Source organism: Arthrobacter sp. NPDC097144 (assembly GCF_044762205.1).
Lineage (GTDB): Bacteria > Actinomycetota > Actinomycetes > Actinomycetales > Micrococcaceae > Arthrobacter_B.
The window spans coordinates 417,889-533,231 of record NZ_JBIWDW010000002.1; the positions used below are offsets into that span (position 1 = coordinate 417,889).

Consider the following 115,343-nt stretch of genomic DNA (forward strand, 5'->3'; position numbering starts at 1 on the left):
GCGGGGGCGCGCGGCCATTTTGGCCCGGGGGGCGGGGTTTTCGGGCACGCACGCACCAGCGGCCCCGGAACAAGGGTTCCGGAGCCGCTTCGGTGGCCACAGGGGGTTCTTAGCCCCGGGGCCGGGGATTCAGGGGATTATGCGCCCCAGATGTCGTCTCCGCGCAGCGTGGCGTCAGCGCCGCCGTCGGTGTAGATCGTCTGGCCGGTGGTGTGAGTGTTCTCTTCGCTGGTGAGCCAGGCGAGCAGCCGCGCAATGACAATAGCCTCGGAGTGGCCGTTCAGAGGCATGGGCACCGAGGAATCCACCATCTTGCGTCCCTCGGGGGTGGACAGCAGATCCTTGGTCATGGCCGAGATAACCGTGCCGGGGGCCACGGCGTTCAACGGAATGCCGTTGCCTGCCCAGGTGTCGGTGATGCTTGCCCGGCGGACCCAGCGGCTGAGGGCGCGCTTGGAGGAGGGGTAGTTGAGGTATCCCTCAGCCGGTCCCTTTGCGGCGAGCTTGCCGCCGATTTCCAGTGCAAGTGCTTCGTCGCCCGCCAGCATTGCGTCAACGAGCTCCGGGGAGTTCGGCTGCAGCGATGCCATGGAGCTGACCACAGCAGCACGCGGAGCATCACTCTTGGCCAGCGTCGGTGCCAGCAGTTCGAGGAACTCCGTGACGCCGAAGAAGTTGACTGACACGGTGATGGCTGCCGGTGCGGAGATTCCGGCGCAGGCGATAACTGCGTCCACCTTGCCGCCGGCCAGCTCCACCGCCTTGTCCGCAGCTGCTCGGCGGCCCTCGGGCGTGCTGAGGTCCGCTTCGGCCTCGGCCCCGCGAAGGTCCACTCCCACCACGGTGTTGCCGCGCTCGCGCAGCAGTTCGGCTGTAGCGGCGCCGATTCCCGATCCTGATCCAGTAACTATGTATGTGCGTGCCATGCCTTTAGGTTACGCCCGCCGGCGGTGGTCAGCGGGCGACGGCTGATTTGCATGGCGCACCGTTTTAAGCTCTTGGAGACTGTCTCCAAGACCGCGCCGACCCTGCGTTCCAGGCCAATGCGGCGAGCCCGGCTCCGAGTGCATGATCGGGCCTCCTAGTGCAGTTCGTCCGGCCAATTCGGGGGAACGCGTCCGGCGGGGCCGGGGACGCCCTGGTTTGCCGGATGGCTCTGCGGCGGGGCAAGGAGGGGACCCTCAAACACCGAGTTGGTGCGGTAGTCCCAAAACCATTCCTCGCCGGGCTCGTAGCTGCGGATCACGGGATGTCCGGTTGACTCCTCATGGCCGGTGGCATGCTGTCCCGGCGAATTGTCGCAACAGCCGATATGGCCGCATTCGGCGCAGCGCCGCAGATGGAACCACCAGCCGTCCTGCGCTGTGCACTCCACGCAGCCAGGACCGGAAGGCGGTACTGAAACATTGATGCCGGATGAGTCGTACATGGTCAATTGCTCCTCGGCAGAGCCACCCCCTGTGTCCTCCAACGGTAGCCACCGGTGAGAAGGTGTGAAAGAGGCAGCAGTGAAGGATGCCGGGGGAGAATGCCGGGGGAGGATGAGTCTCCGGCAGCTCAGCTCCGGTACGGAGCTGCACTGTTAGGGTGGGTGCTTGCCCGGGGAGGCCGGGTATTGAAGACGGGGGATTACTGTGCTGTTGGTTGCCGAGGGAGCGAATCCGGTTTTGTCGGCCTGGAATGTTCTGGTGCTGGGTATCGGCCTGTTGATGGTGGTGATCCTGGTGGGTGCATTGATAGGCATAGCCCGGTCCGGTCAGCTGACAGCCACTGCGAAAGCAGTATGGGTTCTGATCGTGCTCGCGTTTCCGGTGCTCGGCCCCGTTGCCTGGTTCTTTATCGGCCGGCGCCCCGGCACCCCTTAGACAAGACCGGTATCCCTTGGGCCGGCATCCCTTAGACGGGAATCTGCAGGCCGGCACCAAGACCTATCAGCGGGCAGCCGGAGCCAGCCCCACCATCCGTTCGCTCTCTTCCCAGAGCCGGGCGGACAGGGCAGCGTCATAGGCATCCTTGTTGGCAGTGGAGATCCGGCATTTGTAGTAGTACTTGCCGGACTGCCACTGTGTTCCGGGTTCGGCGGTGGCGAGCCAGACCAGCGTCCGCGCTCCCTCGTCCGGGGAGATCAGAAACCGGTTCAGCACCGAACGGTACATAAGCCGCATCATGCTGGTGGATTCGGAGGCAAAGGACGTGGCAACGCCGCCGGGATGGAAGGCTGCGGTGGAGAGGCCTGCGGTCCCAAACCGGGCGTCCAGCTCCCGGGTGAACAGGATGTTGGCCAGCTTCGCGTTTCCGTAGGCCCGGTTCGGCGTGTATTTACGGTGTGCTTCCAGGTCTTCGATGCTGAAGCGTGCAAAGACGCTGTTGGCCACGCTTGAGGTATTGATGACCGACGCCTGTGATTCCACGAGCCGGTCCAACAGCAGGTTGGTGAGCAGGAACGGCGCCAAATGATTCACCTGCAGCGTCTTTTCATGCCCGTCCACGGTGTCTGCACGCTGGGCCATGATGCCGCCGGCGTTGTTGGCCAGGACATCGATGCGCGGATAGCGCTCCAGCAGGGTCTGTGCCAGTGCGCGGACGTCGTCGAGGCGGGCAAAATCCGCCAGCAGATAATCGGCGCCCAGTTCCCGGGCCACCGCTGCGGTCTTTTCGGGGGAACGGCCGACGACGACGACGCGGTTGCCCAAGCTGTGCAGGCTGCGGGCCGCGGCGGCTCCGATGCCGTCGCTGGCTCCGGTGATGACGATGGTTCGCTCTGGTGCGGGCTCTGGCACGGGAGGCCTTTCGGGCAGGTGGGGTGGACCCTCCCAGTATTGCCCCGCCCCGAGGATCCGCCAATGGATCAAGACGCCGTGTTTCGCGAGCCATGTCAGCAGCCCTGGTGTTCCCGGCCTCCTGCGGGGTGCTTAAATCTGCGGTCTTGGCTCCAGCAGCCGGCAGGCAGCCTCAATGGCGGCCGCCCGGCGTCGGGCACGTGATTCCGCGCAGGTCTCAGACTTTCCCGTGAAGAGGGTTTCCGGGGACTGTGTCCAGGCGGTCGCCATGGAAAAGAGCAGCGTCATTAAGTCATCAGGGTTCCAGTGCCCGTCGATGATTCCCTTTTCCTGGGCGCGGATGATGTCTTCATTGCGGGGGCCCGGGCGGCCGCAGGGCCTCTGCGGCAGCAGATCGGGTTCCTCCTCGAGGCGGGCCCAGTCCAGCATGCGCAGGTGCTCGGGTTCTTCCACCGCATGGTCGAACATTGCGCCCACAAAACCCGGCAGGTCCTCGACATCCCGGGGAACCTGTTCCGTGGTTTCCTGCAGGTTTTCCGTCAGGACGGCAGCGAAGAGCGAACGTTTGTCACCAAAATAGGCGTACAACCGCTCCTTGCTGGCCCGTGCCTCGGACGCAATCCGGTCCACGCGCGCGCCGGCCAGGCCGTGGGTGGCAAATTCCCTGCGTGCTGCGGCCATGATTCGTGCCCGCGTTGCTTCGCCGTCGCTTCTCATGCCTGTAGTATAGCTAAGCCAACCAACCAGTTCGTTTTGATGAGGATTTCCCCTACATGGATCGCACCACCCCCGCCGGGTCCCCTCCGGCCGTCGATCATTCCGCGCATCCGCACCGCTGGCTGCTGCTGGCCGTGCTGGCCCTGGCCCAGCTGATGGTGGTCCTGGACGGAACCATCGTCAACATCGCCCTGCCCGACGCCCAGCGTGAGCTTGGCATGTCCGACGGCGACCGCACCTGGGTGGTCACCATCTATGCGCTGGCCTTTGGATCCCTGCTGCTCCTCGGCGGACGCATAGCCGATTACTGGGGCCGCAAGCGCACCTTCATGGTGGGTATGGCCGGCTTTGCCGTCGCCTCCGCCATTGGCGGCTTTGCCACGACCACTGAAATGCTGCTGGCCGCCCGCGGCCTGCAGGGCGCTTTTGCCGCTCTCCTTGCGCCCGCATCGCTGGCCATCCTGACCATTACCTTCCCCACCGGCAAGGACCGCATCAAGGCGTTTGCCGTCTACGGCGCCATCGGCGGCGGCGGGGCAGCCATCGGGCTGCTTCTCGGCGGAGTGCTGACCCAGTACGCCAGCTGGAACTGGTGCCTGCTGGTGAACGTACCCATCGCCGTCGTCGCCATGATTGCCGGACTGCCGCTGATCCGCGAGAGCAAGGCGCACGGCAACACCCGTTATGACCTGCCCGGTGCCGTCCTGGTCGTGGCCGGGCTGGCTTCTCTGGTCTACGGCTTCTCACAGGCCGAAAACGGCTGGGGCCGGGTGCAGACCATCGCCTTCCTTGCTGCCGGCGTCGTCATCCTCGCTGTGTTTGTCTGGGTCGAGAGCCGTGTTTCGAACCCGCTGCTGCCCCTGCGTGTGCTCGCCAACCGCGTCCGCGGCGGAGCCTTCCTGACCTCTGCGCTCACCGGCGCCGCCCTGCTGGGCGGCATCCTGTTCCTGATCTTCTACTTCCAGATTGTGCTGGGATACTCGCCGCTGAAGTCCGGTCTGGCTTCGCTGCCGATGACCCTGTCCATCATGGTTGGCGCCGGCGTGCTGTCCAACCTGCTGCCGCGCACCGGCGTCCGGCTGCCGATGACCCTGGGTCCCATTGTGGGTGCGGCCGGACTGGTGTGGTTGTCCTTCATCTCTGTGGAGGGCAACTACGCCGCAGAGGTCCTGCCCGGTTTGATTCTGCTGGGCTTCGGGCTGGCCATGATCTTTGTTCCGCTGCAGAACGTGGCGCTGGCCGGCATTGATGAGCACGACGCCGGAGTGGCCAGTGCCGCTGTCTCTGCCACGCAGCAGATCGGCGGATCCATCGGCACCGCACTGTTCACAGCCATCTACACCGCGGCCATCACCGCCTACCTGAGCGAAAACGCAACCCGGCCGGCTGCACAGCTGGAGGCGCTGGTCAGCGGCTACTCCACGGCGTTCATCTGGGCCGGCGTCGCCCTGTTCCTTGCCGCGCCGATCGGTTTCTTCATGATCCGTCCGGCCAAAGAGGACTTGATGAAGGTCCCGGCTGTGGCCCACGTCGGCTAGTCAGGCAACCTGTCAGTTCTCTGTGTGGATCTGCTTCGCTTTATGCGCTGCAGATCCACACAGTTGTTTAAAGGGGCAGCTGTTCAAGGGGCAGTGGTTGAGCGGTGTGCGTGTCTTGGCATCGTCTGGAAGCAGAATGGATGGAAGGAAGGCAGTACGGAGCTCTGGTTCGGAAGCCACCAGAGGGCCGTCAGAAAGACGGGTATCCGGCCCGTATGAAAAAGGCCGATTTTGGGTCTTTCGGAGCTGTTTTCGGGTCGGGAATGTCAGTGGCGGGTGAAAGCCTGAGGTCATGGATCAGCACGGATCTTCTTCAGGGAACGCTTCTGCCGGTGAGGGCGGAAGCCGCGGCGGCCGGACGGAGCCGGAGCGTAGCCTGTCCGTGTACGCCGCCGAGCCCGGCACTGTTGAGACTGTTCCTTCCGGTCTGTCCTGCCGGGACGGGTTCACCGGAAGCCTGGCTCTGCAGGGTGTTGAAGTCTTTGACCAGGATGAAGCCGGTGCTGTTCTGGCCCGGTTGGATCACCTTGTCCGGTGGGCTCAGGCCCAGCAGGCCAGAATCCTGAACCGAATGGAAGACATATTCCGGAACGGCTTCCTTCCGGAAACAGGACCGGATGGAGACCGGCAGCTGGATCCGGGGCTGGCTTTCAGTCTCGCGGCGGAGGAAGCAGCAGCGATCCTGCACCTGCCCACCGGCACCGCGAAGATGCTCATGATCGACGCCGGAACCCTCTGCCACACCCACACAGCCACCCTGCAGCATCTGGAAACAGGATCCCTCGGGTACGGGCAGGTGCAAACCGTGTTGGAGCAGTCCCAGAACATTCCTTCCGCTGACCTGCCCGGGTTCGAGCAGGACCTGCTCACTGCGGCCGGGCAGCATGACGGGGGTCTGACCCTGGCGCAGTTCCGGGTCAAAGCCCGCCGGCTGCGGGAAACCCGGTACCCGGAGACCATTCCGGTCCGGCATCAGAGTGCTTTTGAAACCCGCCGGGTCTGTTTGCAGCCGGACACGGACGGGATGTCGTGGTTGTCGGCGTTCCTTCCGGCGCAGCAGGCACAGGCGATCTATACGCAGCTCAGTGTTGCGGCCCGGGGTGAGCAGGCTGCCGGAGACCCCCGCCCCGTGGATCAGCTGCGTGCCGACATCCTCGCGGACCTGCTCGTTAGCGGCGCCAGGACCGGGGACCCGGGCAGCAACACCGGCGGTGATGGTGACGGTGTGTGGGTCCCGGGCGCGAACGAGACCACCGACAGCCCCCACAGTCCCGACAAACCGGACAATACTGACAGCGCTGACAGTCCGGGCAATGCTGACAAACCGGACAATGTTGACAGTCGTGAAAGTACCCGCAGGGGTGGCGGTGATGGGCTTGCCGGGTTTGGTCGGGACATCAACCGCACCGGCGTCAGCAACGCAGGCGGTGGCGGCGGCACGAGGGGCACCCGTTCCAGTGACCAGGACCGTCCCATCAGGCATGGTTCCGGTGCCCGGACCGAGATCCTGGTCCTGATCACCGCTGAAACCCTGCTCGGAGCCGACGAGGATCCTGCCGAACTGCACGGGTACGGGCCGATCAGCGCCGAAACAGCCCGCAGACTCGCCCGGCAGGCAGCCCGGTGGACCCCGGTGGAACGCAACCCGCACACCGAAGAGATCCTGAGGGTTGGCCGCCGCCGCAAAGTCCCGCCCGGACTCCAGCGCTGGCTGCGGGCACGGGACGGTACCTGCCGGTTCCCGGGCTGCCGCACCAACGCCCTGATCTCCGAGATCGACCACACCACCCCCTGGTCCCATGGCGGGGTCACGGATCATGACAACCTCGAACACCTGTGCCGACGCCACCACATGTTCAAAACCCGGGGCTTCTGGAAAGCCCGGCAGCATTCACCCGGGATTATTGAGTGGGTTTCACCGGGCGGCCGGACTTACCGCACCGAACCGCATCTTCATCTTGCCTCCGGTTCCGCTGCACCCACGGGCGTGCCAGACGCTGCCTCGGGTGCTGGCAGCGAGTCGCCGCCGTCGTCGTCGCTTTGGGGATCACCCGACGACCCCGATCCATACGACTACGGCGACAACCCGCCGCCCTTCTGAGGGCATGTGCGGATGGAAGCTTGGCTAGCGGAAACCGCCGTCGCTGCTCAGTACCTGGCCCACCATCCACTGTCCTTCATCGCTGACCAGCCAGGCGATTAGCCTGGCTGGGTCATCCGGCTCACCGAACCGGCCGCCGGGGAAGTGCGAAAGCACCTCTTCAAGAACTTCCGGCGGACGGTCAGCAGTTTCGAGGTCCAGATAGCCGGTGTTGACCGGGCCGGGGTTCACGGTGTTGAGGTTGATTCCGCGGCGAATCAGATCAGCTGCGACCGACGGCGTTATCCCGGCAAGCGCGGCCTTGGAGGTTGCGTAGGCAATTTCGTTTTCCATGACGCCTCTATTGATCTGCCCTGAGGTCATCCAAATGACCCGGCCACCAGCTCGTCCGTTGTGCTGCAGAGCAAAATCGCGGGTGGCAAGAAGGGTCGACCGGGTGTTGACCTGCCAATGAGCGTCGAGCTTTTCGGCAGTCATCTCCGCCAGAGGGCCGTCACTTCCGCTGCGGGCGTGGTTGCAGATCAGGATGTCCAGATGCCCCAGAGCGCCTACGGCGTCGCGGATCAGCTGCCCGGCACCGTCGGTTTCTGACAGGTCAATGCTCGCGTGGGCCAGCCGCGCACCGTCGGCAAGGAGGCTCTGCAACTTGCCGACGACGTCGTCGATCGGGTCTGCGCCCCACGGCTGGTCCTCATCGTGCGGGGAATAGTGAGCCAGGAACAGGCTTGCACCCATCCGGGCTAACCGCGAGGCGACGGCAAAACCAATGCCCTGAAAGCGGCTGACACCGGTGATGACTGCCGTGCGGCCTGCAAGTGGTAGCGGGGTAGTCATGAAGTCCTCTCAAGGATGCGTGAAAACTCGATTGTTCAGGCCGTTGAAACGGAACGCAGCGTCCGTGGAGAAAGCCTGTCCTGGAGGACCAGCGTAGCGGCACCCAATGCAGCGGCATCGTTACCGTTGACCGACATCCGTACCTCGACCCGATGGATAGCCCTCGCCATGGCGCGTTTGTCCAGGGCTGAGGCGATGGTATCTACGTAGAAGGATCCTGCAGTGGCGAATGCGCTGCCGGCCAGGACAACAAGTTGCAGGTCCAGAAGGTTGACCATGGAGATCACAGCACTCGCCACATATTCTGCGGACCTGTTGATGAGCCGCAGGGCCACAGGGTCGCCGTTATTCGCTGCCGTGCCGACCGCAGCGAAATCTTCGGTGACAATCCCTGTCAGGGGAACCTCGAGTTCACCGCGGGCAACGGCTTCGGCAGCCTGGGCCACCACCACCTGAGGACTCGCATAGAGCTCGAGGCACCCGATGTTTCCGCAGCTGCAGGGCAGACCGTTTGCATCAACGCTGACGTGTCCTATTTCCCCCACGTTGGAGCTGACACCCTGATAAATGGTTCCGTCCATGACGATGCCGGCGCCTATGCCCGAACCCATGTACACGGAGGCATAGCTGGTATATCCCTCCGTGGCGCCGAGCCAGTATTCACCGATAGCGGCGGCTGTCGCATCATTGTCGAACTCGCAGTGCAGCCCGGTGGTAGTTGACAGGGCACGGCGCAGCGGAAAACCGGTCCAATCCCGGAAGGAAGGGGCTCCAATCATGGCTCCTTCCGTCCGGTCCAACGGCCCGGGAGCAGCGAGTCCCATGCCGACTACGGTTTCCCGGTCCACCGCCAGTGCGTCGAAGAGACGCTCGATGTCCTCAGTAATGCGGCTGACCACCGTCATGGGTGATGCGTCACCGGGCCAGCTGACCCTGCGCCGTCCAACCACCTGCCCGCTCAGGTCGGCCACCACATACGTGATGTAGTCCTGACCGATGTGCACGCCCAGTCCTAGCCGGGAGGCGGGGTTGAGTTCGAGCAGCATCCGCGGTTTTCCGCCGGTGGATTCGCCACGTCCGGTTTCCAGGACGACGCCGTCATTCAGCAGCGAACGCACGGCAGTGGAGATGGTGGCCTGGGTCAGGCCGGTCATCTCCGCGAGCTCCACGCGGCTGATCGGCCCGGAGACACGGATCAGGTCCAGAATTTTCCCGCGGGACGATTCGCGGCGTTGATTTTGCTTCACGGGGATCCTAACGGACAACTGCTTGAGAGTGCCGCAGCCGTTGCGGACTGCGGAGCGAGCGGCGGGGCCGGGGAGGGGGCTAGGGTTCCAGCCGCACCGCTTCTGCCCAGGCTTCGGCAATGACGGCGTGGCCGCGCGGGGTGGGATGAACGCCGTCCTCCGCGAGTGATTCCGGGGGTGTGCCGTCCGTAACGAGTGCCGTCAGCACGGAATCTGTCCTCACCAGAACCGCATTAAACTCTTTGGCCAGCCGCTGGACTGCGGCAATCTTGGGATCCAGGTCCGTCCGCCACGCCTGCTGATCCTCAGACACCGGCAACAAAAACGGCTCCATCAACACCAAAGTTGTATCAGGGGACACCCGCTCCAGCAGGGCACGGTACCTGGCCATGAAGGTGTGCTGATCGGTCTCCTGGCCGGCGTCGTACCGCCGCCACGTGTCGTTAATGCCAATCAGCACGGAAATCAGGTGCGGGCGTTCGGCCAGGACGTCGGCGTCCCAACGCCGGGCCAGGTCTTCGATCCGGTCTCCGCCGGTGCCGCGGTTGACGACGTCGGCTTCGGCCAAGAGTTCTCCGCCCGCCAGGAGGCGGACGTACCCGTCGCCCAGACCGTCGACGCCGTCAGTGCGCCACCCGCAGTCGGTGACGCTGTCGCCGGTGAAGACAATTCGCTGCCGGGAAGTGCGGGGCAAAGCGTGGTCCATGGTTTCTCCCGGGTTTTCGATGCGGTAAAAAACGAGGCCGCCTGCGGCCTAAGTACAGTCACAGGCGCCGATTAGGACGACCACTTATCAAAGTCGTCAAAGTTACTCCGGATACTACTTCTACCTGCCGTCCGACAGGAAATTATTTAGTTGGAAAAACTTACTTGACCAACTTACTTTAGTCGGTAACAATTCCACTGTGAGCCCGACCACAGTGGCGGGGCGGAGTATCGGCCACCAAGGACGGTGGGCCGGAGGGGAATCAATGATGATCCGTTACACCAAGAAGCAGCGCTTCCTTACCTTGGCCGCAGTGGGGGCACTATCTCTTGCCGCCTGTTCGACAGGGGGCAGCGGAAACACGCAGACAGCCGATGAGAAAACAACCCTGGTCGCTTACACCGGTCAGGCCGGCGACTACCAAAGCAACTACAACCCATATTCACCGTCACAAATCGGCGGGATCGGAACCATTTTCGAGCCGCTGTTTTTCTACAACCAGCTCCGCGCCGGCGAGCCCGAGCCACTGCTTGGTACGGAGTATTCCTGGAACGACGAGGGCACGGTACTGTCCGTCACCACTCGCGAAGGGGTGACGTGGAGTGACGGCGAACCTTTCACGGCCAAGGACGTCGCCTTCACTTTGAACATGCTGAAGGAAAATCCGGCCGTAAATCAGATCGGATTCGACGCCGAGGTTGAGCTTGTAGATGACAACCATCTGGTGCTGACATTCCCGGTCGTGTCCTTTGTCGAGGGACCGGAGGTCTTGGGCGTACCGATTGTGCCGGAGCATCTCTGGGCCGATCTGGATCCGGCAACGGACACGCAGCCAAACCCGGTTGGCACCGGGCCCTTCATGTTGAAGGAATTCAAACCACAGGCTTTCACCTTCTCGGCCAATCCGGATTATTGGGGCGGTGAAGCAGCAGTCAAGAACATCCGCTTCCTTTCCCTCTCAGGTAACCAGGCCGGTGCGCAGGGCTTGAGTGCCGGCTCCATCGACTGGCAGACCGGCCCGGTGCCGAACATGGATGACATCGAGGGAAAATACCCGGGCTATAAGGGCATCACCTACCACATGAACCAGATGGCTTTGTTTACGTGTTCCAACGCCGCGCTCGGATGTGAAGGCCCGCAGACCGACCCCGCAGTACGCAAAGCCCTGTATTACGCGATGGACCGCGAGCAGCTCAACGCCCTCGCCTTTCAAAACACTGCATCGGAGGTTTCACCCGGTTTCGCACTGACAGACCGAGATGCAGAGATCCTCTCGAAAGATCTGGAAGAGCCTGTCGCCCCCATGAAGCCGGACGTTGAAACGGCAAGCTCGCTGCTGGAGGGCGCGGGATACGCGAAGGGGAGCGACGGCATTTATGCCAAGGACGGGGTTCGCCTTGCAATGAGCGTGCGGGTTCCCACCGGGTGGACCGACTACATCACGGCCCTGGATCTCATTGCCGAGCAGGCACGGGCCGCCGGCATTGAAATCACGTCGCAGCAGTCGTCCTGGAATGAATGGAGCGAGGTGAGGGGCAACGGCAAGTTCCAGCTGCTTATTGACGCCCTGAACCAGGGTGCCTCGCCTGACCCCTATTACATGTACGCAAACCACTTTGCGACAGCCAACACGGAACCAGTAGGAACACCGGCAACGCCCAATTATTCCCGGTTCAGCAATCCGGAGGTTGATGCCGCACTGGAATCACTTCGGTCCCTGAACCCGGAGGATTCAGCGGCGCGCCAGCCGCACTATGACGCCATCCAGGGCGCGGTCGCCGAGGATATGCCCTACATCCCAATCCTGACCGGCGGCACGACCAGCGAATACAACGCGGAAAAGTTTGAAGGCTGGCCAACCGATGAAGATATGTACGCCATTCCGGCGGTGTGGGCCTCTCCGGACAATGCCCGCATTTTCTACAAGCTCAAGCCCGCAGGCGAGTGACGCGGAGATGAACGGGACCGAGGAGGACTTCGTTCCAAGGGAGTCTAACCAATGAATTATTTCGTTCGAAAACTAGGCTTCTATGCGGTTGCATTGTGGGCTGCGCTGACCCTGAATTTTCTCATTCCGCGCTTCATGCCAGGCAATCCCGTGGATACCCTGCTGGCCAAGCTCCAGCAGCGCGGCGGCTCGGTCACACCGGAAGTGCGCCGTTCCTACGAGCTTCTCCTCGGTACCGATTCCGAAGAACCTATTTGGAACCAGTATTTTAGCTATCTGGCGAATATGCTCAAAGGGGACATGGGGATCTCCGTCAGCTCTTTTCCCGCGAGCGTTTCGGATGTCATCGGGCAATCACTTCCATGGACCATAATGCTGGTGGGCCTGGCTACCCTGATTTCGTTTGTAGTCGGTGTGGGCATGGGTATCTTCGCCGGCTGGAAACCAGGCACCTGGGTGGACGCCCTCGTTCCGGCCACCACGCTGCTGGCCGCCGTCCCGTATTTCTGGCTGGCCCTGATCCTCGTGTTCCTTATTGCATCAACGCTTCAGTGGCTGCCGTTGCAGGGAGGGTATGACGTCATCCTGACTCCGGGGTGGGATCCGGCCTTTATTTTTTCAGCCATTGAATACGGCATTCTTCCGGCCCTGACGATCGTCATTTCCTCCATTGGAGGTTGGCTTCTGGGCATGCGGAACATGATGGTGTCCACCCTCTCCGAGGATTACGTTCTTACCGCCGAAGCGAAGGGGCTGAAGAGCTCCCGGGTCATTATGCGCTACGCCGCCCGCAACGCAGTTCTTCCCTCCGTCGCCGGCTTCGCCATTTCACTGGGATTCGTCGTGTCCGGATCAATTCTGACTGAGCTGGTGTTCTCCTACCCGGGAATTGGCACCAGCCTGCTGAAGGCAGTCCAGAACAACGACTTTGCCTTGATGCAGGGCATCTTCCTCGTCATCACCCTCACTGTCCTGGGGGCAAACCTTCTTATCGACTTGCTGTACGGGGTCATCGATCCCCGGACGCGGGTACGCAGCTGAGATCCGGAGCCCACCAATGACAAACCTGAGCCAGGAAACCGTCCCATCCCTTGCAGCGCCGGAACCGGTCGCCAACAGGCCCAAGCGGGCAGGTTTACGCCCCATGCTGCCGACTCTCACCCCATCCCTTGCTATCGGCGGGGCTATGACCCTGGCGATTGTGCTCTTTGGAATAATCGCCCCGTTCTTCGGGCAGGACCCGCGGGCCGTGAGCAACATTGGTTTGACCGCACCGAGTTCCGATCACCTGCTCGGGACCACCCAGACCGGGCAGGACGTTCTTGCCCAGCTTGCCCATTCCACGTGGGGCTCCCTCCAGATCGGCCTCATCGTGGGCGTCCTGGCAACAGCACTTTCGGCTTTCTTCGGTATCCTCGGTGCCTACATCGGCGGCGCCACGGACGAAGCATTCTCTCTCTTCTCCAACGTCGTCCTGGTCATTCCCGGGCTGCCGCTCATTATCGTGATTGCCGCTTTTGTTCCGCCTGAGGCGCGGGGACTCTGGACGGTAGCCATTGTGCTGGCCGTGACGGGCTGGGCTGCTTCCTCCCGCGTCTTGCGGGCACAGACACTGTCCATTCGTAACCGCGATTATGTTGCCGCGGCCCGAGTCGCCGGCGAGCGGTCCTGGCGGGTCATCGGAGTGGAGATCCTGCCCAATCTGCTCCCGGTCATGGCCTCACAATTCGTTTTCGCGGTGATCTTTGCGATTCTCAGCGAAGCGGGGCTTTCCTTCATTGGTCTGGGAGCATCGGGCACGTCAACGCTGGGAACCATGCTGTTCTACGCCCAGAACGGCTTTGCCCTGCAGCTTGGTGCATGGTGGTGGTTTGCTCCGCCCGGACTGATCATCGCCCTTTTCGGCTGCGGCCTTTCCCTGATCAATTTCAGCATCGATGAGGTCATTAATCCGAAGCTCCGCAATGTGCGCGTTCACCGCAAGCAACAGCGAAAAGCAGCTAGAAACGCAAGGAAAGCAGGTAAGCACGCATGAGCAGCGGAATGGACGCCGCCAGGCCCGTCCTGACGATCAGCGACCTGAGTGTTGTGTACGAAGTGGAAAACCCGGTTGTGGAGGTCAAAGAAGTCACCCTGGTTCTCTCCGCCGGAGAGATTCTGGGGCTGGCCGGCGAGTCCGGGTGCGGCAAAACCACCCTTGCCTACGCGGTAAACCGTCTGCATCGTCCTCCGGCCCGGATCTCAGGCGGAAGCGTCACATTCCATGACGCGGACGGCACGGACATCGATGTGCTGGGCCTGAGCGACAAGGAGCTGCGCGTTTTCCGTTGGTCCAAGCTTTCGATGGTTTTCCAAGGTGCCATGAATGCGCTCAACCCGGTGGTGGCAATCCGTCATCAGCTTGAGGATGTTTTCACAACACACCGCAAAGGACTTTCACGGGAAGAGAAGCGCAGGCTCGCCAGTGAGGCCCTTGAACTCGTAGGGGTGGACCCCTCCCGGCTCAACAGCTATCCGCATGAGCTTTCCGGAGGCATGCGGCAGCGGGTGATGATCGCGATGGCACTGCTCCTGCAGCCGCAGCTGATGATCATGGATGAACCGACCACAGCCCTCGACGTCGTCGTGCAGCGGGACATCCTCCGCGAGATCGTGCGCCTGCGAGACAGCTTGAACTTCGCCGTCATCTTCATCACCCACGATTTGCCCCTGCTTTTCGAAATCAGCGACCGCATTGCGATCATGCGCGAGGGCGAAATTGTCGAACTCGGCACGGCACAGCAAATCAAGGACAATCCCGTCCACCCCTATACCCAGAAGCTCCGTGAATCCTTCCCCAGCCTCACGGGCGAACGGGGAGACTTTATCCGCACAGGCGAGAGCGCAAACGCCCGGGAGGCGATGTGACACTGGTTCAGCTCAGGAACGTAACCAAGGAGTTTACGATCCGAAAAGGCCTGCAACGCTCTACTCTTACCGCGGTAGATGATGTTTCCTTCGATCTGCTTCCCGGTCGAACCGTTGCGCTGGTGGGGGAATCCGGGTCCGGAAAGTCTACGATCGCAAGAATGCTGATGCGGCTGGAGACGCCCACATCCGGCTCCATCAACCTGGAGCTGGGCGACGGCACTCCTGTTCTGGGCTCCATGTACCGTCGCCACGTGCAGATGGTGTTTCAGGATCCGTTTGCCTCCCTGAACCCGTTTCACACCATCGAACACCACATAGCCCGCCCGCTGCGGATCCACGGCCGGACCAAAAGCTCCCGGGACACCTATGAGAGGGTGCTGGAGATGCTTGAGCGGGTCAACCTTGTTCCGGCGGACAATTTCGCCAAACGGCGCCCGCACGAGCTATCAGGAGGGCAGCGCCAACGCGTAGCCATAGCGCGGGCGCTTGCCCCTGGAGCTCAGGTCCTGGTGGCTGATGAGCCGGTTTCCATGCTTGACGTTTCCATTCGGCTGGGGGTCCTGAACCTCCTGGCCCGGCTACAGCGTGAGGAAAACCTGGCGGTTCTCTACATCACGCATGATCTGGCTACAGCGCGGCATTTCTCGGACGACATCATCGTGCTTCTCCACGGCCGGATTGTGGAGCGGGGGCCGGCGGATGAAGTAATCCTCAATCCCCGGCACCCCTATACGCAGCTGCTTAAGGCATCAGCTCCGGATCCGGACGGCGCCGGAGTGCTGGTTGGCGGCACAGTGGAGCGAAAAGACATCACCAACAAGCGGTCCTTTGACCACTACACCGGTGAATGGTCCGACGAGTCCATGCAGAAATCTATTCAATGAGCGTTTTGAGCCGTTCCAAGACTATTACCACTGAGGAAGGGGGTCCGCTCATGACTGCAGAAACAGATGATTACGATCCTGTGCATCTGCGGAACGGCGGTGTCAGTGTCCTGGTGGACTGCCCTGCCAACAGCCTCCCCTCGATCCTGCATTGGGGCAGAGATCTGGGAGTCTGTTCGGGTGAGGACCTGAGGACGCTGGCCAGAGCATCCCGATCGTTGCTGGAAAACACCACCGATCTGCCGGTGCGTCTTAGCCTGGTGCCCGAACACAGTGCCGGCTGGATGGGTGCACCCGGGCTCATTGGACACCGCAGGGGCCAAGCGTGGTCTGCGCGTTTTAGAAACGTCCGTTACACAAGCACAGCCACTACCCTCACAGCCCGGGCAGTGGATCCCAATGCTGGCCTGACACTGGAAATTGTGCTGGAGCTTGCGCCGTCCGGCCTGCTCCGGAGCCGCGCCACGGTGACCAACACCGTGGAGGCGGCGTACGAACTCCAACGCCTTGTCCTGGCGCTGCCCGTGCCTGCAGTTGCCACGGAGATCCTGGACTTGGCCGGGCGATGGGCCAAGGAACGCGTTCCACAGCGCCGGGAGATCACCGTGGGAACGCACTTGCGTGAATCCCGGAGGGGACGCACTGGAGCCGACGCGGCAACGGTACTGACTGCCGGTGCAGCAGGCTTCAATTTTGGAACGGGCGAAAACTGGGGACTGCACGTGGGGTTCAGCGGCAACCACGTCTCCTATGTGGAGCGCATGACCAGCGGGCGGACCATCCTGGCGGGAGGAGAGTTGCTCCTTCCCGGGGAAGTTTCACTCGAGAGAGGGGATTCCTATTCCACACCCTGGATATATGCCTCATACGGCGAAGGGCTGGACGAGCAGGCTTCCCGCTTCCATGAATGGCTGCGGGCGCGTCCCGGCCATCCCCGATCTCATCGCCCGGTGACTCTCAACGTTTGGGAAGCGGTCTACTTCGACCACAAGCTTGAACCGCTGCTGGAATTGGTCGGCAGGGCAGCGAAGGTAGGCGTAGAACGTTACGTGCTTGACGACGGATGGTTCCGCGGCCGTCGCCGTGACAACGCGGGACTGGGTGACTGGACGGTGGATGAGCAGATTTGGCCCCAGGGGCTGCACCCGCTCGTTAACCGCGTGCGGCAGGAAGGAATGCAGTTTGGGCTTTGGTTCGAGCCGGAAATGGTGAACCCTGATTCCGACCTCGCTCGCAGGCACCCAGACTGGATCCTGCAGACCGGTGGAGACCTTCCAATGGAGGCACGGCAGCAACAGGTCCTCAACCTTGCGATTCCAGCCGCCTACAACTACATCTTCAGCGCCATTTCCGACCTTGTGGACGAATACGCACTGGACTACATCAAATGGGACCATAACCGGGACCTGATCGATGCCGGGTCCACGGCCACCGGTGCGGCCGGGGTCCACGAACAAACCCTGGCGGTATACCGGATCCTGGCAGAACTGAGAAAAAAGCATCCGCTGCTGGAGATCGAGTCGTGCTCATCCGGCGGCGCGCGTGTGGATTTGGGAATCCTGGAGCATACGGACCGCATTTGGGCCAGCGACTGCATTGACCCGCTGGAACGCCAGCAGATTCTTCGCTGGAGCGCTCAGCTGGTTCCTCCGGAGCTCACCGGCAGCCACATCGGCAGTACGGTCTCCCACACGACAGGCCGCACCCACAGCCTGGACTTCCGGGCGGCAACGGCAATGTTCGGTCACTTCGGCATCGAGTGGAACATCAACAACCTGGATCCGGCAGAGCTTGCCTCGTTAACGGAATGGGTCCAAACGCACAAGCGTTTTAGGACGCTGATCCACACCGGGAGAACTGTAAGAGTCGACCATCCGGTCGCCGAACTGTCAGTTTCAGGTTCCGTGGCCGCCGACGGGTCCGAAGCCCTGTTCTCCCTGACGCTGCTGGCACGCCCCTCTACCTGGCCTCCCGGACTGGTGCGCATCCCCGGGCTGGATCCGGATACGCGTTTCGTGGTGGAGCTTGTCGGCCCCCTAACCACCGGATCCAAGGCAAATGAAGTGCCTCAATGGCAACTGTCACCGACCGTCCTCACCGGACGCATGCTGGCCACCGTCGGGCTTCAGGTCCCCGCGATGCGCCCGGAGCAGGCAACTCTGGTCCATTTTGCCCGGGTTCCCTAACGTGCCCTGCACCCACAACTTTCTATCTTTTGGAGCACACAAGACCATGACACCAGCACGCATTCAGCAGCAACTGGACCTCACCGGCCAGTGGAGCCTCACCTGGGAGGGTGGCCCGGACGAGTCGCCGGCTTACGCCCGTTCGGATGAGCCGCTGTCCGCCACCGTTCCGGGACAGGTGCACACAGACCTGATGGCAGCAGGACTGCTGCAGGATCCCGATGCCGGCTTCGGTGAACTCGAGCAGTACTGGATTGGGCATTCCACCTGGACCTATTCCCGGACCTTCACCTGGACCAGCCCGGACTGGAACAGCACAGACCCGACCAGCACAGACCCGCGCGCTTCCGGTGCCCGCACCGAGCTTGTTGCCGACGGACTGGACACCATCGCCGTCGTTCGCCTGAACGGACAGGAAGTTGCCCGGACCGCGGACCAGCACGTGGCCTGGCGCTGGGATGTCGGCCACCTGCTGGTGGAGGGGGAAAACGTCCTGGACATTACCTTCGGGTCAGCCTGGGACGCTGCACATGAGTGCGAAAGCGTTGTCGGCGAGCTCCCGCGGCCCTATGCCGAACCGTATCCCTACCTCCGCAAGAGCGCCTGCAACTTTGGCTGGGACTGGGGCCCGCATTACATCACCGCCGGAATCTGGCAGCCCATCCGCCTGGAAACCTGGTCCGCAGCACGGATCGATTCCATTCGCCCCAGCGTCGCGTTGAAGGGTACTGAAACGGCCGAAGTGCAGGTCACCGTCGGCGTCGAACTCACCGAAGCGGCGGAGGGGCTCACCCTGGCTGCTGTGCTGACCGACCCGGAAGGCAATGAAGCCGCCCGCACCAGTGTGCCGCTGGCGGCAACAGGGGACGTCTCAATCGAGTTGACGGTTCCCGAGCCCCGGCTGTGGTGGCCCGCGGGCCTGGGCGGCCAACCGTTGTATACGCTCACGGTTGAGGCGGAGCACGACGGCGAAACGCTGGCTTCCAGCCGGCGCCGCCTGGGGCTGCGGACGGTCAGCATCGACGAAAGCCCCGACGAGGCCGGTACCGGCTGGGCCATCGTGGTCAACGGCCGCCGGGTCCGGGTCCGCGGCTACAACTGGATTCCCGAGGACCCGTTTATTGCCGAAGTCACCGCGGACCGGCTCGGCCAGCGGCTGGATCAAGCGGTCGACGGCGGAGCGAACCTGCTGCGCGTCTGGGGCGGCGGATACTTCTCCACTGAAGCGTTCATGGACGGCTGCGACGAACGCGGCCTCATGGTGTGGCATGACTTTCTCTTTGCCTGCAGCGCCTACGACGAGTCACCGGACATGATCGACAGCGTCACCAGGGAAGCCGAGCAGGCCGTGGCCAGGCTGTCCGCCCATCCGAGCCTGGTCCTCTGGTGCGGAGGCAACGAGTGCGTCTGGGGCGACTTTGACTGGGGCTGGCGTGAGGTCCTGCAGGGCCGCCCTTGGGGTGCACAGTTCTACACTGAAGTCCTTCCGGCCGTCATCGAGCGGGTGGACCCCGGCCGCCCCTATCTCCCCAACAGTCCATGGTCCGGATCCCTGGACGTGCACCCCAACAACCCGGAAAGCGGTCCGGTGCATATCTGGACCGTCTGGAACAACGATGACTACGTCCACTACCGCGATGTTGACCCGGCTTTTGTCTCCGAAATGGGCTGGTGCGCACCGCCGGCCTGGAGCACCCTGCGCGCAGCCGTCACCGAAGGGGACCTGGTGCCCGATAACCCGCAGGTGGAGCACCATATGCGGGCGGATCGGGGAATGGAAAAACTGGCCCGCGGTTTGGCGCCGTACTTCGGTACGCCGGAGACGGCCGAGGACTGGCACTACCTGACCCAGGTGGTCCAGGCCCGCAGCCAAAGCGCCGGAGCGGAATGGCTGCGCTCCCGCGAACGCTGTGCCGGTGTGGTGATCTGGCAGCTCAACGACTGCTGGCCCGTACTCAGCTGGTCCGCCGTGGACAATGCCGGCATTGAAAAACCGGTCTGGTTTGGACTGCGCCGCTCCTTCGCCCCGCAGCTGCTGACCATCGTTCCGCGGATTCCCGGCGGCACGGAGGATCCCACCGGAACGGGCGGTTTGGAGCTTGTTGCCGTCAATGACGGATGGGTTCCCTGGTCCACCGAGGTGCGGGTGCGGCGGCTGCGCACGGACGGCACCGAGGTGTCGTCCGCTTCCCTGCGGCTGGATACGCCGCCTGATGCCACGTCCCGCCTGGTGCTCGACGACGAACTCGCGTCAGCGGTCCACGGCAGCGAAGAGTTCCTGGTCGCCGACTACACGGTGCCCGGTGACGGGCCGGACGACGGGTCCGCTGAAGGGTCAGGCAGCAAACCCGCCACTGAACAGCGGGCGCTGTGGTTCTTTGTTCCCGATGCCGTGTTTGATGCTCCTGCACCCCGCTTCGAATCCTCCGTGAAGCTCACCGGCGGCAATCTCCTGGTAACCGTGTCCGCCCGAACCCTCCTGCGGGATGTCTGCCTCTTTGCGGACCGCCTGGCTGATGAACTGGACGTGCCGGCATCCCTGCTGCAGGTGGACGACATGATGCGCACCGTCCTGCCGGGGGAGAGCATCACCTTCACGGTTTCCCGCCGTGACGGAGCGGAACTGTCTGCGGCACCGGAGTCTGCCGGTTCCTGGCCGGTGCTGCGCTGCATTGGAGATTCTGCAGCCGCCGATTCCGCCGATCCCCATTGTGTCGACTCCCATTCTGCCCGTGCCACTCACGGTACGAATGCCCTGGCTGAGCCTGCCGGAGCCGCAGGGGAGCACAGGTGATTGCCGGAATCGAGACCGGAGGCACCAAGGTCATCTGTGCCGTCGCTGAAACATCGGCCCCAGGGAACATTATTGAGCGGATCCGGATCCCCACTACGTCGCCCGCCGAAACGCTGGGCACGGTGCGGTCGTTCCTGGACCGGCATGCCGCCCGCGGCACCCTGGACGCCGTCGGTCTTGCTGCATTCGGCCCGGTCATCGTGGACAGTTCCTCGCCGTCCTACGGATGGATTACGTCCACGCCCAAGCCCGGATGGCGCAACACCGACGTTCCCCGGGCGCTGGGACTGGGAGACACGGTGCCGCTGCAGGTGGTCACGGACGTTACGGGGGCAGCAATCGGGGAGCAGCGGGCCGGGGCAGGAGCCGGGTTCCGCAACGTTGCCTATGTGACGGTGGGAACGGGAATTGGAGCGGGCTTCGCCTCGGACGGCCTGCCGTTCCTCACACGCAGCCATCCGGAAATGGGACACCAGCTTCTCCGGCGCTTTCCCGGAGATGACTTTCCCGGAATCTGCCCCTTTCACGGGGACTGTGCTGAAGGCCTGGCCTCCGGGCCGGCTGTCCTGGGGAGGTGGGGCCGTCCCGGAGAGCTGCTGGATGCCTCTGCCAGAGCCGAGGCAGTGCCTGTGTTGGCCTATTATCTGGCACAGCTGCTCGCCGCGGTGACCTATGCGGTGGCCCCGGACCGCATTATCCTGGGCGGGGGCGTCCTGCGGATCGCCGGACTGCTCGACGCCGTCCGGAGCCAGCTCTCCCACCTCGTGGGCGGCGCGCTCGATGCGCATCCGCTGACCCGGCCGGACAGCGGCTACGTCTGCTCCCCGGCTCTGGGGGACCAGGCCGGAGTGCAGGGAGCCCTCTTTCTGGCCCGCGACCTGGTGGAAACGAGGTCCCCGCTGACAGCGGCCTGAACTCTGAACCCGGGCCTCAAGGCAGCCGAAGAACAGCCTGAAGCCTCTGAAGGGACCTCCCGCGGTGCATCGCGGGAGGTCCCCTCAAGTGGAGTTGCTTGGGCTGAACCCCCTAGGAAGGACGGCTTTCGGGGGTCTGGGTCTTGGACGGATCGCGTTCGGCGAGGGAACCAACTGCCTCGTCAATGCGGGCCAGGACATCGGGCTTGAGCTCCACGCCGGCGGCCTGCACATTGGAGGTGACCTGCTCCGGACGGGACGCGCCGATGATGGCTCCGGACACGTTCGGGTTCTGCAGCACCCAGGCAACAGCCAGCTGGCCCATGGTCAGCCCTGCCTCCTCGGCAATCGGCTGCAGCTTCTGCACGCCGGCCAGGACGTCGTCGTGCATCCAGCGGCTGATCATCTTCGCCCCGCCCTTCTCATCGGTGGCACGGCTGCCCGCGGGCAGTTCAGCCCCGGGCTTGTACTTGCCGCTGAGGATGCCCTGCGCCATGGGAGAGAAAACAATCTGGGAAATACCCAGCTCTTCCGATGCGGGAACCACCTCAGCCTCAATGACGCGCCAGAGCATGTTGTACTGCGGCTGGTTGGAGATCAGTGAGAATCCCATCTCCCGGGCCAGGGCCTGGCCCGCTTTGAGCTGCTCCGCCGTCCATTCGCTGACGCCGATGTAGAGGGCCTTGCCCTGGCGGACTACGTCCGCGAAGGCCTGCATGGTTTCTTCCAGCGGGGTTTCGGTGTCATAGCGGTGGGCCTGGTAGAGGTCCACGTAGTCGGTCTGCAGACGCTGCAGGGAGCCGTTGATGGATTCCATGATGTGCTTGCGGGACAGGCCTGAGTCATTGTGCCCGGCCGGCCCCGTGGGCCAGTACACCTTCGTGAGGATTTCCAGCGATTCCCGGCGCTCGCCCTTCAGTGCGGTCCCGAGGACTGTTTCCGCGGCGGTGTTGGCGTAGGCGTCCGCTGTGTCAAAGGTGCTGACGCCGGCATCCAGGGCAGCCCGCACGCACTCGGCGGCGACGTCGTTCTCCACCTGGGACCCGTGGGTCAGCCAGTTTCCGTAGATGATTTCGGAGATCTTCAGTCCGCTGTTGCCGAGGTATCTGTGTTCCATAGCTGCGCTTCCTTTGCCAATGATCGTCAGTGACTTAAATCACGTTGGTACAGCTGTAAAGCTAAGCCAGCTTTCCTTTTCCGTCAAAAGGGCGGGCGAGGCGGCACACGGGGATACGGGGGACAAGAGGGAGGCAACGGGGACAACGAGGAGCAACAAGTCCGCCGGCATCAGTTGCCGGCAGCCGAAGCCTCCTCCTGCCCCAGCCCGGAATGTTCCCCGCGCAACTGGCGTTTGACGATTTTGCCGCTGGGGTTCTTGGGCAGGGAATCGGCCATGACTACGTATTTGGGTGTCTTGTAGCCGGCGAGCACGCTGCGGGTGTGGGCCATGACCGTCTCGGGCGTCAGATCGGCTCCCGGCCGCGGCACCACCACAGCGGCTACGGCCTCCACCCAATGCGGATGGGGTACCCCGAAGACGGCAACCTCGGCCACGCCGTCCAGCAGGTAGATGGCCTCCTCCACTTCACGGCTGGCCACGTTTTCCCCGCCGGTCTTGATCATGTCCTTCTTGCGGTCCACAACGCTGAGGTAACCGGCGTCGTCGAAATAGCCCAGGTCTCCCGAATGGAACCAGCCGTTGGCGAAAGCCTCGGCGGTGCGCTCAGGGTCGCGGTAGTAGCCCAGGGTCGCATGCGGACTGCGGTGCACAATCTCTCCCACCGTCCCGGCAGGGACAGGGACGTCATTGCCGTCAACCACAGCCGTTTCCACATTCAGGGATGGACGGCCCGCTGATCCGGCATGGGTCAGCTGGTCTTCCGGACCCAGGATGGTGGCCACCGGAGCCATTTCAGTCTGCCCGTAAAAGTTCCAGAACCGGACGTTGGGAAGCCGGTCCTGAAGTTCCTTGAGCACCTGCACCGGCATGGCTGAGGCTCCGTAATAGCCCTTGCGCAGGGAGGACAGGTCCGCGGAATCGAAGTGCGGCGAGCGCAGCAGGGAGATCCAAACCGTGGGCGGGGCAAAGAATTTGGTGACCCGTTCACGTTCGATCGTTGCCAGGACGGCCGCCGGATCCGGAGCCGGAAGGAGAATGCTGGTGGCACCAAGGTAGATGTCCGGGCCCAGGAAGCAATCCAGCTGGGCGCAGTGGTACAGCGGCAGCGTGTGCAGGTCGACGTCGTCGGAAGACATGTTTCCGTCCACCACAGCCGAGACGTATTCCCACATCAGCGACCGGCTGGACATCAGCGCGCCCTTGGGCCGGGACTCCGTTCCGGAGGTGTACATCAGCCGGACCGGGTCGTCGTCAGCCACAGCGACAGCCGGCGCCTCGCCGTCGTACTCGCACCAGTCCTGCACATTCCCCCACCCGGCCGGAGCATCCCCGGTACCGCTGCAGATGCAGGAGCGCACGACGACGGCGTCCGTCGCCGCAGCGTCCATGGCCGCCTCGGCCACCTGCACCAGCGCATCCTGTGCCACAAAAGCGGTGGCTCCACTGTGGTCCAGGACGTAGGCGATTTCATCGGCGCCGAGCATGAAGTTGATCGGCACCAGCACCACACCGGCGCGTGCGGTGGCGAAAACCAGGACGGCGTACTGCCAGGTGTTCCGCGAGAGCAGGGCCAGCCGTTCGCCCGGATCGATGCCCTGGGCGGACAGAGCTGCCGCCGCGTTGGCCACCGCCTGCTCAAATTCGGCGAAGGTCAGCCGGGTGGGGCCGTCCGCAACGGCGGTGCGGTCCGGAAAGCGCAGTGCGCTGCGCCGCGGAAGATCACCCAGGGACTGGCTGCGGGACAGTGCAAGAAGCGGTGCTGCGGACACGCGGAACCTCCGAAGTTGAGTGCTTGCCGCTGCCCCACCTTCGGCGCGCCAGCGGACCTGTTGCCACATTCTGTCCCACCGGCGCCCGCAGGGGAAGAATCGAAGTGCCCGGTTAGACTGGCCGCCAGTCCCGATCACGGCCCACGCACAAGGAGAACCACCCAATGACGTTCCGCCACCTCACCCTGGAGTACGACGGCGCACTGGCGCGGCTGACCCTGAACCGCCCCCATCAGGCCAACGCCCTGAACCTGGAGCTGGCGGGGGAACTCTGCGCCGCGCTCGCAGAGGCTGAAGTGCGGCCGGACTGCCATGTCCTGGTGCTGCAGGGCGCAGGACGCTTCTTCAGTGCCGGCGGCGACGTGGGTGCCATGGCTGCGGCAGCGGATCAGGGCGGGTTCCTCAAGGAACTTGCCGGCAAGCTGCATGAAGTGATGCTGGGCCTGGCGAAGTCGCGGCTGATCAGCATCGCAGCGGTGGACGGGCCTGCTGCGGGCGCGGGCCTGGGCCTGGCGCTGAACGCCGACTTTATCCTGGCCTCACCCAAGGCACGGTTCCTGGCCGCCTACGCCGGAGTGGGACTAACCCCCGACTGCGGGGTCTCGTACCTGCTGCCCGAACTGGCCGGTCCCCGGCGGGCAGCGGAGATGTGCGTGGCCGGACGGACGGCCAGCCACGCCGATGCCCTGGAATGGGGGCTCATCAACGAGACGGTGCCGTCCGGGGACCTTGCCCTCAGGGCTCAGCAGTTGGGGGAGCAGCTGGCGGCGGGAGCGGTTGCGGTGCTGGGGCCCACCAAGCGGCTGCTGCGCGCCCGCAGCATCGCCGGCTACGAAGCGCACCTGCAGGAAGAAGCGGCGACCATTGCGTCGATGGCCGGTTCCGCGGATACGCGGGAGCGGATTGCCGCTTTCGCGGCCAAGGCTTCCCGCTAGAGAACACCTCTGGCGGGAAGCCGGTGGGAAGACGGTGCGTACTGCCTAGGCCTTCTGCACCGTAATGGACCATTCAGCCGGACCGATCTTGGAGAAATCCGTCACCGGGTAGTTGTTCTCCGCGGCCCAGCGCGGGATGGCGTCGGTGGCCTGGGTGCAGTCGAAGTGAATGACCAGCTCATCGCCGGCCGCCATGGTGGTCATGGCGTCCTTGGCTTCGACGAGGGGAAACGGGCAGACCTGGCCGTTGGTTTCAAGGGTTACCTGTGCCATGGGAAAAGTGTCCTTTCGGGAGTACTGCTTGGATCTGTTGGGGGGAACTGCGGGCAGCGGCGGTGGAACTAGCTGCGCGCTGCCGCGGAGACATGGGCATTGCGGGCTGCACCCGAAGCGCCTGTACCGGACCCGCCTGTACCGGACCCGCGTGCGGTCCGGCGGTTCATGATCGTGAGCCGGGCTCCCAGGCCGGTGCCCAGGATCATGAAGACCATGGCAGTCCAGCCCTGGAAGCTGAACTGAGCGGTTTCCACCATGGCGTTGCCGATGGTGCAGCCGCCGGCCAGAGCCGCGCCAACACCCATCAGGGCGCCGCCGCTGAGGCTCTTGACCACCGTTGCGGCATCGGGAACGCGGATACGGAATTCACCGCTGCCCTTGGCGGCAATGTAGGAGCCGAGCAGGATTCCGGCTACTAGGAGCACACCCCAGTCCACGAGTTCGGGATCACCGGTGACCAGGTAGTTCACGGCGTTGGAGGACGGGGTGGTGATGCCTAGCCCGGCTTCGCGTCCCGTGGCCCAGCTCAGCGGCCATGCGGCGATGGCAATCAGGCCAATGACCACTGCGGTGGCAAAGGCATGCCAGGGCTTTTCGAAGAGAAGATGCGCCAGACCGGTTTTGGCAGCCGGGGGTGCTGCCATCGTGAACCGGGGCTTGTTCAGGTGATGGCGTACGGCCAGTCCAACGCCAACAACCAACAGGGCCACGAAAATCCAGGGCGAAACGTTCAGGACCGAATAGAAATTGCTTTGTTCCACCGTCACGGACCTCATGGAGGTGTTGAAACCGGACAGCGGGCCGGTCTTCATGATTGCGGCAAACAAGGCGTAGGTGATCAGGGCAAGCCAGCTGCCCACCAGGCCCTCACCGGCACGGTAGTAGGTGCCCGTGGCGCAGCCGCCGGCCAGGATGATGGCGAATCCGAAAATGAAGCCGCCAATGATGGTGGCCAGCCACGGGAAGGCGCTGGACTGAAGGGTAATGACGCCGGCGGCGTCCAGCGCGAACACCCCCACGCTCTGGATGGCAACCACCACAAGGAAAGCGGTCAGCCACCGCGTATTGCGTGTTACCCAGATGTCACGGAAGGCTCCGGTGACGCAAAAGCGGCCGCGCTGCATGACAAAGCCCAGGGCCATGCCCACAAAAAGGCCGGAGATAAGCATGGGTGCTCCTTTGAGGCGGATGAGGGTGCGGGCAGAAATGACCCGCAGCTTCGAAACGCTAAACCCCGGCGTTCGCACAGGCCAAAGAAAATAACCCGCTGTGAACGCAGATGAAGCCCCGTGACCAAGCAGGAATATCTGCAATGAAAAGGACGTTGAGCGCCTCAGCGGAATGCGCCCCCTTTCCGCCGGCGGACAACGCACAGGGCCGCCCGCCGCCCCGCCGGCATTTGCCCCGCCGGGAAGCCCCGAACCCGCCCCTAGTAATTACTAGGGAGTCCAAGTATGTTTGGCGTCACAGCACCAACGAAGGGCAGGGCATGTTCGAACTCACCGAGGACCAGCGCGCTATCAGGGATATGGTTTCGGAGTTCGCTTCCGATGCTTTGGCGCCCAACGCCGCAAAATGGGATGAAACAAAGCATTTTCCCGTGGATGTCCTGGCCCAGGCCGGAGAACTTGGCATGGGGGCAATCTACGCGTCTGAAGAATACGGCGGCTCGGGTCTTTCCCGTTCCGATGCTGTGCTGATCTTTGAAGAACTCTCCAAGGCGGATCCCTCCATTGCCGCCTACATTTCCATTCACAACATGGTGGTGTGGATGATCGACACCTTCGGCAGCCCGGACCAGCGTGCCCGCTGGGTGCCGGAGCTGGCCACCATGCAGTCACTGGGGAGTTACTGCCTGACGGAACCCGGCTCCGGGTCGGACGCTGCGGCCCTGGTCACCAAGGCTGAACGCGACGGCGACGACTATGTGCTCAACGGCGTCAAGCAGTTCATTTCCGGGGCAGGGTCTTCCAGTTACTACATCGTCATGGCCCGCACCAGCGGTGCCGGTCCACGCGGAATCAGCGCCATCGTGGTACCGGGGGACACCCCCGGGCTCTCCTTCGGCCCGGCCGAGCGCAAGATGGGCTGGAATGCCCAGCCCACCGGCCAAGTGGTTTTCACCGACCTGCGGGTTCCGGTGGCCAACCGCCTGGGCGAGGAAGGCGCCGGCTTCGGCATGGCGATGAAGGGCCTGAACGGCGGACGGCTCAACATGGGGGCGTGCTCCCTCGGCGGAGCCCAGGCAGCGCTGGACAAGACTGTGGCATACCTCAAGGAACGCTCCGCTTTCGGCAAGCCGCTCATCGAACAGTCTTCTCTGCTGTTCCGGCTGGCGGACATGGAAATGGACCTGCAGACTGCCCGCACCATGCTGTGGCGCGGTGCCGATGCGCTGGACCGCGGCGCCCCCGACGTCGTCAAGCTCTGCGCCATCGCCAAGCGCGTGGCCACGGACAACGCCTTCAAAGTGGCCAATGAAGCCCTTCAGCTGCACGGCGGTTACGGCTACCTTTCCGAGTACGGGCTGGAAAAAATCGTCCGGGACCTGCGGGTCCACCAAATACTGGAAGGTTCCAACGAGATCATGCAGCTCATTGTGGGCCGGACGCTGGCGGAGGCCTGACATGATCGAGACAACTCGTACCACCGAGGCTCCCGAGCCCGAGGTCCGCCTCGAACGAACCGGACACTTGGGCCGCATCATCCTGAACCGGCCCCGGGCGATCAACGCGCTGACTGCCAATATGGTCTCCCTTATCAGCGGCGCCCTGGATGAATGGGAGCACGACGACGGCGTCGCCACCGTTCTGCTCTCCGGTGCCGGGGAGCGGGGGCTGTGTGCGGGCGGCGACATCGTGGCCATCTACCGCGATGCGGGTAACGGCGGTGCCGAATCGGCCCGGTTCTGGGCCGAAGAATACGCGCTGAACGCCCGCATCAGCACTTACCCCAAACCGTACGTGGCGCTGATGGACGGCATTGTCCTGGGCGGCGGCGTCGGCGTCTCCGCTCACGCCCGGCACCGCGTCGTCACCGAGCGCACCAAGGTCGGCATGCCCGAAACCGGCATCGGATTCGTGCCGGACGTGGGCGGTACCTATCTGCTGTCCCGGGCCCCCGGGGAGCTGGGCACCCATGCGGCCCTGACAGCGGGAACCATGACCGGTGCCGATGCCCTGCTCCTTGGACTGGCGGATATCTATGTGGACAGCTCCCGGCTGGAAGAGCTCGCTGCAGCACTGGCACAGAAACCCGTGGAAGAAGTGCTGCAGGACTTCGGCTCGGAGGCTCCCGAGGCCCCGCTCGCCGCAGCCCGCAGCTGGATCGACGCGTGCTACGCACATGAGGACGTGGAATGCATTGTTGACGCGCTGCTCGCGTCGGAGTCCGGGGAAGCGAACGCGGCAGCTGCCGCCGTGCAGGCCAAGTCCCCGACGGCGCTCAAGGTGACGCTGGCGTCACTGCGCCGGGCACGGGAACTGCCCGATCTGGCAAGCGTCCTGGAACAGGAGTACCGCGTGTCGCTCCGCGCCCTGGCCGCACCCGACTTCGCGGAAGGCGTGCGTGCCCAGGTCATCGACAAGGACCGCAGCCCGCAGTGGGAGCCGGCGACGCTGGATGAGGTGCGGCAGGCCGATGTCCAGGCCTACTTTGCGCCGCTGCAGGGCTCCGAACTGCAACTTACCCCCAATGGATCAACCAGCCAGGAGCTTTCATGACATCCGAACAAGGCGCCCGGATCGGCTTTATCGGCCTGGGCAACATGGGCGGCCCCATGGCCGCAAATCTCGTGGCCGCAGGCCACTTCGTCACCGGGTATGACCCCGTCCCGGCTGCGGCCGAGCGGGCCGCTGCCGCCGGAGTGCGCATGCTGGAGACCGCCGATCAGGCAGTTGCCGACACCGACGTCGTTATCACCATGCTGCCCACGGGAACGCACGTGCTGAACGTCCTCTCCGGTGACGGAGACACCCTCGGGCTGCTCGCAGCCGCCGGTCCCGACACCCTCTTCATCGAGTGCTCCACCATCTCGGTGGATGACGCCAACACCGCCCACGCCCTCATGCTGGAAACCGGACACCGCGGCCTGGACGCACCCGTGTCCGGAGGCGTGGTGGGAGCCGAAGCAGGAACCCTGACCTTCATGGTGGGCGGTGCGGAGGAGGACTTTGCCTCGGCCCTGCCCGTGCTTGAAGTGATGGGCGGACGCGTGGTGCACTGCGGCGGGCCCGGAGCCGGACAGGCGGCAAAAATCTGCAACAACATGATCCTGGGCGTGTCCATGATCGCCGTCAGCGAGGCCTTTGTCCTGGGCGAGGAGCTCGGCCTGACGCATGAGGCGCTGTTCAACGTCGCTTCGGCAGCTTCCGGGCAGTGCTGGGCCCTGACCACCAACTGTCCGGTCCCCGGGCCGGTCCCCGCGAGCCCCGCCAACCGGGACTATCGGCCCGGATTCGCCGCAGCGCTCATGGCCAAGGACCTGGGCCTGGCCGCCGACGCCCTGGACTCCACCGGCGTACAGGCCGAACTCGGCCGCCGGGCAGGGGAAATCTTTCGGAACCTGACGGATTCCGGCGGCGGCGGGGAGGATTTTTCCGCCGTCATCAAGACCATCCGCGCCGCCACCGGCGCCGCAGCGGACAGCAGCACTGACAACAGCAGCAGCACTGACAACAGCAACAACAGTGACACTGCCGGGCAGCAGCCGGCAGGAAAGAGCGGAGCAGTATGAGCGAGTACGAGAACATCCTCCTGGAGCGCAGCGGCCGGGTGGGCATCATCACCCTGAACCGGCCCAAGGCGCTGAACGCGCTGAACTTCGGGATGATGCAGGACGTGGTGGCCGCAGCCACTGACCTGGACAATGATCCGGACATAGGCGCCGTGGTGATCACCGGATCCGAACGGGCCTTCGCCGCCGGCGCGGACATCAAGGAGATGTCCGAGAAGACCTACATGGACATGTATCTGGGGAACTGGTTCCGTGGCTGGGACACCCTGGCGGCAGTGCGCACCCCGGTGATCGCCGCCGTCGCCGGGCACGCCCTGGGCGGCGGCTGCGAGCTGGCCCTGCTGTGCGACTTCATCATTGCCGCGGACACGGCCACGTTCGGCCAGCCCGAAATCAAGCTTGGAGTCATTCCCGGAATCGGCGGCTCGCAGCGATTGACCCGTGCCGTGGGCAAGGCCAAAGCCATGGAAATGATCCTCACCGGCCGGACCATCGGCGCCGAGGAGGCCGAGCGGTCGGGAATGGTTTCCCGCGTGGTGCCCGCCGCGGAACTGCTCGACGACGCCCGCTCCACCGCAGAGACCATTGCCTCCATGTCCGCTCCCGTGGCCATGCTCGGCAAGGAACTCGTGAACGCCGCCTTTGAGACAACGCTGGACTCCGGCATCCGTCTGGAGCGGCGGGTGTTCCACTCCGTATTCGCCCTTGAAGACCAGAAGGAAGGAATGGCTGCGTTCATCGAAAAACGCAAGCCGGACTTCAAGCACCGCTAAGCACCGGGCCCTCTCACCCCTTGCACCCATTCCCCCCCAGAGAACGAGGCATCATGACCCAGCTCAATATTCCGGCGGAACCCGCGGCCGGAGCTTCCGAAACGTCCGATTACAGCTCGTTTCTCTCCGGCACGGACCAGCCGATGTGGATCGGCGGGGAACCGGTGGAGGCAGCCTCGGGTTCCTGGCGGGATGTCATGAATCCTGCGAAGCGGGAAACCGTGATTGCACGGGTTCCGGCGGCGGGCCCCGAGGACGTGGACCGCGCGGTTGCCGCTGCGCGGGAAGCGTTCCCGGGCTGGCGCAGTGTCCACTTCACGGTGCGTGCCCGGGCCCTGGCCCTGATCGCGGATGAGATTGAGTCGCGCGCAGAGGATTTTGCGCGGCTCACGGCGCTGGACACCGGCAACGCCCTGCGTACCCAGGCCCGCCCGGAGGTCACCACGCTGGTGGCGTTGTTCCGCTATTTCGCCGGGATTGCCGGTGAGGTCAAGGGCGTGACGCTGCCGGCCGGCGACGGTCAGCTGCAGTACACGCGGCTGGAACCGCTGGGTGTGGTGGCCTGCATCCTGCCCTGGAACTCTCCGTTGATGATCGCCGGCTTCAAGCTGCCGGCGGCCCTGGCTGCCGGCAATACGGTGATCCTCAAGGCTGCCGACGACGCACCGCTCACCATCCTGCTGCTGGCCGAGATCTGCTCGCGCCATCTTCCGGCCGGAACCGTCAATGCCCTGACCGGACGCGGAAGCGTCATCGGCGCTGCCCTGGCCGAACATCCCGGCGTGGACAAGGTTTCCTTCACCGGCTCCACGGAGGTGGGCCGCGGTGTCGCCCGCACCGCAGGGGAACGGCTCGCCCATGTGTCCCTGGAACTCGGCGGAAAGAACCCGTCCATCGTTTTCCCGGATGCAGTGGATGATGATCTGATTGACGGCCTGCTGCTCGCCTCCCGCTTCACCCGGCAGGGACAGAGCTGCACGGCGGGATCCCGACTGTTCCTGCACGAGGACATCTATGACGAGGTGCTGGAACGGCTTGCGGCCAAGCTTGGCGCCCTGAAGGTGGGCAATCCGCTGGACGAGGCCACGGACATGGGTGCGATTATCAACAACAGCCAGTTCTCCTCCATCAGCGGCTACCTTGAAGACGGCCGCGGGTCCATGGACACCATCCTGGGCGGCAGTGTTCCCGCCGAGGGCCCGCTGACCGACGGCTATTTCCACCTGCCCACGATCTTTGGCGGCGGACGGAACGACTTCCGCCTGGCGCAGGAGGAAATCTTTGGACCCGTGCTCGTTGCCATTCCATGGCGCGACACCGAAGACGTCATCCGCATGGCCAATGACTCGCATTACGGGCTGGCCGCCTACGTCTGGTCCCACAACTTGGACAACGCACTGAATACCGCCCACCGGGTCGACGCCGGCTGGGTGCAGGTCAACCAGGGCGGCGGCCAGGTGGTGGGCCAGTCCTACGGCGGCTACAAGCAGAGCGGGATCGGCCGTGAAGTTTCGCTCGAAGGCATGCTGGCCGGATTCACCCAAACCAAGCAGATCAACGTCAAGCTGCGCGGCTGAACCCTGCCCGGCAGCTGAGGAATCCATGAGCAAAGGCACCCTGCGCCTTACCCGGGACGGGCCGGTGGCAACGCTGACGCTGTCCAACCCGGACCGCCGCAATACCCTGACCGCGCACATGTGGCGGGAGTTCGCCGTCATGCTTGCTCCTCTTGCGGAGGATCCCGGCGTCAAGGCGGTGATCATCCGCGGCGACGGCGAAGATTTCTCCGCCGGCGCGGACATCTCCGATTTGAGGGCGATCCTGCACAATCCGGACAACGGACTGCACGACGGCGGCGACGTCACTGCGGGGGAGGAGGCCATTGCCGCGTTCCCCAAACCGGTCATTGCCGCCGTGGACGGGTACTGCCTGGGCGGGGCGTGGCAGGTGGCCGGGGCATGCGATATCCGGCTGGCCTCGGACCGGGCCGTATTCGGCATCACGCCGGCCAAGATCGGGATTGTGTATCCGCTCTCCGGCATTGAGCGGCTGGTCCGGCTGGCAGGTCCCGGCGCTGCCAAGTACCTGCTGTTCAGCGGCGACTTTGTTCCCGCCGAACAGGCGCTGCGTCTGGGCCTGGTGGAACGGGTGATTCCGCAGGCGGACTTCTGGGCCGACGTCGCTGCCTTTGCGCACCGGCTCGCGGGCAGGTCCCAGCTCTCGCTGCAGGCCGCGAAGGAACTGGTGGACATTATTGCGGCCGGCGGGTCTCCTGTGGAACTGCCCGGCCTGGAAGCGGCCAGCCGCCGGTGGCAGCACGAGATGGCCGCGGCACCGGATCCGGGGATCGGTGTCCGCGCCTTCCTAGCCAAGGAAGATCCCCGTTTCACCTGGACCGGACCGGCTTTCCCGGACGGAACCGCGCCCGGCACCCCCGCTGACGACACCAAGCACGAGGAAGAGGCATGATGAACCAGACCAGCGCCACCACTTTGTTCCGGGCAGCCCGGGACGAGCTGCTCGCCCTGTCCGGCAGCTATGAAAAGGCAGTGGAAACCTTCGCCTGGCCCCGGCTGGAGGGATCATTCAACTGGGCGGTGGACTGGTTTGATGCGATGGCCCGCGGCAACTCATCCTGCGCCCTGTGGATCGTGGAAGAGGACGGATCGGAGCAGAAGTACAGCTTCGATGACATGGCCCGCCGGTCCGACCAGGTGGCTGCGTGGCTTTCGGCGTCCGGCGTCCGGCAAGGGGATCCCGTGATGCTGATGCTCGGCAACCAGGTGGAACTGTGGGAGAGCATGCTGGCCGCCATGAAGCTTGGCGCCGTCATCATGCCCACCGCTTCCGCCGCCGGAAGCGCCGACCTCGCGGACCGGATTCTCCGCGGGGGAGCGCGCTGGGTTATCGCCAACGCCGGCGACGCTGCAAAGTTTGACGGCGTCCCCGGTGACTACGGGCGGATCCTCGTTGGAGGAGACAGCTCTGCCGGCGGACGCGTGGAGGGACTCATGGCCGACGGCTGGCTGGACTATCACCAGGCCTACGCTGCTGAACCGGTCCCGCTGCAGACCGTAACCGATGCGGCGGATCCGCTGTTGTTCTACTTCACCTCGGGAACCACCAGCCGGCCCAAACTGGTGGAACACACGCAGGTGTCCTACCCCGTGGGCCACCTGTCAACGATGTACTTCCTGGGACTGCAGCCCGGAGACATCCACCTGAATATCAGCTCACCCGGCTGGGCCAAGCATGCCTGGAGCAGTTTCTTCGCCCCGTGGAACGCCGAGGCCACGGTTTTCATTTACAACTACGCCCGCTTCCGGCCCGAGGCGCTGCTGGAGCAGATGCACCGTGCCGGGGTCACGAGCCTGTGTGCGCCGCCGACTGTCTGGCGGATGATGATCCAGTCCAGCCTGGGGGAGCGCCCGGAACACCTGCGCGAATTGATCGGCGCGGGCGAGCCGCTGAACCCCGAGGTGATCTCCAAGGTGCAGGACGCCTGGGGACTGTCCATCCGCGACGGGTTCGGGCAAACCGAAACCACGGCGCTGGTGGGGAACACTCCCGGGGCTGACCTGCACCCCGGATCCATGGGCCGACCGCTGCCCGGCGTCCCGGTGGTCCTGATTGACCCGGCCACCGGACTCCCGGGAGAGGAAGGCGAAATCTGCCTGGATCTCTCCGCAGTGCCGCTGAACCTGATGACCGGCTACCGGGGGGATCCGGAACGCACCGAAGCGGCCATGAAGGACGGCTACTTCCACACCGGGGACATGGCCGCCCGGAATGCCGGGGGATACATCACCTATATCGGCCGTACCGATGACGTCTTCAAGGCCTCCGACTACAAGATCAGCCCCTTTGAACTGGAGAGCGTGCTGATAGAACACCCGGCGGTGGCGGAGGCCGCCGTCGTTCCTGCTCCCGATGAACTTCGGCTGGCGGTGCCCAAAGCCTATGTGGCCCTGGCCGAGGGGTGGGAGCCCAACCGGGAGACAGCCCTGTCGATCCTGGCGTATGCCCGTGAACATTTGGCCCCTTATCTGCGGGTGCGCCGGCTGGAGTTCCACGACCTGCCCAAGACGATGTCCGGGAAGATCCGCCGGGTCCAGCTGCGGGCACTGGAGAACGACGGCGGGGCCGTCCGCTCCGGCGTCGAATTCCGCGATGACGAGTTTCCGGAGCTGCGGGGGTGACCGCGACGGCCAAGCCGCTGGCACAGGATCCCATCGCTCAGGCCAGGCGGCACTGGGACGAACACGGGTGGGGGGACGCCGCGGACGGGATGGCTGCGGTGACTGCCGTGATGCGGACCTCGCAGATCCTGTTCACCCGGGTGGAGACCGTGCTCAAGCCGTTTGGGCTGACCTTTTCCCGGTTCGAACTGCTGGCCCTGCTGAGTTTTACCGCCAGCGGAGCCCTGCCCATGGCCAAGGCGGGGGCCCGGCTCCAGGTACATCCGACGTCGGTCACCAACACCGTGGACCGGCTGGAACAAGCGGGACTGGCCGAGCGGCGCTCGCATCCTTCCGACGGGCGGACGGTCCTGGTGGGAATCACGCCTGCCGGCAGGGAACTGGTGCCCCTGGCCGCCGCCGCCCTGAATGCGGAAGTGTTTTCCAGGCCGGGGTTCGGGCAGCAGGACCTCACAGACCTGACGGACATCCTGACCCGCTTCCGGCGCCGGGCCGGAGATTTCGATGAGTCTGCAGGGTAGGGCGTCCGGTTTTGAGGGCTCAGCGGCCGGGCGCGGGCTGCGGGTAGGGTCGTGGTATCCGAGGAAAGGACCTGCCCGTGGTCTCCATCGCCTGGTTCCGCGACGACCTGCGCACAGCTGACAATCCTGCCCTTCTGGCTGCAGCCTCCGCCGGCGGCGCGGTGGCCCTTTACGTCCTGGATGAGGAGTCACCGGGCATCCGGCCGCTGGGTGCCGCTGCGAAGTGGTGGCTGCACCATGCACTGAAGACCCTGCGGGACGACCTTGACGCGCTGGGCATTCCGCTGGTGCTGCAGCGGGGGCCGGCGGCCGACGTCGTTCCTGCGTTCGCGCACACCACCGGGGCAGAGCGGATCTTTTGGAACCGTCGCTACGGCGGGCCGGAGCGGGAGGTGGACACCGCGGTCAAGCAGTGGGCCGCGGGCGCGGATGTGGAGGCGGAAAGCTTCCAGGCTTCGCTGTTGCATGAACCCTGGACCGTGCGGACGGGCGGCGGCGGACCGTACCGCGTCTTTACCCCCTTCTGGCGCACGGTGTCGGCTATGGATTTCCGCGCCCCGCTTTCGGCTCCGGACCGGGCCGCCTCCCCTCCGGCCGGTATCCCTGCCGGGGAAGACCTGACGGACTGGAACCTGCTGCCGCTGCATCCGGACTGGTCCGCAGGATTGGCCGAAGCCTGGACGCCGGGCGAGGAAGCCGGGCTTTCCGCCCTTCGCGACTTCCTGGCCGGCCCGGTGCAGGACTATGACGATGGCCGTGACCGCCCGGCGAAGCCCGGAACCAGCCGGCTCTCTCCGTACCTGCGGTGGGGGCATGTGAGTCCGTTCCAGGTCTGGCACGAGCTGTCCCGCGTCCGCGGGAACGGTCCGGGGCCGGCAGTGTTTGGCACGGAAATCGGCTGGCGTGAGTTCTGCTGGCACCAGCTTTTTCACAACCCGGACTTGGCCACGAAGAACCTGCGGCCTGCCTTCGACGGGTTCCCGTGGGAGCATCCGGAAGGCTCCGGACCGCAGACTCCGGCGATCCTGCGCGGGAAGGGTGGGCAGCCGCCGTCGGAATCCCGGCCGGAAGACCTGTCCGCCCTGGATGCGTGGAAGGCCGGAAGAACAGGGATTCCACTGGTCGACGCCGGCCAGCGGCAGCTGTGGAATATGGGCTGGATGCACAACCGGGTGCGGATGGTCACTGCCAGCTTCCTCATCAAGAACCTGGGCATCCACTGGCGTGTGGGCGAGGAATGGTTCTGGGAAACGCTGGTGGACGCCGACCCGGCGAGCAATCCCGCCAATTGGCAGTGGGTCGCCGGTTCCGGAGCGGACGCAGCCCCGTTCTTCCGGATCTTCAATCCCCAGACGCAGGCCAGGCGTTTTGACCCCGACGGTGAGTACATCTCCCGCTGGGTGCCGGATGCCTTGACCCCCGGCTATCCCGAGCCGCTCGTGGATTTGAAGGAGTCCCGCCGGAACGCCCTGGAGGCATACGAGAGCATTCGCTGAGTTTCAGCTGTCAGCGCGCGGGCCTTCGGCGGCGTAGCAGGCCCACTCGTCGAGGGCGGCCTGAATCACTATGTACCGGTCATCGAAGGTATCAGCGCGGTAGTCGTCGGACAGGTTGTGATTGACGGCCGTGCGGAAGGCCTCGGCGTAGTCGGCGGTGGGGCCCATCACGAAGCGGCGGTCGGGGCCGCCCCGGACGACTGCCCAGCGGGTGTCCGGCGCGGCTGCGGCAGCGGCAGCGGTGTCGTAGTAGTCCACAGCCAAGCCGAAATGCCCGTCCCACTCCACCCCTTGCAGTGACACTTCTCCGGGCTGCTGCTCCACTTCGGCGGCAGGTCGCCAGTCGACCACGCTCTGTTCATCGTCGAGGACCAGCGTGAGGCGGGGCCGGGCGGGAAGATTGGAACTGACAGGCACTGCGAGGGCGAGGGATCGGGGGCGGATGTTGTCCGGCTGGGTGCGAAACGTTCCTGCGGCCGTGTGCAGGATGTAGGTTTTGGCGCCGTGCTCTGACGGCTCGCCGTAGTCGATGCGGCGAAGTGTGGTGGTGAGGTCCACTGGCTCCTAACTTTCCTGTCGAATTAGGTCGGTACAGTTCATCTTCCCTCCATTTTATGTGTCCGGGTGTGCGCGCTGACAGGAGGCGTTGATCACAGGGATTTCGGCGGGCGACCTGTGCCCGGCGCGGCGGCTGTCTGCGGCATAATGGCATGCAATTCTGTTGGTGCCTTTCAGGGAGCAACCCACATGGCCGGTACGTCAGCTGCGTCCTTCTACACCGGGCTCGTCGCGGATCTCTACAAGCCGCTCAAGTCCACAAGCTTTGATTCCCTGCAATACCGGGACCTCATCGCACAGTACGGTGAACCGGCCCTCGAGCTGGGCTGCGGCGACGGGGACCCCTTGCTGGATCTGCGGGAGAGCGGAATCGACGTTGATGGCCTGGACTCATCCCCTGACATGATCGCCAGACTTCACAGGCGGGCGGAAACCCGCAACCTCGAGGTGACCGCATGGGTGGCGTCAATGGAGTCAATGAATCCGTCGCGCCAGTATGCGACGGTCTTCCTGGCGGGGCCCACCCTTAACCTCCTGCCCACCGATGACGCGATGCGGCAGACTTTGCACCGCATAAAACGCGCCCTCCTTCCCAACGGCACTGCCATCGTTCCGCTTTTTGTTCCGGCGCCACCCTCGGCCGATTACATCGGCAGTGTGACACGGCGGGATACAGCCAGCGGATGGATCGCCTGCCGCGTACTCAGCGTGGAACGCGACGAAGGTGCCCGCACGCAGATCACCGCCCTTCGCTACGAACGAGAAAGGAACGGGATGCTTCAGCAGCTGAAACGGAACTGGCTGCTTCACTGGATTGATGTCGACGGCTTCACCGCTCTGGCGGAAGAGGCCGGCCTGCGGACCATCGATGCTCCGGCTGCCCTGGACCATGAGCCCAGGAACACTGTCCTGCGAAGCTGACGGCCGTTACCGGCGGCAGCATCCGCTTAACGGGATAAGGTCCGTGCCGGTTGCATCCCTTGAGGGAGAGCAACCGGCACGGACCTTATCCCGGGTTCGGCAGAAACTGCCGGATTAAGCCTGTGCTGCTAGACCTGTCCCTGGCCGGGGGTGCCGGCGGGATGGGGCTGGAGAACCTGAACGTCCATTTCGCCGGAGAGCTTGCCGTCGAGGGCAGCGGTCAGGGCCTTGAAGGCGGGGCTTGCCGAGTGGGCCTGCAGATCCTCGGGGCTGGCCCACTTTTCGATCATGACCAGGCGGTCGCGTCCCTCGTTGAGGCTGTACACCTCGCAGCCGGCATCCTCGGCGTGCACCCGGGCAATCGACTCTTCCAGCACGGAAATGACCTCGTCCCGGAACTCCGGCTTGGGCACCATGGTGGCTACTACAACAAGACTCATGAGTTCTGCTCCTTCAAAGCATCAAGGGCGGCGTCAACGGGAACCGAACCGTTGTTGAATTCGATAGTCTGCCCGATGGTGGCGGGACGGTCCAGCACTGCGGCGGCAACAAGGGCAACGTCTTCGCGGGACACCTGGGTGCCTTCGATGCCGGGACCGGTTTCGATCTTCCCGGTGCCCGCATCCATGGTCAGCGCGCTGGGCCCCAGAATGGTCCAGTCCAATCCGCTGCCGCGCAGGTATTCATCGGCTGCGGCCTTGGACTCGGCATACGCGAAGAAGCCGTCGTCCTCGGGGACACCGTGGTTGGGGCCCGCGCCAAAGTAGGACACCATCACGTACCGGGAGACACCGGCCGACTTGGCCGCGTCCATGGAGCGGATGGCGGCGTCACGGTCCACCGCGTAGGTGCGCTCGGCGGTTCCCCCGCCGGCACCGGCGGACCAGACAACAGCGTCCTGGCCGGCAAGCTTCTGTGCGATTTCTTCGGTGGAGAGATTCTCGACGTCCGCAACGACGGCGGCAGCACCCGTGGCCTCAACGTCGGAGACGTGGTCCGGATTGCGGAACAGCGACGTGACCTGGTGGCCGTTGGCCGTGAGGTCCTTGGCCAGGTGAAGGGCGACTTTGCCGTGGCCTCCGATAATGGCAATGCGTGACATGGTGAGTCCTTTCGTGGGGATCAGTGTCCCCGCCACCATAAGCACGCTTACGGTTGAAGTACCTACCCGTTCCGCTAACGGCTAAGCGGCGGAATATCACGGAGATTTCGGGAATACGTCAGATCGGCAGGTCCCGCAGCAGACCGGCCAGCCGCATCAGCTCCACCGGAATGTGCTCCGTCAGGCTGAGCCCGGCGATGTTGGCCACGGTGGACACATCTGCCACCAGCCGCACGAGATCGGCAATCCGCATCCCGTCACTGCCGTTGCCCGGGAGATTGGTGAAGTCACGCCGGTCCAGGATGTCCAGATCGATATGGACCGCCAGCTGTGCGGCACCGGTGCCGGCAATCCAGTCCAGGATCCTGCGGCTGTCTGCGGACGTGTCGGTGATGCCCACGCTCTTGATGCCCAGCCGTTCCTTGACGGCTATCCCTTCGGCGTCCCACTGCCTCAGCCCCACCTGCAAAATCTTCGCCGGCGGAATCAGTGCCGGAAGCGCGGCGAGGATGCCGGCGTCGCCCTCTCCCGCAAGGGTGGCCAGGGCCATGGAATGGAACCCGGTGTATGAATCCCCGGGGACCCCGGTGTCCGGGTGGGCATCGACCCAGAGCACCGCAAGGTCATCGCCGTAGACGGAGGCGAGATGGCTGAAGGGTGCCACACTCACCGAACAATCCCCGCCGAAGGTGACCACGGATTCGGGCGCGGCCTCCCGAAGGATCGCCAGCGCATCGGTCAGCTGCCGCACCACGGCGTCCCGGGCGTAAATGCCGTCCACGGTGGCGAGCGCTTCGTCGCTCGTGTCGGTGCTGACGGGCACATATGCAGTGGGGCCGTCATGGTCCGGGGACAGCAGTTCCAGCAGTGCCGGTCCAAGATTGAACGAAAGCTGGCTGTCGTGCGCATCCACCCCCGGATGCAGCTGGTGGGTCGAGGGCCCGGAAGCGCCCTGCCATTGCGGAAAGATCAGGCGCAGTGCGCCGGGACCGGTGGGGGAGCTCTGGGTCATGGCCCCAATTTACGCCGCGGGGCCGGCCGGGATAAGGGCAGGGGGTCCCGGCATCGGGCCGGGACCCGAAAAACCCGTGGCCGCAAACAAAATAGGATGGAAGCATGACTGCAACACTCGTAGCCCGGGACCTCTCCGGCGGCTACGCCCACCGCACCCTTTTTTCCCATCTCAACCTGACGGTCGCGCCGGGCGACGTCGTTGGTGTGGTGGGCTCCAACGGCGCCGGAAAATCGACCCTCCTCCGCCTGCTCGCCGGTGCGGCCGAGCCGCTCGCCGGCACTGTGTCCACCGCTCCCGCCGATGCCTTCATTGGGTGGCTTCCGCAGGAACATGAACGCATCGAGGGTGAAACCGTGGCCGGATATATTGCACGCCGCACCGGTGCGGCAGCAGCCACCGAAGCCATGGAGGCCACGGCGGAGGGACTGGGGTCCGGAGCCAAGGGGGCCGACGACGCCTACGCCGTCGCGCTGGACCACTGGCTGGCCAGCGGTGCCGCCGATCTGGAGGACCGCATTCCGGCGGTCCTTGCCGAGCTGGGACTGGAGGTAGGCGCCGAAGCCCTGATGACTTCGCTCTCCGGCGGGCAGGCCGCCCGCGTGGCCCTGGCCGCCCTGCTGCTGAGCCGCTTCGACATTGTGCTCCTCGACGAGCCCACCAACGACCTGGACCTGGCCGGTCTGGCCCGGCTGGAGGAATTTGTCCAGGGACTGCGCGGCGGCGTCGTCCTTGTTTCCCACGACCGCGAATTCCTCGCCCGCTGTGTGACCACTGTGGTGGAGCTTGACCTGGCCCAGAACAAGGTGGCCGTCTACGACGGCGGCTATGACGCATTCCTGGAGGAGCGCGACGTCTCGCGCCGGCACGCCCGCGAAGCCTACGAGGAATTTGCCGATAAGAAGGCGGACCTGGTCTCGCGTGCCCGGACCACGCGGGAATGGAGCTCGCAGGGCGTCCGCAATGCCATGAAGAAATCCCCGGACAATGACAAGATCCGGCGCCGGGCATCAATGGAATCCTCGGAGAAACAAGCGCAGAAAGTGCGGCAGATGGAATCCCGGATTGCCCGCCTGGATGAAGTGGAAGAACCGCGCAAGGAATGGCAGCTGCAGTTCACCATTGGATCCGCACCCCGCTCCAGCTCTGTCGTGGCCACCCTGAATTCCGCCGTGGCACAGCGCGGTTCGTTCACCCTTGGACCGGTCTCGGTACAGATCAATGCCGGCGAGCGGATTGGCATCACCGGCCCTAACGGCGCCGGAAAATCCACGCTGCTGGCGCTTCTGCTGGGACGCCTGGAGCCCAGCGGCGGCAGCGCTTCCCTGGGATCATCCGTGGCCGTGGGGGAAATCGACCAGTCCCGCGGCCAGCTGGACCACGCCGTGGCGCTGGGAGACGCTTTTGAGGCGGCTGTTCCGGAGATGAACAGTGCCGAAGTACGTACCCTGCTGGCTAAATTCGGACTTAAAGCCGATCAGGTGACCAGCCGCGTGCAGTCCCTGTCCCCGGGTGAGCGCACCCGGGCGTCCCTGGCGCTGCTGCAGGCCCGGGGAGTGAACCTGCTGGTGCTGGACGAGCCCACCAACCACCTTGACCTGCCTGCGATCGAGCAGTTGGAGGAGGCGCTGGAAAGCTACGAGGGGGCCCTGCTGCTCGTCTCACATGACCGGCGGATGCTGGAAAACGTCCGCCTTGATGCCCGCTGGAATGTGGACGGGGGTTCCGTCACTATTCAGTGAGGATGCCCTGAGTACCGTTGGCTGCCCGGGATGTGGTAAAAATTACTCACGCTTTACGGCTCAAAGGCCCCCATTAAATGCGACGCATTCGATGTGGCGCAATTGCATAGTTTCGGTTTTTAGTCTCGGTTTTTAGTCTCAGTCTTTTTGGGGGGAGTAGTTATCATGGCTTCACTGCAGCAACTGCTTGGAAGGACTGACCGGTGAAGGGCCTGCGCGTCATGGACGTGCCCGTCCTGCTGAGCGTCTGGGTCCTGTGCGTAACAACTGACTGGTCAACGGGCACCAAAGCCGCCCTCAACGTGGCTGCCGTGGCCCTTTTGTGCCTGAAGGAGTTCCGGGTGCATCGCCGGTTGCAGCGCGCGGCCGCCGCCCCGGCGCAGCCGGCCACAGCCCGTTCGCGGGAACTGGCTTTCGCCGCCGCCTAGCTGTACCGCCGGCTCATGCGGCGCAGGGCGTAGTCTCAGTAGCCCCGGCATCTTGCCGGGTGAAACTTGGGAGTACGCATGAGCAGCACAGCTACGGACAGCTCGTTGAGGACTCTGGGAGTCATCGCGACCTCACGCAAGACTGATGAACGGCGCCTTCCTCTGCATCCGCGCCATCTGGAACGGATCGACGCCGATCTGCGGGCCCGGATCATCCTTGAACAGGGCTACGGTGAGCGCTTTGGCCTTGGTGATGATCAGCTGGCTCCCCTGGTGAGCCGGATGGCCCCCCGCGGGGAAGTCATCGCGGCCTCGGATGTGGTCCTGCTGCCCAAGCCGCAGGCGCAGGACCTGCGTGAACTCTCCGACGGTCAGGTGCTGTGGGGCTGGCCGCACTGTGTCCAGGACAGGGTCATCACCCAATTGGCCGTGGATAAGTCGCTGACACTCATTGCCTTTGAAGCCATGAACCATTGGAACCCGGACGGCGGATTCGGGCTGCATGTATTCCACAAGAACAATGAACTGGCGGGCTACAGCTCGGTCCTTCACGCCCTGGGGCTTGCCGGAGCCACCGGAGACTACGGCCGCAGGCTCAGCGCCGTCGTTATCGGTTTCGGCGCCACCGCCCGCGGTGCCGTCACCGCCCTGAACGCCCTGGGCATCCATGATGTGCAGGTGCTCACCAACCGGGACACCGCTGCTGTGGGCTCGCCCATCCACTCGGCCCGGATCCTGCACTTTGAGCGCGACGCCGTCCTGCCCCATCTCAGCCACGTGATCACTGAGGACGGCCGCGAAGCGCTGGCGCCGTACCTCGCAGGTTTCGATCTGGTGGTCAACTGCACCCTGCAGGATCCCAACGCCCCGCTGACCTATCTGCAGGAAGACGATTTGGCTGCCTTTGCTCCGGGCAGCCTGATCATCGACGTTTCATGTGACGAGGGCATGGGTTTCTCCTGGGCTAAGCCCACCACGTTTGCTGAGCCCATGTTCGAGGTGGGAAACGGCATCCGTTATTACTCCGTGGACCACAGCCCGTCACACTTGTGGGATTCGGCAACGTGGGAGATCAGCGAAGCCGTGCTGCCGTTCATCCGTACGGTGATGTCCGGACCTGGCGCCTGGGACGAGGAGTCCAGCGTGCGGCGGGCGATTGAAATTCGGGATGGACGGATCCTGAATCCGGCGGTCCTGGCTTTCCAGGGCCGTTCCGCCCAATACCCTCACGCGGTGGCTGCAGCCTAGGCTTGTTCGGGGCGTTGAGCAGTTGATGATTCGCGGCCCCGGGGTGCTGCCGGGCTCTAGGAGGCGGGCGGGGGACAGGTCTAACGTGAAAGGTCGCACCTGACTCCTTCCAGGAATCGAGCAGCTCATGACCTCAACCGTGACTTCCCTGCTGGTCCCCACGGAACAAGGGCTGGTTCGCGGAACCGTGGCCGACGGCGTGCGCACGTGGCGGGGTATTCCCTTTGCTGCGCCGCCGGTGGGAGACCTGCGGCTGCGTTCTCCGCAGCGGCCGGAGCGTTGGAGCGGTGTGCTGGACGGAAGCGTTTTTGGCGCAGCGCCTCCGCAGTCCCGCAATCCGTCCCTGACCGGATCCCGCCGGCGGGCACCCATGGATGAGGACTGCCTCACGCTGAATATTTCGGCGCCCCTGGAACCCGAGTTCGACCGGCTCCCCGTGTTGGTCTACTTCTACGGTGGTGCCTTCAGTTCCGGGTCTTCCACCGTGAAGACCTACCGCGGCTCCAATTTGGTCCGGGCCGGGGAAGCGGTGTACGTCTCCCTGAACTACCGGATTGGAGCATTGGGGTTCATGGATTTTAGTTCCTTTTCCGGCCCCGGCCGGATCTTCGACTCGAATCTTGGACTCCGCGACCAGGTGGCGGCCCTGGAATGGGTCCGGGACAACATCGAAGCGTTCGGCGGGGACCCGGCAAATGTGACCATCTTCGGGGAGTCTGCCGGCGGGATCTCCGTGACATCGCTGATGTGCATCCCGGCCGCCAGGGGGCTCTTCCACCAGGCCTATGCCCAGAGTGCCGCCCCGTCCAGCGCCTATTCCAGGCAGCTCCACGCGTCCTGGGCACGGGATCTGCTGGCGATCCTCAAAGTGCCGCTGTCCGATGCCGCCGACGCCCTGTCCACCCTTCCGGCCTCCACACTGGTGCGCGCCACCAGTGAGCTGACGTCCAAGATTGGACCGGCTGCCAAGCCGGGCTCGCTGAGCGTCTCGCCGGTGATCGACGGCGACTTCCTGCCCGAGCATCCCTTCGACACCTTCATGAAGGGGAATTCGGCTCCGGTGCCGCTGGTACTCGGCACCATGGCCCGGGAAGGGGCGCTGTTCGCCCGGATTGTGGATATCCTCCCGTCCACGCCGGACCGGATTGAAAAGATGTTTGCCGGCACCGATCCGGAGGCCCAGTCCCGAGTGCTGGCCGCCTACCCCGGGTATCCCTCCCGGGAACAATCGGTGGAAATCAGCGGCGACCTGGTCTTCTGGTACCCCTCCACTGTGGTGGCCGAATCCCATTCTCTGGTGGCACCCACCTGGTCTTACCGGTACGACTTCGCCACGCCCATGATGAACCTGCTCGGTTTCGGCGCGACCCATGCCATGGACGTCCCCGTGATGTTCGGTGAAACCCGCGAGCCCATAACCCGCGCCCTGTCCCTGCTGGGAGGGGCTGCGGCCCTGAAAGAACTCTCGGCGCGTTTCCAGGGCACCCTGCTGAGCCTGGCGAAAACCGGTTGCCCGGGCCCGGACTGGCCGCGCTATGAACCGGTTGAGCGCCGGACCCGGATTTTCGACGTCGAAGACCGGATAGAGCTGGATCCGTTCCCGGAGCGGCGCCGTGCCTGGGCGGGATACCGGGGGTATTTGTGATGGAGTCAACAGACAGGCTGTGGGAGTGTTAACCCCAGCTATGGAATTCTTGCCCCTACGCGGTACAACAGGCAGCGTGCAAAAGGAGAGTTGGCCAGCATGAGTGAACATTACGACGTCGTGATTCTGGGAGCCGGACCGGGCGGCTATGTGGCGGCTATTCGGGCGGCCCAGCTCGGTTTGAGCGTGGCAGTGGTGGAGGAGAAGTACTGGGGCGGGGTGTGCCTGAACGTCGGCTGCATTCCCTCCAAGGCATTGCTGCGCAACGCTGAGCTCGCCCAGATTTTTACCCATCAGGCGAAGACGTTCGGCATGAGCGGTGACGTCAGTTTCGATTTCGGCGCCGCATTCGACCGCAGCCGGCAGGTCGCGGACGGCAGGGTCAAGGGCGTCCACTTCCTGATGAAGAAAAACAAGATCACCGAGTATGACGGCCACGGGGTGTTCACAGACGACCACACCCTTGAAGTCTCGCTCTCGAAGGGCGGCAGCGAGACCGTCACGTTCGACAACGCCATCATTGCCACGGGAACGTACGTGCGCCTGCTGCCGGGTGTCGAACTCTCCGAGAATGTGGTGACGTATGAGGCCCAGATCATGGACCGGGACCTGCCGAAGAAGATCGTGATTGTGGGTGCCGGCGCCATCGGCATGGAATTCGCGTATGTGCACCGCAGCTACGGCGTGGACGTGACCATTATTGAATTCCTGGACCGGGCCCTGCCCAATGAGGACGCAGACGTCTCCAAGGAGATCGCCAAGCAGTACAAGAAGCTGGGCATCCCCATCATGACCTCCACGAAGGTGGAGACGGTGACGGACAACGGTTCCTCGGTGACCGTGACCTATAAGGACAAGAACGGCAAGGACGGTTCCATTGAAGCGGACCGTGTGATGATGTCCATCGGCTTTGCGCCGCGCACTGAGGGATACGGCCTGGAGAAGACCGGCGTTCAGCTCACTGACCGCGGGGCGATTGCCATTGACGAGTTCATGCGCACCAATGTCCCGCACATCTACGCCATCGGCGACGTCACGGCCAAGCTGCAGCTGGCCCACGTGGCCGAAGCCATGGGCGTCGTGGCCGCCGAGACCATCGGCAAGGCCGAAACCATGCCCCTGGGGGACTACCGGATGATGCCCCGGGCCACCTTCTGCCAGCCCCAGGTGGCCAGCTTTGGGCTGACCGAGCAGCAGGCCCGCGACGCAGGCCACGACGTGGTGGTGAGCATGTTCCCGTTCACGGCCAACGGCAAGGCCCACGGACTGGGTGAACCGGTGGGGTTCGTGAAGCTGGTGGCGGACAAGGAACACCTGGAACTCCTCGGCGGCCACCTCATCGGCCCGGACGTTTCCGAGCTGCTGCCCGAACTGACCCTGGCCCAGAAATGGGACCTGACCGCCTATGAGCTGGCGCGGAACGTACATACGCACCCCACGCTCAGCGAGGCGCTGCAGGAGGCGTTCCACGGACTCACCGGACACATGATCAACTTCTAGCCCGCCCGGGCGGGAGCCGGAATCTTGACACGGCTCCCGGACCCGGAGAACCCTTTGCAGTAGGGGGCGGTCCGGGGAGGTCTGCATCGTGCAAACCGGCAAAACCGTGCAAACCGGCAAAACGCTGAGAACCGGCAGAGTAGTTCTGCTCGTCCTTGGAAGCCTGCTGATCCTGATGGGCTTGGGATTGGCGGCGGGCGCCGCTGTTGCAGGGGTGTTCAACGCGGGGCAAAGTGATGACCGCTTCCTTTCGCTTCCGCAAGAGACCTATGAGGTTGATTCATATGCGCTGACCCTGCCGGAGGTGAGCGTAGACGGCGGGGTGCGGGCGGAAGACTCCGCTGCAACGCTGCAGCTTCAAGGCCAGTCGGTACAGGGCCGGGACCTCTTCATCGGCATCGGCCCAAGCGCCGAGGTGGACCGCTACCTCCGGGACGTACCGCGCAGCGAGCTGCAGGACGTTTCCTTCGCCCCCTTCCGTGTCGACTACCTGGACGTCCAGGGCACCCGGGCCCCCGCCCCTCCGAACAGCCAGGACTTCTGGGCAGAGAGCTCCAGCGGGAGCGGTGAACAGTCCCTGGAATGGAACCTGGACGGCGGGGACTGGTCGGTTGTGGTCATGAACGCAGACGGGAGCCGGTCGGTTGCCGCGGACTTACAGGCGGGGGTGCGGGCTGATTTCCTTGGCCCGCTGACATGGACCCTGCTGATCTCCAGCATCGTCTTCCTCATTGCCGGGATTGCCCTGGTGGTTATCGGAGCTTCCGGGCTTCGGCACCGCGACGCCGGCGGCGGCACCCGTCCTGCGGGCTCCGGTGAACCGGGGCAATCCGGTCAACCGGGCCAATCCGGTGATCCGGGCCAGCCCGCCGAGGCGGCCGCAGTGCCTCAGACCTATGGGCAGATGCAGGACCGGTACGGACGTCCCGGACCGTACGGATCGGCAGCGGCAACCGCGGGTGCCGCGGGTTCCGCAGAAGCTCACGGAGGAGGCTCCGCCGTCGGCCTGCGGGACCCGGAACTGGCCGGACCGCGCTATCCCGCGCGGCTCTACGGCGACATAGATCCCAATCTTTCCCGCTGGATGTGGCTGGTCAAATGGTTCCTGGCAATACCGCACTACGTTGTGCTGTTCTTCCTGTGGATCGCCTTCTTCGTCACCACGGTGATTGCCGGGATCGTCATCCTCTTCACCGGACGGTATCCGCGGGGACTGTTTGAATTCAATGTGGGAGTGGTCCGCTGGAGCTGGCGGGTGACGTTTTACGCCACGCATGCGCTGGGGACGGACCGGTATCCGCCGTTCACCTTGGAGCGCACCGACTACCCGGCGGATTTCAGTGTTGAGTATCCCCGGGAGCTCTCCCGCTGGCTGGTGCTGGTGAAGTGGTGGCTGCTGATTCTTCCGCAGGCACTGGTGGTAGCAGCCTTCACACAGGCCTCCGTGGTCGTCAACCGGTTCTATCCCGTCAGCAGCCAGGACGACGCCGGCGGCTGGACCCGGATGGTCCCGGGCCGGATGTGGACTGACGGGTGGGCTGACGGATGGGAAGGAGCGCCGGCCGTGGTCAGCCGGCTGGGCCTGTCCCTGCTGGTGCTGCTGGTCCTCATTGCCGCTGTCATCTTGTTGTTCAGCGGCCGGTACCCGCGCCACCTCTTTGACCTGATCATGGGTCTGAACCGGTGGTCTTACCGCGTGCTGGCCTACGGTGCGCTGATGCGGGACGAGTATCCGCCCTTCCGCCTGGACCAGGGTCCGGCGGACCGCAGGGACGAGGCCGCAGGAATCGGCCGTCCGGGACCCGGATCCGGCTAGGCGGAGGTCCCGAGGATGCAGAACTCGTTGCCTTCGGGATCCGCCAGCACGGTCCAGGTGACATCGGGTTCCTGGCCCACGTCTGCCAGGACGGCGCCCAGCGCCAGCAGCCGCTGCACTTCCTCCTCGCCCGTGCAGCCGTCCGCCCGCAGGTCCAGGTGCAGCCGGTTCTTCACGGATTTGTGCTCCGGTACGGGCAGGATGTCGATGGGCGGGCCGTAGCCGTCAACGGGGGCAAGACTGATGATGCCGTCGGCTTCCTCCTCGATGCGGTAATCAAGTGCCCGGGTCCAAAAGTCCGCCAAACGGCGGACATCAACGGCGTCAAGGGCAAGCGAAGCAAATCTGCTGGTCAAGATGGCTCCTGGCTGAAGGAAACTGCCTGTGGTGTCCGGCTCCGGTGAGAGTGGCTCACACGGCACGCTGAACCTAACACACCCTGCCGGGCAGAGCTTCCGGGTCAATACCCCGGAGCTGCAGCCGCCGCCCGGACACGGCAGGTGTTTTCCCTCACCGCGGGCAGCGCCCGGACGCGCGGGGCCGGGGCGCTCCTTCGGCCCGGGGACGGCAGATGTGACGGAGATCCGTCAGGTGCGTCACAGCCGTCATTCAGGCACCGCGTGCCTCGGTAATCTTGAAATATGGACCTCGAAAACATTAATTTCCACACCCGGAAGTGGGTCCGTCCCGAAGACCTTAACGCTAACGGAACCCTGTTCGGCGGCAGCCTTCTGCGATGGATCGATGAAGAAGCAACAATCTACGCCATTTTGCAGATGGGCAACGGCCGTGTGGTCACCAAGCTGATGTCGGAGATCAACTTCGTCAGCTCCGCCCAGCAGGGCGACATGATCGAAATGGGACTGCGCGCCACCAAATTTGGCCGGACCTCCCTGACGATGCGCGCCGAAGTGCGCAACATGGTCACCCGCCGCAGCATCCTGACGATCGACCGGATCGTTTTCGTCAGCCTCGACTCCCACGGGCACCCGATGCCGCACGGCTATACCGAGATCACCTATGACCGGGACCGGCTTCCCGCCGAACACATCGCTCCCATTGAGGTCGATTCCTAAAACCGGAAAAACCCCCAAAAGGCTTGACCGGCGCCGCAGCTGATTTTTGGCGCAGCGTGCCTCCTGGCCGGCCCCCAAGGCAGTCAGGGGCCGCTTCTGCGTGCCATACTCGACAGAGCAGCAAAGCCCTTGGAGATAAGGTGCGGCTGCGCCGGCGTACCCGCAGGAACCGTTCCGGGCAGCTGACGCAGTTGCCCGGAACGGAGCGTGCATGCCGCATCCCGTACAGCCCCTGACCATTGACTCCCTGATAGGGGACTGGCTGGACCATCCCGCCGGTCATACGGTCATGATTGACCTGCTGGCCCGCCGGAGTCCTGACGCCCGTGCGCTGTATGCGGTCCGCAAGCTGCCGCTCTCCTCGCTGGTCACGCTCAGCAACGGTGTGGTGACCACGGATTATTTGGACCTGATGGTGGAGGCAGCCAACCGCCTGATGGATGAATCAGTCCAGCCGGCCACGGCCCATCTCTTCCCTTCAGCTCCGCCCCCGGCTCCGAACGATTGGGTGGAGCCGCTGGTGGAGGGCCGTTTTGACGGTAAGACAGTGGTGGTGTCCGGTGCAGCGTCGGGCATTGGCCGGGCCACAGCCCTGCGCGTGGCGCGCGAGGGCGGCCACGTGATTGCCGTGGACCTTAGTACGCTGCGCATGGAAGCGCTCCTCGAAACCGACACGGATCTGGACATCTCCGGAGTAGTTGCCGACATTTCCAACCAGTCCGACGTCAACAAAATTGCCGTCATGGCTCAGGGCCGCGTGGACGGGCTGGCAGTTGTGGCAGGGATCGCGGACAACATGGTGGCCCTGCATGAAGTGGAGGACGAACTCTGGGAGAGCGTCTTCCGCATCAATGTGGACGGCCCCTTCCGGCTCTCACGCGCCCTGATTCCGCTGATGCTCTCCCGCGGCACCGGATCCATTGTGAACGTTTCCTCCCAGGCCGGCCTGCGCGGCTCCATCGCCGGAGCCGCCTACACGGCGTCCAAGCATGCGGTGATCGGCCTGACGCGCAGCGCAGCGTTCATCTACAGTCCGCGCGGCATCCGTGTAAACGCCGTCATCCCGCGGCCCACCCGGTCCGCCCTGGAGTCCAACTACGGCTCCCTCGGCGGCGCCGGCCCGCTGCCCTCACCCACGCTGACGTCACCCGAAATCGAGTCGGCCCAAATCGCCTCGCCCATGGCCTACCTGCTCAGCGACGACGCCGCCAACGTCACCGGGGCGATCATGCCGGCTGACGAAGGCTGGGGCGTGGCCTAGCGGCCGCTGCATATCAGTGTCCCCCGCGGCCGGCCCGCAGCCAGTCCTGAAGCTGATGCAGGAGTTCGGCGGTCACCGGGGTGCCGGGAAACCGGGCCATGCGCCGCAGCGGCATATTGCCCACCAGGGCAAGTGAGGCGGCCAGCCCGGCAGAAGCAGCTGCTCCTCCTGCTCCGCCGTCAACTCCTCCTGCTCCGGCGGACAGCGCAGCCACCAGTTGGGCCGCCGCTTCAGGGTCTGCCAGCCATTCCTGGATGGAGGAATCGGTGGTCAGCAACGGGGCGGGCACCGTTCCGTCCACCGCCGCAACCCCTGCGAGGCGAAGGTCGCGGGAAGATGACCCCACTTCAACGCGGTACTCGCCGGCGTCCGCCACCCACGACTGCGCTTCGGGATCCCACCTGGACAGGTCCCGGATTTCCAGGCGGAACTCCACGTGCCGGGATTCGCCCGGTCCCAGCTGGAGCTTTTCGAAGCCGCGCAGTTCGCGGCGCGGATGCAGCGGCCGTTGCTGGGCGCCGTCGTCCTCCGGCGCGCCAACGTAAAGCTGCACCACTTCCCGGCCGCTGCGCGTGCCGGTGTTGGTGAGGGTCAGTTCCACGGTGATGGATTGCCCGGGCCCGGTTCCGCTGCTGCGGACCTGTAGATCCGTGTAAGCGAAACCGGTGTAGGACAGACCGTGGCCAAAGGGGAAAGCGACGTCGATGCCGCGGGTGTCGTACCACCGGTACCCCACCAGCAGGCCTTCACCGTAGCGGACGCTGCCGCCCTCGCCCGGATAGTTGCCGAAGGCGGCGGTGTCCTGCAACCGGTGGGGAATGGTCTCAGCCAGCCTTCCGCCGGGGTCAGAGCGGCCCAGCAGCACATCAGCCACAGCGCTGCCGCCCGCCTCGCCCGGCAGCCACGCTTCAAGGACAGCAGGCACGGCAGCCGCCCAGGACGTAGTCACCACCCCTCCGTTGAAGAGCACGACGGCGGTGCGCGGGTTCGCCTCGACTACGGCGGCCAGGAGCTCCAGCTGGGCATCGGGCAAGTCCAGCGTGGTGCGGTCGAATCCTTCGGACTCCGCATCGTCCGGCAACCCGAGGAAGACGACGGCGGTGTCCGCGGCCGCAGCAGCAGCCGCCGCGGTTTCCACGAGGTCCACAGGTACCGCCTCAGGCCGGGAAGCCGCGGCCTCCCCGGCCGGCGGATCGGGCACGGCCAGCGAGTAGCCCGGCTCGAAGAGGAGTTCGGGCAGCTCTTCCTGCAGCGCGTCGAGGGGACTGACCAGATGCACGGGATTCACCCGGGAGGAACCGCTGCCCTGATAGCGGGGCGTCCGCGCCAGCTCACCGATCACGGCAACCGTACCGCCGGCCGCCAGCGGAAGCAGCCCGCCGTCGTTCTTGAGCAGCACCATGGAAGCGGCCGCTGCCCGCCGGGCCAGCTCATGACTGGCTGCGTAGAGCGCTCCGCCGTCGTCCTGTCCAAGTTCCTTGCCGCCGCCTTCGGACAGGTGCCCACTTTCCGGGAGGTGCCCACTTTCCGGGAGGTGCTCGGCGGCCCGGTCCACCAGGCCGAGAAGCCGGGAAACCGACGCATCGAGCTGCGCCTCCGTAATGGTCCCGGCATCCAGTCCTGCTGCTAGTTCATCTGCACCGATGCCGCCGCTGGCGGGCATTTCCAGATCAAGGCCGGCAGCGAGCGCGGCAACCCGGTCGGTGACCGCTCCCCAGTCGGATATCACCGCGCCCTCGTAGCCCCAGGCTTCACGCAGGACCGACCTGAGCAGATAGGGGTTCTCTGCGGCATGCATCCCGTTGACCTTGTTGTAGGCGGCCATGACGGTCCACGGTTTGGCCGTACGGACCACAATCTCGAAGGCACGCAGATAGATCTCCCGCAGGGTGCGCTCATCAACCACCGCGTCCACGCGCATCCGGTCGGCTTCCTGGTTGTTGGCCGCGAAGTGCTTGGGGCTCGTGCCAACGCCGGCGGCCTGGACGGCAGCGGTCCAGGCCGCGCCCAGCTCACCGGCGAGCAGCGGGTCTTCGGAAAAGTACTCGAAGTTCCGCCCGCACAGGGGAGTGCGCTTGATGTTCAGTCCGGGGCCCAGCAGGATGTCCACGCCCTGGGCGCGGGCCTCGCGGGCGACGGCGGTGCCCAGCTCCGCAAGCAGGCTGCGGTCCCAGGAGCAGGCCGTGGCGCATTCGGCGGGAAAGCAGGTGGCGGGAACCGAGTCGCCGAGCCCCAGGGTGGAGCTCCCGGAGGGACGCCGGACGCCGTGCGGACCGTCGGAGAGGACCAGGGCCCGAATTCCGTGGTGGGGCAGGGCTGCGGTTTCCCAAAATCCTGCCCCGGAGAGCAGCATGATTTTTTCCTGCAGTGTCAGGTCCTGGGGTACGGCTGGAATAGCCACGGGCGTCTCCCTTGTCAGTGGGCTCCGAGTCTATGGCGCGCTCCGGGCCCGTGAAAGGGTGCCCGCCTCTGTTCCAACGTCCGTGGACAACCGTAGGGTTCAGGTACGGCTGCAGCGTGCCAAAGGACTGCCGCCGGAACGGAGCACTCTGTGAAAACCCACCTCGACCGCTACCGGCAGATGGCGGAAATCCTGTACCGCAACGGGCTCGGCTATCTGGTGGCTGCCTCGGGCCTCGAAACCCGGATTCCTTTCCGGCGCAAACCGCAGTCCGGCGACCGCCCCCAGCAGCGGGCCGCCACCCCCGAATACCTGCGCCGGGCACTTGAAGAGCTGGGGCCCACGTTCATCAAGCTGGGGCAGCTGCTGTCCACGCGTCAGGATTTGCTGCCGCCCAGGTACCAGCAGGAGCTGGCTAAGCTCCAGGACAACGCGGAACCGGTGCCGTGGGAGCAGATCCTTCCGGTGCTGGAGGCAGAGCTGGGAACAGATGTGCTGACGCGGTTTGCTGCGTTTGATACTAATCCTCTGGCCAGCGCTTCCATTGGCCAGGTTTATGCGGCGCGGTTGCCGAACGGCACCGAGGTCGTGGTGAAAGTCCGCCGCCCCGGGGTCGAGGATGAAGTGAACGAGGATCTGGACATCCTGCAGAGTCTGGCCGGCTATGCCGCCAAGCACTGGGAAGCGGCCCGCGACTATGACGTCAAGGCCCTGATGGACGAGTTTGCCGAGACTCTCCGGAACGAGTTGGACTACACGCAGGAGGCCGGCAACACCCTCCGCTTTGCGGCGAATTTCCAGGATGACCCGGTTGTCCAGATTCCCGTGCTGTACACCAAGTTCAGCACCTCCAAGGTCCTGACCCAGCAGCGGCTGTACGGGCTGAAGGTGACGGACACTGCAGCCATAGATGCGGCGGGAATCGACCGCAGCGCGCTCGCAGCAGCAGCTGCCGATGCTGAGATGAAAATGGTCTTCGAGGACGGCTTTTTTCACGCGGACCCGCATCCGGGCAATATCTTCGTTGAACGCGGCGGACGGATCGGGCTGATCGATTTCGGCATGGTGGGAGAGGTGGATGACAAGCTCCAGTCCCAGCTTGCGGCACTGTTTGTGGCGATCCTCCGCAATGACCCGGAAAGAATGGCGTCCGCCCTGCTCCGGATGTGCCTGACGGCCCGACGGGTGGACCGGTACCGTCTGCGGATGGATTTGCAGCAGCTGATCCGCCTCTACCAGGGCCGGACGCTGGGGGACGCTCCCGTGGGCCGCATCATCAGCGGAGCCCTGGGCATTATTCGCATCCACCACCTGCAGCTGCCGCGTGAAATGGCCCTGCTGTTGCGCATGCTGATCATGACGGAGGGCATGGGCGAGGTTCTGGATCCGAATTTCAGCATGGGTAAAACGCTGGCGCCCTACGCCAAGCGAATGACCATGGAGCAGTTGAATCCGGTGGCCTTTGTCCGGCGGCTGGGCCAGGCCGGAGTGGAAACACTGGAGCTTGGTGCGGAGCTTCCGGACCAGGTGCGCCGGGTACTGAACACGCTGGACTTCGAGGGTTTCGAAGTGCACTTGCGGGCCGAAGAACTCGCTCCGCTGGTGGTGCGGCTGGAGAAGGTGGGCAACCGCATGGTTGCTGCTATTTTTGCTGCGGCCTTCATCCGCGGGGTGGGGGAGCTGGCCCTGGGGGACAGTGAACGCTGGAAGTCCTGGCAGGCTCCGCTGATGACCGCCGGCCTGGCCTCCACCGGAGCCTTGGGCGGCTATCTGGCCTGGACCGCGCGCAAGCAGCGCCTGCGCGGCTAATCCCCGGAACCGTCCTTCGAACCCCCTCAACACTCAGCGAAAGCCGGGGCCGGCAGCGAATCGCTTGCCGGCCCCGGCTTTGCGTCACGGAGTTACTGTGCGTAGTCCGTGGAGTTGTAAATGTTCAGATTCAGCGCTGCTGCAACTTGTGCCGCCGCCTTCTGACCGCGCACGCTGTTGCCCACCGGGTCCAGCGGCGGCGAGAAGGCGGCGATGGCCAGCGTTCCCGGCATGACCGCCAAGATGCCGCCGCCCACTCCGCTCTTGCCCGGCAGACCCACCCGGTAGGCCCAGTCTCCGGAAGCGGTATACATGCCTTCCATGGTCATTTCCGCCAGAATCGGCGGGACCAGGGAGGAATCGAACACCTGCTTTCCCGTGACTGGATTCCGGCCCCTGGCCGCTATGGTGGCTCCCATGGTTGCCAGATCCCGGGTGGTCACAAGAGTGGAACACTGCCGGGTGTACACCTCACACGCTTCCATCGGGTCCGAATACATTGTTCCGCCCGAATACATCAGCCAGGCAATGGCACGGTTGTGGAAGTTGGTGGACTGCTCGGAATCATTGACGACGTCGCTGAGGCGGATTTTCCTTCCGGCAAACGCACTTTGCATATCCAGGATTTTGTCCCACCGCTCATCCGGGGAGTCCGCCGGAATGAGTGACACCGTGGACATGGCTCCGGCATTGACCAGCGGTGACAGAGGCTTGTCATCATGCAGGGTCAGCGCAATAACTGAATTGAACGGTTCACCGGTTGGATCCGCGCCCACTTTGTCATGGAATTCCGGCAGCCCCACATCCTGCATCGCCAGGGTCATGGAGAACACCTTGGAAATAGATTCCAGGGCAAACTCGAACCCGGTGTCGCCGGCCTCGAACACGTCGCCGTCGGCCGTTACCACGCAGACGCCAAACAAGGCCGGATCCACGGACGCCAGGAACGGAATGTAACTGGCATTGGCTCCGCCGGTGTCCTTGGCATGGTCCTTGTAAGCCGTTTGGACGGCTTGGGTAATTGCTGATTTGTCCGGCATCATAAGGCTGCGCTCCCGCCTACCGCATGCCCGGGCCGGGGCCTGGGGGTTGGTTTGTCATTGTCGGTGGTCCTGCCCGGCTGCGCCGATTCCTCTCCCGCTGCGCCCGATCCGGACGCGGCTTCCCCGCCGGACGCGCCGCTGAGCGCCTGCTCGACGAGGACCGCGGTGGGAACGGAGGAGGTGGACACCGTTCCCGGATGGGTGTGCTCTATCTGCCAGGTGAACGGTTCAAACCGGCTTTCAGGATCCCGCCAGTGGGGCTTGCGCAAGGCGTAAATTACCAGCGGCAGGATGACGAAGATTGCCGCCCCGCCAACCAGGATGCCCACGTAGACCGTGGGAGAGCCGACGGCAATCTGGTCGGGAGGAATGAAACTGAAGGCAAAGGCCACCAGTGCACCCAGGAAGCCGACGCCGCCAATGAGCCACATCCCGACGTTGCCGCCCGGCACCCGGTAGGGCCGTGGGCGGTTTGGCTGGCTGAACCTCAGGTAAATGGCGCCGGCGAACATCAGCATGTACATGATCAGGTAGAGAATCACCGTCAGCTGGCTCAGGATTTGATAGGCGGCCTGCACCGACGGCAGCACCACGTAGATAATGCCCAGGCCGGTCACGGCAAAAGCCTGGAAGAACAGGATGTGGGTACCCATTCCATGCTTGTTCGTGTGCTGCCAGAAGCGAGGCAGGTAGCCTGCCCGTGCGACAGTGAGCAGTCCGGTGGAGGGACCTGCCACCCACGTGACGACGCCGGCCAATACACCGATCAGGAGCATGAAGGCGACAATCGGACCGGCCCATCCGATACCGGCCCACTCGAACATGTCGTTGTAGGAGGTCAGAAGGCTCTGGGTCAGGTTGATGTCGGCCTGGGGGACCACAAACGCAATGGCGAGCGTGCCCAGGACAAAGATGATCACCGTTCCGGCCGCCGCGATCAGGACGGCAATCGGATAATCACGGGTAGGATTCTTGACCTCCTTGACGTGGATGGCATTCATCTCCATGCCGGCATAGAACAGGAAGATGCTCGCTGCCAGCACCACGTTGGAAAAGTTGGAGAAATCGGGAATGAGCTCACCCCACCCCATCTGGATCTGCGGGGTATTTCCGGCGAAGTAATAGGAGAACCCGAGAACGATGAGAATGATCGCCGGAATAATGGTGCCGATGATCCCGCCCCACTGACTCACCTTGGAGAAGGCTGCCGCTCCGCGGAAAGCAATGAACGTGGCGAGCCAGTACACCACCAGCACCACGGCAAGGACAAAGACTTTGTTGCCTGCCAGCTGCGCATCGAGGTTCCGGTTGTCGCCGGTATAAGCCAGTGAAACCGCACCAAAGGTCAGAACGGTGGGGAACCAGATGGTGACTTCAATGAACAGCATAAACATGGCCAGGAAGGCCCAGCGCGGTCCGAAGGCTTCACCAACCCACCGGAAGACGCCGCCGGTCTCCGGCCATCCGGTGGCCAGCTCGGCGGCCACCAGCGAGACCGGCACCAGGAACACAAGGGCGGCGAACACGTAGTAGAAGATCGAACTCAATCCGTATTCGGCTTCTGAAGGCAAACCTCGAAGGCTGACCACGGCCACGATGTTCATGACCGCCAGGGCTCCAATGGTGATGGTGGCGGTTTGCTTGGATTTCGCTCTTGATGCCTGATCCGGTGCAGGAGTCTTCGGGCTGCCTGCGCCCGGACTCCCCGCGGCTGTGGAACCGCTCGATGCAGTGGAATCACTCATTCCACTCACCTCCTCGGGTTAGTGGTGGAAGCCGGGCTGTGCCGATTCCTGCGGCATCGGCGACTCAAGACGATCGAGGTACTCGGTCTGCTTCCGGATGTCCTCCAGAAGATCGTCCGCAAGATCCATGCTGAGACCGTTGCGGACCACGATTCGTTCCACTGTGAGGTTTTCCAGGTTGCTGGGCATGGGATAAGCCGGTACCAGCCATCCCTTTGTCCGCAGCCGTTCGGCCAGGTCGTACAGCGTCCATTTGTCCGTATAGCCCTCTTTCAGCCGCCAGGCGAACACCGGAATGTCGGTGCCGTCGTTCCACAGCTCAAACGGGCCGATTTCACTGATACCCGAGGAGAGATAAACGGCCACGTCCTGGCAGGCCTGCTGGACCTTGGCATATCCCTCGCGGCCCAGCCGCAGGAACAGGTAGAACTGCAGGACAACCTGGGCACCGGGCCGTGAGAAGTTCAGTGCAAAGGTGGGCATGTCGCCGCCGAGGTAGCTCACGTAGAAGATGAGGTCTTCCGGCAGCCACTGGCGTTCCCGCCAGACCACCCAGCCAAGTCCCGGGTACACGAGCCCGTATTTATGCCCCGAGGTGCTGATGGAGTGCACCCGCTCAATTTTAAAGTCCCATTCCAGGTCCTGCTGGATGAACGGCGCAATCATGCCGCCCGAGGCGGCATCCACATGGATGTTGATATCCAGTCCGGTCGAAGCGTGGATCTCATCCAACTTGGCCGCGATCTGCTTCACGGGCTCGTACATGCCCGTATAAGTGACCCCCATGATGGCCACCACGCCAATGGTGTTTTCGTCAACGTACTTTTCCAGCTCAAAACCGTCCAGGCATTTGTGTTCCTCACTGATGGGAACCAGCCGGGCCTCGACGTCGAAATAGTTGCAGAACTTTTCCCAGCAGACCTGGACGGCCGAACTCATGATCAGGTTCGGTTTGTCCGTGGGTTTCCCATCTGCCCTGCGGGCACTCTGCCAGAGGCGTTTCAGTGCCAGGCCGCCAAGCATGCAGGCCTCAGAGGAACCCACCGTGGACGTCCCAATAGCACCCTCCGGATCAGGGGAGTGCCACAGATCCGCGAGGATCTTCCAGCAGTTCTGCTCGATCCGGGCGGTCTGCGGATACTCGTCCTTGTCGATCATGTTCTTGTCGTACGTCTCGGCGTACAGCTTGTTGGCGTGCTCATCCATCCATGTGCTGACAAATGTCGCCAGGTTCAAGCGGGCGTTACCGTCCAGCATGGTTTCATCGTGGACAATCTGATAAGCCGTTTCCGGCAACATCTGCCCGTCGGCGAGCTTCGTTTTGAGTGCCACTGTTTCCTCACCCGGACGGGCAAAGAGTGGATTAACTGTGAGGGCGTTCTTGTCCCGTTGCTTCGGCATAATTTCGACCTTTCATCGGCGGTGTCGTACCGACACCGGGCCGTAGTGAACGGCGGTCATGAAATCCCCTAGCGGGTGCGGTCAAAACTCTACGCGCGGCCAAAATGGGTTACTAGGGTCGACCGCCGCCGCGGAGTTCCGGGGCGGAAAGTATCCCGGATTGAGGTTTTTCGGCGTCTGGACGGGGCGGAACCGTTGAGGCCCGAGGAACGGGACGCGTACCGTGTGAACCACCCAACTAAGCCCCAGGGCCAGGCTGCCCGGTTCAGCCGGGAGACCGCCGGGGCCTTCTTCAAGGAGACTTTTATGGCTGGACTTGCGCGGCGTGACCGGTTCGAACTGCCAGAACCCGTCCGCAAATTCTTTGAAGGCGACTGGGAAGTCCCGGCCTTCCCGGTGGAGGAATACCGTGACGGCGCCACCATGGTGGTGAAGGCTGAGCTGCCCAACATCGATCCGGACAAGGATCTGGACGTGTCCGTGAGTGACGGCGTCCTTCGCATCAAGGGCGAGCGCCGTGAAAGCAGCGAACAGAAGGACAAGTCCGGCTATCGCAGCGAGTTCCGCTACGGCTCCTTCACCCGCGACATTCCGCTGCCGGCCGGGTCCAGCCAGGACAACGTCACGGCTTCCTACAACGACGGTGTCCTGGAAATCCGGGTTCCCGTGCCGGAAGCAGGCTCCTCCTCCACGAAGGTGCCCATTTCGCGGGGTTAGCCGGCAGGCAGGCACAACCGAACTGGTCACCGCTTTGGCCGGAAGGACCCGATGAGCAACCCAGCACCGGAGACCCGCACAGCCCGCCGCCGCAGATTTCCGGACTGGGTGGTCATTGCGACCCTGGGATGCGGCGGAGTTGTTGTGTCCCTGGAAAAAACGGCGGTGGTTCCCCTGCTGCCGGAGTATCCCCGGATCTTCGGGGTCACGAGTGACGATGTTTCCTGGATGGTCACGGTTACGCTGCTCACCGCGGCCGTAGCCACTCCCATCGTCTCCCGGCTGGCTGACATGTTCGGGAAAAAGCGGATGCTGCTGGTTGCCATGTCCATGATGGTCATTGGCGCCTTCACGGCCTCCCTTGGGGGTACCTTTTTCTGGGCTCTTGTCGGACGGGCACTCCAGGGGTTCTCCGGGGCGGTGATCCCGGTGGGAATCAGTATCCTGCGGGACGCCCTGCCGCAGCGTAAAATCGCCGGCGCCGTGTCTTTGATGAGTGCCAGCTTCGGCATCGGCAGCGCGCTCGGCCTGCCCCTCTCAGGGCTGATTTATCAGCAGCTGGGCTGGGAGGCAACCTTCTGGGTTGTCGGGGTGATTGCCCTGGTCCTGGTTGCCGGCGTCGTGATCTTTGTTCCCGAGTCGCAGGTGCGCACACCGGGCCGGTTCGACTACAGGGGGGCCGTAGTGCTCTCGGCGGCCATGACGGCACTGCTGCTGGCCATCAGTAAAGGCGGAGTGTGGGGGTGGACCAGTGATCCGATCCTGGGACTCTTTGCTGCCGCAGCGGTGCTCCTGGCGCTCTGGTTTCCACTGGAGCTGCGGCAGGGCGAGCCGCTGGTGGACCTGCGCACCTCGGCACGCCGCCCGGTGCTGCTGACCAACGCAGCCACTGTCCTGGTGGGGTTCTCCATGTACGCCAACATGCTGGTGACCACGCAGCAGCTGCAGCTGTCCAAGGAAACCGGCTACGGCTTCGGCCTCAGCGTGCTGGTAGCCGGACTGACCATGATTCCCGCGGGTCTGGCGATGGTGGCAGCTGCACCCCTGTCCGCCCGCGTAACGAATGCGTTCGGTGCAAAGGTCACCATGGTGGTTGGCTGCTCCATCATGGCACTGGGCTACATGTCGCGCGTGATGCTGGTGCACACGGTCACCGGCATCATTATTGGAGCGGTCATCGTCTCCGTGGGAACCGCCGTGGCGATGTCAGCCATGCCGACGCTGATCATGAGCAATGTCCCGCTGACCGATACGGCCGCCGCCAACGGGGTCAACACCCTCCTGCGATCCGTGGGAACCTCAACCTGCAGCGCCGCCGTCGCAACACTCCTGGCGTCGATCACCATCCGTGCGGGCGGAGAAGTCTTTCCGAGTGTGGACGCTTTCCGCGGCATCTTTGCGATGGCATGCGCTGCCGCCCTCATAGCAACCGGCATTTCCTGCTTCATTCCCAAGTCCCCGCGCCGGGAGGCCACCCACCCGCAACTGCACGCGGAACCTGCACAGCAGCCTACGGATTCTGTGGATGCCAGGCAGGAGATCATGGTCAAGGGAACCATGCTGGCCGACGACGGCAGCACCCCGGTCCCGGGAGGCGTGGTGACCGTCATGGACCTGCGCGGGGACCCGGTGGACTGGGACCGCGCCGATGACGGCGGCCGCTACGCCGTCGTACTTCCGGGGAACGGACGCTACGTTCTGGTGGCCACGCAGCACCAGTGGCGGCCGGTAGCGGAAACCCTCGCATTTCCCGGAGTGCCCCGCAGCCATGACGTCCGCTTTGCCGCCCGTCTGGTCCTGACCGGCACGGTTACCCACGGCCGCCGTCCGGTTTCCGGGGCGCTGGTGATCCTGGTTCAAACCTCCAGCCAAAAAACGGTGTCCGCGGTGTCGGACACCAGCGGCAACTATGAGCTCCCGCTGCCCCTGTCCGGAACGTATGTACTCACTGTCGTGGAGCCCGACGGCGTCACCACCCACACGCGGCGCGTCACCCTTCCGGCGCCCAACACTGTCATCGACGTGGAACTTGGCGGCGCCGCCCCCACCACGGGCTTGCGCATATAGGACGCAGCACCGAGGAGAGAAAGCCCACACCTCTGTCTTTGCTCCGTACTTGATTCAAGGCATAAGATCGACCAGGCGTAAAGTGTCTATGGTCCCGGGTGGGCCGGCGCGAGGGCTCGTTCCCCGCCGCAGCACCGATGTTGTACAGCACCGATGTTTTACACGCCGGTTAGACAGACTCCTTTTCCTTCAGTCTTTTAGTTAGGGTACGTGGTGGATTTCACCCTCATGGTGGCGCTGGTGATCGCGCTCGCATTATTCTTCGACTTCACCAACGGCTTTCACGACACAGCCAATGCAATGGCAACTCCTATTGCAACAGGTGCCATCAAGCCGAAGACCGCCGTAGCCCTGGCTGCGGTACTTAACCTGGTGGGAGCTTTCCTGTCCACTGAGGTTGCAAAGACCATTTCCGGCGGAATCATCAGGGAAGGCGACGGAGGCATCCAGATCACGCCGGTGATGATTTTCGCCGGCCTGCTGGGTGCCGTGATTTGGAACCTTATTACCTGGCTGCTGGGACTTCCGTCCAGCTCCTCGCACGCACTCTTCGGCGGACTGATCGGCGCCGCCATTGTTGGCGCCGGCTTCGGCTCCGTGGACTACTCCGTGCTGATGTCCAAGGTGATCCTGCCGGCGTTCATCGCCCCGGCAATCGCGCTGTCCGTGGCCTATCTGGCTACTAAGCTCGCCTACTCCATCACCCGCAGGCACGATCCTGATTCGGGGGACAAGCTGCCCCGCAAGCGCGGCGGCTTCCGCTACGCGCAGATCTTCTCTTCGTCCCTGGTGGCTCTTGCACACGGAACCAATGACGCGCAGAAGACCATGGGTGTCATCACTCTGGTGTTGATTTCCGGCAGCTTCCAGGAAGCCGGCACCGGCCCCGCCTTCTGGGTGGTTGCCTCCTGCGCCATCGCCATTGCTGCAGGCACCTACGCCGGCGGCTGGCGCATCATCCGCACCATGGGCACCGGCCTGACTGACGTCAAGCCGGCCCAGGGCTTTGCCGCTGAAACCAGTACCGCTGCCGCCATCCTGGCCTCGACACACCTGGGCATGGCCCTTTCCACCACGCAGGTGGCTTCGGGCTCGGTGATCGGCTCCGGCCTCGGCCGCAAGGGTGCCGAAGTGCGCTGGGGAACTGCGCGCCGGATCGCGGGGGGCTGGCTGCTGACCCTGCCCGCCGCCGCCGTGATGGGTGCTGCTGCCGCGGCACTGGCCAGCACGGGAATGGTCGGAGTCACCATTGACGCGATCCTCGGCGTGGCCATCATTGCCTTCATCTTCCTCTGGTCCCGCCGCAACAAGGTGGGCCATGACAACGCCGTCAGCAACATCGACAACGCCGGCGCTGCCGTGCGCATCAAGAAGCGCAAGTCCCGTTCCAAGAGCTCCGCATCAGCTCGCACCAAGGTCAAGGAATCAGCAAAATGAGCATCAACTGGCTCGCCTACCTCGTGGTGGCTTTGGTTACCCTGGTCTCCGCGCTCGTCGTCGTCGGCCTGTATTCAACCGGTGTGCGGCTTTACGCCGTGGCCTGTGATCCGCAGCCGGGGCCCGCGGCCCGCGGCCGGCTCGGCCTCGTGAAGTTCGGCGCCTACGCCTGCTTCACTGTCTGCGCCGCTTGCGTCCTCTTCGGCATCTACCTGATTGTTCCCGCCCTGCACGGTTAGTCCCGGGGCATGCAAAAGCCCGGCGCCGGCAGCCACTTTCGTGGTTGCCGGCGCCGGGCTTTTGCGTGGGGACTGTAGCCCCGCTGGGGGATCCCCCAGCTGCAGGGTCCTTACGAGGCGTCAGCGTAGGCCGGGTAGTCCGTGTAGCCGGCAGCCGAATCGGAACCGTCGGAGTAGAACGTGGACGGGTCCGGGGTGTTCAGCGGCAGATCTTCCTGCCAGCGGCGCACCAGGTCCGGGTTGGCGATGGCCGGGCGGCCAACAACCACACCGTCGCACAGTTCGTTCGCCATCATGCCGATGGCTTCTTCACGCGTAGTGATGACCCCGAAGCCTGAGTTCAGCAGTACCGGGCCGTCAAAGCTGCGGCGCAGTTCCTGGACGAGGATGTCCGAGGGATCCTTGTGCAGGATGCTGAGGAATGCAGGCTTCAGCGGAGAAATTCCGTTGACCAGCGCGGTGTACGTGGCCAGGGTCTCGGCCGGATTGGTCTCCAGCGCGCCCTGGACGTTGTGCTCCGGGGAGATCCGGATGCCCGTGCGGTCTGCGCCAATGGCTTCAGCCACGGCACGGTAGACCTCAATGACAAACCGCGCGCGGTTCTCGGGCGAACCGCCGTAGATGTCAGTGCGCTGGTTGGCTCCGGCGGCCAGGAATTCGTGCAGCAGGTAACCGTTGGCGCTGTGCAGTTCCACGCCGTCGAACCCGGCCTTCATGGCTGCACGGGAACCGGCAACGAACTCTTCGATGATTCCGGGCAGCTCGGCGGTGGTGAGGGCGTGGGGCACGGGGAAGGGCTGCTTGCCCTCATAGGTGCGGGTCACGCCGTCGATTGCGATGGCGCTGGGCGCCACCACTTCGCGGCCGCCGTTGGTTCCGGAGTGGGTGACCCGGCCGGCGTGCATCACCTGCGCGACAATCCGCCCGCCGGCTGCGTGGACGGCGTCGGTGACGTTCTTCCAGCCGGCAATCTGCTCGTCGGTGACCAGCCCTGGCTGGCCGGTGAAACCCTGGCCCGCGAAGGACGGGTAGGTTCCTTCACTCACAATGAGGCCCAACGAGGCCCGCTGGCTGTAATGCTCCGCCATCAGCGCTGTGGGGACGCCGTCGCGGCCGCTGCGGGTGCGGGTCAACGGTGCCATGATCAGGCGGTTGGGCAGTTCAATGCTGCCGAGGGTCAACGGAGAAAAGAGATTCACAGGAGTCTTTCTGTAGAGCGCACCGCGGACGGTTTCCGGCGCGGCGCTTATGTTCTGTCCAGTTGGGCCAACCGGCAAACCGGCCGAGGTATTCCATGGGACGCAGCACATCTGCCGGACTAGCATGGGCGGCATGGCCGGAACTGTCTATTTCGTTGCTGCGTCTTTGGACGGGTTCATTGTCGACGCGCGGAATTCGGGGGAGCTGTTCAAGCAGTTCACCGGGAGTGCCGGGGCGGGGAGCGCCGGGGCCGGTTCTGGATTCGGAGTGGTGGCAATGGGTGCTGAAACTTACCGCTCCTTTGAAGGCTCACCGAAGTCATGGCCTTACGGAACTCTTCCCGCCTGGGTATTTACCCACCATGAGCTTGCGGCAATTCCGGGAGCGGACATTACTTTTGTGCGCGGTGAGGTGGCCGAATTCCATGCCGACCTTCAACTGGACGCTGGAGGGCACGGCGTCGCACTGTGCGGCGGCGGGAATCTTGCCGCCCAGTTCATGGAGTCCGGACTGGTGGATGAAATGGTGCTGATGGTTCTTCCGGTGGCCCTGGGCAGCGGACGGCCCGTGCTGCCTGTTCGGAAAGCGACGGGTCATGCCTCCTTGGTGGAGGGGCGGTCAATGGGTCAGGGAGTGGTGCGGCTGCACTATCGCTTTCAGGACTGACTCTCTCTGGATCGAGGCGTGTTGGACCGAGGCTCTCTGGGTCGACGCTGTCTGCGGTCATGCTTTGGCCCGGGGAAATGGCTCGGGCCTCAGAAATATGCGTAGTCCTCCAGTAACGTCGTCAAGAGATTTGCAGCCATTTATGAGCTCCTGAGACCTAAAATAGTAAACATGTTCGAATATCAGGGGAGCGATGACAGTGAGAGGCGAGCCGGAGGAATGCCCGCCTCGATTCCTCCGCTTCCCTCGCCTGCCGACAACCCGGCTCCGCTTTCCTCCGAGCCAGGTTGCTTGCCCATCGGCGCGTGGTTGGAGGAACTGGCCCTTGTGGCTCCCCTCCCAAGGGACTCGGAGGATAAAACCGGCCGAGCTGGAGAAGCCGGAGAATTCGTCTCTGCAACTGCAACTGCCCGCGCGGGACCTGAAACTGCCGTTGCCCGCGCGGCAACGGGCGCCAGAACTGCCCCCGCGCTACTGATTGATCAAATTCGGGCCTTGGAGGAGCTCAAGGCTGCCGCATCTGCTGCTCAGGCTCGAGCTGCCGCGGCATTCGACAGTGCCATGCGAGAGCATCAAGCGGCGGCCGGAGTCGCAAGAGATCAACAGGGCAAGGGTATTGGGGCGCAGATCGGGTTCGCGCGGCGCGAATCCCCGCACCGGGGCACCCGGCTGCTTGGCTTGGCGCGGATCCTGACGCAGGAGATGCCGCACACGTTGCATGCTCTGAGCGCTGGAATTATCAGTGAATGGCGGGCCACAATCCTGGTGCGGGAAACCGCCTGTCTGGCATTGGAGGCCCGGTTGCGGATCGACCAGTTAGTGGCCGGCAATCCGGGAGAGCTGCAAAGCCTGGGGGACAGGCAGCTGATCGCACGGGTGAAAGCCCTGGCCTATGGGATGGATCCGGCCTCCGTTGTAAACCGTGCGGCGAAAGCTGTTTCAGACAGGTTTGTGTCCTGCCGTCCGGCACCGGACACCATGACGTACCTCACCGGCTTGCTTCCAGTGGCCCAGGGAGTGGAGGTCTATGCGACTCTTTCCCGGGAAGCGGACCGTCTTCGCGCCGCCGGGGATGCGCGGGGACGCGGACAAATCATGGCCGACACACTGGTGGAACGCATCACGGGACGCTCCGAAGCAGGAGCCGTGCGGATTGAAGTTCAACTCATCATGACCGAGGGCTCGCTGCTGGCATCGTCGTCGGAACCAGCCGCGCTGGCCGGTTACGGTGTGGTTCCGGCACAGTTTGCACGGGATCTGGTCCGCCGGAGCGTTGGTTCTTTCGGGGAGGTGGAACCGGGTGCTGCCCCGCTTCCCGCTGCAGGTTCGGAGGAAGCCAGGAGACGCAAAGTCGGCAGCAAGCAGGACGAGGCAGCAGAAGTATGGTTGCGGCGGCTGTACACCGCACCCTCAACCGGTCAGCTCGTGGCCATGGATTCGAAGGCACGGCTGGTGCCTGCAGGCATGGCGCGGTTCATAGCAGCGAGGGACCAAACCTGCCGAATGCCGTGGTGCGGGGCACCGCTGAGGCACTTTGACCATATACAGCCCCACAGCAGGGGTGGACCCACCAATGCCGACAACGTGCAGGGACTGTGTGAAGCCTGCAATCAGGCCAAGGAAGCACCCGGATGGAGCAGCTCATCAGTCGTGCCGCTGGGCGGGACCGCCGGAGCTGACGGCAATCCGGCGGATGCACGCCATACCGTGGAAACAGTCACACCCACGGGGCACCGCTACAGGTCCGCCGCACCGGCTCCTCCCGGCACCCGCTCCAGGGCGGCCTGAGCGGTGACGAATGCTCCGGGCCCGGGCCTAACGCTCGTCGCGGATCATGTTGGTGATGCGGGCGGTGCTGAGCCGTCGGCCCTGTTCATCGGTCATGATCACTTCGTGCGTCACCAGGGTACTGCCCAAGTGGATGGCCGTTGCGGTGCCGGTGACAATCCCCGATGGTGCGGCGCGGTGATGACTGGCTCCGATCTCAATGCCCAGTGCCTGCCGGCCCGGCCCAGCATGAATGGCTGCACCAAAAGAGCCCAGGGTTTCCGCGAGCACCAGATGGGCGCCTCCGTGCAGAATGCCTGCCACCTGCTCGTTTCCGGCCACAGGCATCGTGGCCACCAGCCGTTCCGCACTCATCTCCGAGAAACGAATGCCCATCTTCACCACCAGCGGGCCAACCCCGTGCGCACTGAGCCAGCCGTGCATCTCCGGCGGGATCCCGGCTTCGTTCAATTCGTCGGTGTAGTCGCGGGCTGTCTCGGAGGAGGCCCCGGTGCCCGGCGTGAAAATGTCGCTCATGCCAACTAGGCTTACATCTGTGAGTGAATCTACCAAACTGGCCGATATTCAAGCAGAAACCCCTGCCGGAACCGTTGTTGAGGAGACCGCTGGGCCCGACGCCGCAGCCGCCCCCGAGGCGCTTGGAACCGTTTCAGCAGGAGGACACAGCCGGCTGCTGGTGATTGACGGCCACTCCATGGCCTTCCGTGCCTTCTATGCCCTGCCGGCGGAAAACTTTTCCACGGACACCGGGCAGCACACCAACGCGGTTTACGGATTCACTTCCATGCTCATCAACCTCATCAAGGAGGAGAAGCCCACCCACGTAGCGGTGGCCTTTGACCTTGACACTCCCACCTTCCGGTCGGAGGAGTACACGGAGTACAAGGGCGGACGCAACAAGACGCCCGAGGAGTTCCACGGGCAGATCGACCTCATCATCAAGGTGATGGAAGCCATGCGCATCCCCACGATCTCCATGGACGGCTTTGAGGCGGATGACATTCTGGCCACGCTGGCCGAAAAGGCCTCGGCCCGGAACTGGGATGTCATGGTCGTATCCGGCGACCGCGATGCCTTCCAGCTTGTGGATGACCGGGTCACCGTCTTCTATCCCAAGAAGGGCGTGTCCGACCTGCCGCGCATGGACGCCGCAGCGGTTGAGGCGAAGTATCTGGTTCCGCCGGACAAATATTCGGACCTCGCCGCCCTGGTGGGCGAATCCGCGGACAACCTGCCGGGGGTGCCCGGCGTGGGCCCCAAAACCGCTGCCAAATGGATCAAGCAGTACGGCGGGCTTGAGGGCATCCTCGAGAACCTGGACAACATCAAGGGCAAGGTGGGGGACTCCCTCCGTGCCAACATCGAGGACGTTAAGCGCAACCGCCGCCTGAACCGCCTGCTGCGGGACCTTGACCTGCCGGTTGACCTGGATGCCATGGCTGCCCGGCGCCCCGACCGTGAAGCCATAGAAGAGCTCTTTGACGCCCTGCAGTTCAACGCGCTGCGCAAGCGTCTGTTCGACGTCTACGGCGAAGAGGAAACTGCGACCACCGGGCACGAACTCCTGCCGCCGGAACACGTCACCATCACGGACGCCGCGGCACTGAAGAACTGGATTGACTCCACCAACCAAGCCAAGACTGCAGTGCAGCTGGTGACGGAAGGGGCAGCGGCAGGGCGCGACGTCGTCGGGCTGGCTCTGGTGACTGCCTCGGCGGCGGCGTATGTTCGGCTGACCGAGATCGACGCCGACACCGAGCAGGTGCTCGCGGCCTGGCTGGCGGACCTGGACGCGCCGAAGGTCGTCCACGATTTCAAGGAGGCCTATAAGGCACTGGCGGCGCGCGGCCTGCACCTGGCCGGCGAAGTTGATGACACCGCTATTTCCGGTTACCTCATCCAGCCGGACCGCCGCAGCTACGATCTCGCGGACCTGAGCCAGCACCACCTCCGGATGTCCCTGACTCCGTCCGCTCCCGGATCCAACCAGCTCCAGCTGCAGCTTGAAGAAGAAGACGTCGCATCGCCGGCGGTGATGCAGGCTTTCGCCGCGCTGCAGCTGAGCGAGCATTTCGCGGGACAGCTCGTGGACCGCGGCGCCAACCAGCTCCTGGGCGGATTGGAACTGCCGCTGTCCGAGGTCCTGGCCGAAATGGAACTGGCCGGCATCGCGGTGTCCACTGAAAAACTGGACCGGCTGCTGGATGACTTCAGCGCCACCATCGCCCAGGCCAGCAGCGAAGCCTTCAGCATCATCGGCAAGGAAATCAACCTCGGTTCGCCCAAGCAGCTGCAGGTGGTGCTCTTTGATGAGCTGGGCCTGCCCAAGACCAAGAAAATCAAGACGGGCTACTCCACGGACGCCGACGCCCTTTCGGACCTCATCATCAAGACCGGTGGACATCCGTTCCTGGCCAACCTGATGGCGTACCGGGATGCAACCAAGCTGCGCCAGACCGTTGAAGGCCTGCGCAAGGCAGTGTCCGATGACGGCCGCGTGCACACCACGTACGTCCAGACGGCGGCAGCCACCGGACGCTTGTCCTCCACCAATCCGAACCTGCAGAACATCCCCATCCGGTCCGAAGAAGGCCGGCGCATCCGGGAAGTGTTCACCGTGGGCGAGGGGTATGAAACCCTCCTCACCGCGGATTACTCCCAGGTGGAAATGCGGATCATGGCGCACCTCTCCGGGGATGAGGGCCTGATTGCCGCGTTCCGGGCGGGGGAGGACCTGCACCGGTTTGTCGGCTCGCACATCTTCGGGGTTCCGCCGGAAGAAGTCACCAGCGCCATGCGCTCAAAGGTCAAGGCGATGTCCTACGGCCTGGTCTACGGTCTGAGCTCCTTCGGCCTGTCCAAGCAGCTGGCCATTCCGGTGGACGAGGCACGAACCTTGATGCGGGACTACTTCAGCCGCTTCGGTGCGGTGCGCGATTACCTGCGCGGCGTAGTCGAGCAGGCCCGGAAGGACGGCTTCACCTCCACCATCGAAGGCCGCCGGCGGTATCTGCCGGACCTGTCCAGCGACAACCGGCAGCTGCGTGAAATGGCTGAACGTGCCGCACTGAACGCCCCGATCCAGGGCTCAGCCGCGGACATCATCAAAAAGGCCATGCTGGGCGTTGACGCGGAGCTGAAGGCGCAGAACCTGAAGTCCCGGATGCTGCTGCAGGTCCATGACGAACTTGTGCTTGAAGTCGCCCCCGGCGAACGCGAGGCGGTGGAAAAGCTGGTGCGTGAGCAGATGGGCTCCGCTGCGGACCTGTCGGTTCCGCTGGATGTCTCCGTGGGCGTGGGCGTCAGCTGGCACGAGGCCGGGCACTAAGGGCATGGCGGGTTCACCGGGAACGGATGAGGTTGCGGGGCTGCGGTTCGACTCGTTCGCGCCGGGGTACGACGACGCCGGCACGGCGGCGGATACCCGCACCGCCAACTGGTTCGAGGCCGTCAAACTCGGATTCCATGAGCAACGGGCGGACTCCAAACCTTTGCCCGGGCTGGTGGACGGATACCTCCGGGACCGGCGCCTCCTGACTATGATGACGCAGCACCGGAGTTCGCCTGGGACGCGGCCGTCCCGGTGGCCACCTACGCCACCATGGTTGACTCCCTGAATGTAGGCGGCGGACGTTTGCTTCCCGCACATTTGGTGACTGCTGTGACGGTGCGCCCCACGCACCGCCGCCGCGGCGTCCTGCGCGCCATGATGACGCGCGACCTGCGCCGGGCCAAGGACGCAGGGCTGGCGCTGGCCGGGCTGACGGCGTCGGAGGCCACCATCTACGGACGCTTCGGGTTCGGCGCGGCCACCTCCGCCGCGGAAACCAGAGTGGATTCCCGCGGCGGGCTGGAGTTCACGGCTTCTCCTGCCGGGAGCATCGCCGTCGCGGACAACTCCAAGCTCCTGTCGGTCGCACCGGAAATCTACCGTGCCCACCTGCAGGGAACCTTCGGCGCCCTTGGGCGGCAGCACGGCTACTGGATGCGCGCATCCGGAGCTTGGAGCGAGGAAACCTCCGAGCCGGACAAAGCCCTCCGCGGGGTGATCCGCTACAACCAGGACGGTATTCCCGACGGCTACGTAACGTACAAATCCCTCGGCTGGCAAACCGATCCGCATACCGTCAAGATCACGGACCTCGTGGCGGCCAGCGACGAGGCCTACCGCGAACTGTGGCGCTACCTCGGCTCCATCGACCTGGTGGAACGGCTGACCTTCGACGTGGCACCGGTAGCCGATCCGCTGCCGTGGATGCTGGCCGACCGCCGCCGCTACTCCGGGTCAGGCACCCTTGTCCTGACCGTCCGGGATCCGCTGGGAATGGCCAACGGCGTGTGGCAGCTGGACGCACACGGCGGAACCGGCATTGTCCACCCGGCGGAGGGAGGGACCGTTCCTGCGGGCGCAGAGGCCGTCGACATTGACATTGCCGCCTTGGGGTCCCTGTATCTGGGCGGAGTCAGCGCGCCCACCCTGGCTGCAGCGGGCGGAATACGCGGCAGCCGTGCTGCGTTGGACCTCACTGATGCACTCTTCACAGCAGGTCCGGCACCCTACTGCAGCACTATGTTCTAGCTGATGCAGAACTACTTTCCTGAAAGTACTCTGGGTGCTTTGACCTGAGTTGCAAGCTGCGGCTAGACTGATCTGGCGCGTAATTGCGCAGTAAGTTACCAATTCTGTCCATCTCCGGACAAACAAGCACTGTCTTGCGGCAGGCCCTGATCGGCTGCTCTGAGTTCGGTGGGAGCGCATCCGGAATACAAAACAACTTCCACATCGGAGTCCCAACTACATGACCATCACCACCACCGAGAAGTCCAGTACCCCGCAGGTCGCTATCAACGACATCGGTACTGCCGAGGACTTCCTCGCCGCCATTGACGCAACCATCAAGTACTTCAACGACGGAGATCTCGTCGAAGGTACCGTCGTCAAGGTTGACCGCGACGAGGTCCTGCTCGACATCGGTTACAAGACCGAGGGTGTCATCCCTTCCCGTGAGCTTTCCATCAAGCATGACGTTGATCCCGGAGACGTTGTCTCCGTTGGCGATCAGGTTGAAGCTTTGGTCCTCACCAAGGAAGACAAAGAAGGCCGCCTGATTCTCTCCAAGAAGCGCGCACAGTACGAGCGCGCCTGGGGCGACATCGAGAAGGTCAAGGAAGAAGACGGCGTCGTTACCGGTACCGTCATCGAGGTTGTCAAGGGTGGTCTCATCCTGGACATCGGCCTGCGCGGCTTCCTGCCGGCCTCCCTCGTCGAGATGCGTCGTGTCCGCGACCTGGCTCCGTACATCGGCCAGCAGATCGAAGCCAAGATCATCGAACTGGACAAGAACCGCAACAACGTTGTTCTGTCCCGCCGTGCATGGCTCGAGCAGACGCAGTCCGAGGTTCGTTCCACGTTCCTCAACAAGCTGGAAAAGGGCCAGGTTCGTCCGGGCGTTGTTTCCTCCATCGTCAACTTCGGTGCATTCGTGGACCTTGGCGGCGTAGACGGTCTCGTCCACGTTTCCGAGCTGTCCTGGAAGCACATCGACCACCCCTCCGAGGTCGTTGAAGTTGGCCAGGAAGTCACCGTTGAGGTTCTGGAAGTTGACCTCGACCGCGAGCGTGTCTCCCTGTCGCTGAAGGCTACGCAGGAAGATCCGTGGCAGACCTTCGCCCGCACCCACGCCCTGGGCCAGGTTGTGCCGGGTAAGGTCACCAAGCTGGTTCCGTTCGGTGCGTTCGTTCGCGTTGAAGACGGCATCGAAGGCCTGGTCCACATCTCCGAGCTGGCTGTCCGCCACGTAGAGCTGGCCGAGCAGGTTGTTTCCGTTGGAGACGAACTGTTCGTCAAGGTCATCGACATCGACCTCGAGCGTCGCCGCATCAGCCTGTCGCTGAAGCAGGCCAACGAGGGCGTAGACCCCGAAGGCACCGAGTTCGACCCGGCTCTGTACGGCATGGCCGCAGAGTACGACGAAGCCGGCAACTACAAGTACCCGGAGGGCTTCGACCCCGAGTCCAACGAATGGCTCGAAGGCTACGAGACCCAGCGCGCCGCTTGGGAGCAGCAGTACGCTGACGCCCAGGCCCGCTGGGAAGCCCACAAGAAGCAGGTTGCACAGCACGCTTCCGAGGACATCGCAGCTGCTTCGGAGTCTTCCGAATCCGGCACCACGAGCTACTCCTCCGAGCCGGCCGTTGCTGAGACGGGTGCCGGCACGCTGGCTTCCGATGAAGCACTCGCCGCTCTGCGCGAGAAGCTCACGGGCAACTAATTTCCCGGTGCGCTGACTGACCGGTTGAGTTGGCCGGTCGGTATTAGCTCCAAAAAAGCGGGCCCCCACTTCGGTGGGGGCCCGCTTTGCTGTTGCGCAGTGCGGTTAGTTCCGTGCGTCGTTGGCGTAGCGCAGGCCCAGCTGGGCGCGGACGCCGTCGAGCAGTTCCATGGTGCGCAGCGTCTCTTCCAGCGGCATGGTGGGGCTTTCCGTCAAACCCTCCTGGATGCAGCGCGTCACCTCGCGCAGCTGGTAGGTGTAGCCGGAACCCGCGTGCTCAAAGGTCTCCACCCGTGCTCCGCCGGGGCCGTGCACGTGCAGTTCGCGGGGGTTCGGGATGTTCCCGCCGCCGGTCCTCAGCCAGCCGGAGCTGCAGGCAATCGTGGCTGCGCCCGGACCAGAGGCCGCGAGGGAGGACGTGAGCTGGGCGTGGCGGCCGTCGTCGTAACGCAGCGTCAGCGCGTTCTGGATGTCCACGCCGTCATTGTTCAGGATGCCGGAGGCATCAATGCTGTCCGGGTGGCCCAGGGCGCCAAGGGCCCAGGTCAGGGTGTAGACGGACAGGTCCAGCAGTGCCCCGCCGCCGGCGGCCGGGTCCCACATCCGGGAGGAGGGATCCTCGGGAGCGGTGAAGCCAAGGTCCGCCTGGACCCAGGAGGGGGTTCCGAGCTCGCCCGAGGCGAGGATGTCCCAGGCACGGTTGGTGCTGGGAAGGAAACGCGTCCACAGCGCTTCCATCAGGAACAGGTTCCGCTCCCGGGCCAGCTGAACCAGCTCGGTTGCTTCAGCAGCGTTGACCGTGAAGGGCTTTTCGCAGAGCACGTGCTTGCCGTGCTCAAGCGCGCTCTTAGCCACGGCATAGTGCTGGGCATGCGGAGTGGCAATGTACACGACGTCGACGGCGGGGTCGGAGAACATCGCCTCAAAGCCGGAGGGACCGCCGTCGGCATCGGAATACGAGGTCTCAAAACCAAACCGTTCAGCGAAATCGGCGGCCTTGGCGCCGCTGCGCGAGGAAACCGCGTACAGGACGGCGTCCTCGAGCAGGGCGATGTCTGCGGTGACGGTGCCGGCGATGCCGCCGGTGGCCACTACGGCCCAGTTCAGCGGCGCGCCGGTTGCTGCCAGGGGCGAGGGTGCGCCTTCTTCCGCGCAGGGTGGGCGGACAACGCGCCGGGGGGCAGTGCTAAGGGACATGGAAGAGTCAGCTCCTATGCGGATTCTCGGACAACAAGGGATGTGGGCAGGCGGTGAACGCGTTCAGCGGGCCGCCCCTCGATCAGCTCCACCAGGAGCTCGGCCATTTTCTCACCCAGCGCCGCAATGGGGTGGTGGATGGTGGTCAGGGCCGGGCTCAGGCTGGTGGCATAGTAATCGTCATCAAAGCCGACGACGGCGATGTCCTCGGGAATGCGCAGTCCGCGTTCCTTGATGACGGAGTACGCGCCGGCCGCCATCTGGTCATTGGCCACAAAGAGGCCGTCCAGCGGTTTCTCCCGGTCCAGCAGGCGCCGCATGGCTGCCGCGCCGGAGGTGACGGTGAAATCGCCGGTTTCCACCAGGGCGTCATCCAGGCCGGCCTTCAGGAGCGTTGTTCGCCAACCGGCGAGGCGGTCGACGCCGGGAGGCATGTCCTGCGGTCCGGCGATGGTGGCGATGCGGCGCCGTCCGGCCTCCACCAGCCGGGCCGTGGCGGCGGCGGCGCCCTCCTCGTTGTCCACTTCCACGAAGTAGCTGTCATCGGCGTTCACGAGCGGGCGGCCGGCAAAGACCAGCGGCAGGGATCCGTCCAGCCGCGCCCAGGAATCATCCCCGGTGTGGTGGGAGACGACGAGGACGCCGTCCACGTTGCCGCCCAGCAGATACCGCCGGGTCTTCTCCGGATTTGCCTCGGAAGACGTGACCATGTTCAGCATGTACTCGGTGGTGTTCAGGTACCGGGCGACGCCTTCCACGACCGTGGCGAAAAACGGGTCGGCGAAGACTTTGGACGTGGACTCGGGCACCAGCAGCGTCACGGTGTAGGTGCGGCGGCTGGCCAGGGTTCTGGCCGCGCGGTTGGGGACGTAGTTCAGCGTGCGGACGGCCTTTTCCACGGAGTGGACGAGGTCCGGGTCAACAGACGGGGAGCCGTTCACCACGCGTGAGACCGTGGCGCGGGAAACTCCGGCCAGGGCCGCCACCATTTCCAGTGTGGGGGCGGGCCTGGCCGGGCTGGTATCAGCACTCAATGATGTTTCTCTCTGCACCGATAGTTCTCCCTGCACCGTGAAGCCGGGGTCGCGGCTGGATTCCCATGTTACGGGTACTCACACCGCAGGAGCCAAGGGCTCGCCGCCCTGGACGACGCGCCCGGCAGCCCGGCTGGCCGCAATGCAGCGGCTGTAGGCATGGCCGCTGTCCTTGACCGTCCGCGCCTGGGTGTCATAGTCCACGCGGACAATTCCGAAGCGCCGGCTGTAGCCCCAGGACCACTCGAAGTTGTCCAGCAGTGACCAGACAAAGTAGCCGCGGACATCTGCGCCCGCTTCAATGGCCCGGCCCACCGCGGCAATGTGGTCCAGGATGAACTGCGTGCGCTCGGGGTCGGGCACGCTTCCGTCGGCGCTGACGACGTCGTCGTAGGCTGCGCCGTTTTCGGTGACGTACAGCGGAGGCAGCATGGGATACTCCTCGCCCAGGCGAACCAGCAGCTTGCGCAGGCCGTCCGGATTGACCTCCCAGTCCATCGCGGTGCGCGGCAGTCCGCGGCTCGGGAAAGTGATGTGCTCCGCGCCGATAAACGGTGAGATCGCCGGGCGCCCCGACCCGCCCGAGTGGCCGTCGGCCCCCGTGGTGTCAGGATGGCCGCTGATGAGGTCATCGTGGTAATGGTTGACGCCCAGGAAGTCGATCGGTGCCCCGATGAGGCCCAGGTCCCCGTCCTGGATAACGTCGCTCAGGCCGAACTGTTCCAGGTCCTGCAGCGTGTCCTGCGGGTAGGCGCCCAGCAGGATGGGGTCAAGGAAGATCCGGTTCTGCAGCGAGTCAAAGAGCCGGGCTGCTTCCAGGTCCACCGGGTCGGAGGGATCCCTCGGGATGGAATTGCTCAGGTTCAGGGTGATGCCCAGCTGCTGCGCACCGCGCTCACGCAGCTGCGTCACGGCAAGGCCGTGGGCAAGGTGCTGGTGGTGGACGGCGGCAACCGCTGCCCGGGGCTCGTGGCGGCCAGGGGCATGCACGCCGGAGGCATAACCCAGCAGCGAGGAGCAGAAGGGCTCATTGAAGGTGGTCCAGTGCTGTACCCGGTCACCGAGCGCCGTGTAGACGTCATTTGCGTACTCTGCGAACCGGTACGCGGTATCCCTGTTCGTCCAGCCGCCGGTTTCCTCCAGGGCCTGCGGCAGGTCCCAGTGGTAAAGCGTGAGCCAGGGCAGGATGCCTGCTTCGAGGAGCTCGTCCACGAGGCGGGAGTAGAAGTCCAGGCCCTTGGCATTGGCGGGTCCGCCGCCGGGACGGACGCGGGCCCAGCTGGTGGAGAACCGGTACGAGTCCAGCCCCAGTTCCTTCATCAGGGCGACGTCCGCAGGCATGCGGTGATAGTGGTCCACGGCCGTTTCGGGGGTGTCGCCGTTCAGCGTGTTTCCCGGTGTGCGGGCAAAGGCATCCCAAATGGAGTCCTGCTTGCCGTCTTCCCAGGCGGCGCCTTCAACTTGGGCTGCAGCTGTTGCCGATCCCCAGATGAAGCCGTCCGGCCAGTTGTTCCACTGGGGGTTTTCGTTGTTCATTAGCCCTTCACTGCTCCCTGCATAATTCCGGATATAAGTTGTTTGCCTGCTGCCACAAAGAGGATCAGCAGGGGGATGGTGGCCAGCACGGCACCGGTCAGCACGATGGAGTAATCCACGTACCGCGCCGACTGCAGCTGGCTGAGTGCGGTCTGCAGCGTGGGATTGTCGGGGCCCAGGACCAGCAGCGGCCACATAAAGTCGGTCCACGCCATCATGAAGGTGAACAGTGACAGGATGGCCATGGCCGGCTTGGCGGCCGGCAGTGCTACGTGACGGAAGGTGCGGATCATGTTGGCACCGTCCATGCGGGCGGACTCAATCAGCTCGTCCGGGATCACGTCCACCAGGTACTGGCGCATAAAGAACACCCCGAACGCCGTGACCAGGCTCGGCACGATGACGGCGCCGACCTTGCCGGTCCAGCCCAGTTCCTGCATCACCATGAACAGCGGGATGATGCCGAGCTGGGTGGGGATGGCCATGGTGGCAATAACGGCGACCATGAGGAATCCGCGGCCGCGGAACTTGAGTTTGGCGAAGGCGTAGCCGGCGAGGGTGGAGAACACGACGACGGAAACGGTGATGGTTCCGGAAATGAGCAGGCTGTTGCCCAGCGCCTTCCAGAACGGCACAGTGTTCATGACTTCATCGACGTTGTGCCAGAAGTTCCCTCCGGGCCACAGCGGAGGCCAGTCCGACCCGAGGGCCTCGTTGCCGCGCGAACCCACCACAGCCGACCACCACAGCGGATACGCCGATCCGATCAGGAAGGCCAGGAGGATGCCGTAGGTGAGGAAACCGGGTCCCCGGGTGTTGCCGAAGAACTGCCGGCGCCATCCGGGACGTGCCGGTTTGCCCGAGCCGGAATCAATTCCGGTTCCGGGTACGGCACCGGCCTTTTGAAGGACGCTCATCGCTTGCTCCTAACCCGGCGGGGCTTGCTGTCCGCCGTGGCGATTTTCTTGGAGATCAGGAAGTTGACTATGCCCACCAGCACGATGATCAGGAAAAGGATCCAGGCGATGGCGGAGGCCCGGCCAAAGTTCTGCCGCTGGAAAGCCATTTCCCAGAGGTAGAGAACGGTGGTTTGGAACTGGCGCTGGCTGCCGCCGGCCGTCACGGAATCGAAGAGCCGCGGCTCGGCAAAGATCTGAAGGCCGCCGATGGTGGAGGTGATGACGACGAAAATCATGGTGGGGCGGATGCTCGGCAGCGTGATGCTGAAGAAACGCCGGAAGGGGCCGGCGCCGTCGATCGCCGCGGATTCGTAAATGTCGCGGGGAACAGCCTGCATTGCCGCCAGCAGGATCAGGGCGTTGTAGCCCGTCCACCGCCAGTTGACCATGGTGGCCAGGGCAAGGTGGCTGGGCAGGGTGTCCGTCTTCCAGAGCACCGGATCGATCCCCACGTTGCCCAGCATGGTGTTGATGAGTCCGTACTGCTCATCGAACATATTGGTGAAGATCAGGGCGACCGCTACCGGAGTGACGACGTAGGGCAGCAGGACACTCATCCGCCAGAAGGTTTTGGCGCGCAGGTTCTGGTCCAGGACGGCGGCGAGGAACAGGGCCACTGCCAGCTGGGGGATGGCGGAGAGCAGGAAGATGCTGAAGGTGTTGAACAGAGAGTTCCAGAAGAACCGGTCACCCAGCACACCGGTGAAGTTCGCCAGTCCCACAAATTCGCCCTGGCCTTTGAGCAGGTGCCACTCGTGCAGGGAAACGTAGAACGTGTAAAGGAGCGGGAACAGCCCCACGACGGCAAAGACGATGAAGAAGGGGGAGATGTACAGGTAGGGGGAGGCCTTGAGGTCCCAGAAGCTGAGGCGCTGCCGGAAGGTGGGCTTCGGCTTGGCCGCGTTGTGCGTCTGCGGACGGGTCAGTGTGGTGGTCATGGGGTTTCTCGCACTCCATAGGGGGGCCTCCGGTGGTAGCCGGAGGCCCCGCTGCCGGTGTTGCTAGTTGTTGACAACCAGCTCGTTGAGGAGCTTGAGCGCTTCGGCCCAGGCCTTATCGGTGTCGCCGCTGCCGTTGTCCAGCATGTCCAGCGCCGGACCAAAGACGTTCTCCTGAATGACGGAGTCGTCCGGGCCCTTGAACTGGGCAACTACGCCTTCGGCGCGCGAAGCGAGGATGGACCCGGTGGGTGCGTCATTGAAGTACTCGTTCGGGGTGGCAGCCGCCGCGAGTTCCTCCTGCGCCTTTACGGTGCTGGGGAAGTTGTTGGCCGCAGCGCTCTGCTTGACCTGCTGCTCCGGATCGGTCAGCCATGCTGCAAGCTTGGCTGCTTCTTCGGGGTGCTTGGAGGTTTCGGGAACCGAGAGGAAGGCTCCGCCCCAGTTCGATGCGCCGCCGGGGAAGACATCGGCAAAGTCCCAGCCGCTGTCAGTTCCGCCGCCTGCGGATTCGATCGAACCCTGAATGGTGCCGAGCATCCATCCCGGGCAGACGAACGTGGCGAATGAGCCGTCCAGGAAAGCCTGGCCCTTGCCCCAGTCCCATTCCGTCTGGTTGCCGGACAGGCCGTCGGAGGTGGCGTCGGCCAGCTGGGAGAACTGCTTCTTCATGGCGTCGTTACCGTCAATGTTCAGCTCGCCGTCGGCGGTGTAATAGCCTTCCTCCATCTGGTTGACCATGGAGTTCCAGACGAATCCTGACTGGTCGTACCAGGCCTTGCCGGTCTTTTCGTGGTAGGCGCGGCCAAGCTCGAAGTACTTGTCCCAGCTGGCGTCGTCCCCGCCGAAGAGTTCGGCTACTGCTGCGCGGTCGCTCGGAAGGCCGGCGGCTTCGAACAGCTTTCCGTTGTAGCACAGGCCCTGCGGGCCGATGTCGGTGCCGTAGCCAATCACGCGGCCGTCGGCGTCGGTGCCCTGCTTATACTTCCAGTCGACCCAGTTGTCCTTGATGTCTTCTGCGCCGTACTCATTGAGGTCCACGAACTTGTCGGACACCTCCATGATTGCGCCGAGCCAGCCCTCTTCGATGGCCACCACGTCGCTGACGCCGGAACCGGCTCCGAGCTTGGTGAACAGATCCGTGCGGGCGTTGCCGCCGGTGTCGATGTTGGTCGGCTTGATCTCGATGCCGGGATTGGCTTCCTCGTACTCGGCGTACAGCTCGTCATAGCCGAAGGTTCCGAAGGTGGTAACGCTCAGCTCAACGGGGTTGTCCTCGCTTGCCGCTTCGGTGTCACCGCCGCCGCAGCCAACTGCCAGCATGGCCACGATCGCAGCGCCTGCAACGGCTGCGGCGGGGCGTCTGAAATTCTTCACTGTCACTCCTTTGTGTGTGGGTGGTGCAAAAACATTTCCCGAAGCTGGCGGACCGTGTCCGTTGGAGACGGACAGGCGTAATCGACGGAGGCGGGAAGGGATGAGGACTTCGAATGGAGCCATGCGCCCCGAAGAAATTCAATGATTTCCAGAGAGCGCTCTCTTGACTTGGACTTCACCATAGGAGTGATAGCGGTCACTGTCAAGAGAGCGCTCTCTCAGATTTCCGGTATATCTCTGGTCTGTCGCAGGAAGCGTTTGCACGGAACGGGGAATCGGGAAAGTGCAGCCGTGGAACAGGGGCGCTTATCGGGTCCCCGCAAGAAAAAGATCCTTGAAAGCGTTTGCACGCGAGCCCGTGCGTTGTTAGTGTTCCTCGCAATGTCGATGGCACTGTGCCGCGTCCTAAAACGGGAGTCAATGATGACTAGGGGTACAAGTACGCGCGGCTGGGTCGCCCGGAGGAGAACTTTGGGGACAAAACGGGGGATAACGCGGGGGCTTATTGTGGCGCTTGCCGCGGCCGGGCTGCTGGCGGGCCCCGTTAGCTCTGCAACCGCTGAAGACCCGCGCACTTTTGCGCTCACCGGCAGCCTCCAGTCCGAGCTCGGCTGCGACGCGGACTGGGCCCCCGAATGCGGCATGACCGAGCTGGCACCCACCGACATTCCCGGCGTTTATGCGGCGGAGTTCACCCTGCCCGCCGGCAGCTACGAGTACAAGGTCGCAGTGAATGACGGCTGGGACGAGGCTTATGGGCTGGACGGCGGGGCGGACAACATTCCGCTTTCGATCGCCGGGGGTTCCCGCATCCGCTTCGTCTTCGACGACAACACGCACCGCGTGGGCCTCACACCGCTGGATCTGCGCGACGCCTACTCTGCGGATGACGACGCCCTCGTGGCTCCGCCGGTGCGACAGGCCGGAGCGGACAACGTCTTCTACTTTGCGCTGACCGACCGTTTTGAGAATGCCGATCCGTCCAATGACACCGGGGGCCTCGCCGGTGACCGCCTCGCCACCGGCTACGACCCCACCAATACGGGCTTTTACAACGGCGGTGACCTTGCCGGCCTGCGCTCACAGCTGGATTACATCCAGGACCTCGGGACAACGGCCATCTGGCTGACACCAAGCTTCAAGAACAAGCCCGTTCAGGGTTCCGGGGCGGATGCTTCAGCCGGCTACCACGGTTACTGGATCACCGACTTTACGCAGATCGACCCGCACCTTGGGACCAACGCAGAACTGGAAGCCCTCATTGACGAGGCGCATGCCAAGGGCATGAAGGTCTACTTCGACATCATCACCAACCACACCGCGGATGTCATTTCCTATCAGGGCGGCCAGTATTCCTACATCAACCAGGAAACTGTGCCATACAAGGACGCCGCCGGAACGGCATTTGATCCGGCCGACTACGCGGGCACCGGGAACTTCCCGGAGCTGGACCCGGCGACGAGCTTTCCCTATGTTCCGGAGATTGCCGACGCCGAAAAGGACGCCAAGGTTCCCGGCTGGCTCAACGACCCCGCCATTTATCACAACCGCGGCGACTCGACCTTCGAAGGGGAGTCCACCACGTTGGGAGATTTCTCCGGCCTCGATGACCTGATGACTGAAAACCCTTCGGTGGTGGACGGGTTTGCCGACGTTTATAACCAGTGGATTGACCGCGGCATCGACGGGTTCCGCATTGACACGGTCAAGCACGTGAATTTCGAATTCTGGGAAAAGTGGACCACGCAGGTTAAGGACTATGCGGCCTCCGTCGGCAAGCCGGATTTCTTTATGTTTGGTGAGGTTTATGACGCCGATCCCAAGAAAACCTCCCCTTATGTGCGCAACACCGATATGAATTCAGTACTTGATTTCACCTTCCAGTCACAGGCCGTGGGCTACGCCTCGGGAAATTCGGCACGGGGCCTTTCCAATTTGTTTGCTGGTGACGACTACTACACCACCCCGCACAGCTCAGCGACCGCGCTGCCGACCTTCCTGGGCAACCACGACATGGGCCGTGTGGGCTATTTCCTGCAAAACACCGGCGATGCCCTGCAGCGTGACGAACTTGCCCACGAACTGATGTTCCTCACCCGCGGCCAGCCGGTGGTCTACTACGGTGACGAGCAGGGCTTCGCCGGCGCCGGCCAGGGCAATGACCGTGCCGCGCGCCAGTCGATGTTTGGCAGCCGGGTGAGCGAGTACACCGACCAGTTGCTCATCACGGGCGAGCAGCTGGGATCCGGTGACCGCTTTGACACCGCCGCGCCGCTTTATACGCATATTGCCGGACTGGCAGCCCTCCGTGAAGCGCACCCGGCGCTCTCCTCCGGAGCCCAGATCGAGCGGTACGCCGACGACGGTCCCGGTGTCTACGCCTTCTCCCGCGTGGACCAGGCGGAAAAGACGGAATACCTCGTGGCAGTGAATAATTCCGCGGAGGCCAAAACGGTCAATGTTCCAACGCTGACCAAGCAGGCGGCCTTCGCACCGCTGTACGGCACGGAAACAGCCCTGGTATCCGATGCCGACGGCGTCGCCTCCGTCACCGTTCCGGCCCTGGGATCGGTGGTGTTCGAAGCCGGCACAACTGTGGCAGCCCCTGCGGCTCCGGAGGCCGTGACCGTCAGCGTGCCGACCGCCGGCGCCGGCCTCAGCGGTGCCAGCGCCGTGGCAGCCGACGTTCCTGACAGCACCTGGCAGCAGACCAGCTTCGCCTGGCGGGAGGTGGGCGGCACCCAGTGGACCGGTCTGGGCACCGCGGAGACAACCGCGCCGCGCATCTTCCACGACGTGGATGCACTGCAGGCCGGCACCCTGATCGAGTACCGTGCAGTGACGACCGACGCTGCCGGCCGGCACGCGGCGGCCTCCACCTATGCTTCGGTGGGCAATGCAGTGACCACCGTCGTCGTGGATCCGCCGGAACAGGAACTGAACCTGGTCACCGTTCCGGGCAGCCACAACAGCGAGATGGGCTGCGCGGGGGATTGGACGCCCGCCTGCGAAGCGGCAAAACTCACCAAGCGCGCCGATGGAATCTACGCGGGCACCTTCGACCTGCCGGCAGGGGATTACGAATACAAGGTTGCCATCAACGGTTCCTGGGACCTCAGTTACGGCGCCAACGGCGCTGCAGACGGTCCCAACATTGCCTATACTGCGCCGGGCGGTCCGGTGACGTTCTATTTCGACCCCGCCACTCACCAGGTACAGAACACCGCCCAGGGTCCCGTGGTCACGGCCCCGGGCAGCTTCCAGAGCGAGATCGGCTGCCCCGGTGACTGGCAGCCGGACTGCCTGGCCAGCTGGCTGCAGGACGGCGACGGCGACGGCGTCTACGAGTGGTCCAGCGACCGGATCCCCGCAGGCAGCTACGAGGTCAAACCCGCCCACGGTCTTTCATGGGATGAGAACTACGGCGTCGGAGGCGTCCCCGGCGGAGCCAACTATGCCTTCACCGCGGCGGAAGGCAAGCTCGTCACCTTCCGCTATACGCTGGCCACGCACGAATTCGAGATTGTGCTCGCCGACCCGCCGGTGGCCGGCACCGGTGAACTGCGCGCCCACTGGGTCAGTGCAGACACGATCGCCTGGCCGGTCTCGCTGCTGGGGGACACGGACCCGGCGGCAGCCAGCTGGATGCTGCACCACTCCGCTGACGCCGGCATCGCACCTGATGCATCAGCGGAAGGCGGCGTATCCGGCGGGGAGAAGGTGGAACTAACCTACGACCCGGCCGGACTCTCGGCCGATGAGAAGGCAGCGTTTCCGGCGCTGGCCAGCTACGTGGCCCTGCGCCCGGAGGGTCTGGACCGCGCCGCGGTGCAGGACCTTGTGACTGAGCAGCTCCAGGTCTCCCAGTCCACCGGCACCGAGCTGACGGCCTTGACCGGAGTGCAGATACCCGGGGTGCTGGATGACCTTTACGCTGCCAATCTGGGCTCCGCCACGCTTGGGGTGAGCTGGCAGAACAGCATTCCCACCCTGCGGCTCTGGGCGCCCACCGCACAGGACGTGTCCCTGGAAGTCTTCCCCGCCGGCGAACCGGGTGCACCGAAAGTGCTGCCCGCTGCATGGAACGGCACCGACGGAACGTGGTCGGTCACCGATCCGGCACTTTCCGAAGGAATGGAGTACCGCTGGTCGGTGCGTGTCTACGCGCCCTCAACCGGCGCCGTCGAAACCAACTCGGTCACTGATCCGTATTCAGCGGGCCTGACCCGCAACTCGGAACGCTCGGTTGCCGTCGACCTGGACTCGGACCGCTGGAAGCCGCAGCTCTGGGACGACACCGAGGCACCGGTCATCGACAAGCCCGCCGACCGTTCCATCTACGAACTGCACGTGCGTGACTTCTCGGTGGGCGACCCGGAGGTTCCGGCTGAAGAGCGCGGAACCTACCGCGCCTTCACCCGGGACAGCGCGGGAACCCGGCAGCTGCGCCAGCTGGCGGAGGCCGGCATCAACACGGTGCACCTGCTGCCCACCTTCGATATCGCGTCCATTAACGAGGACCCGCAGGCCCGCCGGGAGCCGGACTGCGACCTCGCCGGCTACGGACCGGCCTCCTCCGAGCAGCAGGCCTGCGTTGCTGCCGCTGCCGACGCCGACGCCTTCAACTGGGGCTACGATCCGCTGCATTACTCGGTGCCGGAAGGGTCTTATGCCGTTGACCCGGACGGCGGCGCGAGGGTTGCCGAGTTCCGGGACATGGTGGGGGCGCTGCATGCCACCGGCTTGCAGGTGGTGCTCGATGAGGTGTTCAACCACACAGCCGAGGCCGGCCAGGGCACCAAGAGCGTGCTTGACCGGGTGGTGCCGGGCTACTACCAGCGCCTGAATGCGGCCGGAAATGTGGAGACCTCCAGCTGCTGCCAGAATGTCGCCACCGAACACTCGGCAGCGGAAAAGCTGATGGTGGACTCCGTGGTGCTCTGGGCCAAGGCCTACAAAGTGGACGGCTTCCGCTTTGACCTGATGGGCCACCACTCCAAGGCCAACATGCTTGCCGTCCGCGCGGCACTGGACGAGCTGACCCTCGCTGCGGACGGCGTCGACGGAAAAGCCGTCTACCTGTACGGGGAAGGCTGGAACTTCGGCGAAGTGGCCGACAACGCCTTGTTTGAGCAGGCGACGCAGGGAAATCTCGCGGGAACCGGCATTGGAACCTTCAATGACCGGCTGCGCGATGCCGTGCACGGCGGCAGTCCGGTTGACGCGGGAACCACCTATGCCCAGGGTTACGGCACCGGCCTGGCCACCGACCCGAACGGGGACGCGATCAACGGAACCCCCGAAGCCGCAGCCGCGGCCCTGGCGAAGCAGACCGACCTCGTGAAGCTCGGCCTGGCCGGCAACCTGAAGGACTATTCCTTTGAGACGGCGGACGGAAGCGTGAAGCGCGGGGAAGCGATCGACTACAACGGGCAGGCGGCCGGCTACTCCGATGAGCCGCAGGAGACCATCAACTATGTGGACGCCCACGACAACGAGACGCTTTACGACCTGGGAGTGCTGAAACTGCCGACGACGACGCCGATGGCGGACCGGGTGCGGATGAACACCCTGTCGCTGGCCACGGTGACCCTCTCGCAGTCGCCGTCGTTCTGGCACGCGGGAACCGAGCTGCTGCGCTCGAAGTCGCTGGACCGGAACAGCTACAACTCCGGCGACTGGTTCAACCGCATTGACTGGACCGGTTCCGAATCAACATTCGGCTCCGGCTTGCCGCCCGCGGCGGACAACGAGGAAAAGTGGCCTCTCATGGCTCCGCTGCTGGCGGACCCGGCACTCAAGCCGGCTGCATCGGACATCGCCTCGGCGGAGGCCGGAGCACTGGACCTGTTGCGCCTGCGCTCAGGCGTGGACCTGCTGCGGCTCGGCTCTGCCGATCTCATTGAACAGAAGGTGACCTTCCCCGGAAGCGGCCCGGGGGCAACCGCCGGCCTCATTGTGATGAGCATTGATGACCTCGCGGGAGCGGACACTGATCCTGCCCTCGACGGCGCACTGGTGGTCTTCAATGCTGCGCCGGCGGCTGCCGTGCAGACAATCCCGGAACTGGCCGGCCGCGACTATGCGCTGTCCAAGGTGCAGCAGGACGGAACGGATCCCGTGGTGAAGCAGAGCAGCTGGCAGCCGGACACCGGCACGGTGAGCGTCCCCGGCCGCAGCGTTGCGGTGCTCCTGGACCCCCAGGGCGAAGAGCCCGGGGGACCGGGCAATCCGGGCAACCCCGGTACCCCCGGCCCGACCGATCCCGCGAACCCGGACGCCCCGACCGATCCCGCGAACCCGGACGCCCCGACCGATCCCGCGAACCCGGACGCCTCGGTGACGCTGAGTGCAGGAACCATCCGTCCCGGCGACACTCTCACGGTCACCGGTGCCGGCTTCGACGCCGGGGAAACAGTGCAGGTCTGGCTGGAGTCCGCTCCGAAGCTGCTGGCGGCGCGGACGGCGGATGCGAAGGGTTCCGTCACAGTGCAGGTGACCATTCCGGCTGACACCGATTTGGGCTCCCATTCCATCCGCGTCAGCGGGCTGGCATCCGGACAGGAGGCGCAGGCCCCGCTGCAGGTGGTCGGTCCGCTGGCGGACACGGGTGCCAACCTCTGGCTGGTCTGGCTCCTGGGGCTGACGCTGCTCGCCGTCGGTACCGTTCTGGTGCTGCCTCGGGTGTGGCGGCTGGTGAAGCGGACCTAGCGGCGGGTGCTGACGGTCACCGTGAACTTCGGATTACGGGCCACTTCACGGGTGGGTCCCACCAACCGGGTCAAAGCGGACTTGTAGGTCAGGTGGCTGTTCCACACGGTCCACAGCTCGCCGCCCGGTGCCAGGACCCGCCCGGCATCGGCGAAGAGTTTCAGGGCTATTCCGGCGTGGACACTGGCGCCGATATGGAACGGCGGGTTCAGCACGATCAGCTCCGCGGAACGGTCGGGGAACCCGGCCAGGGCGTCGCCGCGGCGAACCTGCACCCGGTCCGCAACGCCGTTGGCGTCCATCGTCGCCGTTGCGGAAGCGACGGCGGCCGCTGACTGATCGGTCGCCGTGACCTGAAGCGACGGACGGGCCAGTGCGAGGTACGCGGCAATGGCCCCCGTTCCGCAGCCCAGGTCCACCGCGGTGTTCGCCTGCCGGGCCCCGGCAAGGTGCGGCAGCAGGAACCGGGTCCCAATATCCAGTGCTGCTCCGGCAAAGGCCGCACCGTGGGCCCGCAGCTGAAGCGGCACCGCCAGTCCGACGTCGTGCTGCTGGGCCAGCGGAAAACGGCTGGCGGGCTGCACCGCGGCGGGCAGCGGCCCGGAGACGGTCAGCACCCGGGACTTCTGCCGGGCCAGCCCTGCCTGAACCGAGCCGAACCAGCGCGCCAGGACGTCGTTCATGGCTGTGGTCATGTGCTTGAGCCTTCCGCCGGCGTACACCACCACGTCAGGTGCGGCGTGCGCAGCGATCAGCGCCGCAATCTCCTCAAGGGCATCCAGCGAGCGCGGCAGGCGCAGCAGCACCGTGCGTGCCCCCGCCAGCAGGTCTGCGTCCAGCGGCAGCGAACCGTAGGTCTGCGCGAGTCCCGCGGCACGGGCGTTGCGCTCCAGCGCCAGCTCGCCCGAGTACGGATCCTGATGCACCCGCAGGTCCCGCACGCCGTGCAGCGCGGCGGCGCCGAGGGTCAGCGCACCGTAGGAATCACCGATGACGACGACGCCGGCAGGATCCTCACGCAGCCGGTCCGCCGCGGTGTCCAGCAGCAGCCTGTCGGCAGCGTCATGGGCCTGCAGGTTCTCCGCCTCAACGTCCGGCCGGCGGCTCAGGGACTCAAAGGAAAAGTCCGGTGCGTCCGGGGACACCTGGTCGGGGGAGTGCGTCAAAGGTCGATCCATTCTGTGTTCAGCGGTTCGGGGGTGCTGCCGCCCGCGGTGAAGGCGGCAAGACGTTCGCGGAAGGTGCCGGCACTGCCGGGGATGTCCGGCAGCGCCACGGTGATGTTTGCCCCGGCCGCACCGTACTCCGTGCCGGTGACGCTGATGCCGGCGGTCCGGAGGTCATTCTCCAACCGGCCGGCTTCGGCGTGGCCTGCCGGTATGGAGTAGAGCTGCATCCGGCGGCGGCGGAGCAGGGGAGCGGTGGACAGGGCCGCGGACACGGATTCGGAGTAGGCGCGCACCAGACCGCCGGCGCCCAGCAGGATCCCCCCGAAATAGCGGACGGTCACAGCGGTGATGTCGCTGAGGTCGGTGGCACCGTCAAAGGTTTCCCGCTTGGTCAGGGCTTCCAGCATGGGGATGCCGGCCGTGCCGGAGGGTTCGCCGTCGTCACTGGAACGCTGCACTTCACGCACGGTGCCCAGGACAAAGGCGCTGCAGTGGTGCCGGGCATCGTGGAACTCGCGCCGCAGATCAGCGACCAGCGCGCGGGCCTGTTCTTCGGTTTCGGTGCGCCGCAGCACCGTAATGAAACGTGAGCGCCGGATCTCGAGTTCCGTGCGGTGTTCCCCGGCAAGGGTGGTGTAGCGCCCCGCCGCCGCGTCGATGTCACTCACCCCTCCAGTCTAGTGGCCGTCCGGGGCGCCTGAAGCTGGGTGGTCCCCGGCGGCGGTAGGCTGGGCAGCATGCTCAAAGTTGGACTCACCGGCGGGATCGCCGCCGGAAAATCCGTGGTGGCCCGGACGCTGGTGGACTGCGGCGCGGTACTCATCGACGCCGATGCCCTGGCCCGCGAGGTTGTGGCCCCCGGCACTGACGGACTTGCCGCCGTCGTCGACGCCTTCGGTCCCGGGATCCTGGCTCCGGACGGTTCCTTGGACCGCCCGGCACTGGCGGCGGTGATCTTCGGGGACGAGGACCGCAGGAAGGTGCTCAACGGCATCATTCATCCGCTGGTGCGTGCCCGTGCTGCGCAGCTGGCAGCGGAAGCACCCGCGGACGCCATCCTCGTGCAGGACATCCCGCTGCTGGTGGAGACCGGCCAGGCGCCGAACTTTGACTTCGTCCTGGTGGTCGAGGCACCCGAGGACGTGCGGCTGGACCGGATGGTCCGCGACCGCGGGATGGGGCCGGACGCTGCCCGGGCCCGTATCGCCGCTCAGGCTACGGCCGAGCAGCGTGCCGCGGCAGCCGACGTCGTACTGCACAACACCGGCACCCCTGAAGAGCTGGCGGCCGCCGTACGGGAGCTGTGGGAAACCCGGCTGGTCCCCCTTAACCGGGGTTCAGCCCTCAGCTAACCGACAGCCCTGCGGACCGGACCTGACCGCAGTGCGGAGTAGCTTTTAATCATGAGTCTTGCGCAGGACATCAAGAGAGTCGTTGCCCCCTTCGAAGTCATCAGTGATTATTCACCGGCGGGTGACCAGCCCACCGCCATCAAAGAACTTGCCGACCGCATCAAGGCCGGCGAAAAGGACGTGGTCCTCCTCGGTGCCACCGGTACCGGTAAGAGTGCGACGGCGGCCTGGCTGGTGGAGCAGGTCCAGCGGCCCACGCTCGTCATGGTCCAGAACAAGACGCTTGCCGCGCAGCTGGCCAACGAATTCCGCGAACTGCTGCCCAACAACGCGGTGGAATACTTCGTCTCCTACTATGACTATTACCAGCCCGAAGCGTACGTCCCGCAGACGGACACCTTCATCGAGAAGGACTCCTCGATCAACGAGGAAGTGGAACGGCTGCGCCACTCCGCCACCAACGCGCTGCTGACCCGCCGCGACGTCATTGTGGTGGCCACTGTGTCCTGCATCTACGGTCTGGGCACGCCCGAAGAGTACATCGAGGCCATGGTCACCCTGCGCAAGGGCCAGCAGATGAACCGTGACGACCTGCTGCGCCGGTTCGTGAACATGCAGTACGCCCGCAATGATATGGACTTCCACCGCGGCACCTTCCGCGTCCGCGGCGACACCGTCGAGATCATTCCGATGTACGAGGAAAACGCGCTCCGGATTGAGTTCTTCGGCGACGAGATCGAGAACATCTACACCCTGCATCCGCTCACCGGGGACGTGATCCGCGAGGAAACGGAAATGTACGTCTTCCCGGCCTCGCACTACGTGGCCGGTGAAGACCGCATGCACCGTGCCATCCGCCAGATTGAAGATGAGCTGCAGGTGCGGCTGGCCGAGCTGGAGTCGCAGAACAAGCTGGTGGAAGCCCAGCGGCTGCGGATGCGCACTACCTATGACCTGGAAATGATGCAGCAGATGGGCTTCTGCAACGGCATTGAAAACTATTCCAGGCACATTGACGGCCGCGGACCGGGCACCGCCCCGCACTGCCTGCTGGACTACTTCCCGGATGATTTCCTGCTGGTGGTGGATGAGTCCCACGTGACCATCCCGCAGATAGGTGCCATGTACGAGGGGGACATGTCCCGTAAGCGGACCCTGGTGGACCACGGCTTCCGGCTGCCCTCTGCCATGGACAACCGGCCGCTGAAATGGGACGAGTTCCTCGAACGCATCGGCCAGACCGTGTACATGTCCGCGACGCCGGGCAAATATGAACTCTCCAAATCCGACGGCTACGTGGAGCAGATCATCCGCCCCACCGGCCTGGTGGACCCGCAGGTGATCGTGAAGCCGAGCAAGGGCCAGATCGATGACCTGCTGGGCGAGATCCGCACCCGCACCGAGCGGAACGAGCGCGTGCTGGTCACCACGCTGACCAAGCGCATGGCGGAGGACCTGACGGGCTACCTGATGGAGCACGGGGTCAAGGTCGAATATTTGCACTCCGACGTCGACACCCTGCGCCGCGTGGAGCTGCTCCGCGAACTGCGGATGGGCACCTTCGACGTGCTGGTGGGCATCAACCTGCTCCGTGAAGGCCTTGACCTTCCCGAAGTGTCGCTGGTGTCCATACTCGACGCGGACAAGGAAGGCTTCCTGCGCTCGTCCACCTCACTGATCCAGACCATTGGCCGTGCCGCCCGCAACGTCTCCGGTGAAGTGCACATGTACGCCGACCGGATCACGGATTCCATGGCCAAGGCCATCGACGAGACCAACCGCCGCCGCGCCATCCAGGTGAAGTACAACGAGGACCACGGCGTGGATCCGCAGCCGCTGCGGAAGAAAATTGCGGACATTACCGATTCGCTGGCCCGGGAGGACGCGGACACCCGTGCCCTGCTGGCCGAGGCGGCCGAAAAGAAGAACCGCAAGACCACGGGCAAGGGCAAGGGCGGCGTCCGCAAGGACGGCCTCGCCGCTGCTCCGGCCGAGGACCTGGCCGGACTGATCGCTTCGATGACGGAGCAGATGCATGCTGCGGCAGCGGAACTGCAGTTTGAACTGGCGGCCCGGCTCCGCGACGAAGTGGGCGATTTGAAGAAAGAACTGCGCCAGATGCAGAACGCGGGGCACGCGTAAGCCGCCGGTGCTGCGATAGACTTCTAGGCAGCGTAGGGGAGTATCCTTTGTCGCTGCACCCGTCAGCACGCAGGGCGACGTCGTCCCGCCGGGTGCAGCGGGCACCCGTGTGAGATGACCTCCACGGCTGCCGGAGAGACCTGCGCCTCTGGCCGTGCCCGAAAGGTTTATCCCCATGCCCGAGTTACCCGTTGTCTTCGAGGTCGGCACCTTTGTCGCCCTCGGAGTCGTCCTGCTTTTCGACCTGCTCCTCGTCGTCAAGCGTCCCCACGAGCCGTCGATGAAGGAGGCCGGCCTGTGGGTCGGCTTCTACATCGGGCTTGCGCTGGTCTTCGCCGGTGCCATGTTTGTCTTCACCGGCCCGGAGTACGGCAGCCAGTTTGTTGCCGGCTGGGTCACTGAATACAGCCTCAGCGTGGACAACCTCTTTGTCTTCATCATCATCATGGCCCGCTTCTCGGTACCTCGTAAGTACCAGCAGGAAGTGCTGATGTTCGGCATTATCATTGCGCTCATCCTGCGCGGCATCTTCATCATCCTGGGTGCCGCAATCATTGAGAACTTCAGCTGGGTCTTCTTCATCTTCGGTGCGTTCCTGCTGTGGACTGCCTACAAGCAGGCCACGGACAACGGCGAGGACGAAGACGAAGGCAGTGACAACAAGCTGATCGGCAAGCTGCGCAACGTCCTGCCGATGACCGACAAGTTCGACCAGGGCAAGATCCGCACGACGGTGGACGGCAAGAAGGTCTTCACCCCGATGCTGATCGTCTTCATCACCATCGGCGTCACCGACCTGATGTTTGCGGTTGACTCCATTCCGGCCATCTTCGGCCTGACCCAGAGCGCCTTCATTGTCTTCACCGCCAACATCTTCGCCCTTATGGGCCTGCGCCAGCTCTACTTCCTGCTGGGCGGCCTGATGGACCGTCTGATCTACCTCAAGCACGGCCTGTCCGTCATCCTGGCCTTCATTGGCGTGAAGCTGATCCTCCATGCACTGCACGTGAACGAGCTGCCGTTCATCAACGGCGGCGAGCACGTTGGCTGGGCTCCGGAAATCCCCACCTTTGTTTCCCTGGCTGTCATCCTGGGCACCATCATCGTCGCCACCGTCGCGTCGCTGCTCAGCCCCAAGGCCAAGGCTGTCCAGGCCGTCGCCTCGCTGGAGAACGCGCTGAAGGTCTACCGGAACCTCGAAGAGGATGCCCCGCACGAAGAACGCGTGGAAGCCTACGAGAAGGTCACCGAAACCTACAGTGCGGCCACCACTGCGGCGAAGGACCGTGACGACGTCGACCTGCCCGAGATCTCCGACGAGGCCCGTGCGCACTTCCGTGCCACCGACCCTCGTTCCGGCCGTTCGGGCTCTGACCGGGACACCTCTGCGGACCAGACCGAAAAGTAACACCCGATTACAGCAAGCCGGCGCGGCAGAGCACCGGCAGCCGAACGCCGCTCTTCCCTGGGGGAAGGGCGGCGTTCGGCCTTTTGCTCCGGTTTGGGATCCGGGCAAATGTCAGGCGGCGGAGTCCGGATCCGGCTCAGTCCGCACCATGCCCAGCAGCCGGTTGAAAATTCCTTCGCCGTCGTCGGCGATGCCGTCATGGTGGAAATCGGCGCTTTCCCAGACCTGAAGGCCGCGGACCGCTGCCGCTGTTTCCAGCGACAGGTTGCGGTCCACGTAAATATCGTCCGTGTACACGGCGGCGGCCACGGGAACGGTGTTCCGGGACAGCTGCTCCGGATCGTAGAGCGCAGGCCAGTCGGCCTTTGCCGCCAGCAGGTCAGCCGTTTCCTTCAGCGGTACCAGCGCCGGATCCTCTTCGAAGTACCAGGGATAGACCATCTCCCCCGTGTACAGCGGCTCTTCAGCCTCGGGCCGGAACTGCGGATATTCGTTCAAGATCCGCTGGGCCGCCCAGCGGGTCGCTTCGCCCTGCCCGTAGATGGATTCATGAACCAGGGCATAAAGCGGGTTCCCGGCACGGCTGACGAGCCCGTGGACGGATTCCAGGAAGGTATCCGAGAGCCGGTCACCGCCGGGGGTTGGCACAAATGCCTCCTGGAGCAGCAGGTGCAGGCCGTCGACCCGGGTGTTGCCGCCAAGGAAGGAGCCAACCATCTGGAAGCGCCGGACAGTGAGCCGCTCGCCTGAGGGCAGGTATTCCGCCTCGGTCTCCAGATGCCGGGCGATCCGGGTGGTGAGGGCGCGGTCCTGCGGATACTTCGCGAAGTATTCCGCGTTGCGCGCAGCTACGCGGGAGAACGTTGCCCGGTAGACCCGGTCGGCCGGCCCCGTCAGCGGGGCGAGGCCGCCGGTGATCAGGGATTCGCGCAATCCGTGCGGAGCGAAGGACAGATAGGTCAGCGTGCAGAAGCCGCCGTAGCTCTGGCCATACGTGGTCCAGGGCTCCGAGCCCAGGGCCGCACGGATCAGTTCGGCGTCGGCCACGATCGAGTCTGCCCGGAAATGGGTCAGATAACCTGCCTGGGCTGCCGCGTCGCCGCGCAGGGCAAGGGTCTGCCGGTTCGCGGGGGTGGACAGTCCGGTGCCCCGCTGGTCCAGCATCAGGATACGGAAGTGCCGGGAGGCCGCCTTTGTCCAACCGCCAAAGGACAGCAGCCGGGGGCCCTTTCCGCCGGGGCCGCCCTGCAGGTAGAGCAGCCAGGGCAGCTGTTCCGCTTCGGCCTGCGGCAGTTCTGCATCCGAGTATTCGCGGGCAAAGACGGTGATGGTTTCGCCGTCGGGCGCCGAATGGTCCAGCGGAACGGTGAAGCGGTGGTCCGTGACGCGCATGCCGCGGACCTCATAGGGGGCGGAGGCTGTGTGGGGAACGCTCATGCGGCAGCACCGCCAAACGCGGTCAGGGCGTCACCGGTAAGCCGGAACGTGGTCCATTCATCCTGCGGCACGGCACCGAGCGCCTTGTAGAAACGGATGGAGGGTTCATTCCAGTTCAGCACGCACCATTCCACCCGTGCGTAGCCGCGCTCGACGGCGATTTCGGCCAGGGTGCGCAGCAGGGCCTTGCCATAGCCTTTGCCCCGCGCCTCGGGCCGGACGTACAGGTCCTCCAGATAGATGCCGTGCACACCCTCCCACGTGGAGTAGTTCAGGAACCAGAGGGCAAAGCCCTGGACAGCTCCGGCATCCACTGCCACGTGGGCAAAAATAGCGGGGTTCTCTCCGAAGAGGTTCTGTTCCAGCGCCTGCACAGTGTTCTTGACGGCGTGCGGCTCTTTTTCATAGATCGCCAGGTCATGGATGAGTTCAAGGATGACCGGGGCATCTTCCGGGCGGGCGGGGCGGATCTGCATGCCCTCCAGCCTAGTCCAGCCGGCCCGCCGAAATGACCTTGATGACGGGGGAGCCTGCTTCATCCGAGGCAGCCAGGTCCACCTCGGCCGTGATTCCCCAGTCCAGGTGGTTGGCCGGGTCCTTGAAGATCTGCCGGACTTCCCATTTGCCGGGCAGTTCCTTGATGATCAGCAGGTTCGGGCCGCGTCCGTCGGGGCCGTCGTCAATGTCCTCGTGCTCTTCGAAGTACGCGTCCAGCACGTCCGCCCAGCGGTCGGCATCCCAGCCGGAGCCGCCGTCGAGCTCGCCCAGGGCGCGGTCATCCTCATCCGCGAAGAGCTTCACCCGCTGGAACATTTCGTTGCGGACCATGACGCGGAACGCGCGGACATTGGCGGTGAGCTTGTCCGGAACCGGCGGCAGGACCGGCTCGGCCCCGGCCTCCGGATTGATGCCGTTGGTGAGCTCCTCCCATTCGTCCAGCAGCGAGGAGTCGGTCTGGCGGACCAGCTCGCCGAGCCACTCGATGATGTCCTCCAGGTCCTCACGCAGCCGCTCCGGCGGAACCGTATGCAGCAGGGCCTTGTAGGTGTCCGAGAGGTAGCGCAGCAGCACGCCTTCGGAGCGGGCCAGGGAGTAGAACTGCACATACTCGCCGAAGCTCATGGCGCGTTCGTACATGTCGCGCACAATCGACTTCGGGCTCAGCTCAAACTCGCCCAGCCACGGGGCACCGGAGCGGTATACCTCGAAGGACTGCTCCAGCAGTTCAGCCAGCGGCTGCGGATAGGTGACCTCTTCGAGCAGGGCCATGCGCTCGTCGTATTCGATGCCCTGGGATTTCATGGCCGCAATGGCCTCGCCGCGGGCCTTCTTTTCCTGGGCGGAGAGGACCTGGCGCGGTTTCTCCATGATGGCCTCGATCACGGACACCACGTCCAAGGCGTAGGAGGGGCTGTCCGGGTCCAGGATCTCCAGGGAAGCCATGGCAAACGGGGACAGCGGCTGGTTCAGGGCGAAGTTCGGCTGCAGGTGCACCTTCAACCGGACGGTGCGGCCGTCGGCGTCGGGTTCCGGGAGGACCTCCACGATGCCCGCGGTCTTCAGCTCCCGGTAGATGCTCAGGGCCTTCTTCATCAGCGCCAGCTGCGAGGACCGGGTCTCATGGTTGTGCGTGAGCAGTTTCTTGGCCGCGGCGAAGGGATCCCCCGGGCGCTCGAGCAGGTTCAGCAGCATGGAGTGGGTGATGTTGAAACTGGAGGTCAGCGGTTCCGGGGTGCCGTCCACGAGCTTCTCGAAGGTGGGCTTGCCCCAGGACACAAAGCCGGCCTGCGGCTTCTTCTTCACGACCTGGCGCAGCTTCTTCTGGTCGTCGCCGAACTTGGCGTGGGCCTTGGCCATGGCCTTGACGTTCTCGATCACGTGTTCCGGTGCCTGCACGACGACGGTGCCGGCGGTGTCGTAACCGGCCCGTCCGGCCCGTCCGGCGATCTGGTGGAATTCGCGGACTTTCAGCGGGCGGGTGCGGGTGCCGTCGTACTTGGACAGGGCGGTGATCAGCACGGTGCGGATGGGCACGTTGATGCCGACGCCGAGGGTGTCGGTGCCGCAGATGACTTTCAGCAGTCCGGCCTGCGCCAGCTGTTCCACCAGGCGGCGGTACTTGGGCAGCATGCCGGCGTGGTGCACGCCGATGCCGTGGCGGACCAGCCGGTTCAGGGTCTTGCCGAAGCCGGGGGCGAACCGGAACCCGGCAATCAGCTCGGCAATCTTGTCCTTTTCCTCGCGGGTGCACACGTTGATGCTCATCAGGGCCTGCGCCCGGTCGATCGCTTCGATCTGGGAGAAGTGCACCACATAGACCGGAACCTGCTTGGTGGCCAGCAGCTCCTCGAGGGATTCCTGGACCGGGGTCTCCACGTAGTAGTAGTGCAGGGGGATGGGCCGCTGCACGGAGGACACGGTCACGGTGTCCCGGTTGGTGAGCTCACTGAGTTCGTTGGCGATCCGGGTCATGTCGCCCAGGGTGGCGGACATCAGCAGGAACTGGGCCTGCGGCAGCTCCAGCAGGGGGACCTGCCAGGCCCAGCCGCGCTGCGGATCGGAATAGAAGTGGAACTCGTCCATGATGACGGTGCCCAGGTCCGCGTCCGGACCTTCGCGCAGCGCAATGTTGGCCAGGATTTCCGCGGTGCAGCAGATGATGGGGGCGTCCTTGTTCACCGAGGAGTCACCGGTGACCATGCCTACGTTCTCGGCGCCGAAGATTTCACAGAGGGCGAAGAACTTCTCCGAGACCAGGGCCTTGATGGGCGCCGTGTAATAGCTGCGCTCATCGTGGGCCATGGCATAGAAGTGTGCGGCAATGGCCACCATGGACTTACCGGACCCGGTGGGGGTGGCCAGGATGACGTTGTTGCCGGTCACCAGCTCCATCACCGCTTCATCCTGCGCCGGATACAGCGACATGCCCCGGCTCTCGACCCATTCCAGGAATGACGTATAGGTCTCATCGGGGTCGATGGCGGCGGTGGCGGAGGGACCGGAAGGAAGCTGTTCAAGAAGTTTCATGTCACTACCAGAGTATCGGGCGCGGCAGCAGGTTGCCGACGGACGGTAGGCTCGGCGGCATGACATGGGATCCCCGGAAATACACACAGTTCTCCTCGCACCGGGACCGGCCCTTCTTCGACCTCACCGCCCGGATCGCCGCCGACGCGCCGCGCCGCGTCGTCGACCTCGGCTGCGGACCGGGAACCCTGACCGCGGCGCTCGCCGCCCGCTGGCCCCGGGCACAGGTGAGCGGCATTGATTCGTCCGCTGACATGGTGGAGCAAGCGGAAACCCTCGAGGGTGCTCCCCCGAATCTGGAATTTGTCCGTGCGGGAATCGAGGACTGGGAACCCGGCCCGGGAACGGACGTGGTGGTCTCCAATGCTGCACTGCAGTGGGTTCCCGGCCACCAGGACCTGATGCGCCGCTGGGCGAAGCAGCTCGATGCCGGTGCCTGGCTGGCCGTGCAGGTGCCGGGCAACTTCTCCGCTCCCTCGCATGTGCTGATGCGCGAGTTGGCGGCGAGCCCGGCCTGGTCTCCGAAGCTGGACGGGGTGCTGCGCCACGCCGATGCCGTGGACGAACCCCGGGACTACCTGGGCCTGCTGACAGAAGCAGGATTCGACGCCGATGTTTGGGAGACGAGTTACCAGCAGGTGCTGCACGGAGAGGATCCGGTGCTGGAGTGGGTTCGCGGAACGGCTCTGCGGCCGGTTATTGCGGCGCTGGAGCCCGAAGACTTCGCAGTTTTTGAAGCCGAATATGCAGCCCTCCTGCGGGCGGCCTATCCGCAGCAGGCTTGGGGAACCGTTTTTCCCTTCCGGCGGCTCTTTATGGTGGGACGCAAGAAGGGCTGAGGAAAGATGCCCGGGATCCAGGATCCCCGGGATCCGGCGGCGCCCTGCCGTTTGTCCCGTGTTCCTGTCCCGCGCCCCTATGAGCCGGCCGGGCGGGACGGGAACCGGTGGGCTCCGGCCGTGCGGCCGGCCCGCCGGGTTTTGGCTGCCCTCATCAGCGGGGTGTTCAGGTCATCAATCTGGCGGTTGGCATCCGCCCGGTCGCCGGCGCCGCCGCGCTGGTTGTGCCGGGCCAGATAGAGGGCTCCGCCCAGGCCGGTGAGCAGGAAGCCGGTGATGAGTGCGGCCGGGGCCAGGGACACCAGCTGGCTTGCGGCGGCCAGGACGGCGAGGATCGGAATCACCGGACCCAGCGGCAGCCTGGCGCCCTTGCCGGGCCATTTGCGAAAGCCCAGTACGGCCGCGGCCACGCTCACGATGATCATGGCCAGGATGGCGGCCACATTGGCGATGGAGACCACAAAGGTCGTGTCATTGAGGAACACCAGGACCACCGTGATGACGCCCAGCAGCAGCACGCTCACGTAGGGGTGGTTGTGGTTCGTTTGCCGCCCCAGGGCCGGCGGGACATCACCGCGGGCCACCATCCGCAGCATGATTTCGGAAGCTCCGAGTACGTTGGCGTTGGCTCCGGACAGAGTGGACAGGCAGGCAGCGAAGGCCACGAGCGGGCCGCCCCAGGACCCCATGACAATTTCTGCGGCCTGGGAGACGCCGGTTGCCGAAAAGGCGGTGATGCCGCTGGCCGTCATGGCCAGCACCGTGCCCAGATAGATGACTCCTGACACCAGCAGGGTCAGGAGGATGGCACGCGGCACCGTTTTGCGCGGATTCTTCACGGAGCCCGCCATGTTCGTAATGACGTTGAAGCCGGTGTATGCGGTGAACAGCAGGGCGGCTGCCGAGAAGATCCCCCCGGTTCCTTCCGGCAGCGGACGCTCCAGCTCTGCCGGTTTCAGTTCGGTGATGCCCCAGACGGCAAAGAGGACCAGAAGGGCCAGCTTGATTCCCACAATCCACGTTTCGGCCTTGGCCACCAGCGCCGTCGGACCCAGGTTCAGCGCCGTCACGACGACGGTGGCCACCAGCGCCAGGGTCAGGGTTCCGATGGCGGGAAGGAAGTACTCACCAAGGTAGTCTCCGAAGGAGTCCACCAGATAGGCGATGATGGTGGCCCCGTTCAGGTAGAACGCCCACATCACCACGAACCGCCAGAACGGGCTGAGGATGTCACCAACGGGCCCGTAGCCGGATTCCCCGTCCTTGGCGCGGGTGGACACCACGATGAAGGACAGTGCGCACAGCGCCATCACGAGGCCGGCAATGATGTAGCTCAGCACGGCGCCGGAGCCGGCGATGTTGATGGCCGTTCCCGAGAGGGTGAAGACGCCGCCGCCCACCGTGGTGCCAACACCGAAGGCCACGCAGGAGATGAGCCCGATCTGGGCTTTCGGCCGGGAGGCTTGTGGCGACGACGACGCTGCAGTGGCCACAGGTGCCCGCTCTCATCCGTTCCGGCTTATCACCTTGGAGCCTAGGTCCCGCGGCGAAAGCGGGTCAACGGAACGGGCCGGAACGGACCGTAATGAGCCGGAACAGGGCGTCGGGCAGGCCTACCAGCCGCGTTCCTTCCATTCCTGCAGGTGCGGGCGCTCGGCCCCGAGGGTGGTTCCGGCACCGTGGCCGGGATGGACGATGGTGTCATCCGGCAGATATTCGAACACGCGTTCGACAACGTCCCGATAGAGGGAGGCGAACCGCTCAGGATCCTGCTGCGTGTTGCCCAAGCCGCCGGGAAAGAGGGAATCCCCCGTGAACAGGTGGGCCGGCCCGTTGGGGTCCCGGTACAGCAGGGCCACGGAGCCGGGGGTGTGGCCGCGGAGCTTGATGGCTTCGAGTTCAAATCCGTTAAAACGTCCCATGTCGCCGTGCTCCAGCGGGACGTCAGTGGGTACCTCGATGTCCGGTGCATCCTCGCTGCCGGCGGCTGTGCGGGCACCTGTGGCCTGCACAGCATCGGCGAGCGCCCGGACATGGTCCCAGTGGCTGTGCGTGGTGATAATCAGTGCCACGTGCGCGGGAACGGAAGCGTCGGCTGCCGCTTCGGAGAGCAGCTCCCGGACGGCCGGAAAGTCGTCAGCGGCGTCGATGAGGACCTGTTCCCCGGTGTCTTTCGCGGTGATGACGTAGACATTGTTGTCCATGCTGCTCACGGACCGGCTGCGGATGGTCACATTCTTCAAATCAAACATGGCGCCAGTCTAGTTCGGCGCTCGCAGGTGCGGGCCCCCGGCCGGGAAGGTCTTGCCTGCCCGGGGTGCCGGGCGTACGTTCAGATGGTGCCGGGCATGGAATCCGGCCCGTCCTGGAGGAAGCGTGCTCCTAAGGCTTGTCCGGCAGAACCTGGCCCCCTACAAAGGCGCCGTTGCCGCCGTCGTGATCCTGCAGTTCCTGCAAACCGCTGCGACACTGTTTCTTCCCACCCTGAACGCGGACATCATTGACCGCGGCGTGGTGGCAGCGGACACCGGGGTGATCCTGAATCTGGGCGGCTGGATGCTGGCCATCACGGGCGGGCAGGTGGTGTGCGCGGTGGCCGCCACGTTCTTCGCTGCCCGCGTGGCCATGAGCGTGGGCCGGAATATCAGGGATGACCTGTTCACCCGGGTGGAGTCCTTCTCCTCCCGCGAGGTGGGCGTCTTTGGCGCCCCGTCCCTGATTACCCGCACCACCAATGATGTCCAGCAGGTGCAAATGGCCCTGCTGATGACCTTCACCGTGATGGTGTCCGCGCCGATCATGGGCGTGGGCGGGGTGCTGCTGGCCCTGAACCAGGACGTGCCGCTCTCCGGCATCCTCCTGCTCATCCTTCCGGTGCTGTTCGTGGTGATCGGCCTGGTGCTCCGCCGCCTGATTCCGCTGTTCCGCCGGGCGCAGAAGCAGATTGACCGGGTCAATTCGGTGCTCCGTGAGCAGATCATGGGGGTGGCGGTCATCCGGGCCTTTGTTCGTGAGCGCACGGAGGAAGCCCGCTTCGACGCCGCCAACTCCGAGCTCACCGGCACGCAGCTGCGGACCGCGCAGTACATGGCGCTGCTGTTTCCGGCAGCCATGCTGGTGGCCAACCTCGCTTCCGTGGCGGTGGTCTGGTTCGGCGCCTACCGGATCGATGCCGGGCAGATGCAAATCGGCGCGCTTACGGCGTTCATCGCCTACATCATGCAAATCCTGATGGCCGTCATGATGTCCATGTTCATGATCATGATGCTGCCGCGTGCCGCCGTCTGCGCGGAACGGATTTATGAGGTCCTGGATACCGAGAGCACCGTGCATGACAGTGAGGATGCGGTTCCGCTGGTGTACGACGGCGGGACGGTGGCCTTCGACAACGTGGGTTACACCTATCCCGGGGCGGAGGCTCCCGTACTTCACGGGGTGAGCTTCACGGCGCAGTCGGGCGAGACCACGGCGATCATCGGATCCACGGGGTCGGGCAAGTCCACCCTGCTCAATTTGGTGCCGCGGCTGCTCGATGCCACGTCCGGAGGAATCTCCATTGACGGGCAGGACATTGAGGCCGTCACCCTCCACTCCCTGCGCAGCGGCATCGGCCTGGTGCCGCAGAAGGCCTACCTGTTTGCCGGCACCATCGCGTCCAACCTCCGCTTCGGCAAGCCCGATGCCACGGATGCGGAAATCTGGGAGGCATTGGAGATTGCCCAGGCGGCGGATTTCGTCCGTGAATCCGAGGGAGCGCTGGAGCACCGCGTGGAGCAGGGAGGGGGAAACTTCTCCGGCGGGCAGCGGCAGCGGCTCGCCATTGCCCGGGCGCTGGTGGTCCGCCCCTCGATCTACCTTTTCGATGACAGCTTCTCCGCCCTGGACTTTGCCACGGATGCCAGGCTGCGGGCCGCCCTGAAACAGCGCACCCGGTCCTCCACGGTGCTGATTGTGGCCCAGCGCGTGAACACCATTGCCGACGCTTCCCGGATTGTGGTGCTGGAGGAAGGGCGGGTAGCCGGACAGGGAACCCACGAGGATCTGCTGTCCTCCTCGCCCACCTACCGGGAGATTGTCGAATCCCAGCTCACGGCGGAGGAAGTGCAGTGAGCGGGATGCGCGGGGGGCCGCGGCCCGGACCCGCCGCTGCCGCACACGGCCCCGGCGGACGTGCACCCGCCGCGAAGCCGCTGAACTTCCGCTCCAGCGTCCGGCGCATCCTGTCCCTGATGCGCCCGGACCGGATGCGGGCGGCGCTGGTCATAGTGGCCGCCGTCGTCTCCGTGGCGCTCGCCGTCACTGCTCCCCGCATCCTGGGGGAAGCAACCAACGTGATCTTCAACGGAGTCATCAGCTCACGGCTGCAGCCGGGGATCAGCAAGGCGGACCAGGTGCAGGCACTGCGCTCCTCCGGGCAGGACCAGCTGGCGGACATGCTTGCCGCCATGGACGTGGTTCCGGGAGCCGGCATGGACTTCGGCCGGCTCGCGGTCCTGGTGCTGGGGGTGCTCGCGATCTACGTGGCAGCGTTCTTCTTTGGGTGGCTGCAGGCACGGGTCACCGCACGGGTGGTGCAAAATGCCATGTACCGGCTGCGCCGGCAGGTGGACGCGAAGCTCTTCCGCCTGCCGATGTCCCATTTTCAGCGTGAATCCCGGGGGGATGTGCTGAGCCGCGTCACCAATGACATCGATAACCTGGCCCAGACCCTCTCCCAGACGCTGACCCAGATCATTACCTCGGCCCTCACCATCGTGGGGGTGCTGGGCATGATGCTGTGGCTGTCTCCGCTGCTGGCACTGATTGCCGTTATTACGGTGCCGGTTTCCGCCGTCGTCACCGTGCTTATTGCCCGGCGCTCGCAGGTGCAGTTCATGCAGCAGTGGAAATCCACGGGTGAAGTCAACGGCTACATCGAGGAAATGTTCAGCGCACAGGACGTGGTCAAGGCCTTCGGGCAGCAGGAACGCGTCGTGGAAGGATTCCGGCCGGCCAATGAAACCCTGTACCGCTCATCTTTCCGGGCCCAGTTCGTGTCCGGCATCATCATGCCCACCATGCAGTTCATCTCCAACCTGAACTATGTGGCGGTCGCCGTGGTGGGCGGCATCCTGGTGGCGAACGGTCGCCTCTCCATCGGAGGGGTGCAGGCCTTTATCCAGTACAGCCGGCAGTTCTCCCAGCCGCTGGGGCAGATCGGCTCACTGATCAACATGCTCCAGTCGGGCGTGGCATCAGCCGAACGTGTGTTCGAATTGCTTGACGGCCGGGAACAGGACCGGGATCCCGCGGATCCGCTCACCATCACCAACGTGCAGGGGCGGGTGGCCTTTGACCGCGTGGATTTCAGCTATTCCCCGGAAGCACCGCTGATCAAGGACCTGTCCTTTACGGCGGAGCCCGGTCAAACCGTCGCGATTGTGGGACCCACGGGGGCGGGCAAGACCACCCTGGTCAACCTGCTGATGCGCTTCTATGACGTGGACGCCGGCCGAATCACCATTGACGGAACCGATATTGCCCGGATGAGGCGCGACGACGTCCGCCGGCTGATCGGCATGGTGCTCCAGGATGCCTGGCTGTTTGAAGGGACCATCCGGGAGAACCTCGCCTACGGAGCGCCCGATGCCACGGAGGAGCAAATCATTGCGGCAGCCCGCGCCACCCATGTGGACCACTTTGTGCGCTCGCTGCCCGAAGGCTATGACACGGTGCTGGGATACGACGGCGGATCCCTGAGCCAGGGACAGCGCCAGCTCATCACCATCGCCCGGGCCTGGCTGGCGGATCCCTCCATCCTCGTCCTGGATGAGGCAACGAGCTCGGTGGACACCCGCACCGAAATCTCCATCCGGCTGGCCATGAGCGCCCTCCGGGAAGCCCGGACCAGCTTTGTGATTGCCCACCGCTTATCCACCATCCGGGATGCGGACGTCATCCTGGTGGTGCGCCACGGGGAGATCGTGGAACAGGGGACCCACGACGCGCTGCTGGCCCTGGAGGGCTTCTATGCCGAGCTGTACCGTTCCCAGTTCGCCGAACCCGCGGTTGAGGAGGAAACGGCGGGGGAGGCCGGCACCCCGCTGTGACCTGTCTGACGGCGCCGCCCGTTCCGGCATGGCAAACTGGAAACAGTGCAAATTTCCGAATCTCCCCAACCTGAAGGCGGTCCCATGAGTGACGACGTCCTGTCCTGGGTCCGCATCGACGCCGCCAGCTCGGTACCTCCCTTCGAGCAGCTGCGCGTCCAGATCCTGGATGCCGCCAATGAAGGGCGCCTCGCCGTCGGAACCCGGCTCCCGCCGGTACGCGCGCTCGCCGCCCGGATGGGACTCGCGGTCAACACCGTGGCGCGGGCCTACCGCGAACTCGAACAGGCAGAAGTGGTGACAACGCGCTCGCGGGCAGGCACCGTGATTGCTGCAGCAGGAGACAACGGCAAGCGGCGGGTGGCGGAAGCGGCCCGGATTTTTGCCGACTCCGTCCGGGCCAACGGGCTGGATCCGAAGGAAGCCCTGACCTACGTCGAGACGGCTCTTCGCCTGCGGTGAACACTGCGGTGTCGAATACATCTTCGAACCAAACGGTGAACTACAGTGGAAAATGTGTCTACAGCTACCTCTTTGATGGCCGACAGTGCCAACGAGCCGCACAGCGGCAATGATCTTTCCCGCCTGATCGTCAAGGGCGCCCGGGAGCACAACCTGCGCAACGTGGACCTGGATCTGCCGCGCGACGCGATGATTGTCTTTACCGGTCTTTCCGGATCAGGAAAGTCCTCCCTGGCCTTCGACACCATCTTTGCCGAGGGACAGCGGCGCTACGTGGAATCCCTGTCCTCCTACGCCCGCATGTTCCTGGGACAGGTGGACAAGCCGGACGTCGACTTCATCGAGGGACTCTCCCCGGCAGTCTCCATCGACCAGAAGTCCACTTCCAAGAACCCGCGCTCCACGGTGGGTACCATCACCGAGATCTACGACTACATGCGCCTGCTCTGGGCGCGCGTGGGCACCCCGTTCTGCCCCGTCTGCGGAGAACCCGTTTCGCGCCAGACCCCGCAGCAGATTGTCGACCAGCTGCTGGAGCTCGAAGAGGGCACCCGGTTCCAGATCCTGGCTCCCGTGGTGCGCGGCCGCAAGGGCGAGTTCGTGGACCTCTTCAAGGAGCTGGCCGCCAAGGGCTACTCCCGCGCCAGGGTTGACGGCAAGCAGATCCAGCTCTCCGATCCGCCCAAGCTGGGCAAGCAGTACAAGCACACCATCGAAGTGGTGGTGGACCGGCTCGTCGCCAAGGACGGTATTCGCCAGCGCCTGACCGACTCGGTGGAAACCGCACTCGGTTTGGCCGAGGGCCGCGTCCTGGCCGACTTCGTGGACGTGGATGAAAAGAGCGAAGACCGGATCCGCGCCTTCTCCGAACACCTGGCGTGCCCTAACGAGCACCCGCTGGCCATCGATGAAATCGAGCCCCGGTCCTTCTCCTTCAACAACCCCTTCGGCGCCTGCCCGGTCTGCACCGGCATCGGCAGCCGCCTGGAGGTGGACGAGGAGCTGGTCATTCCCAACCCGAACCTGAGCCTGGCCGCCGGCGCCGTGGCTCCGTGGGCGCTGGGTAATGCCACCCTGGAGTACTGGAACCGGCTGCTGGCCGGCCTGGCCAAGGAACTGGGCTTCTCCATGGACGTACCGTGGAAGAAACTTCCGGCCAAGGCACGCGAAGCCATCCTCAACGGCAAGGACCACAAAGTGGTGGTCCAGTACAAGAACCGCTTCGGCCGGGAGCGCAAATACAGCACCGGCTTTGAAGGGGTCATCCAGTACATCCACCGCAAGCACCTTGAAACCGAATCGGACAGCGCCCGGGACCGGTACGAGGAGTACATGCGGGAAATCCCCTGCCCCGAATGCGGAGGAGCCCGGCTGAACCCGGCATCCCTGTCAGTGCTCATCAACGGCCGCAATATCGCCGAGGCAGGCGCGCTTCCCCTGCGCGAGGCTGCTGAGTTCTTCGGCGGACTCGAGCTGACGGTGCGCGAAGCAAAGATCGGCGACCAGGTCCTGAAGGAAATCCTGGCCCGCCTGACCTTCCTGCTCGACGTCGGACTGGAGTACCTGAGCCTGGACCGGCCCGCCGCCACGCTTTCCGGCGGTGAAGCCCAGCGCATCCGCCTGGCCACCCAGATCGGTTCCGGCCTGGTGGGCGTGCTGTACGTCCTGGATGAGCCGTCCATCGGCCTGCACCAGAAGGACAACCGCCGCCTGATCGAAACCCTGACCCGGCTGCGGAACCTCGGCAACACCCTGATTGTGGTGGAGCACGATGAAGACACCATCTATGAGGCCGACTGGGTGGTGGACATCGGTCCGGGTGCCGGTGAGCGCGGCGGTGAAGTAGTCCATTCCGGGTCCCTGGAAGGACTGCTGCAGAACAAGCGTTCCCTGACCGGCGACTACCTCTCCGGACGCCGGAAAATCGAGATTCCGGCCAAGCGGCGCAAGGTGGACAAGACGCGCCAGCTGAAGATTGTGGGCGCCCGGGAAAACAACCTGCGCAACATCGACGTCACCATACCGCTGGGCGTCTTTACCGCGGTGACCGGCGTCAGCGGTTCCGGCAAGTCCACCCTGATCAACGACATCCTTTACAAGACGCTGGCCGCCAAGCTCAACGGCGCCAAGCATGTGGCGGGACGGCACCTGCGCATCGACGGCCTGGAGAACCTGGACAAGGTCATCCATGTGGACCAGAGCCCGATCGGGCGCACTCCGCGGTCCAACCCGGCCACGTATACCGGCGTCTGGGACCACATCCGGAAGCTCTTCGCGGAGACCACGGAGTCCAAGGTCCGCGGCTACCTCCCCGGGCGGTTCTCCTTCAATGTGAAGGGCGGACGCTGCGAGGCCTGCCACGGTGACGGCACCCTGAAGATCGAAATGAACTTCCTGCCGGACGTCTACGTTCCCTGTGAGGTCTGCCACGGCGGACGCTTCAACCGCGAAACCCTTGAGGTGAACTACAAGGGCAAGAACATCGCCGAGGTCCTGGCCATGTCCATTGAGGAGGCTGCGGAGTTCTTCGCCGCATTCTCGCCGATCTCGCGCCACCTGAACACGCTCGTGGACGTCGGGCTGGGCTACGTCCGGCTGGGCCAGCCTGCCACCACGCTGTCCGGCGGCGAAGCGCAGCGCGTGAAGCTGGCAGCGGAACTGCAGAAGCGTTCCAACGGCCGCAGCGTGTACGTCCTGGACGAACCCACCACCGGCCTGCACTTCGAGGATGTCCGGAAGCTGCTTTTGGTCCTCCAGGGCCTGGTGGACAAGGGCAACACGGTGATCACCATCGAGCACAACCTGGACGTCATCAAGAGCGCCGACTGGATCATCGACATGGGTCCTGAGGGTGGAAACGGCGGCGGACAGGTGATCGCCACCGGAACTCCGGAGAAGGTGGCCAAGTCCGACGTCAGCTACACCGGGCACTTCCTGGCAGAAATGTTCGCCAAGCAGAACCAGCAGGCCTAAGAGCGGCTGACCGGCATATTCCGGAAAAAGGTATTCCCTTTGGGGAATACCTTTTTCCGTACCCGGGGAAACGTGTGGGAAACTGTCCCGGTGAAAGAATCCCGGCTCTTAGTGCTCTTTGACCTGGACGGAACCCTCGTGGATCCGGCAGGCAGCATCACCGGCGGCATTAGTGCAGCCCTGGCAGCGTGCGGCCTGCCTGTTCCCGCCGACGCAGACCTGCAGCGCATGGTCGGCCCGGCACTGGTGACCTCCCTGAAGGACATTGCCGGTGTTCCCGAAGACCGTGTGCCCGAGGTCATCGCAACATACCGTGAGGGCTACCGGGCCGCCGGAATGGCACAGAGCCGCCCCTATCCCGGGATCAGGCAGCTCCTCGGCCGGCTGCGCGCAGAAGGCGCCGTGCTGGCCGTAGCCACCCAAAAGCCCGAACCGCTGGCCGGGGAACTGCTCCGCGTCCAGGGCCTTTTTGACCTCTTTGATTCCGTTCACGGCTCATCGGCCGATGAGCAGGCCGCCGCCGCGCTCGATGGCAAGAAAACCATCATCGGCGCTGCCCTCCGGCGCCACGCGGGCAGCAGCGCCCGGGCCGTCATGGTGGGGGACCGCCGGCACGACGTCGAGGGCGCAGCGGACAACGCCCTGGACTGCATCGGCGTTTCCTGGGGCTTCGCAGCGGACGGTGAGCTTGAAGCGGCCGGTGCTTCCGCCGTCGTGCGCACAGCGGAAGAACTGCTGGCGGAACTGGAGCGCTTCCGGGCGCAGGAGAGGACCTGCGCACATGGGCGTCTATGACCTCACCCGCGCATCCACCCGCGGCCTGATTGCCTCGCTTTGCCGGCCCACCGTCATCGGCTTGGAGAATGTACCGAAAACGGGGGCCTTCATTGTGGCGGCAAACCACCTGTCCTTCCTGGACAGCGTCCTGACCCAGGCACTGATGCCCCGCCCGGTGGCCTTCTTCGCGAAGGCTGAATATTTCACGGGCACCGGAGTCAAGGGTGCCGCCATGCGCACGTTCTTTGAGGGAGTGGGTTCCATTCCCGTGGAGCGCGGCCAGCAGGCCGCCTCCGTTGCTGCGCTGAAGACGCTGCTGGACCGCCTGGAGCAGGGCAGCGGCATTGGCATCTATCCGGAGGGAACCAGGTCACGGGACGGCCTGCTGTACCGCGGGCGGACCGGCGTTGGCTGGTTGGCCCTGACCTCCGGCGCACCCGTGGTGCCCGTGGGCCTGATGGGCACCGAAAACCTCCAGCCGGCGGGCAAGAAGTGGATCAAGCCCCAGCACTTCACCATGAAGGTGGGACGGCCGCTGTACTTCTCCAAGACCGGCCCGGACCACGCCCTGCCCGCCCGCCGGCAGGCCACGGACCGGGTCATGGACGCAATTGCCGAGTTGTCCGGACAGGAACGCGCCGGCAGCTACAACCAGAACAAAGCCGAAGGCTAGGCCCGCGATCCGTCCGCGGGCGGTGCCGGCAGCTGCTGCCCGGCATCCGCCGGCCGGCAGTTCAGCGCGGCGCGAAAAGCGCGCCTCCGGGTCCAAGGCCGCCGCCGCGGCAACCGTAGGATGGAACAGTGGCAGATCCAGCAACTTACCGGCCGAAAACAGGGGAAATCCCCACCGCCCCCGGCGTATACCGTTTCCGTGATGAGCACCGCCGGGTGGTCTATGTGGGCAAGGCGAAGAACCTCCGCTCCCGCCTGAACTCCTACTTCGCCAACCCCGCCGGGCTGCTGCCCAAGACCCGGGCCATGGTCCACACCGCCGCGAGCGTCGAGTGGACCGTGGTGGGGACTGAGCTTGAAGCCCTGCAGCTTGAGTACACCTGGATCAAGGAATTCAATCCCCGGTTCAACATCATGTTCCGGGATGACAAGTCCTACCCCTACCTCGCCGTCACGATGGGGGAGAAGTACCCGCGTGCACAGGTCATGCGCGGAGACCGGCGGAAGGACACCCGCTACTTCGGGCCTTTCTACCCGGCCAAGGCCATCCGGGAAACGCTGGACACCCTGCTGCGGGTCTTCCCCGTGCGCACCTGCAGTTCCGGGGTCTTCAAGCGTGCCGAACGCACCGGACGGCCCTGCCTGCTCGGGTACATCGACAAGTGCTCGGCACCGTGCGTGGGACGGATCAGTCCCGAGGACCACCGGCAGCTGGCCGCCGAGCTGTGCGACTTCATGTCCGGCGAGGGCAAGCGCTTCATCTCCAGCCTGGAAAAGGAGATGCAGGCCGCCGTGGCCGAGCTGGACTACGAAACCGCCGCCCGGCTCCGTGATGACATCTCCGCCCTGCGGAAGGTCTTTGAACGCAACAACGTGGTGCTCAGCGAAGACACCGATGCGGACATCTTCGCCCTGGAAGAGGATGAGCTGGAAGCCTCCGCCCAGGTCTTCCACGTGCGCGGCGGGCGCATCCGCGGACAGCGCGGGTGGGTGGTGGAAAAGGTCGAAGACAACGACACCGCGGATTTGGTGGAACACCTGATCCAGCAGGTCTACGGCGAATCCGCCGCCGGGGACAGCATTCCGCGCCAGGTCCTGGTGCCCGTCCTGCCGCCCAATGCCGAGGAACTCGCCGAATGGCTCCACGGCCTGCGGGGGAGCCGGGTGGATATCCGCGTTCCCATGCGCGGGGACAAGAAGGCCCTGATGGAGACGGTGGCCCGCAACGCGTCGGACGCCCTGCGCCTGCACAAGAGCCGCCGGGCCGGCGACATCACCACGCGCTCCGCCGCACTGCAGGAACTGCAGGAGGCACTGGACCTTCCCGTGGCCCTGCTGCGCATCGAATGCTACGACATCTCGCATGTCTCCGGCACCAACGTAGTGGCCTCCATGGTGGTGGCCGAGGACGGGTTGCCCAAGAAGTCGGACTACCGCAAGTTCTCCATTACCGGCGAGGCTGCCCGGGATGACACCTCGGCCATGTACGACGTCATCTCCCGCCGGTTCCGGAACTACCTCGCCGAGAATGCGGATCCCGCAGCGGACCCCGACCAGCCGGCCGGGCTGCCGGATGAACGCACCGACACCGACGTCCAGCCCCTGACTAATACGCTCACCGCCGCGCCGCGGACCAAGTTCGCCTATCCGCCCAACCTGGTGGTGGTCGACGGCGGCCAGCCCCAGGTTGCTGCGGCCTCCCGCGCCCTGGCGGACCTGGGCATCACGGACATCTACGTGGTGGGCCTGGCCAAGCGGCTCGAGGAGGTCTGGCTGCCGGACAGCGACTTCCCGGTCATCCTGCCCCGCGCCTCCGAGGCCCTGTTCCTGCTCCAGCGCATCCGCGACGAAGCACACCGTTTTGCCATCACGTTCCACCGGCAGAAGCGCGCCAAGTCCATGACAGCCTCGCTGCTGGACGAGATTTCCGGGCTGGGCCCGGCCAAGCGCACGGCCCTGCTCAAGGAATTCGGGTCGGTCAAGAAACTTCGGGCTGCCTCCGTGCAGGACCTGCAGCGCGTTCCCGGAATCGGCCCGTCACTTGCCGCGTCAGTGCACGCGCAGCTCGCCTCGAAGTCTTCGGAATCGGTTGCACCGGCCGTCAACATGACCACCGGCGAAATCCTGGAAACTTAGCTAGGCTGGGTAATCGGCCTATTCCCCGGCAGCGGCCGGACGAAACCAGTTAGGACAGGACAACCGAAATGAATGAACAGGACGCGCTGACCCCGGTCAAGCCCGCCGAGTCGGAGCTGCTGGTGGTCACCGGCATGTCCGGCGCCGGACGCAGCACGGCCGCCAACGCGTTGGAGGACCACGGCTGGTACGTGGTGGAAAACCTCCCGCCGCTGATGCTCGGGACCCTGACCGAACTGGTGTCGCGGATGCCGCAGTCGATCCCCAAGCTTGCCGTGGTGGTTGATGTCCGCAGCAAGGAGCTGTTCCAGGACATCCGGGAAGCCCTGAGTGGACTCCGCGCCGCGGGCGTCACCTACCGCCTCCTGTTCCTCGACGCGGAAGATGACACGCTGGTCCGCCGCTTCGAGCAGGGACGCCGCCCGCACCCGCTGCAGGAGGACGGCAGCATCCTTGACGGAATCGCCGCCGAGCGGGACGTGCTGAAGGAGCTGCGCGAGGCCTCCGACGTCGTCGTGGATACCTCCAAGCTCAACGTCCATGCCCTGGCCACCACCATCACTGAACTCTTCACCGAATCCGGTCCCATTGTGCTGCGGCTGAACGTGATGAGCTTCGGCTTCAAATACGGGCTGCCCGTTGATGCCAACTATGTGGCGGACGTCCGCTTCATTCCCAACCCCCACTGGGTGCCGCAGCTTCGCCCCCACACCGGCCTGGACACCGATGTCCGCGAATACGTCCTGGACGCCAAGGGCACGCGCGACTTCCTCGACCGATACGTGGAAGCCCTGGAACCGGTGATTGACGGTTACCGCCGAGAGAACAAGCACTACGCCACCATCGCCGTCGGCTGCACCGGCGGCAAGCACCGCTCGGTGGCCGTGACGGAGGAGCTGGCCAAGCGGCTTGCCCAGCTGCCCCACGTCACCGTCAGCGCCCACCACCGCGACCTCGGGCGCGAGTAAATGAGTTTTCTGACCGGTTCGCTTCCGGTGCTGCCCCAGAGCGTGGCGGACCGGGGAGCGGGCGGCTCCGACGCCGCCCTCGCCGTCGTCGCCCTTGGCGGCGGCCACGGCCTCTCTGCCTCGCTCTCCGCCCTGCGCCTGCTCACTACGGACCTCACCGCGGTTGTCACCGTGGCCGACGACGGCGGTTCCTCCGGGCGCCTGCGCGACGAGCTGGACGTGCTGCCGCCCGGAGACCTGCGCATGGCCCTGGCTGCCCTGTGCGACGACACCGACTGGGGGCGCACCTGGCGGGACGTCATGCAGCACCGCTTCCAGTCCCGGCCCGGCGTTACCGGATCGCTGGACAACCATGCCCTGGGCAACCTGCTCATCGTGACCCTGTGGGAGCTGCTGGGTGATCCGGTGGCCGGCCTGCAGTGGGCGGGAGCGCTGCTCGGCGCCCGCGGCCAGGTCCTGCCCATGGCCACCCAGCCGCTGACGATCGAGGGTGACGTGCTGCGCCGCACCGAGACCGGTGAGCACCTGGAACTGGTCAGCGGACAGGCCCGCCTGGCGGCAGCCGGAACCTCCGGGAGGGTCAGCGAAGTGCGGCTGGAACCTGCCGACGCCCCCGCCTGCCCCGAGGCGCTGGCCGCCATCGAGCGCGCGGACTGGATCATCCTGGGCCCGGGGTCCTGGTACACCTCGGTCATCCCGCACCTGATGCTGCCGGACCTGCGCAGCGCCCTGTGCCGGACCAGCGCCAAGGTGTGCCTGACCATGAACCTCAGCAACGAGACCAAGGAAACGGCCGGCATGTCCGCAGTGGACCATCTGGCCCAGATCCGGCGGTACGCCCCCGACCTCAAGGTGGACGCCGTGCTGGCCGATCCCGCCGTCATCGAGGACCCCCCGGCCTTCAGCGACGCCGTCGCCGGAATGGGCGGAAGGGCCGTCTTCGGTAAGGTGGGGGCAGCGACCGGGCGCCCGATCCATGATCCGCTGCGCCTGGCTACGGCCTACCACGACATCTTTGGGGAAAATTAGGAGTGTATTTGTGGCGTTGACCGCAGCAGTAAAAGAGGAACTTTCACGGCTCGACGTGAAAAAGTCCTCAGTCCGCAAAGCGGAAGTATCAGCCTTGCTGCGCTTTGCCGGAGGACTGCACATCATCTCCGGACGCATAGTTATCGAAGCTGAAGTTGACCTGGCCTCCACGGCCCGGCGGCTGCGCGCCGCCATCGCCGAAGTGTACGGACACGCGTCCGAGATCATTGTTGTCTCCGGCGGCGGACTGCGCCGCGGCAACCGGTACGTGGTGCGCGTTGTGAAAGACGGCGAATCGCTGGCACGCCAGACCGGGCTCCTGGACGCCCGCGGACGTCCCGTCAGGGGACTGCCCTCCGTGGTGGTCAATGGTTCCGCTGCAGACGCGGAAGCGGTGTGGCGCGGAGCATTCCTGGCCCACGGCTCCCTGACCGAGCCGGGGCGGTCGTCCTCGCTTGAGGTCACCTGCCCGGGATCCGAAGCGGCCCTGGCCCTGGTGGGCGCTGCCCGCCGGATCGGCATTGCCGCCAAGGCACGCGAAGTGCGGGGGATCGACCGCGTTGTCATCCGCGACGGGGATACCATCGCCGCCCTCCTCACGCGGATGGGGGCCCACGACGCCCTGATGGTCTGG

The 115,343-nt window shown here is 64.6% G+C and carries 91 protein-coding genes (1 of these 91 running past the window's edge); 55 read left to right on the forward strand and 36 right to left on the reverse strand.

The window, feature by feature from the left end:
• Window positions 1-137 precede the first annotated feature (137 nt).
• The gene (locus ACIQXM_RS05635) at window positions 138-926 is read right to left on the reverse strand and encodes an SDR family oxidoreductase (RefSeq protein ID WP_400928804.1); all 789 of its coding nucleotides are present in this window, start codon (window positions 924-926) and stop codon (window positions 138-140) included.
• Between the two features lie 155 nt (window positions 927-1,081).
• The gene (locus ACIQXM_RS05640; RefSeq protein WP_400928807.1) at window positions 1,082-1,429 is read right to left on the reverse strand and encodes a UBP-type zinc finger domain-containing protein; all 348 of its coding nucleotides are present in this window, start codon (window positions 1,427-1,429) and stop codon (window positions 1,082-1,084) included.
• 205 nt (window positions 1,430-1,634) lie between these two features.
• Here ACIQXM_RS05640 and ACIQXM_RS05645 point away from each other — a divergent pair, with 205 nt between their 5' ends.
• On the forward strand, window positions 1,635-1,865 hold the full coding sequence (locus ACIQXM_RS05645) for a PLDc N-terminal domain-containing protein (protein ID WP_400928810.1): 231 nt from the start codon (window positions 1,635-1,637) through the stop codon (window positions 1,863-1,865).
• Window positions 1,866-1,931: 66 nt separating this feature from the next.
• On the opposite strand, the gene ACIQXM_RS05650 is transcribed toward ACIQXM_RS05645, so the two are convergent.
• Window positions 1,932-2,780 (reverse strand): SDR family NAD(P)-dependent oxidoreductase, encoded by an 849-nt coding sequence (locus ACIQXM_RS05650; RefSeq protein WP_400928813.1) that lies wholly within the window; start codon window positions 2,778-2,780, stop codon window positions 1,932-1,934.
• A gap of 132 nt (window positions 2,781-2,912) precedes the next feature.
• Window positions 2,913-3,497 carry a TetR family transcriptional regulator gene (locus ACIQXM_RS05655; RefSeq protein WP_400928815.1) on the reverse strand — a complete coding sequence of 195 codons (585 nt, stop codon included), beginning with the start codon at window positions 3,495-3,497 and terminating at the stop codon, window positions 2,913-2,915.
• Window positions 3,498-3,553: 56 nt separating this feature from the next.
• On the opposite strand from ACIQXM_RS05655, the gene ACIQXM_RS05660 reads away from it, so the two are divergent.
• A complete protein-coding gene (locus ACIQXM_RS05660; protein ID WP_400928818.1) occupies window positions 3,554-5,035 on the forward strand; it encodes an MFS transporter in 1,482 nt (493 codons plus the stop codon).
• Window positions 5,036-5,327: 292 nt separating this feature from the next.
• The gene (locus tag ACIQXM_RS05665; RefSeq protein ID WP_400928821.1) at window positions 5,328-7,136 is read left to right on the forward strand and encodes a DUF222 domain-containing protein; all 1,809 of its coding nucleotides are present in this window, start codon (window positions 5,328-5,330) and stop codon (window positions 7,134-7,136) included.
• Between the two features lie 24 nt (window positions 7,137-7,160).
• Here ACIQXM_RS05665 and ACIQXM_RS05670 read toward each other — a convergent pair whose 3' ends face one another.
• From ACIQXM_RS05670 to ACIQXM_RS05680, 3 genes are all read right to left on the reverse strand, one after another.
• A complete protein-coding gene (locus tag ACIQXM_RS05670) occupies window positions 7,161-7,970 on the reverse strand; it encodes an SDR family oxidoreductase (protein ID WP_400928824.1) in 810 nt (269 codons plus the stop codon).
• A 35-nt stretch (window positions 7,971-8,005) separates the two neighbouring features.
• Window positions 8,006-9,217 carry an ROK family protein gene (locus tag ACIQXM_RS05675; protein ID WP_400928827.1) on the reverse strand — a complete coding sequence of 404 codons (1,212 nt, stop codon included), beginning with the start codon at window positions 9,215-9,217 and terminating at the stop codon, window positions 8,006-8,008.
• A 79-nt stretch (window positions 9,218-9,296) separates the two neighbouring features.
• Complete coding sequence (locus ACIQXM_RS05680; protein WP_400928829.1) at window positions 9,297-9,923, reverse strand: SGNH/GDSL hydrolase family protein; 627 nt, start codon at window positions 9,921-9,923, stop codon at window positions 9,297-9,299.
• Between the two features lie 265 nt (window positions 9,924-10,188).
• On the opposite strand from ACIQXM_RS05680, the gene ACIQXM_RS05685 reads away from it, so the two are divergent.
• The 8 genes from ACIQXM_RS05685 to ACIQXM_RS05720 all read left to right on the forward strand — a co-directional run bounded on the left by ACIQXM_RS05685 (window position 10,189) and on the right by ACIQXM_RS05720 (window position 21,559).
• Complete coding sequence (locus ACIQXM_RS05685) at window positions 10,189-11,871, forward strand: ABC transporter substrate-binding protein (RefSeq protein ID WP_400928832.1); 1,683 nt, start codon at window positions 10,189-10,191, stop codon at window positions 11,869-11,871.
• 51 nt (window positions 11,872-11,922) lie between these two features.
• A complete protein-coding gene (locus tag ACIQXM_RS05690; RefSeq protein WP_400928835.1) occupies window positions 11,923-12,912 on the forward strand; it encodes an ABC transporter permease in 990 nt (329 codons plus the stop codon).
• A gap of 145 nt (window positions 12,913-13,057) precedes the next feature.
• Complete coding sequence (locus ACIQXM_RS05695) at window positions 13,058-13,906, forward strand: ABC transporter permease (protein ID WP_400928838.1); 849 nt, start codon at window positions 13,058-13,060, stop codon at window positions 13,904-13,906.
• On the forward strand, window positions 13,903-14,778 hold the full coding sequence (locus tag ACIQXM_RS05700) for an ABC transporter ATP-binding protein (RefSeq protein ID WP_400928841.1): 876 nt from the start codon (window positions 13,903-13,905) through the stop codon (window positions 14,776-14,778). The genes ACIQXM_RS05695 and ACIQXM_RS05700 overlap by 4 nt, the downstream gene beginning before the upstream one ends.
• Window positions 14,775-15,665 (forward strand): ABC transporter ATP-binding protein, encoded by an 891-nt coding sequence (locus ACIQXM_RS05705; protein WP_400928844.1) that lies wholly within the window; start codon window positions 14,775-14,777, stop codon window positions 15,663-15,665. The genes ACIQXM_RS05700 and ACIQXM_RS05705 overlap by 4 nt, the downstream gene beginning before the upstream one ends.
• Window positions 15,666-15,715: 50 nt before the next feature.
• Window positions 15,716-17,851: an alpha-galactosidase gene (locus ACIQXM_RS05710; RefSeq protein WP_400928847.1), complete on the forward strand. Its 2,136-nt coding sequence runs from the start codon at window positions 15,716-15,718 to the stop codon at window positions 17,849-17,851.
• A gap of 46 nt (window positions 17,852-17,897) precedes the next feature.
• On the forward strand, window positions 17,898-20,645 hold the full coding sequence (locus ACIQXM_RS05715; protein WP_400928850.1) for a glycoside hydrolase family 2 protein: 2,748 nt from the start codon (window positions 17,898-17,900) through the stop codon (window positions 20,643-20,645).
• Window positions 20,642-21,559, forward strand: coding sequence for an ROK family protein (locus ACIQXM_RS05720; RefSeq protein ID WP_400928852.1), 918 nt, complete (start codon window positions 20,642-20,644; stop codon window positions 21,557-21,559). The genes ACIQXM_RS05715 and ACIQXM_RS05720 overlap by 4 nt, the downstream gene beginning before the upstream one ends.
• 112 nt (window positions 21,560-21,671) lie before the next feature.
• Here ACIQXM_RS05720 and ACIQXM_RS05725 read toward each other — a convergent pair whose 3' ends face one another.
• Complete coding sequence (locus ACIQXM_RS05725; protein ID WP_400928855.1) at window positions 21,672-22,676, reverse strand: aldo/keto reductase family protein; 1,005 nt, start codon at window positions 22,674-22,676, stop codon at window positions 21,672-21,674.
• 170 nt (window positions 22,677-22,846) lie between these two features.
• Window positions 22,847-24,448, reverse strand: a complete 1,602-nt coding sequence (locus tag ACIQXM_RS05730; RefSeq protein WP_400928858.1) for a fatty acyl-CoA synthetase — start codon at window positions 24,446-24,448, stop codon at window positions 22,847-22,849.
• 164 nt (window positions 24,449-24,612) lie between these two features.
• On the opposite strand from ACIQXM_RS05730, the gene ACIQXM_RS05735 reads away from it, so the two are divergent.
• Window positions 24,613-25,383, forward strand: coding sequence for an enoyl-CoA hydratase/isomerase family protein (locus tag ACIQXM_RS05735; protein WP_400928861.1), 771 nt, complete (start codon window positions 24,613-24,615; stop codon window positions 25,381-25,383).
• A gap of 45 nt (window positions 25,384-25,428) precedes the next feature.
• On the opposite strand, the gene ACIQXM_RS05740 is transcribed toward ACIQXM_RS05735, so the two are convergent.
• Both ACIQXM_RS05740 and ACIQXM_RS05745 read right to left on the reverse strand, forming a co-directional pair.
• A complete protein-coding gene (locus ACIQXM_RS05740) occupies window positions 25,429-25,656 on the reverse strand; it encodes a sulfurtransferase TusA family protein (RefSeq protein WP_400928864.1) in 228 nt (75 codons plus the stop codon).
• 68 nt (window positions 25,657-25,724) lie between these two features.
• Window positions 25,725-26,828 carry a YeeE/YedE family protein gene (locus tag ACIQXM_RS05745; protein WP_400928867.1) on the reverse strand — a complete coding sequence of 368 codons (1,104 nt, stop codon included), beginning with the start codon at window positions 26,826-26,828 and terminating at the stop codon, window positions 25,725-25,727.
• A gap of 320 nt (window positions 26,829-27,148) precedes the next feature.
• Between ACIQXM_RS05745 and ACIQXM_RS05750 the strand changes: the two genes are divergently transcribed.
• The 9 genes from ACIQXM_RS05750 (at window position 27,149) to ACIQXM_RS05790 (ending at window position 37,383) form a co-directional block, all read left to right on the forward strand.
• Window positions 27,149-28,285, forward strand: a complete 1,137-nt coding sequence (locus tag ACIQXM_RS05750) for an acyl-CoA dehydrogenase family protein (RefSeq protein WP_400928870.1) — start codon at window positions 27,149-27,151, stop codon at window positions 28,283-28,285.
• Between the two features lies 1 nt (window position 28,286).
• The gene (locus tag ACIQXM_RS05755) at window positions 28,287-29,381 is read left to right on the forward strand and encodes an enoyl-CoA hydratase/isomerase family protein (protein WP_400928873.1); all 1,095 of its coding nucleotides are present in this window, start codon (window positions 28,287-28,289) and stop codon (window positions 29,379-29,381) included.
• Window positions 29,378-30,394, forward strand: coding sequence for a 3-hydroxyisobutyrate dehydrogenase (gene mmsB / locus ACIQXM_RS05760; protein WP_400928876.1), 1,017 nt, complete (start codon window positions 29,378-29,380; stop codon window positions 30,392-30,394). The genes ACIQXM_RS05755 and mmsB overlap by 4 nt, the downstream gene beginning before the upstream one ends.
• Window positions 30,391-31,167 (forward strand): enoyl-CoA hydratase, encoded by a 777-nt coding sequence (locus ACIQXM_RS05765; RefSeq protein ID WP_400928879.1) that lies wholly within the window; start codon window positions 30,391-30,393, stop codon window positions 31,165-31,167. The genes mmsB and ACIQXM_RS05765 overlap by 4 nt, the downstream gene beginning before the upstream one ends.
• A 53-nt stretch (window positions 31,168-31,220) precedes the next feature.
• On the forward strand, window positions 31,221-32,744 hold the full coding sequence (locus tag ACIQXM_RS05770; protein WP_400928882.1) for an aldehyde dehydrogenase family protein: 1,524 nt from the start codon (window positions 31,221-31,223) through the stop codon (window positions 32,742-32,744).
• A gap of 25 nt (window positions 32,745-32,769) precedes the next feature.
• Window positions 32,770-33,636 carry an enoyl-CoA hydratase/isomerase family protein gene (locus ACIQXM_RS05775; protein ID WP_400928885.1) on the forward strand — a complete coding sequence of 289 codons (867 nt, stop codon included), beginning with the start codon at window positions 32,770-32,772 and terminating at the stop codon, window positions 33,634-33,636.
• Window positions 33,633-35,366 carry an AMP-binding protein gene (locus tag ACIQXM_RS05780; RefSeq protein WP_400928888.1) on the forward strand — a complete coding sequence of 578 codons (1,734 nt, stop codon included), beginning with the start codon at window positions 33,633-33,635 and terminating at the stop codon, window positions 35,364-35,366. The genes ACIQXM_RS05775 and ACIQXM_RS05780 overlap by 4 nt, the downstream gene beginning before the upstream one ends.
• The gene (locus ACIQXM_RS05785; RefSeq protein WP_400928891.1) at window positions 35,363-35,887 is read left to right on the forward strand and encodes a MarR family winged helix-turn-helix transcriptional regulator; all 525 of its coding nucleotides are present in this window, start codon (window positions 35,363-35,365) and stop codon (window positions 35,885-35,887) included. Before ACIQXM_RS05780 ends, ACIQXM_RS05785 begins: the two co-directional genes overlap by 4 nt.
• A 77-nt stretch (window positions 35,888-35,964) precedes the next feature.
• Entirely contained in the window at window positions 35,965-37,383 is a 1,419-nt protein-coding gene (locus ACIQXM_RS05790; RefSeq protein WP_400928893.1) for a cryptochrome/photolyase family protein, read from the forward strand.
• A 3-nt stretch (window positions 37,384-37,386) separates the two neighbouring features.
• On the opposite strand, the gene ACIQXM_RS05795 is transcribed toward ACIQXM_RS05790, so the two are convergent.
• Window positions 37,387-37,941 carry a hypothetical protein gene (locus tag ACIQXM_RS05795; RefSeq protein WP_400928896.1) on the reverse strand — a complete coding sequence of 185 codons (555 nt, stop codon included), beginning with the start codon at window positions 37,939-37,941 and terminating at the stop codon, window positions 37,387-37,389.
• Between the two features lie 189 nt (window positions 37,942-38,130).
• On the opposite strand from ACIQXM_RS05795, the gene ACIQXM_RS05800 reads away from it, so the two are divergent.
• A complete protein-coding gene (locus tag ACIQXM_RS05800; RefSeq protein WP_400928899.1) occupies window positions 38,131-38,862 on the forward strand; it encodes a class I SAM-dependent methyltransferase in 732 nt (243 codons plus the stop codon).
• A 128-nt stretch (window positions 38,863-38,990) separates the two neighbouring features.
• Here ACIQXM_RS05800 and ACIQXM_RS05805 read toward each other — a convergent pair whose 3' ends face one another.
• The 3 genes from ACIQXM_RS05805 to ACIQXM_RS05815 form a co-directional block, all read right to left on the reverse strand.
• Complete coding sequence (locus tag ACIQXM_RS05805; protein WP_400928902.1) at window positions 38,991-39,302, reverse strand: putative quinol monooxygenase; 312 nt, start codon at window positions 39,300-39,302, stop codon at window positions 38,991-38,993.
• Window positions 39,299-39,964 carry an SDR family oxidoreductase gene (locus tag ACIQXM_RS05810; protein ID WP_400928905.1) on the reverse strand — a complete coding sequence of 222 codons (666 nt, stop codon included), beginning with the start codon at window positions 39,962-39,964 and terminating at the stop codon, window positions 39,299-39,301. Before ACIQXM_RS05810 ends, ACIQXM_RS05805 begins: the two co-directional genes overlap by 4 nt.
• A gap of 118 nt (window positions 39,965-40,082) precedes the next feature.
• The gene (locus ACIQXM_RS05815) at window positions 40,083-40,976 is read right to left on the reverse strand and encodes an arginase family protein (protein ID WP_400928907.1); all 894 of its coding nucleotides are present in this window, start codon (window positions 40,974-40,976) and stop codon (window positions 40,083-40,085) included.
• 104 nt (window positions 40,977-41,080) lie between these two features.
• Here ACIQXM_RS05815 and ACIQXM_RS05820 point away from each other — a divergent pair, with 104 nt between their 5' ends.
• The 6 genes from ACIQXM_RS05820 (at window position 41,081) to ACIQXM_RS05845 (ending at window position 49,355) form a co-directional block, all read left to right on the forward strand.
• The gene (locus ACIQXM_RS05820; protein WP_400928910.1) at window positions 41,081-42,718 is read left to right on the forward strand and encodes an ABC-F family ATP-binding cassette domain-containing protein; all 1,638 of its coding nucleotides are present in this window, start codon (window positions 41,081-41,083) and stop codon (window positions 42,716-42,718) included.
• 203 nt (window positions 42,719-42,921) lie between these two features.
• Window positions 42,922-43,146, forward strand: a complete 225-nt coding sequence (locus ACIQXM_RS05825; RefSeq protein ID WP_400928913.1) for a hypothetical protein — start codon at window positions 42,922-42,924, stop codon at window positions 43,144-43,146.
• Between the two features lie 78 nt (window positions 43,147-43,224).
• Complete coding sequence (locus ACIQXM_RS05830) at window positions 43,225-44,394, forward strand: N(5)-(carboxyethyl)ornithine synthase (RefSeq protein WP_400928916.1); 1,170 nt, start codon at window positions 43,225-43,227, stop codon at window positions 44,392-44,394.
• A gap of 127 nt (window positions 44,395-44,521) precedes the next feature.
• Window positions 44,522-46,039, forward strand: coding sequence for a carboxylesterase/lipase family protein (locus tag ACIQXM_RS05835; RefSeq protein WP_400928919.1), 1,518 nt, complete (start codon window positions 44,522-44,524; stop codon window positions 46,037-46,039).
• Between the two features lie 99 nt (window positions 46,040-46,138).
• Complete coding sequence (gene lpdA / locus ACIQXM_RS05840) at window positions 46,139-47,539, forward strand: dihydrolipoyl dehydrogenase (protein WP_400928922.1); 1,401 nt, start codon at window positions 46,139-46,141, stop codon at window positions 47,537-47,539.
• Window positions 47,540-47,627: 88 nt separating this feature from the next.
• The gene (locus ACIQXM_RS05845) at window positions 47,628-49,355 is read left to right on the forward strand and encodes a DUF4389 domain-containing protein (RefSeq protein ID WP_400928924.1); all 1,728 of its coding nucleotides are present in this window, start codon (window positions 47,628-47,630) and stop codon (window positions 49,353-49,355) included.
• Here the strand turns inward: ACIQXM_RS05845 and ACIQXM_RS05850 are convergent.
• Window positions 49,352-49,711 carry a VOC family protein gene (locus ACIQXM_RS05850; RefSeq protein WP_400928927.1) on the reverse strand — a complete coding sequence of 120 codons (360 nt, stop codon included), beginning with the start codon at window positions 49,709-49,711 and terminating at the stop codon, window positions 49,352-49,354. The genes ACIQXM_RS05845 and ACIQXM_RS05850 overlap by 4 nt on opposite strands.
• Window positions 49,712-49,996: 285 nt before the next feature.
• On the opposite strand from ACIQXM_RS05850, the gene ACIQXM_RS05855 reads away from it, so the two are divergent.
• Window positions 49,997-50,431, forward strand: coding sequence for an acyl-CoA thioesterase (locus tag ACIQXM_RS05855; protein WP_400928930.1), 435 nt, complete (start codon window positions 49,997-49,999; stop codon window positions 50,429-50,431).
• A 211-nt stretch (window positions 50,432-50,642) separates the two neighbouring features.
• Window positions 50,643-51,692: an SDR family NAD(P)-dependent oxidoreductase gene (locus tag ACIQXM_RS05860; protein ID WP_400928933.1), complete on the forward strand. Its 1,050-nt coding sequence runs from the start codon at window positions 50,643-50,645 to the stop codon at window positions 51,690-51,692.
• A gap of 13 nt (window positions 51,693-51,705) precedes the next feature.
• Here ACIQXM_RS05860 and ACIQXM_RS05865 read toward each other — a convergent pair whose 3' ends face one another.
• Window positions 51,706-54,093, reverse strand: a complete 2,388-nt coding sequence (locus tag ACIQXM_RS05865) for a glycoside hydrolase family 3 C-terminal domain-containing protein (RefSeq protein WP_400928935.1) — start codon at window positions 54,091-54,093, stop codon at window positions 51,706-51,708.
• Window positions 54,094-54,243: 150 nt separating this feature from the next.
• On the opposite strand from ACIQXM_RS05865, the gene ACIQXM_RS05870 reads away from it, so the two are divergent.
• Complete coding sequence (locus ACIQXM_RS05870) at window positions 54,244-55,902, forward strand: ABC1 kinase family protein (RefSeq protein ID WP_400928938.1); 1,659 nt, start codon at window positions 54,244-54,246, stop codon at window positions 55,900-55,902.
• A 92-nt stretch (window positions 55,903-55,994) separates the two neighbouring features.
• Here the strand turns inward: ACIQXM_RS05870 and glsA are convergent, their stop codons facing one another.
• The 3 genes from glsA to ACIQXM_RS05885 are packed head-to-tail and all read right to left on the reverse strand — an operon-like array spanning window position 55,995 to window position 60,091.
• A complete protein-coding gene (gene glsA, locus ACIQXM_RS05875; protein ID WP_400928941.1) occupies window positions 55,995-56,945 on the reverse strand; it encodes a glutaminase A in 951 nt (316 codons plus the stop codon).
• Window positions 56,942-58,690, reverse strand: a complete 1,749-nt coding sequence (gene gadC / locus ACIQXM_RS05880) for a putative glutamine/gamma-aminobutyrate antiporter GadC (RefSeq protein WP_400928944.1) — start codon at window positions 58,688-58,690, stop codon at window positions 56,942-56,944. The genes glsA and gadC overlap by 4 nt, the downstream gene beginning before the upstream one ends.
• Window positions 58,691-58,708: 18 nt before the next feature.
• Complete coding sequence (locus tag ACIQXM_RS05885; RefSeq protein WP_400928947.1) at window positions 58,709-60,091, reverse strand: glutamate decarboxylase; 1,383 nt, start codon at window positions 60,089-60,091, stop codon at window positions 58,709-58,711.
• Window positions 60,092-60,397: 306 nt separating this feature from the next.
• Between ACIQXM_RS05885 and ACIQXM_RS05890 the strand changes: the two genes are divergently transcribed.
• The 4 genes from ACIQXM_RS05890 to ACIQXM_RS05905 all read left to right on the forward strand — a co-directional run bounded on the left by ACIQXM_RS05890 (window position 60,398) and on the right by ACIQXM_RS05905 (window position 64,551).
• On the forward strand, window positions 60,398-60,808 hold the full coding sequence (locus ACIQXM_RS05890) for an Hsp20/alpha crystallin family protein (RefSeq protein WP_400928950.1): 411 nt from the start codon (window positions 60,398-60,400) through the stop codon (window positions 60,806-60,808).
• A 51-nt stretch (window positions 60,809-60,859) separates the two neighbouring features.
• Complete coding sequence (locus ACIQXM_RS05895) at window positions 60,860-62,875, forward strand: MFS transporter (protein WP_400928952.1); 2,016 nt, start codon at window positions 60,860-60,862, stop codon at window positions 62,873-62,875.
• A gap of 213 nt (window positions 62,876-63,088) precedes the next feature.
• Entirely contained in the window at window positions 63,089-64,312 is a 1,224-nt protein-coding gene (locus ACIQXM_RS05900) for an anion permease (protein ID WP_400928955.1), read from the forward strand.
• Complete coding sequence (locus ACIQXM_RS05905; RefSeq protein ID WP_400928958.1) at window positions 64,309-64,551, forward strand: hypothetical protein; 243 nt, start codon at window positions 64,309-64,311, stop codon at window positions 64,549-64,551. The genes ACIQXM_RS05900 and ACIQXM_RS05905 overlap by 4 nt, the downstream gene beginning before the upstream one ends.
• Window positions 64,552-64,661: 110 nt before the next feature.
• Here the strand turns inward: ACIQXM_RS05905 and ACIQXM_RS05910 are convergent, their stop codons facing one another.
• The gene (locus ACIQXM_RS05910; RefSeq protein ID WP_400928961.1) at window positions 64,662-65,750 is read right to left on the reverse strand and encodes an alkene reductase; all 1,089 of its coding nucleotides are present in this window, start codon (window positions 65,748-65,750) and stop codon (window positions 64,662-64,664) included.
• A 133-nt stretch (window positions 65,751-65,883) separates the two neighbouring features.
• Between ACIQXM_RS05910 and ACIQXM_RS05915 the strand changes: the two genes are divergently transcribed.
• Window positions 65,884-66,417, forward strand: a complete 534-nt coding sequence (locus ACIQXM_RS05915) for a dihydrofolate reductase family protein (protein ID WP_400928964.1) — start codon at window positions 65,884-65,886, stop codon at window positions 66,415-66,417.
• Between the two features lie 561 nt (window positions 66,418-66,978).
• The gene (locus tag ACIQXM_RS05920) at window positions 66,979-68,205 is read left to right on the forward strand and encodes an HNH endonuclease (RefSeq protein ID WP_400928967.1); all 1,227 of its coding nucleotides are present in this window, start codon (window positions 66,979-66,981) and stop codon (window positions 68,203-68,205) included.
• 27 nt (window positions 68,206-68,232) lie between these two features.
• Here ACIQXM_RS05920 and ACIQXM_RS05925 read toward each other — a convergent pair whose 3' ends face one another.
• Window positions 68,233-68,721: a PaaI family thioesterase gene (locus tag ACIQXM_RS05925; protein WP_400928970.1), complete on the reverse strand. Its 489-nt coding sequence runs from the start codon at window positions 68,719-68,721 to the stop codon at window positions 68,233-68,235.
• A 19-nt stretch (window positions 68,722-68,740) separates the two neighbouring features.
• Here ACIQXM_RS05925 and polA point away from each other — a divergent pair, with 19 nt between their 5' ends.
• Window positions 68,741-71,533, forward strand: coding sequence for a DNA polymerase I (gene polA / locus ACIQXM_RS05930; protein ID WP_400928972.1), 2,793 nt, complete (start codon window positions 68,741-68,743; stop codon window positions 71,531-71,533).
• A 13-nt stretch (window positions 71,534-71,546) separates the two neighbouring features.
• On the opposite strand, the gene ACIQXM_RS05935 is transcribed toward polA, so the two are convergent.
• On the reverse strand, window positions 71,547-71,672 hold the full coding sequence (locus tag ACIQXM_RS05935; protein ID WP_400928975.1) for a hypothetical protein: 126 nt from the start codon (window positions 71,670-71,672) through the stop codon (window positions 71,547-71,549).
• A 116-nt stretch (window positions 71,673-71,788) separates the two neighbouring features.
• Between ACIQXM_RS05935 and ACIQXM_RS05940 the strand changes: the two genes are divergently transcribed.
• The gene (locus ACIQXM_RS05940; RefSeq protein WP_400928978.1) at window positions 71,789-72,784 is read left to right on the forward strand and encodes a GNAT family N-acetyltransferase; all 996 of its coding nucleotides are present in this window, start codon (window positions 71,789-71,791) and stop codon (window positions 72,782-72,784) included.
• A gap of 220 nt (window positions 72,785-73,004) precedes the next feature.
• Entirely contained in the window at window positions 73,005-74,477 is a 1,473-nt protein-coding gene (gene rpsA / locus ACIQXM_RS05945; RefSeq protein WP_400928981.1) for a 30S ribosomal protein S1, read from the forward strand.
• Between the two features lie 105 nt (window positions 74,478-74,582).
• Here rpsA and ACIQXM_RS05950 read toward each other — a convergent pair whose 3' ends face one another.
• From ACIQXM_RS05950 to ACIQXM_RS05975, 6 genes are all read right to left on the reverse strand, one after another.
• Window positions 74,583-75,674, reverse strand: a complete 1,092-nt coding sequence (locus ACIQXM_RS05950) for a Gfo/Idh/MocA family protein (protein WP_400928984.1) — start codon at window positions 75,672-75,674, stop codon at window positions 74,583-74,585.
• 14 nt (window positions 75,675-75,688) lie between these two features.
• Window positions 75,689-76,708, reverse strand: a complete 1,020-nt coding sequence (locus ACIQXM_RS05955) for a LacI family DNA-binding transcriptional regulator (protein WP_400928987.1) — start codon at window positions 76,706-76,708, stop codon at window positions 75,689-75,691.
• A 78-nt stretch (window positions 76,709-76,786) separates the two neighbouring features.
• A complete protein-coding gene (locus tag ACIQXM_RS05960) occupies window positions 76,787-78,244 on the reverse strand; it encodes a glycoside hydrolase family 1 protein (protein ID WP_400928990.1) in 1,458 nt (485 codons plus the stop codon).
• Window positions 78,244-79,161 (reverse strand): carbohydrate ABC transporter permease, encoded by a 918-nt coding sequence (locus ACIQXM_RS05965; RefSeq protein WP_400928993.1) that lies wholly within the window; start codon window positions 79,159-79,161, stop codon window positions 78,244-78,246. Before ACIQXM_RS05965 ends, ACIQXM_RS05960 begins: the two co-directional genes overlap by 1 nt.
• Window positions 79,158-80,141: a carbohydrate ABC transporter permease gene (locus ACIQXM_RS05970; RefSeq protein ID WP_400928996.1), complete on the reverse strand. Its 984-nt coding sequence runs from the start codon at window positions 80,139-80,141 to the stop codon at window positions 79,158-79,160. The genes ACIQXM_RS05965 and ACIQXM_RS05970 overlap by 4 nt, the downstream gene beginning before the upstream one ends.
• Window positions 80,142-80,204: 63 nt before the next feature.
• A complete protein-coding gene (locus ACIQXM_RS05975) occupies window positions 80,205-81,464 on the reverse strand; it encodes an ABC transporter substrate-binding protein (protein ID WP_400929524.1) in 1,260 nt (419 codons plus the stop codon).
• A gap of 477 nt (window positions 81,465-81,941) precedes the next feature.
• Between ACIQXM_RS05975 and pulA the strand changes: the two genes are divergently transcribed.
• Entirely contained in the window at window positions 81,942-88,229 is a 6,288-nt protein-coding gene (gene pulA, locus ACIQXM_RS05980; RefSeq protein ID WP_400928999.1) for a pullulanase-type alpha-1,6-glucosidase, read from the forward strand.
• Here pulA and ACIQXM_RS05985 read toward each other — a convergent pair.
• Together ACIQXM_RS05985 and ACIQXM_RS05990 are read right to left on the reverse strand one after the other, a co-directional pair.
• Window positions 88,226-89,407: a class I SAM-dependent methyltransferase gene (locus ACIQXM_RS05985; RefSeq protein WP_400929002.1), complete on the reverse strand. Its 1,182-nt coding sequence runs from the start codon at window positions 89,405-89,407 to the stop codon at window positions 88,226-88,228. The two genes, pulA and ACIQXM_RS05985, sit on opposite strands and share 4 nt — an antisense overlap.
• Complete coding sequence (locus tag ACIQXM_RS05990; RefSeq protein WP_400929005.1) at window positions 89,392-90,066, reverse strand: IMPACT family protein; 675 nt, start codon at window positions 90,064-90,066, stop codon at window positions 89,392-89,394. Before ACIQXM_RS05990 ends, ACIQXM_RS05985 begins: the two co-directional genes overlap by 16 nt.
• Window positions 90,067-90,135: 69 nt before the next feature.
• On the opposite strand from ACIQXM_RS05990, the gene coaE reads away from it, so the two are divergent.
• The 3 genes from coaE (at window position 90,136) to ACIQXM_RS06005 (ending at window position 94,300) form a co-directional block, all read left to right on the forward strand.
• Window positions 90,136-90,750 carry a dephospho-CoA kinase gene (gene coaE / locus ACIQXM_RS05995; protein WP_400929008.1) on the forward strand — a complete coding sequence of 205 codons (615 nt, stop codon included), beginning with the start codon at window positions 90,136-90,138 and terminating at the stop codon, window positions 90,748-90,750.
• Between the two features lie 51 nt (window positions 90,751-90,801).
• Window positions 90,802-92,892, forward strand: a complete 2,091-nt coding sequence (uvrB, locus tag ACIQXM_RS06000; protein ID WP_400929011.1) for an excinuclease ABC subunit UvrB — start codon at window positions 90,802-90,804, stop codon at window positions 92,890-92,892.
• A 175-nt stretch (window positions 92,893-93,067) separates the two neighbouring features.
• Window positions 93,068-94,300 (forward strand): TerC family protein, encoded by a 1,233-nt coding sequence (locus ACIQXM_RS06005; protein ID WP_400929014.1) that lies wholly within the window; start codon window positions 93,068-93,070, stop codon window positions 94,298-94,300.
• A 111-nt stretch (window positions 94,301-94,411) separates the two neighbouring features.
• On the opposite strand, the gene ACIQXM_RS06010 is transcribed toward ACIQXM_RS06005, so the two are convergent.
• From ACIQXM_RS06010 to ACIQXM_RS06020, 3 genes are read right to left on the reverse strand one after another with little or no spacing between them, the layout of a single operon-like run.
• Window positions 94,412-95,737, reverse strand: a complete 1,326-nt coding sequence (locus ACIQXM_RS06010; RefSeq protein ID WP_400929017.1) for an alpha/beta fold hydrolase — start codon at window positions 95,735-95,737, stop codon at window positions 94,412-94,414.
• Window positions 95,734-96,213, reverse strand: a complete 480-nt coding sequence (locus ACIQXM_RS06015) for a GNAT family N-acetyltransferase (RefSeq protein WP_400929020.1) — start codon at window positions 96,211-96,213, stop codon at window positions 95,734-95,736. The genes ACIQXM_RS06010 and ACIQXM_RS06015 overlap by 4 nt, the downstream gene beginning before the upstream one ends.
• Before the next feature lie 10 nt (window positions 96,214-96,223).
• Window positions 96,224-98,764, reverse strand: a complete 2,541-nt coding sequence (locus tag ACIQXM_RS06020) for a DEAD/DEAH box helicase (RefSeq protein WP_400929022.1) — start codon at window positions 98,762-98,764, stop codon at window positions 96,224-96,226.
• A gap of 59 nt (window positions 98,765-98,823) precedes the next feature.
• Between ACIQXM_RS06020 and ACIQXM_RS06025 the strand changes: the two genes are divergently transcribed.
• Window positions 98,824-99,603, forward strand: a complete 780-nt coding sequence (locus ACIQXM_RS06025) for a trans-aconitate 2-methyltransferase (RefSeq protein ID WP_400929025.1) — start codon at window positions 98,824-98,826, stop codon at window positions 99,601-99,603.
• A 77-nt stretch (window positions 99,604-99,680) separates the two neighbouring features.
• On the opposite strand, the gene ACIQXM_RS06030 is transcribed toward ACIQXM_RS06025, so the two are convergent.
• The gene (locus ACIQXM_RS06030; protein WP_400929028.1) at window positions 99,681-101,096 is read right to left on the reverse strand and encodes an APC family permease; all 1,416 of its coding nucleotides are present in this window, start codon (window positions 101,094-101,096) and stop codon (window positions 99,681-99,683) included.
• A 120-nt stretch (window positions 101,097-101,216) separates the two neighbouring features.
• The gene (locus ACIQXM_RS06035; RefSeq protein ID WP_400929031.1) at window positions 101,217-101,855 is read right to left on the reverse strand and encodes an MBL fold metallo-hydrolase; all 639 of its coding nucleotides are present in this window, start codon (window positions 101,853-101,855) and stop codon (window positions 101,217-101,219) included.
• A gap of 124 nt (window positions 101,856-101,979) precedes the next feature.
• On the opposite strand from ACIQXM_RS06035, the gene ACIQXM_RS06040 reads away from it, so the two are divergent.
• The 10 genes from ACIQXM_RS06040 to whiA all read left to right on the forward strand — a co-directional run.
• Entirely contained in the window at window positions 101,980-103,713 is a 1,734-nt protein-coding gene (locus tag ACIQXM_RS06040; RefSeq protein WP_400929034.1) for an ABC transporter ATP-binding protein, read from the forward strand.
• Between the two features lie 5 nt (window positions 103,714-103,718).
• A complete protein-coding gene (locus ACIQXM_RS06045) occupies window positions 103,719-105,692 on the forward strand; it encodes an ABC transporter ATP-binding protein (protein WP_400929527.1) in 1,974 nt (657 codons plus the stop codon).
• Between the two features lie 84 nt (window positions 105,693-105,776).
• Window positions 105,777-106,154, forward strand: a complete 378-nt coding sequence (locus tag ACIQXM_RS06050) for a GntR family transcriptional regulator (RefSeq protein WP_227889868.1) — start codon at window positions 105,777-105,779, stop codon at window positions 106,152-106,154.
• Window positions 106,155-106,229: 75 nt separating this feature from the next.
• Window positions 106,230-109,127 (forward strand): excinuclease ABC subunit UvrA, encoded by a 2,898-nt coding sequence (gene uvrA, locus ACIQXM_RS06055; protein ID WP_400929530.1) that lies wholly within the window; start codon window positions 106,230-106,232, stop codon window positions 109,125-109,127.
• Between the two features lie 111 nt (window positions 109,128-109,238).
• The gene (locus ACIQXM_RS06060; RefSeq protein WP_400929037.1) at window positions 109,239-109,922 is read left to right on the forward strand and encodes an HAD hydrolase-like protein; all 684 of its coding nucleotides are present in this window, start codon (window positions 109,239-109,241) and stop codon (window positions 109,920-109,922) included.
• Window positions 109,909-110,577 carry a lysophospholipid acyltransferase family protein gene (locus tag ACIQXM_RS06065; protein ID WP_400929040.1) on the forward strand — a complete coding sequence of 223 codons (669 nt, stop codon included), beginning with the start codon at window positions 109,909-109,911 and terminating at the stop codon, window positions 110,575-110,577. The genes ACIQXM_RS06060 and ACIQXM_RS06065 overlap by 14 nt, the downstream gene beginning before the upstream one ends.
• A gap of 128 nt (window positions 110,578-110,705) precedes the next feature.
• Window positions 110,706-112,712, forward strand: coding sequence for an excinuclease ABC subunit UvrC (gene uvrC / locus ACIQXM_RS06070; RefSeq protein WP_400929043.1), 2,007 nt, complete (start codon window positions 110,706-110,708; stop codon window positions 112,710-112,712).
• 68 nt (window positions 112,713-112,780) lie between these two features.
• Entirely contained in the window at window positions 112,781-113,680 is a 900-nt protein-coding gene (gene rapZ / locus ACIQXM_RS06075) for an RNase adapter RapZ (protein ID WP_400929046.1), read from the forward strand.
• Window positions 113,681-114,709 carry a uridine diphosphate-N-acetylglucosamine-binding protein YvcK gene (gene yvcK, locus ACIQXM_RS06080; protein ID WP_400929049.1) on the forward strand — a complete coding sequence of 343 codons (1,029 nt, stop codon included), beginning with the start codon at window positions 113,681-113,683 and terminating at the stop codon, window positions 114,707-114,709.
• Window positions 114,710-114,719: 10 nt separating this feature from the next.
• Window positions 114,720-115,343: the 5' portion of a DNA-binding protein WhiA gene (whiA, locus tag ACIQXM_RS06085; protein ID WP_400929052.1), read on the forward strand. The gene runs 357 nt beyond the window's last position; only the first 624 of its 981 coding nucleotides appear in the window; the start codon lies at window positions 114,720-114,722; the stop codon falls past the right edge of the window.

What these genes read in the sequence shown, in the direction of transcription:
- ACIQXM_RS05680 (WP_400928829.1), bottom strand. Translation starts at nt 9,923, where the DNA reads ATGGACCACGCTTTGCCCCGCACTTCCCGGCAGCGAATTGTCTTCACC.
- ACIQXM_RS05985 (WP_400929002.1), bottom strand. Translation starts at nt 89,407, where the DNA reads ATGGATCGACCTTTGACGCACTCCCCCGACCAGGTGTCCCCGGACGCA.
- ACIQXM_RS05690 (WP_400928835.1), top strand. Translation starts at nt 11,923, where the DNA reads ATGAATTATTTCGTTCGAAAACTAGGCTTCTATGCGGTTGCATTGTGG.
- ACIQXM_RS05670 (WP_400928824.1), bottom strand. Translation starts at nt 7,970, where the DNA reads ATGACTACCCCGCTACCACTTGCAGGCCGCACGGCAGTCATCACCGGT.
- ACIQXM_RS05740 (WP_400928864.1), bottom strand. Translation starts at nt 25,656, where the DNA reads ATGGCACAGGTAACCCTTGAAACCAACGGCCAGGTCTGCCCGTTTCCC.
- yvcK (WP_400929049.1), top strand. Translation starts at nt 113,681, where the DNA reads ATGAGTTTTCTGACCGGTTCGCTTCCGGTGCTGCCCCAGAGCGTGGCG.
- ACIQXM_RS06015 (WP_400929020.1), bottom strand. Translation starts at nt 96,213, where the DNA reads ATGCAGATCCGCCCCGCCCGCCCGGAAGATGCCCCGGTCATCCTTGAA.
- uvrB (WP_400929011.1), top strand. Translation starts at nt 90,802, where the DNA reads ATGAGTCTTGCGCAGGACATCAAGAGAGTCGTTGCCCCCTTCGAAGTC.
- ACIQXM_RS05765 (WP_400928879.1), top strand. Translation starts at nt 30,391, where the DNA reads ATGAGCGAGTACGAGAACATCCTCCTGGAGCGCAGCGGCCGGGTGGGC.
- ACIQXM_RS05975 (WP_400929524.1), bottom strand. Translation starts at nt 81,464, where the DNA reads ATGCTGGCAGTTGGCTGCGGCGGCGGTGACACCGAAGCGGCAAGCGAG.
- ACIQXM_RS05815 (WP_400928907.1), bottom strand. Translation starts at nt 40,976, where the DNA reads ATGACCCAGAGCTCCCCCACCGGTCCCGGCGCACTGCGCCTGATCTTT.
- ACIQXM_RS05775 (WP_400928885.1), top strand. Translation starts at nt 32,770, where the DNA reads ATGAGCAAAGGCACCCTGCGCCTTACCCGGGACGGGCCGGTGGCAACG.
- ACIQXM_RS05750 (WP_400928870.1), top strand. Translation starts at nt 27,149, where the DNA reads ATGTTCGAACTCACCGAGGACCAGCGCGCTATCAGGGATATGGTTTCG.
- ACIQXM_RS05715 (WP_400928850.1), top strand. Translation starts at nt 17,898, where the DNA reads ATGACACCAGCACGCATTCAGCAGCAACTGGACCTCACCGGCCAGTGG.
- ACIQXM_RS06025 (WP_400929025.1), top strand. Translation starts at nt 98,824, where the DNA reads ATGACATGGGATCCCCGGAAATACACACAGTTCTCCTCGCACCGGGAC.
- ACIQXM_RS05915 (WP_400928964.1), top strand. Translation starts at nt 65,884, where the DNA reads ATGGCCGGAACTGTCTATTTCGTTGCTGCGTCTTTGGACGGGTTCATT.
- ACIQXM_RS05905 (WP_400928958.1), top strand. Translation starts at nt 64,309, where the DNA reads ATGAGCATCAACTGGCTCGCCTACCTCGTGGTGGCTTTGGTTACCCTG.
- ACIQXM_RS05780 (WP_400928888.1), top strand. Translation starts at nt 33,633, where the DNA reads ATGATGAACCAGACCAGCGCCACCACTTTGTTCCGGGCAGCCCGGGAC.
- ACIQXM_RS05895 (WP_400928952.1), top strand. Translation starts at nt 60,860, where the DNA reads ATGAGCAACCCAGCACCGGAGACCCGCACAGCCCGCCGCCGCAGATTT.
- ACIQXM_RS05855 (WP_400928930.1), top strand. Translation starts at nt 49,997, where the DNA reads ATGGACCTCGAAAACATTAATTTCCACACCCGGAAGTGGGTCCGTCCC.
- ACIQXM_RS05805 (WP_400928902.1), bottom strand. Translation starts at nt 39,302, where the DNA reads ATGAGTCTTGTTGTAGTAGCCACCATGGTGCCCAAGCCGGAGTTCCGG.
- ACIQXM_RS06035 (WP_400929031.1), bottom strand. Translation starts at nt 101,855, where the DNA reads ATGTTTGATTTGAAGAATGTGACCATCCGCAGCCGGTCCGTGAGCAGC.
- ACIQXM_RS05710 (WP_400928847.1), top strand. Translation starts at nt 15,716, where the DNA reads ATGACTGCAGAAACAGATGATTACGATCCTGTGCATCTGCGGAACGGC.
- ACIQXM_RS05800 (WP_400928899.1), top strand. Translation starts at nt 38,131, where the DNA reads ATGGCCGGTACGTCAGCTGCGTCCTTCTACACCGGGCTCGTCGCGGAT.
- ACIQXM_RS05665 (WP_400928821.1), top strand. Translation starts at nt 5,328, where the DNA reads ATGGATCAGCACGGATCTTCTTCAGGGAACGCTTCTGCCGGTGAGGGC.
- ACIQXM_RS05685 (WP_400928832.1), top strand. Translation starts at nt 10,189, where the DNA reads ATGATGATCCGTTACACCAAGAAGCAGCGCTTCCTTACCTTGGCCGCA.
- ACIQXM_RS05890 (WP_400928950.1), top strand. Translation starts at nt 60,398, where the DNA reads ATGGCTGGACTTGCGCGGCGTGACCGGTTCGAACTGCCAGAACCCGTC.
- ACIQXM_RS05725 (WP_400928855.1), bottom strand. Translation starts at nt 22,676, where the DNA reads ATGGAACACAGATACCTCGGCAACAGCGGACTGAAGATCTCCGAAATC.
- ACIQXM_RS05835 (WP_400928919.1), top strand. Translation starts at nt 44,522, where the DNA reads ATGACCTCAACCGTGACTTCCCTGCTGGTCCCCACGGAACAAGGGCTG.
- ACIQXM_RS05745 (WP_400928867.1), bottom strand. Translation starts at nt 26,828, where the DNA reads ATGCTTATCTCCGGCCTTTTTGTGGGCATGGCCCTGGGCTTTGTCATG.
- ACIQXM_RS05635 (WP_400928804.1), bottom strand. Translation starts at nt 926, where the DNA reads ATGGCACGCACATACATAGTTACTGGATCAGGATCGGGAATCGGCGCC.
- ACIQXM_RS05700 (WP_400928841.1), top strand. Translation starts at nt 13,903, where the DNA reads ATGAGCAGCGGAATGGACGCCGCCAGGCCCGTCCTGACGATCAGCGAC.
- ACIQXM_RS05695 (WP_400928838.1), top strand. Translation starts at nt 13,058, where the DNA reads ATGACCCTGGCGATTGTGCTCTTTGGAATAATCGCCCCGTTCTTCGGG.
- ACIQXM_RS05885 (WP_400928947.1), bottom strand. Translation starts at nt 60,091, where the DNA reads ATGCCGAAGCAACGGGACAAGAACGCCCTCACAGTTAATCCACTCTTT.
- coaE (WP_400929008.1), top strand. Translation starts at nt 90,136, where the DNA reads ATGCTCAAAGTTGGACTCACCGGCGGGATCGCCGCCGGAAAATCCGTG.
- ACIQXM_RS05640 (WP_400928807.1), bottom strand. Translation starts at nt 1,429, where the DNA reads ATGTACGACTCATCCGGCATCAATGTTTCAGTACCGCCTTCCGGTCCT.
- glsA (WP_400928941.1), bottom strand. Translation starts at nt 56,945, where the DNA reads ATGATGCCGGACAAATCAGCAATTACCCAAGCCGTCCAAACGGCTTAC.
- ACIQXM_RS05860 (WP_400928933.1), top strand. Translation starts at nt 50,643, where the DNA reads ATGCCGCATCCCGTACAGCCCCTGACCATTGACTCCCTGATAGGGGAC.
- ACIQXM_RS06020 (WP_400929022.1), bottom strand. Translation starts at nt 98,764, where the DNA reads ATGAAACTTCTTGAACAGCTTCCTTCCGGTCCCTCCGCCACCGCCGCC.
- ACIQXM_RS05770 (WP_400928882.1), top strand. Translation starts at nt 31,221, where the DNA reads ATGACCCAGCTCAATATTCCGGCGGAACCCGCGGCCGGAGCTTCCGAA.
- rapZ (WP_400929046.1), top strand. Translation starts at nt 112,781, where the DNA reads ATGAATGAACAGGACGCGCTGACCCCGGTCAAGCCCGCCGAGTCGGAG.
- ACIQXM_RS05970 (WP_400928996.1), bottom strand. Translation starts at nt 80,141, where the DNA reads ATGACCACCACACTGACCCGTCCGCAGACGCACAACGCGGCCAAGCCG.
- mmsB (WP_400928876.1), top strand. Translation starts at nt 29,378, where the DNA reads ATGACATCCGAACAAGGCGCCCGGATCGGCTTTATCGGCCTGGGCAAC.
- gadC (WP_400928944.1), bottom strand. Translation starts at nt 58,690, where the DNA reads ATGAGTGATTCCACTGCATCGAGCGGTTCCACAGCCGCGGGGAGTCCG.
- uvrA (WP_400929530.1), top strand. Translation starts at nt 106,230, where the DNA reads ATGGCCGACAGTGCCAACGAGCCGCACAGCGGCAATGATCTTTCCCGC.
- ACIQXM_RS05960 (WP_400928990.1), bottom strand. Translation starts at nt 78,244, where the DNA reads ATGAACAACGAAAACCCCCAGTGGAACAACTGGCCGGACGGCTTCATC.
- ACIQXM_RS06005 (WP_400929014.1), top strand. Translation starts at nt 93,068, where the DNA reads ATGCCCGAGTTACCCGTTGTCTTCGAGGTCGGCACCTTTGTCGCCCTC.
- rpsA (WP_400928981.1), top strand. Translation starts at nt 73,005, where the DNA reads ATGACCATCACCACCACCGAGAAGTCCAGTACCCCGCAGGTCGCTATC.
- ACIQXM_RS05810 (WP_400928905.1), bottom strand. Translation starts at nt 39,964, where the DNA reads ATGTCACGCATTGCCATTATCGGAGGCCACGGCAAAGTCGCCCTTCAC.
- lpdA (WP_400928922.1), top strand. Translation starts at nt 46,139, where the DNA reads ATGAGTGAACATTACGACGTCGTGATTCTGGGAGCCGGACCGGGCGGC.
- ACIQXM_RS05830 (WP_400928916.1), top strand. Translation starts at nt 43,225, where the DNA reads ATGAGCAGCACAGCTACGGACAGCTCGTTGAGGACTCTGGGAGTCATC.
- ACIQXM_RS06045 (WP_400929527.1), top strand. Translation starts at nt 103,719, where the DNA reads ATGCGCGGGGGGCCGCGGCCCGGACCCGCCGCTGCCGCACACGGCCCC.
- ACIQXM_RS05965 (WP_400928993.1), bottom strand. Translation starts at nt 79,161, where the DNA reads ATGAGCGTCCTTCAAAAGGCCGGTGCCGTACCCGGAACCGGAATTGAT.
- pulA (WP_400928999.1), top strand. Translation starts at nt 81,942, where the DNA reads ATGACTAGGGGTACAAGTACGCGCGGCTGGGTCGCCCGGAGGAGAACT.
- ACIQXM_RS06050 (WP_227889868.1), top strand. Translation starts at nt 105,777, where the DNA reads ATGAGTGACGACGTCCTGTCCTGGGTCCGCATCGACGCCGCCAGCTCG.
- ACIQXM_RS05935 (WP_400928975.1), bottom strand. Translation starts at nt 71,672, where the DNA reads ATGGAATCCGAGTTTGACGGCCTCGAACCAGTTGGCGGTGCGGGTATC.
- ACIQXM_RS05755 (WP_400928873.1), top strand. Translation starts at nt 28,287, where the DNA reads ATGATCGAGACAACTCGTACCACCGAGGCTCCCGAGCCCGAGGTCCGC.
- ACIQXM_RS06010 (WP_400929017.1), bottom strand. Translation starts at nt 95,737, where the DNA reads ATGAGCGTTCCCCACACAGCCTCCGCCCCCTATGAGGTCCGCGGCATG.
- ACIQXM_RS05735 (WP_400928861.1), top strand. Translation starts at nt 24,613, where the DNA reads ATGACGTTCCGCCACCTCACCCTGGAGTACGACGGCGCACTGGCGCGG.
- ACIQXM_RS06065 (WP_400929040.1), top strand. Translation starts at nt 109,909, where the DNA reads ATGGGCGTCTATGACCTCACCCGCGCATCCACCCGCGGCCTGATTGCC.
- ACIQXM_RS05820 (WP_400928910.1), top strand. Translation starts at nt 41,081, where the DNA reads ATGACTGCAACACTCGTAGCCCGGGACCTCTCCGGCGGCTACGCCCAC.
- ACIQXM_RS05950 (WP_400928984.1), bottom strand. Translation starts at nt 75,674, where the DNA reads ATGTCCCTTAGCACTGCCCCCCGGCGCGTTGTCCGCCCACCCTGCGCG.
- ACIQXM_RS05655 (WP_400928815.1), bottom strand. Translation starts at nt 3,497, where the DNA reads ATGAGAAGCGACGGCGAAGCAACGCGGGCACGAATCATGGCCGCAGCA.
- ACIQXM_RS05660 (WP_400928818.1), top strand. Translation starts at nt 3,554, where the DNA reads ATGGATCGCACCACCCCCGCCGGGTCCCCTCCGGCCGTCGATCATTCC.
- ACIQXM_RS05925 (WP_400928970.1), bottom strand. Translation starts at nt 68,721, where the DNA reads ATGAGCGACATTTTCACGCCGGGCACCGGGGCCTCCTCCGAGACAGCC.
- ACIQXM_RS05920 (WP_400928967.1), top strand. Translation starts at nt 66,979, where the DNA reads ATGCGAGAGCATCAAGCGGCGGCCGGAGTCGCAAGAGATCAACAGGGC.